The sequence below is a fragment of the Pseudomonas sp. B12(2026) genome (assembly GCF_057767015.1).
The window spans coordinates 2,074,481-2,187,087 of record NZ_CM173430.1 but is presented as its reverse complement, the minus strand read 5'-3'; the positions used below and the strand labels follow the sequence as shown (position 1 = coordinate 2,187,087).

Below are 112,607 nucleotides of genomic sequence, written 5' to 3'. Positions count from 1 at the left end.
TCGGCGTCGTCACCGCGCTGGTGATCGGCCTGGTGCTGCTGCTGTTCAGCAAGCCGCTGGGCTGGGTGCCGGTGCCGGCGCTGGGCGCGGTGCTGCTGATGGCCGGCTGGGGCCTGATCGATTTCCGCGCGCTGCGCGGCTTCTGGCGGCTGAGCCGGTTCGAACTGAGCCTCTGCGTGCTGACCACGGCGGGCGTGCTCAGCGTCGGCGTGCTGCCGGGCATCTTCGTCGCCATCATGCTCGCCCTGCTGCGCCTGCTCTATCTCACCTACCGGCCACATGACGCGGTGATGGGCTGGGTGCAGGGCATCGACGGCCAGGTGGAGCTGGAGCAGTACCCCAACGCGCATACGCTGCCGGGGCTGGTGATCTACCGCTTCGACGCGCCGATCCTGTTCTTCAATGCCGACTACTTCAAGCAGCGCATCCTCGAAGTCGTCGCCCGGTCGAAGCACCCGCGCGCGGTGCTGCTCAATGCCGAGGGCATCCTCAACCTCGATATCAGCGGGCTGACGACCTTGCGCGAGGTGCAGCAGACCCTGGAGGCCCAGGGCGTGTACCTGTCCCTGGCGCGGGTCACCGGCGAGACGCTGGCGATGCTCAAGCGCTCCGGCGCGCTGGGCGAAGTGAAGCCGCCGCTGGTGTTCAGCTCGGTGCGCGCCGGGGTCAACGCCTACCGGCGCTGGCACCAGCAGCGCAAGGCCGAGCACACCTGGGACCGGCCGTCACAGCCGGAACTGGCCGACCAGCCCCTGTAGCTCGCCGCTGAGCTGCGCCAGCTCGACGCTGGACGAAGCGGTGGACTCCATGGCCTGCGCCGATTCGTCGGCGATGCCGCGGATGCTGCTGACGCTGCGGCTGATCTCCTCGGCCACCGCGCTCTGCTGTTCGGAGGCGGCGGCGATCTGCTGGTTCATCTGGTGGATCACCGCCACCGCCGAGGCGATGTTGCCCAGCGCCGCCTCGGTCTGCACCGCGTCGCCGACGGTCATTTCGACCAGCGCGTGACTGCGCTGCATGCGCTGCACCGAGGTGGCGGCGTCGCTCTGCAGGGCGGCGATCAGGCTTTCGATCTCGGCGGTGGACTGCTGGGTGCGCCGCGCCAGCGCCCGCACCTCGTCGGCGACCACGGCGAAGCCGCGCCCCTGCTCGCCCGCCCGCGCGGCCTCGATGGCGGCGTTCAGGGCCAGCAGGTTGGTCTGCTCGGCAACGCTCTTGATCACGTCCAGCACGCTGCCGATGCCCTGGCTCTGGCGGCCGAGCTGCTCGATGCTCTGGGTGGCGGCGCGCACCGCCTCGGCCAGTTGCTCGATGCGGCCGAGGGTCTGGCGCACCACTTCCTGCCCGCTGGCCACCTTGCCGTCGGCCTGCTCGGCGGAGCTGGCGGCCTCCTCGGCATTGCGCGCCACGTCGTGGACGGTGGCGGCCATCTGGTTCATCGCGGTGGCCACCTGGTCGGTCTCGGCCTTCTGCGTGTTCACGCCGCGCTGGGTGCGCTCGGTCACGCCGGACAGCGCCTGCGCCGACGCGGTGATCTGCCCGACGCCGTGGCTGAGCCGACTGACGATGCCGCGCAGGCTGTCGGCCATGCTCGCCACGGCCAGCATCAGTTGCCCCATTTCGTCCTTGCGCCGCACCTCGATGCTGGCGCTCAGGTCGCCCTCGGCGATGCGGCTGGCCAGGCCGATCACCTGGCGCAGCGGGCGCACGATCATCCAGGTGATCAGCAGCGAGGCCAGCGCGCCGACCAGCAGCGCCAGCGCCGCCGAGCCGACGATCAGCAGTTCGCTGGTGCGCAGGTCGGCGAACATCGCCGAGCGCTGCGCGGCGTAGGCGGCGTCCACCTGCTGCATGACCTGCGCGGCGCGGGCGCTCATCTGCGCGTGGACCAGCTTTTCTTCCTGCAGGGCCGCGGTGTACTCGTCGAGCTTCTCGACGAAGCTGTTGATGTTGGTGACCACGTCCTTGAGCACCGAGACGTAGGTCGGGTCGGTGATGCTCGCCTGCAGCTTGCTTGACAGCTCCAGCGCCTCGGCGGCGGACTTGATCCGGCCGCCCCCGGTTTCATCCCTGGCCTTGCCGCCGGCCTCCATGCGCGAGCGCGCCTCGTTCAGGCCCTGCAGCACCAGGCGGTAGAGCTGGCTGACCTGGGCGGCCTGCTGCAGCAGTTCCTCGCCCTTCTGGCCCTGGGAATCCTTGAGCTCGTAGGCGCCGTCGTCGGCCAGGCTGGATTGCAGGATGTCGAGGCTGTTGGACGCGCCGCTCACCGACCAGGTGGCGGCATCCAGCGACAGGCGCCGGCTCTTGCTGGACTTCTCGAAGCGCTCGAAGGCGGCGAGGTAGTCGGCGATGCCCTGCTCAACCTCGGCCATGGCGGCGGCCTGGTCCGGCTGGACCTTGAGCCGCGCCACCGCCTCGCCGAGGTTGCCGGCGTGCCGGCGAAGGCTGTCGGCGGCCGCGTCGCTGGCGTCGATCACGAAGTCCTTCTCGCTCTGGCGCATCTCCAGCATTTCGCGGTTGATGGTGGACATGTCGCTCAGCGCGTCGAAGCGCTGGGAAATGGCCCGCAAGGCCGTGACGCCGATCGCCGCCACCAGCGCGGTGAGCAGCAGCACCAGGCCGAAGCCGATGGCCAGTTTCTTCGCCGTCCCCATGTCGGCCAGACGACGCTGCACGAAGGCAACCATGGCATCTCCCCCCATCCGCAATGGCGTTGCAGGAAATCCTCGAAGGTCTCCTGATCGTTATCGTTGCTTTCGGGCGGAACATTAGGAGCGCCGTCGGCCCCTGGATAGGGGCCGCGACGGTGATGGCACAATGATGCTGCGGAGGGATACGTGGAGGTCGCTTCCAGAACACTGACGGCCGAAGCCGGCAGGCGCTGCCGGTCTACCTGGGACGGATCATGCTGAAGGTGTCGCGGGTGTAGCTGTACTGGGTCCCGCCCAGGCGCCCGACCAGGTCCAGCTTCGCCGGGTCGACATGGCGCTCGTCGCGCATCACGTTGTCGTCGACGTGCGCCAGCAGCACCCGGGCGAAGATCAGGTAGGCGCTGGGGTTGTCCGCCGGATAGGGGATGATCTCGGCCAGCCGGCATTCGAAAGCCACCGGCGCGCCGGCCACGCGCGGCGGCGCCACGCGTTCGCTGGGCAGGGTGGCGATGCCGGCGTGCTCGATCTCGCTGACGCCATGGGGCAGCCAGGCGGCGGTGGCGTTCATCGCCTCGGCCTGGGCGGCGCTGACCAGGTGGATCACCAGTTCGCCGGTCTCGCGCACGTTGCGCAGGGTGTCCTTCACGCTGCCGTCGTCGCGCACGCTGGTATTGACCATCAGGGTCGGCGGCTCGTCGGCGATGACCTGGAAGAAGCTGAACGGCGCGAGGTTGCTGTTGCCCTCGGCGGACAGCGTGGAGACCCAGGCGATCGGCCGCGGTGTGACGGTGGAGGCCAGCCAGCGGTAGGCGTCGGCGGGTGCGAGGGTGGTGAAATCGAGTTGCATGCAAGAATCCCCTGACTGCCGGACGGATCGATGCGTCCGTCCGCCTGGCGATTATGCCCGCGCCAGGGGTTCCAGGCACGCCGCGGCTAGCGGCCGGCGCGCGATTCGCGGATGTAGTAGCGCGCCTTGCTGGCCTTGTCGAGGCATCCGCCGTAGGACTCGACCTGCTGCTCGGTCTTGGCGGCGGTGATCAGGGCCAGCGCCTTGGAATAGCTGACGGTCCCGGCGAAGCCCTCGGCCTTGGCCAGGTCCAGTTCCTTCCAGGCGGCGTTCAGTTCGCTGGCGCAGCTGTCGCGATTGACCGTGGTGCCCGAGCAGCCGGCCAGCAGCAGGCTGGCGGCGAGTACAGCGTAAAGTGCCTTCATGTCGACCTCCGTGGTTGTGCAGGCGCCTTCAATGTTAGTCGGAACCGGCCCTGCGCGCCGAGCTACACTGCACGTTCGTTCACGCGACGAGGAGCACGATCATGCTGTATCACGGAAGCTGCCACTGCGGCGGCATCGCCTTCGAGGTGGAAGGCGAGATCGGCGAAGTCATCCAGTGCAACTGCTCGATCTGCAGCCGGCGCGGTTCGCTGCTGTGGATGGTGCCCAGGGACAGGCTGCGCCTGACCACGCCGGAAAGCGCCATGAGCACCTACACCTTCAATACCCATCGCATCCAGCACCGCTTCTGCCCGACCTGCGGCTGCGCGCCGCTGGCGTACGGGGCGATGCCAGACGGCAGCCCGATCGCCGCCATCAACGTGCGGTGCCTGCCGGAGGTGGATGTGGGCGGGCTGAGCATTCGCGAGTTCGATGGCAAGAGTCTGTAGCCGGGGCCCGTAGAGCAGGAGGAGAGCGCCCTGCGGGCGCTTATCGCGGACAAGGTCCACTCCTACAAAAGCCGTGCCGGCGGTGACCGTAGGAGCGGGCTCCGTCCGTGATCCGCCCCGGTTCGCGAGCAAGCTCGCTCCTACAGGTGCTCATCCCGCAGCATGGTCACCGGTTGGCGCCGGGGCGGCTTTTGTAGGAGCGGAGCTTCTCCGCGATCACGGGCGCAAGCCCGTCGTCCCCTGATGCCAGGAGAACGACAGGCACAAAAAAGCCACTCCGAAGAGTGGCTTTTCATTCCTCACGGATGCCGGATCACTCCGGCATCTTCATCACCACGCGGCCGCCGCCCGGGCAGGTTTCCATGTAGTAGTTGGCGTCGCGGTACTGGGCGAAGTCGAACACCCGGTCGATGCTCGGCTTGAGCAGATGGTCGGCGGTCATCTGGTTGATCGCGGTCAGCGCCCGCTGCACGGCTTCGTCGTTGCGGGTCAGGCCGATCTCCGGCTGGCCGGTGAAGTCCAGTACGCAGTGACGGTAGAACTGCAGGTGCTTCTTGAACGCCGCGCAGGCCGGGAAGGCTGCGTCGTTGCCGCCGTTGATGCCGTAGAGGATCAGCTTGCCGCGCGGCGCGGCCACGTCGCCCAGCAGCTTCATCTGCGGGCCGGCGCACTGGTCGAGGACGATCTCCACGCCCTCGCCCTTGGTGAGGCGCTCGACTTCCAGCACCAGGTCCTGTTCCTCGGTGTAGATGATCTTGTCCGCCCCCAGCCCCTTGAGAAACTCGCGGGTCCCCTCGTGGCTGGTGGTGGCGATCACCTGGGCGCCGAGCGCCTTGGCCAGTTGCACGGCCTGCGGGGCCAGGCAGTGGCCGGCCTCGGTGATCAGCACGCGCTGGCCGGGCTTGACCTGCGCCAGCTCCACCAGGGCGAAGTAGGCATACAGCAGGCCGGTGTAGTGCACCGAGGCTTCGAGCGGGCTCAGCACTTCCGGGTAGCGCGTCAACGAGGTGCGCGGCAGGATGACGTGGTCGCCCCACGCCGGGTAGGTGTTCGGCGAGTTGGCCGGGAAGCTGGCCACCGGGGTGCCGGGCTTGAGGTCATCCACGCCCTCGCCCACCGCCTCGACGATGCCGGAGAGTTCATAACCGATGCCCGCCGGCAGATTGGCCTGATCCGGGGCGAGGTTCTGCCGCCAGAGCACATCGCGCCAGCTGACGCCCAGCGCCTGGGTGCGGACCAGCACTTCGCCCGGCCCCGGTTGCGGGGTGGGCATTTCCTCGATCTTCAGGACCGAGGCGTCACCGAACTGGTGGAAACGGATCATGCGGGACATCACATACCTCGCCTTGTAATGTTTCTATAGCCACGGACTCTATCCGGGCTTTGGGGGCGATACCACCGTTCACCGTTGATAATTGACATGAACAGCGATGATTCGGCGCCGCGCGAAGGCTGGTCCGGACGCGGCCCGGGGGCTCTGCGCCGGGCCTTCGCCAGGTGGCGCGGGCCGACTTCGCGTGTCGATCGGGACTACCCGTGTGGTGCACGATTCTCGATAAAAAAGTGGAAATTGATCAAGGACTTATCTGACAGACTTGACGCAAGTCGCGTCGGGCTTCAATTTTCAGCCATTGCCAGGGAGCCCTCATGAATCGCAACGACCTCCGCAAGGTTGACCTCAACCTGTTGATCGTTTTCGAAACGCTGATGCACGAGCGCAGCGTGACCCGCGCGGCCGAGAAACTGTTCCTCGGCCAGCCGGCGATCAGCGCGGCCCTAGCGCGCCTGCGCAGCCTGTTCGACGACCCGCTGTTCGTCCGCACCGGGCGCAGCATGGAGCCCACCGCGCGGGCCCAGGAAATCTTCGACCACCTCTCCCCGGCGCTGGATTCCATCTCCACCGCCCTGAGCCGCGCCGCCGACTTCGACCCGGCCACCAGCAAGGCGGTGTTCCGCATCGGCCTGTCCGATGACGTGGAGTTCGGCCTGCTGCCGCCGCTGCTGCGCCGCCTGCGTTCCGAGGCGCCGGGCATCACCCTGGTGGTGCGCCGCGCCAACTACCTGCTGATGCCGCAGCTGCTGGCCTCGGGGGAAATCTCCGTGGGCGTGAGCTACACCGACGAGCTGCCGGCCAACGCCAAGCGCAAGACCCTGCGCCGCAGCACCTGGAAGATCCTGCGCGCCGACTCGATTCCCGGCACGCTGACCCTCGACGATTACTGCGCGCGCCCGCACGCGCTGGTGTCCTATGCCGGCGACCTGGACGGCTTCGTCGACCAGACCCTGGCCGAGATGGACCGCAAGCGCCAGGTGGTGCTGGCGGTGCCGCAGTTCGTCGGCCTCGCGCAGTTGCTCGCCGGCACCGACATCATCGCCACGGTGCCCGAATACGTGGCGCTGGCGCTGACCGCCGCCGGCGGCCTGCGCGCCGAGGAACCGCCCTTCCCCACCCGCCTGGCCGAGCTGTCGATGGTCTGGCGCGGCGCCCAGGACCAGGACCCGGCCGAGCGCTGGCTGCGCTCGCGCATCACCATGTTCGTGGGTGATCCGGACAGTCTCTGACCGCCCACCGCATCCGCATTCCCCCCGTAGCGAGCTTGCTCGCGAACCCGCATCGCACTGTGCATCGGGCGAAAAGAGCTTCGCGAGCAAGCTCGCTCCTACAGGGATTGGTACCACCCGCAGGCTCTCCCCGGGCAATCCCCGTGCCCACTCCTTCTATCTATTGATGCGCATGGTGCAAGAACATTTATCACTCAGCGTGATAATCAAAATGCGCCCGTTCGATTAGTTCCCCAGTGCCCCCGCACGCAGACTCCGCTCCATCAGAAGTCCCAAACCAATTAGAACGCCGGAGTCTTTCCATGGAGCGAAATCTGAACACCTTGCGTATTCCGCTGGCGCTGGCCGCCGCGCTGGTCCTCAGCGCCTGCGGCAAGGGCCAGGAGGCGGCGCAGAACATGCCCGCGCCGAAGGTCAGCGTCGCGGACGTCATCGAACAGCCGATCAACGAATGGGACGAGTTCACCGGCCGCCTGGAGGCTCCGGAATCCGTCGAGCTGCGCCCGCGCGTCTCCGGCTACATCGACCGCGTGGCCTTCCGTGAAGGCGCGCTGGTGAAGAAAGGGGACCTGCTGTTCCAGATCGACCCGCGCCCCTTCCAGGCCGAGGTCCATCGCCTGGAAGCCCAGTTGCAGCAGGCCCGCGCCAACCAGACCCGCACCGTCAACGAAGCCGCCCGGGGCGACCGCCTGCGCGCCACCAACGCGATTTCCGCGGAACTCGCCGACGCCCGCACCGCCGCCGCCACCGAGGCGAAAGCGGTGGTCGCGGCGACCCAGGCGGAACTCGACAACGCCCGCCTGAACCTGTCGTTCACCCAGATCACCGCGCCCATCGACGGCCGCGTCTCGCGCGCCGAGGTGACCGCCGGCAACCTGGTCAACAGCGGCCAGACCCTGCTCACCACCCTGGTCTCCACCGACAAGGTCTACGCCTACTTCGACGCCGACGAACGCGTCTACCTCAAATACGTCGACCTGGCCCGCAAGGGCGGCCCCGACGCCCGCGGCAGCAGCCCGGTGTACCTGGGCCTGACCGGCGAGGACGGCTTCCCGCACCAGGGCAGGCTGGACTTCCTCGACAACCAGGTGAACCCGAAGACCGGCACCATCCGTGGCCGCGCCGTGTTCGACAACGCCGACAACCAGTTCACCCCCGGCCTGTACGCCCGCATCAAGCTGGTCGGCAGCGGCACCTACCCCGCCGCGCTGATCAAGGACGAAGCGGTCGGCACCGACCTGGGCAAGAAGTTCGTGCTGGTGCTCGACAAGGACAGCAAGGTGCAGTACCGCGGCATCGAGCTGGGCCCGAAACTGGAGGGCCTGCGCATCGTGCGGACCGGCCTGGCCAAGGGCGACCGCATCGTGGTCAACGGCTTGCAGCGGGTCCGTCCCGGCGCCCAGGTCGATGCCCAGGGCGTGGAGATGGCCAGCCAGTCGACCCTCGCCGCCCTCGACAGCCAGCGCCGCGCGCTGGAGAACATCGAGGCGCCGAAGGTGGCCGAGAAATCCGCCAGGCCGGGCGCGCCGCGCGGCTGACCGCGCCCTGACTTAATCGCCCCCTGTCTTAAACGATTGAAGTACCAGGCCCTGTCCCACCAGGGCCTCGGGTGACCTTTTGTCCCGGGTTTGGCGAACGCCGTGCGTTCGCGACAGGAACCAGCCATGAACTTTTCGCAATTCTTCATCCAGCGGCCGATCTTCGCCGCCGTGCTCTCGCTGATCATCCTGATCGGCGGGGCCATCTCGCTGTTCCAGCTGCCGATCAGCGAATACCCCGAGGTCGTGCCGCCCACCGTGGTGGTGCGCGCCAACTTCCCCGGCGCCAACCCCAAGGTGATCGGCGAGACCGTCGCCGCGCCGCTGGAACAGGCCATCACCGGCGTCGAGAACATGCTCTACATGTCCTCGCAATCCACCGCCGACGGCAAGATGACCCTGACCATCACCTTCGCCCTGGGCACCGACCTGGACAACGCGCAGGTGCAGGTGCAGAACCGCGTGACCCGTACGCAGCCCAAGCTGCCCGAGGAAGTCACGCGGATCGGTATCACCGTCGACAAGGCCTCGCCCGACCTGACCATGGTCGTGCACCTGACCTCGCCGGATAACCGCTACGACATGCTCTACCTGTCCAACTACGCCATTCTCAACATCAAGGATGAGCTGGCGCGCCTGGACGGTGTGGGCGACGTGCAGCTGTTCGGCATGGGCGACTATTCCCTGCGCGTCTGGCTGGACCCGAACAAGGTCGCCTCGCGCAACCTGACCGCCACCGACGTGGTTACCGCGATCCGCGAGCAGAACCGCCAGGTCGCCGCCGGTTCGCTGGGCGCCCCGCCCTCGCCGAGCGACACCAGCTTCCAGCTGTCGATCAACACCCAGGGCCGCCTGGTCACCGAGGAAGAGTTCGAGAACATCATCATCCGCAGCGGCCCGGACGGCGAAATCACCCGCCTGAAGGACATCGCCCGCGTCGAGCTCGGCTCCAGCCAGTACGCCTTGCGTTCGCTGCTGGACAACCAGCCGGCGGTCGCCATCCCGATCTTCCAGCGTCCCGGTTCCAACGCCATCGCCATCTCCAACCTGGTGCGCGAGAAGATGGCCGAGCTGAAGAAGGACTTCCCGCAGGGCGTGGACTACTCCATCGTCTATGACCCGACCATCTTCGTTCGTGGCTCCATCGAGGCGGTGGTGCACACCCTGTTCGAAGCCCTGATCCTGGTGGTGCTGGTGGTCGTGCTGTTCCTGCAGACCTGGCGCGCCTCGATCATCCCGCTGGCCGCGGTGCCGGTGTCGCTGATCGGTACCTTCGCGGTGATGCACGCCTTCGGCTTCTCGCTCAACGCGCTGTCGCTGTTCGGCCTGGTATTGGCCATCGGCATCGTGGTGGACGACGCCATCGTGGTGGTGGAGAACGTCGAACGGAACATCGGGCTGGGCCTCACGCCCATCGAGGCGACCAAGCGCGCCATGAAGGAAGTGACCGGGCCGATCATCGCCACCGCGCTGGTGCTGTGCGCCGTGTTCATTCCCACCGCGTTCATCTCCGGCCTCACCGGGCAGTTCTACCGGCAGTTCGCCTTGACCATCGCGATCTCCACGGTGATCTCCGCGTTCAACTCGCTGACCCTGTCGCCGGCGCTGTCCGCCGTGCTGCTCAAGGGTCACCACGAGCCGAAGGACCGCTTCTCGGTGCTGCTCGACAAGCTGCTGGGGGGCTGGCTGTTCCGTCCGTTCAACCGCTTCTTCGACCGCGCCAGCCACGGCTATGTCGGCACCGTCACCCGCGTGCTGCGTGGCAGCTCCATCGCGCTGCTGCTGTATGCGGGGCTGATCGGCCTGACCTACCTGGGCTTCTCCAGCACCCCGACCGGCTTCGTGCCGCAGCAGGACAAGCAGTACCTGGTGGCCTTCGCGCAACTGCCCGACGCCGCCACGCTGGACCGCACCGAAGCGGTGATCAAGCGCATGTCGGAGATCGCCGGCAAGCATCCGGGCATCGAGCACACCGTGTCCTTCCCCGGCCTGTCGATCAACGGCTTCACCAACAGTCCCAACAGCGGCATCGTCTTCACTCCGCTGAAGGACTTCAGCGAGCGTAAGGGCCCGGGCATGTCGGCCAACGAGATAGCCGCCGAGCTGAACAAGCAGTTCGCGGATATCCAGGACGCCTACATCGCGATCTTCCCGCCGCCGCCGGTACAGGGGCTGGGGACCATCGGCGGCTTCCGCCTGCAGATCGAGGACCGTGGCAACGCCGGTTACGAGGAGCTCTACGCACAGACCCAGAACATCCTCAACAAGGCCCGCGAGCTGCCAGAGCTGAACCCGATGTCGGTGTTCACCAGCTACCAGGTGAACGTGCCGCAGGTGGATGCCGCCATCGACCGCGAGAAGGCCAAGACCCACGGCGTGGCGATCAGCGACATCTTCGACACCCTGCAGGTCTACCTGGGCTCGCTGTACGCCAACGACTTCAACCGCTTCGGCCGCACCTACCAGGTGAACGTCCAGGGCGAGCAGCAGTTCCGTCTCGAACCCGAGCAGATCGGCCAGTTGAAGGTGCGCAACAACCAGGGCGAGATGGTCCCGCTGGCCACCTTCATCAAGATCAGCGACACCGCAGGTCCCGACCGCGTGATGCACTACAACGGCTTCATCACCGCCGAGATCAACGGCGCCGCTGCACCGGGCTACAGCTCCGGCCAGGCCGAGGCCGCCATCGAGCGCCTGCTCAAGCAGGAGCTGCCCAATGGCATGACCTACGAGTGGACCGAGCTGACCTACCAGCAGATCCTCGCCGGCAACTCCGCAATCTATGTGTTCCCGCTCTGCGTGCTGCTCGCCTTCCTGGTGCTGGCCGCGCTGTACGAGAGCTGGGGCCTGCCGCTGGCGGTGATCCTGATCGTGCCGATGACCCTGCTGTCGGCCATCGCGGGCGTGATCCTGTCCGGTGGCGACAACAACATCTTCACCCAGATCGGCCTGATCGTACTGGTCGGCCTGGCGTGCAAGAACGCGATCCTGATCGTCGAGTTCGCCAAGGACAAGCAGGACGAAGGCATGGACCGCGTCAGCGCGGTACTGGAAGCCTGCCGCCTGCGTCTGCGGCCGATCCTGATGACCTCCATCGCCTTCATCATGGGCGTGGTGCCGCTGGTGCTGTCCTCCGGCGCCGGCGCCGAAATGCGCCATGCCATGGGTGTCGCGGTGTTCTCCGGGATGCTCGGCGTGACCTTCTTCGGCCTGCTGCTGACCCCGGTCTTCTATGTGCTGATCCGCCGCTTCATGGAAGCCCGCGAAGCGAAGAAACAACAGCGTCCGGGCCACAAGGCCAACAACGAGGCCCACACCGCATGAACCTGAAACTCTTCGCCCCCGCCCTGCTCGCCCTGGCCCTCAGCGCCTGCATGGTCGGCCCCGACTACCAGCAGCCGGACACCGCGCCGGCCCGGCTGGACGGCAACGCACAGGCGACGGGCTACGACCGCAGCCGCTACGAAGACGCCTGGTGGAAGCAGTTCGACGACCCGGTGCTGACCCAACTGGTCGACCAGGCCCTCAAGGAAAACCGCGAGCTGCGCGTGGCCTTCGCCCGCGTGCAGGCTTCGCGGGCGATCCGCGACGACGTCGCCAACGACCGTTTCCCCACCGTCACCAGCCGCGCCGCCGCGCAGGTCGGCAAGGGCCAGGTGCCCGGGCAGACCGAGGACCGGGTCAACCAGGAGCGCTACGACCTGGGCCTGGACATGATCTGGGAAGTCGACCTGTTCGGCCGCGTGCGCCGCCAGCTGGAATCCAGCGACGCGCTGAGCGAGGCCACGGTGGCCGACCTGCAGCAGCTCCAGGTCAGCCTGATCGCCGAGCTGGCCGATGCCTATGGCCAGCTTCGCGGCGCGCAACTGCGCGAGAGCATCGCCAGGAGCAACCTGGAGAACCAGCGCGAATCCCGCGACCTGACCATCCAGCTGCGCGACGCAGGCGTCGGCAACGAGCTGGACGTGCAGCGCGCCGAAGCGCGCCTGGCCGCCACCGAAGCCAGCGTGCCGCAGCTGCAGGCCGAGGAAGTCCGCCAGCAGAACCGCATCGCCACCCTCCTCGGCCAGCGCCCCGACGCGCTGACCGTGGACCTGTCGCCGAAGAAGCTGCCGGCCATCGCCAAGGCCCTGCCCATCGGCGACCCGGGCGAGCTGCTGCGCCGCCGTCCGGACATCGCCTCCGCCGAACGCCGCCTGGCCGCCGCCACCGCCGACGTGGGTGTGGCCACCGCCGACCTGTTCCCGAAAGTCAGCCTCGGCGGCTTCCTCGGCTACACCGCCGGGCGTGGCTCGCAGATCGGCTCGTCCGCCGCCAGCGCCTGGGGCGTGGCCCCGAGCATCACCTGGGCGGCCTTCGACCTGGGCAGCGTGCGGGCCCGCCTGCGCGCCGCCAAGGCCGACGCCGACGGCGCCCTGGCGACCTACGAACAGCAGGTCCTGCTGGCCCTGGAGGAGTCGTCGAACGCCTTCAGCGACTACGGCAAGCGCCAGCAGCGCCTGGTCTCGCTGGTGCGCCAGTCCGAGGCCAGCCGCAACGCGGCGCAGCAGGCCGGCCAGCAATACCGCGAAGGCACCGTGGACTTCCTCAACCTGCTCGACGCCGAGCGCGAGCAACTGGCCGCCGAAGACGCCCAAGCCCTGGCGGAAGTGGACGTGTATCGCGGCATCGTCGCCATCTACAAGGCGCTCGGCGGCGGCTGGCAACCTTCGGCCTGATCCATCCTCCCCCGGTCGAGACGACCTCGACCTTCTCCAGCCCTGCGGTCTGCGCTCCTGACCGTGGGGCTTTTTTTTGGCCGTCCCGTGGATCGGGACTTGAGCAACCGCGATCTGGCGACCATCATCCGCCCGCTGCCGTGGATCAGCGAACTCGCGGCGCCGCTGGCCTAGACTTCACCTATCGGAACACTGCGACAAGGACACGCCATGGACTCCATCCTCGTCACCCTCGCCATCATCGTCTTCGGCATGTTCATGCTGGGCATCGGCTTCACCATCCGCGAGCGGCGCACCGGCGTCCTGCTGATGTGGATCGGTGTGCTGAGCATGCTGTCGATCATCACCTACCGCATTTACCTGGCGACCTCCGTGTAGGGGCGAGCTCACGGCAGGCGCAATGACCTACGACTTCTGCATCATCGGCGGCGGCATCGTCGGCCTGGCCACGGCCATGCGACTGCTGCAGGTCCGGCCGGGCGCATCGCTGCTCCTGCTGGAAAAGGAAGACAGCCTCGCCCGCCACCAGACCGGCCACAACAGCGGCGTGATCCACGCCGGCATCTACTACGCGCCGGGCAGCCTGAAGGCCGACCTGTGTAAGCGCGGCGCCCGGGCCACCCGGGATTTCTGCGACGAGCACGGCATCCCCTACGAGGTCTGCGGCAAGCTGCTGGTGGCCTCCAACGCGCTGGAACTGCAGCGCATGGATGCCCTGCTGGAGCGGGCCAGGATCAACGGGCTCGATGTGAGCCGCGTGGACGCCGGCGAACTGCGCGAGCGCGAACCGAACATCGCCGGCCTCGGCGGGCTGTTCGTCTCCAGCACCGGCATCGTCGACTACCGCCAGGTCTGCCGGGCGATGGCCTCGGCGATCGAGCGCGCCGGCGGCGAAGTGCGCCTGGAGGTGAAGGTCGACGCGATCCGCGAGGGCGGCGACGACGTGGTGATCCGCAGCGGCGAGCAGATCTGGAAGGCGCGCCGGCTGGTGGCCTGCGCCGGACTGCAATCCGACCGCCTGGCGCGGCTGGCGGGCATCGAGGTCGAACACCAGATCATCCCGTTCCGCGGCGAGTACTACCGTTTGCCGGCCAGCCGCAACGACATCGTCCGCCACCTGATCTACCCGATCCCCGACCCGGAACTGCCCTTCCTCGGCATCCACCTCACGCGGATGATCGACGGCAGCGTGACGGTCGGCCCCAACGCGGTGCTCGGCTTCGCCCGCGAGGGCTATCGCAAGTTCTCCACCAACCTGGCCGATGTGGCGGAGTACGCGAGTTTTCCCGGCTTCTGGAAGACCATCGGCGCCAACCTGCGCTCGGGCCTGGCCGAGATGAGGAACTCGCTGTTCAAGGCCGGTTATCTGCAGCAGTGCCGCAAGTACTGCCCGTCGCTGGAGCTGACCGACCTGCAACCGATGGAAGCCGGCATCCGCGCCCAGGCGGTACTGCGCGACGGCACCCTGGTGCACGATTTCCTCTTCCTCGAAACGCCGCGCATGCTGCACGTGTGCAACGCGCCCTCGCCGGCCGCGACGTCGGCGATTCCGATTGGCGAGATGATTGCCGAGCGGTTGCTCAAACCTGTCTGAACGCCTCGGGGTCGGGCGGGAATCCTGTAGGAGCGAGCTTGCTCGCGAACGGATTCACCGGTCGCTCCGGCGGTGAGGGGTTCGCGAGCAAGCTCGCTCCTACGAAGAGCCGCCGCTCCAGGTCCCAAAGAAAAAGCCCCGCGATTGCGGGGCTTTTTCATGGGCGCCGGTCAGGCCGCCGAGTCGGCGTCGGCCTTGCTGCGGCGCGGCTTCTTCTTGCCCGCGAGAAGGTGCGAGAACACCGCGTGCAGGTCGCCGGAGGCGCCGTCGCCCTCCAGGTTCAGCTTGTCGTCGATGTGCGCCATGTGGTGCATCATCAGCGTCACGGCCTTTTCCTTGTCGCCCTTCTCGATGGCGTCGAGGATTTCGTTGTGCTCGTCGAAGGAGCAGTGCGAGCGGCCGCCGCTTTCGTACTGGGCGATGATCAGCGAGGTCTGCGACACCAGGCTGCGCTGGAAGCTCACCAGCGGCGCGTTCTTCGCCATCTCGGCGAGCTTGAGGTGGAATTCGCCGGAGAGGCGGATGCCGGCGCCACGGTCGCCACGGGCGAAGCTGGACTGCTCCTGCTTCACCATCTCGCGCAACTCGGCCAGGGTATCGCTGCTGGCGTTGTCCACGGCCAGCTCGGTGATGGCGCGCTCGACGGTGCGGCGGGCGAAGAGGATCTGCCGGGCCTCGTCGATGCTCGGGCTGGCCACCACCGCGCCACGGTTCGGGCGCAGCAGCACCACCTGCTCGTGGGCCAGGCGCGACAGCGCGCGGCGGATGATGGTGCGGCTGACGCCGAAGATTTCGCCGAGGGCCTCTTCGCTCAGCTTGGTGCCGGGAGCGAGGCGCTGCTCCAGGATCGCGTCGAAGATGTGCGCGTAGACGATCTCGTCCTGAGTACCGCTGCGGGTCTTGCCGTTGCGCGGCTGCTTCCTGATCTGTTGCAACTGGTCGGTCATTGGTGTCGAACCCTGATCAGCCGGCGTGGCACCGGCGCGAAATCCGTGGGGGTTGGCGAAGAGCTGGCATCGGCCAGGTAGTGGGCAACAGTGTACACAAAATGGCCACTATCGTGCAGCAGTCCGGAACAGGCAGCCATTCGCGCCCGCGGCGCGTCATCCGGCGCCTGGGCCGTTCCGGGCCTGAGACCAATCCGAGTCTTTTCTTGTAAAAACCCGGCGAACTCGTGCCAAACATTATTTGATCTTTTTGTATACAACTGCATAATCGCGGCGTGACTTCCTGACCTTGTGGTCAACATTCACACCCTCACAACCCTCGCCGTCGGCGCAGCGAACCCGCCGCGGCAAGGGACCAACAACAAGAGCGTTGAGGAGTACCGCTGTGGAAAGCACCAAACCAGAACAACAAGCCTACGCAACCAGCCCGCCCGCCAGCGGCCTGCTGGAACGCCTGTTCAGGCTCAGCCAGCACGGCACCACGGTGAAGACCGAACTCGCCGCGGGCCTGACGACCTTCATCACCATGGCGTACATCATCTTCGTCAACCCCAACATCATGGCCGACGCCGGCATCGACCACGGCGCGGCGTTCGTCGCCACCTGCCTGGCCGCCGCGCTGGGCTGCTTCCTGATGGGCCTGTACGCCAACTGGCCGGTGGGCCTGGCGCCGGGCATGGGGCTCAATGCCTTCTTCACCTACACCGTGGTCAAGACCATGAACTACAGCTGGGAGATCGCGCTGGGCGCGGTGTTCATCTCCGGCATCGCCTTCATGATCCTGACCTTCTCCCGCGTGCGCGAATGGCTGCTCAACAGCATCCCGGTGAGCCTGCGCTTCGCCATGGGCGCAGGGGTCGGCCTGTTCCTCGGGCTGATCGGCCTGAAGACCGCCGGCATCGTGGTCGCCAGCCCCGCCACCCTGGTGCACCTGGGCGACCTGACCAGCCCCGGCCCGCTGCTGGCGGCGATCTGCTTCCTGATGATCGCGGTGCTGGAATACCGCCGCGTGTTCGGCGGCATCCTGATCAGCATCCTCACCGTCACCGTGGCCGGCATCGCCCTGGGGATAGTCAAGTTCGGCGGAGTGTTCTCGATGCCGCCGAGCCTGGCGCCGACCTTCCTGGCGATGGACATCTCCGGCGCCTTCAACGTGACCATGATCAGCGTGATCCTGGCCTTCCTCTTCGTGCACATGTTCGACACCGCCGGCACCCTGATGGGCGTGGCGCAGCGCGCGCAGCTGGTGCGCGAGGACGGGCGCATCGAGAACCTGTCGAAGGCGATGAAGGCCGACAGCACCTCCAGCGCCGTGGGCGCGCTGCTCGGCGTACCGCCGGTGACCAGCTACGTGGAAAGCGCCGCGGGCGTCGCCGCCGGCGGCCGCACCGGCCTGACCGCGGTGACCGTGGGCGTGCTGTTCGTCGCCGCGATGTTCTTCGCCCCGCTGGCCGGCATGATCCCCGCCTACGCCACCGCCGGCGCGCTGATCTACGTCGCCATGCTGATGATGGGCGGCATGGCGCACATCGACTGGCAGGAACACACCGAGACCATCCCGGCCATCGTCACGGTGATCATGATGCCGCTGACCTTCTCGGTCGCCGACGGCATCGCCCTGGGCTTCGTCACCTACGTGGCGATGAAGGTCTTCACCGGCCGTCACAAGGACGTGACCCTGAGCCTGTATGCGCTGTGCGCCATCTTCGTGGCCAAGTTCATCTTCCTCTGATCCGGCGGCGCACCCTGCAAAACCCAAGGCCCCGGCAACCGCCGGGGCCTTTCGTTTGCGCCGGCGCGCTTTTTTCGCGGGCAAAAAAAAGCCCGCAGTGTGGGCGGGCCGAGGAAGACTCCACGAAGAGTCCGGGAAGGTCGTGCCGACTAGCTACCGCGATAGGTGGAGTAGCTGTAGGGGGAAATCAGCAGCGGCACGTGGTAGTGGTCGGCCGCGGAGGCGATGCCGAAACGCAGCACCACCTGGTCGAGGAACGCCGGCTGCGGCAGCTCGACGCCACGGGCGCGGTAGTAGTCGCCGGCATTGAACAGCAGCTGGTAGACGCCGGGGCGGAAGTCCTCGCCCTGCAGCAGCGGTTCGTCGCAGCGGCCGTCGTCGTTGGTCACGCGGGTGGCGATCAGTTCCAGCTGCTGGCCGTCGACGCGGTACAGCTCGATCCTGATGCCATGGCCGGGGCAACCGTGGGCGGAATCCAGTACGTGAGTGGTCAGGCGTCCCATGGGCTTGTCGGTGTCCGGCGGACACCTTCCTCCTCTGTCTTGTCGATTCGAATTCGGCGGGCGGCCCTGCGGCAGCCGGCAAGTACGTTTGTGCGGAATCGAATATACCCAGCGATCCGCTTAATTGTATACAAAAAATTGATTCAACCCAGCGGAATGCCGCCTGAAAGCTGCCTGTCCCGGGGCGCCGAGAACCTGCGAATATCGGCTGCAGATGCCGGAAAACGCGGCCTTGCGGGCTTCCGGCGTGGATTCCCGTGCGTATACGGAAGGGAAACGCCTGTTGCGCGGATTGTATTTACAGATCGCCAAACATTTTGTATACAATACACACATCACGGCAGCGCACGGTCCACCGGCCCAGCGCCGACCGCCAACCACAAGAAGGAACACTGCAGTGAGCGCTGACTATCCACGCGACCTGATCGGTTACGGCAACAACATCCCCCATCCGCACTGGCCGAACGACGCCCGCATCGCCCTGTCCTTCGTCCTCAACTACGAGGAAGGCGGCGAGCGCAACATCCTGCACGGCGACGCCGAGTCCGAAGCCTTCCTTTCCGAGATGGTCGCCGCCCAGCCGCTCAAGGGCGAGCGCAACATGTGCATGGAGTCGCTGTACGAATACGGCAGCCGCGCCGGCGTCTGGCGCCTGCTGAAACTGTTCAGGAAGCACGACCTGCCGCTCACCGTGTTCGCCGTGGCCATGGCCGCCCAGCGCCATCCCGAGGCGATCCGCCAGATGGTCGCCGACGGCCACGAGATCTGCAGCCACGGCTACCGCTGGATCGACTACCAGTACATGGACGAGGCGCAGGAGCGCGAGCACATGTTCGAGGCCGTGCGCATCCTCACCGAGCTGACCGGCCAGCGCCCGCAGGGCTGGTACACCGGCCGCCTGGGCCCGAACACCCGGCGCATCGTCCGCGAGGACGGCAACTTCCTCTACGACTCCGACACCTACGACGACGACCTGCCCTACTGGGACCCGGCGAGCACCGCCGAGAAGCCGCACCTGGTGATCCCCTACACCCTGGACACCAACGACATGCGCTTCACCCAGGTGCAGGGCTTCAACAAGGGCGATGACTTCTTCGAGTACCTCAAGGACGCCTTCGACGTGCTCTACGCCGAAGGCGCCGAGGGCGCGCCGAAGATGCTCTCCATCGGCATGCACTGCCGCCTGCTCGGCCGCCCGGCGCGGATGGCCTCGCTGGAGCGCTTCATCCAGTACGTGAAGGGCCACGAGAAGGTGTGGATCGCCCGCCGCGTCGACATCGCCCGGCACTGGCATGAAAAGCACCCGTTCAAAGCCCGGGAGAACAAGGCATGAGCCGCTTCCAGACCCTGACCCCGGCCAGCCTCGACCGCGCCGCCTTCGTTTCCGCCTTCGCCGACATCTACGAGCACTCGCCGTGGGTCGCCGAGAAGGCCTATGACCTGGGCGTCGACGACAGCCTGAACGACATCGAGCTGCTGCAGCAGCGCATGGCCGACGTTCTCCTGTCCGCCAGCCATGACGCGCAGCTGGCGCTGATCAACGCCCACCCGGACCTCGCCGGCAAGGCCGCCGTGCGCGGCGAACTGACCGCCTCCAGCACCGCCGAGCAGGCCGGCGCCGGCATCCAGGACTGCACCGCCGAGGAGTTCGCCCGCTTCACGCAGCTCAACGATGCATACAAGACGAAGTTCGGCTTCCCCTTCATCAAGGCGGTGAAGGGCAGCAACCGCCACCAGATTCTCGCCGCGTTCGAAGAGCGCATCCACAACACGCCGGAGCAGGAATTCCAGACCGCCCTGGCGGAGATCAACAAGATCGCGATGTTCCGCCTGCAGCAGCTCTGAGCTGCGCGGGCCCCAACGCCCTCTCCGCCGAGAGGGTTCCATGCGAACAACGAACAAGAAGACCCGCCATGCGTACCCTGAAGATCGAGCCGTTGACCAAGGAAGCCTTCGCCCCGTTCGGTGATGTCATCGAAACCGAAGGCAGCGACTTTTTCATGATCAACAACGGCTCCACCCGCCGTTATCACAAGCTCGCCACCGTCGAGACGGCGCAGCCCGATGACCGCGCGATCATCAGCATCTTCAGCGCCGAATCCCTGGAGATGCCCATGCGTATCCGCATGCTGGAGCGCCATCCGCAGGGCAGCCAGGCCTTCGTGCCGCTGCTCGGCAACCCCTTTCTGATCGTGGTCGCGCCGGTTGGCGACGTACCTGTATCGGGCCTCGTCCGCGCTTTCCTGTCCAACGGCAAGCAGGGCGTCAATTACCACCGCGGCGTCTGGCACCACCCGGTGCTGACGATCGAAAAGCGGGATGACTTCCTGGTGGTCGATCGCAGCGGTTCTGGCAACAACTGCGACGAGCATTTCTTCACCGAGGACGAACAGCTCCTCCTCGACCCCCAACTAAACTAATAAGAGTGGCCCGTGCTCCGCGAAAACGGCGTTCGGGCATGAGGTAAAGACTGTGGAAGCACATCTCATCGAATGGCTGAACCTGCTGGTCCGCTGGATCCACATGATCGTGGGTATCGCGTGGATCGGCGCCTCGTTCTACTTCGTCTGGCTGGAAAACAACCTCAACCGCGTCAACCCGCGCGAAGGGCTCTCCGGCGACCTCTGGGCGATCCACGGCGGCGGCATCTACCACCTGGAGAAGTACAAGCTCGCCCCGCCGAAAATGCCGGAGAACCTGCACTGGTTCAAATGGGAGGCCTACTCCACCTGGCTGTCGGGCGTCTGCCTGCTGACCATCGTGTTCTACCTGAACCCGACCCTGTACCTGATCGCCCCGGGCAGCGGCCTGGACCCGGCCGCCGCCATCGCCATCGGCGTCGGCTCGCTGGTCGCCGGCTGGTTCATCTACAGCGCCCTGTGCGACTCGCCGCTGGGCAAGACCCCGGCCCTGCTCGGCGCCATCCTGTTCGCCCTGCTGGTGCTCGCCGCCTACCTGCTCAGCCAGGTGTTCAGCGGCCGCGGCGCCTACCTGCACGTCGGCGCGATCATCGGCACCATCATGGTCGGCAACGTGTTCCGCGTGATCATGCCGGCCCAGCGCGCGCTGGTTAAGGCCATCGAGGAAAACCGCGAGCCCGATCCGGTGCTGCCGGCCAAGGGCCTGCTGCGTTCGCGCCACAACAACTACTTCACCCTGCCGGTGCTGTTCATCATGATCAGCAACCACTTCCCGAGCACCTACGGCAGCCACTACAACTGGCTGATCCTGGCGTGCATCGCGGCGCTGGCGGTGATCGTGCGGCACTACTTCAACACCCGCCACGCCGGCAACGGCATGGCCTGGGCCCTGCCCGCCGGCGCCGTCGGCATGATCGCCCTGGCGTTCGTCACCGGCCCGAACTGGCCGAGCAGCGACAGCTCCCAGGTGCAGAAGATCGAGTACCAGCCCCTGCCGGCGACCGCCATCGGCGGCAAGACCCCGGCCGAGCATGCCAGGGAGCAAGCGGGCAAGCCCGCCGCCGGGCAGGCCTCCGCGGCCGGCAGCGAGGCGGACTTCGACAAGGTCCACCAGGTGATCCAGGAGCGCTGCGCCGTGTGCCACTCGGCCAAGCCGACCAGCAACATGTTCAGCGCGGCGCCGGCCGGCGTGATGTTCGACACCCCGCAGCAGATCCAGCAGCTCGCCCCGCGCATCCAGGCGCAGGCCGTGGCGTCGCAGGTGATGCCGCTGGGCAACATCACCCAGATGACCCCGGAGGAGCGCAAGCTCGTCGGCGACTGGATCGCCAAGGGCGCCCAGGTTAATTGAGCCTGCGGCACGGCCAGGAAAACCGCACCTTCGGGTGCGGTTTTTTTATGCCCGCGAAACGCCCAGACCTGTAGGAGCGAGCTTGCTCGCGAACCGCCGCGCCCCGGGAGCGGCCGGTGAATCCGTTCGCGAGCAAGCTCGCTTGTATGGCGTAGGGTAGGAACCTGTCGGGGGTGGAGGGACCAAGCTCGCTTCTGCAAACCAGACGGTAGGAGACTTCTCCCACCCACGTGCTCACGCCAAGCGCCGATAAGGAATCCATCGGAAACTGAGTAGCAGCTCAGACCGACAATACCGGCAAGCCTGCGCTGATGTGAGCCCCGACAGGTTGTTCCATCTTCCCCGTCGGAGTACGCCATGACAAGCCAGGTCCCCGTTATCGGCATCGATGTTGGCAAGGACTCGCTGAGTCTCTGCCATGCCCATTCAGGCGAAGTCAGCGAGTTGCCCAACGAGGTCCGCGCGATCAAGGCTTGGCTCAAGGAGCTGCCCGCCGGCTGCGCCATCGCCATCGAAGCCACTGGCACCTATCACGTGGCGGCAGCGACCCTGGCGTATGCCAAGGGGCACCGGGTCTACCTCATCAACGGCTATCGCTTGAGCAACTACCGCAAGGGGATTGGCGGTCGTAACAAGGATGATCGCAGCGATGCCCAACTCCTGGCCCGCTATTTGGCTCACGAGCACGCGCAGCTTGAGCCCTGGCAGCCGCCCAGCAAGACCTACACCCGCCTGCAGACCCTGCTGCACCGCCGCAGCCTCCTGGTTCGCAGCGCGACGGCCCTGCGGCAGGGCTTTGCCCAGGATGGCGAGCTCAAGAGAGCACTCAAACCGGTCCTGCGGCGCATGGCGGTGCTGGAGCTGCGTCTGGAGAAGCTCATTCAGGCTGCCCTGCACGACGCCGGCCTGGGCGAGCAGAGCCAACGCTGCCAGGCCATCGAGGGTATTGGCCCATTGACCGCGGCGGCCCTGAACATGGCCTTTCTGCGCGGCAGCTTTCGCAACGGTGATGCATTCATCGCGTTTCTGGGACTGGATGTGCGGGTCAAGGAGTCGGGCCGCTATTGCGGCCAGCGCAAGCTGACCAAGCAAGGGAGCCCCGAAGTGCGGCGCCTGCTGCACAACGCCGCGATGTCCGCTGCCCGGACCCACCGCTGGCGCGATCTCTACCAGAGCTACCTGGCGCGGGGACTGAAGAAAACCCAGGCGCTGACCATCCTTGCACGCAAGCTGGCGAGAATCTCCTTTGCCCTGATGACCACCCAACAGCCGTACCGACCTGCGGGTGATACGGCGAGGTAGACATAGAATCTCCTACGAAAAGCTCTCCGGCACCGTTGAAACAGAAATGTAGTCCACTCGACAAACGGCTACAGAAATAGCAAGACCAGGAAACACGCGGTCTAGAGCCATGCAGCACCGTCGAGACAAAACGCGACCAGCTAGTTGTATACAAAAATCGATTGAACGTAATACACATCGCAAGTATAAAGTCCCGCACCGCTTCACCCGCTCGGCCCCGGGGGTGAATGATGGCCAGTATCTCCCGGCTGCCGTGCCCGTCCGGCAGCCAGCGACTGACAACAATAAAAACCGAGGTGTTGCATGTCCGTGGTATCTGAACGCCGCATTCCCGGCTCGCCCGTCGATCAGCGTCTGCCCTTGCTGCAGCTGCTGCTGGTCGGTTTCCAGCACGTTCTCCTGATGTATGGCGGCGCCGTCGCCGTTCCGCTGATCGTCGGCCAGGCCGCCGGTCTCTCCCGCGAGGAAATCGCCTTCCTGATCAACGCCGACCTGCTGGTCGCCGGCATCGCCACGCTGGTGCAGTCGCTGGGCATCGGCCCGGTGGGCATCCGCATGCCGGTGATGATGGGCGCCAGCTTCGCCGCCGTCGGCAGCATGGTGGCGATGGCCGGGATGCCCGGCGTGGGCCTGAACGGCATCTTCGGCGCGACCATCGCCGCCGGCTTCTTCGGCATGCTCATCGCGCCCTTCATGAGCCGCATCGTGCGCTTCTTCCCGCCGCTGGTGACCGGCACCGTGATCACCTCCATCGGCATGTGCCTGTTCCCGGTGGCGATCAACTGGGCCGGCGGCGGCGCGGGCGCGGCGAACTTCGGCGCGGCCCAATACCTCGCCCTGTCGTCCTTCGTGCTGGCGGTGATCCTGCTGATCAACCGCTTCCTTCGCGGCTTCTGGGTCAACGTCTCGGTGCTGATCGGCATGCTGCTGGGCTACCTCATCGGCGCCGGCATGGGCATGGTCAGCCTGGACGGCATCGAGCAGCGCCCGTGGTTCGACCTGGTCACCCCGCTGCACTTCGGCGCCCCGCAATTCCACCTGGCGCCGGTACTCTCGATGTGCCTGGTGGTGGTGATCATCTTCGTCGAATCCACCGGCATGTTCCTCGCCCTGGGCAAGGTCACCGACACCGAGATCTGCCCGAGCCGCCTGCGCCGCGGCCTGCTGTGCGACGCCGGCGCCTCGTTCTTCGCCGGCTTCATGAACACCTTCACCCATTCCTCGTTCGCCCAGAACATCGGCCTGGTGCAGATGACCGGCGTGCGCAGCCGCTACGTCACCGCCGCCGCCGCGTTCTTCCTGATCGCCCTGAGCCTGCTGCCCAAGGCCGCCTTCCTGGTCGCCTCGATTCCGCCGGCGGTGCTGGGCGGCGCCGGCATCGCCATGTTCGGCATGGTCGCCGCCAGCGGCATCCGCATCCTGCATGAAGCGGACATCGTCGACCGCCGCAACCAGTTGCTGGTGGCGGTGAGCATCGGTATGGGCATGGTGCCGGTGGTGCGCCCGGACTTCTTCGCCGCGCTGCCCCAGTGGATGGAGCCGATCACCCACAGCGGCATCGCCATGACGTCGATCTGGGCGGTGCTGCTGAACATCCTCTTCAACATTCTCGGCGAGCATGGCCGGGACGCCCTCTGCGGGCATCACTGAGTCCCCTTTCGCGGGCGCCTCCCGAACGCCCGCATCAAGCCGCGTCGCCTCCTTCGCGGCTTTTTTCGCCCGCGCTTCAGGCCTCCGGGCGGTAGCCCAGGCGCAGGCCGCCCCACTGCCGGCCGCCGACGAAGATCGGCACCGACAGGTCATGCATCAGCTCGCCGGTGTCGCGGCAATAGGTCTGCAGCAGCATTGGCTGGCTGTGGCTGCCGCAGCGCAGACCGGTGCGGTCGTTGAACAGGCGCTTGCTGCGGCTCTTGAGCATGTCGACCTGGACATCGCCGCTGGGCGGATGGTTGAACGCCTGGTTGTGGGTCGGCACATAGCCCTCGGCGGTGCAGGCGATGGCGAAGACCAGCCCCTCGTGCCGCTGCAGCAGGTCCTCCTGGATGCGCGGCAGGACTTCGTCGGTATAGCGGTCGAAGCGCGTGCGGTACTTCTGCGGGCGGGTGCCCGGCAGCGGCTGGTAATCGCGGTCGAACAGGTCGTCGAGGGCGATGCGGCCGCCGTCGAGGTCCGCCTCGAAACGCGCGCTGATGGCCTGCGCGCCCTCGCGGGCGAGGTCGTAGGCGCGCTGGTGGTAATCGTCCAGGGCGACCTGGGCCAGGCGCTCGCTGACCGTCTCGGCCTGGGTCTCCAGCTGCACCGCCGCTTCCGCCAGGCGGTGGGTCTGCTCGTCGCTCACGCGCAGGTCGCCGCGCACCTGCTCGACGGCGGCGAACAGGCTGTCCAGCTGGCTGCGGTTGATTTCCGCGCCCTCGGCGATCTCGGTGATCTGGGTCTCCACCGTCGCGGCCAGGCCGGCGATGTCCTGCAACTGCCGCCCGGTGCCTTCCACCTGACCGACACCCTGCACCAGATCGTCGGCCAGCTGGCGGATCTGCTCCACCGCCTCGCCGGTCTGGCGCTGGATGTCCTCGACCATCTGCCCCACTTCATCGGTGGCCTCGGCGGTACGCCCGGCAAGCCCGCGCACTTCCTCCGCCACCACCGCGAAACCGCGGCCGTGCTCACCGGCGCGCGCCGCCTCGATGGCCGCGTTGAGCGCCAGCAGGTTGGTCTGGCTGGCGATGGACTGGATCACGTGGGTGACGCGCTGGATATCCTCGCTGCGCGCATTCAGCGTCTCGATCAGCGCCCGGCTGGCGTTGGCGCGCTCGCTGAGCTGGTGCATGCAGTCGATGGCCGCCTGCAGTTCACCGCGCCCCAGGTCGCTGCCGGCCCGCGCGCGGGTCGCGGCATCCATCGCCTGGCTGGCCAGGCTGGAGGTGGCCCGTTCGGTATGGATCATCACCTCGGCGCTGCCGACGATCTGCTCGGCGGCCACCAGCTGCGATTCGAGCTTCTCCACCAGGCGCTGCACCGAATAGGAAACGCCTGCGGCGGACAGGGCATTGCGGCTGGTCCCCCGCGACAGCTCGCGGGTCAGCTCGGCGATGTCCGGCAGCAGCGCCGGCTCGCTGGGCGAGGAGGCATTCCAGTGGAGGAACCACGGCCCCCAGAGCAGCGCCGCGCCCAGCAGCAGGCACAGCGACAGGGGCCAGCCGCCCAGGGCCTGGGCAATGAACAGCAGCACCAGTCCGCAGGTCTGCAGGGAAAGGGTGAGGACGATACGCGGACGCGTGGTATCCATGGCGGCAACTCTCTTCTTGCAGGCCCTCGGCCGCGACGTCGCGGGGACCGGCCGGGAGCCCTGATTGTTATTGTCACGGCCATTAGGCCGCCTGCGCCGAGCCGCGGCTATCGTCCCTTAGTGGTAGATGGGCAGCACCAGAGACCCGCCTTCATACGCCGGGGCGGAGCGGCGCCGGAGCACCGCCGCCGACGCACGACAGGCCTGCCGCTGGCCGATCATCCAGGCCGCCCGCCGGTTTCCGTGCGCTCGGCCGGCAAGACCGGTAAAATATCCGCCCTTTCCGCCGGCGCGAGCGATTTCGCGCCACCCCGCGAATCCTGATCCGACGTACCGATGACCACTGCCACAACCACCGCCACCACCCGCCCCGAGCCCTCGCGCCGCTTCAGTGTCGCGCCGATGATGGACTGGACCGACCGCCACTGCCGCTTCTTCCTGCGCCAGCTGTCCAGCCACGCCCTGCTCTACACGGAGATGGTCACCACCGGCGCGCTGCTGCACGGCGATGCCGCGCGCTTCCTGCGCCACGACGAGAGCGAGCACCCGCTGGCGCTGCAACTGGGCGGCAGCGTGCCGGCGGAGCTGGCGGCGGCGGCGAAGCTGGCCGAGGACGCCGGCTACGACGAAGTGAACCTGAACGTCGGCTGCCCCAGCGACCGGGTGCAGAACAACATGATCGGCGCCTGCCTGATGGGCCATCCGGCGCTGGTGGCCGATTGCGTGAAGGCCATGCGCGACGCGGTGTCGGTCCCGGTGACGGTGAAACACCGCATCGGCATCAACGGCCGCGACAGCTACGAAGCGCTGTGCGACTTCGTCGGCCAGGTCCGCGACGCCGGCTGCCGCAGCTTCACCGTGCACGCCCGCATCGCCATCCTCGAAGGCCTGTCGCCCAAGGAGAACCGCGAGGTTCCGCCGCTGCGCTACGACATCGCGGCGCAGCTCAAGCGCGACTTCCCGGACCTGGAGATCATCCTCAACGGCGGCATCAAGACCCTGGAGGAATGCCGCGAGCACCTGCAGGTCTTCGACGGCGTGATGCTCGGCCGCGAGGCGTACCACAACCCCTACCTGCTGGCCCAGGTGGACGCCGCGCTGTACGGCGCGGACGCGCCCGCGATCAGCCGCGCCGACGCCCTGGCGCGCCTGCGCCCGTACATCGAGCGGCATATCGCCGAGGGCGGCGCGATGCACCACGTGACCCGCCACATCCTCGGCCTGGCCCAGGGCTTTCCCGGCGCGCGGCGCTTCCGCCAGCTGCTCTCGGTGGACGTGCACAAGGCCGCCGATCCGCTGGCCCTGCTCGACCAGGCGGGCGAACTTCTCGCGGGGCATTGAGTCCCGTTGAGCGGCGCATCGGCCTCGGGTAAGGTCGATGCACTCTCCACGGAAAACTCGCCATGACCTCCAAGCTGGAACAACTCAAGCAATACACCACGGTCGTCGCTGATACCGGCGATTTCGACGCCATTGCCCGCCTGAAGCCGGTGGATGCCACCACCAACCCGTCCCTGCTGCTGAAAGCCGCCGCCCTGCCCCGCTACGCCGAGCACCTGGCCCGCGCCACCGACGGCGCCCGCGGCGATGCAGGCCTCGCCTGCGACCGCTTCGCTGTCGCCGTGGGCAAGGACATCCTGGGCGTGATCCCGGGGCGCATCTCCACCGAAGTCGATGCCCGCCTGTCCTTCGACAGCGAAGCCACGCTGCAGCGCGCGCGCCGCCTGATCGGCCTGTACGACGAGCAGGGCGTGGGCCGCGAGCGCGTGCTGATCAAGATCGCCTCCACCTGGGAAGGCATCCGCGCCGCCGAACAGCTGGAGCGCGAGGGCATCCAGACCAACCTGACCCTGCTGTTCTCCTTCGCCCAGGCCGCCGCCTGCGCCGATGCCGGCGTGTTCCTGATCTCGCCCTTCGTCGGCCGCATCTACGACTGGTACAAGAAGGCCAACGCTCGCGACTACGTCGGCGCCGAGGACCCCGGCGTGCAGTCGGTCTCGCGCATCTACCGCTACTACAAGGCCAACGGCTACAAGACCGTGGTGATGGGCGCCAGCTTCCGCAACCTCGGCCAGATCGAGCAGCTCGCCGGCTGCGACCGCCTGACCATCAGCCCGGACCTGCTGCAGCAACTGGCCGAAGCCCAGGGCGAACTGCCCCGCGTGCTGCAGCCCGGCGGCGGCGAAGCGCGCCAGGTGCTGGACGAAAGCGCCTTCCGCTGGCAGATGAACGAAGACGCCATGGGCACCGAGAAGCTGGCCGAAGGCATCCGCCTGTTCGCCCGCGACCAGGAAAAACTCGAAGCGCTGCTCGGCGGCCAGTAAACCCGGCACGCACAAACGCAAACCGGCGCCCCAGGGCGCCGGTTTTCATTCAGGCATCAGAAACTCAGTGGCGCTCGAGGGCGTTCACCAGATCGTGGAAAGCCTCGCGGTTGGACTCGTTGAGCCCCATCAGGATGCGGTGGGCTTCCAGCACCTTGCTGCGCACCACGTCCTCGGACTGGTCCTGCGGCGGCAGGTCGGTAAGGCAGTCAGTGCACGGGATCGGCCGGTCGACGATGTTGAACACCTGATCGAAGCCCATCGACTGCAGCAGACGGGTGATGTCCGGGTTGGTGGTCACCAGCGTGGGCAACAGACCGACCTTCTGCCGCGAGAGGATCGACAGCTTGGCCAGCAGGCCCAGCGTGGTGCTGTCGATGCTCTGGGTTTCCGTGAGATCGATGATGATCGCCGAGAAATTCAGCGCGGCGAAGATTTTTTCAATGGTGGAATCCAGTGCCGAACACAGGGTCAGTCGGACTTCGCCCACGAACTTCAGGACAAACGAGCCATCCTGCTCGGCGAACTGGATTTTACCGGTACTCATGCAAGGTTCCTGCTCAACACCAGCAAGGCAATATCATCCGGCATCTCGGACAACTTGGCCAGTCCGAAGACCTGGCGCAGGCCATCCAGCGTTCCGCCGGCGGCTACGACCTGCTCGGGCAGGGCCGTCTCCTTTTCCTTCAGGGTAGCTCCCGGCAGCACGTCGAGGATACCGTCGGAGAACAGCGAAAGGCTGAAGGACTTGGGAAGATCGAGGACATGGTCCTCGTAGGTGGCTTCGTCGAACAGCCCCACCGGCAGGCCGCGGCCCTCCAGGTAGCGGGCGTCGCCGTCGACGTAGAGCACCGGCAGCGGCAGGTGGCCGCCGATGCTGTAGGTCAGGCGGTCGGTTTCCAGGTCGATCACGCCGCCGAGCATGGTCACGTGCTTGCCCAGCTTGCAGTTGATCAGCCCGCGGTTGATGTGCCCGAGCACGTCCGAGGGCCTGAACTCCGGCAGCATGCCGTTGCGCCGCGACTCGTAGAGCAGGCGCGTGGTCATGAACTTCAGCAGCACGGTGACGAACGCCGAGGAGGCGCCGTGGCCGGACACGTCGGCCAGGTAGAAGCCGATGCGGCGGGAGTCCACGCGGAAGTAGTCGACGAAATCGCCCGAGAGGTACAGCGACGGGATGATCTGGTGGGAGAACGTCAGGCCGTCGGATTCCCAGGGGGTTTCCGGCAGCATGTTCATCTGCACCTGGCGACCGGCGTTCTGGTCTTCCTGGAGCAGGTTCAGGCTGGCCTGCAGCTCGCGGTTGGCGGTTTCCAGCTTCTCGCGGTAGCGGCGGTTTTCCGAACGCAGGAAGGCGCGGTCGAGGGCGCGGCGAACCGAATGCTCGAGGACGGCGAGGTCTTCCAGCGGCTTGATCAGGTAGTCGGCGGCGCCCAGGCGCAGGGCCTCCACCGCATCGCTCATGACCCCGGCGCCGGACAGCACGATGATCGGGGTTTCCACCGCCATCTCGCTGACCCGGCGGATCAGTTCCAGGCCGTCCATCTGCGGCATGCGCAGGTCGCAGATCACAAGGTCGGGCAGTTCGTGCTCGAACACCTGCAGGCCCTGCTGGCCATTGGTGGCCTGCAGGACGGTGAATCCACTGTCTTCCAGGTAGGCGGCGAGGCTTTCTCGAACGACGTCATCGTCATCGATGATCAGCAGCGAAGCACTGGGTTTGTGCATGGGTCATCCAGGCAAACGGCGCCGGAGGGGGGTGATGGCGCTCATTCAAGGGAACAACGGCGCGGGTCAGGTCGGGTGCGACAAGGCGCAGACACTACTCCCATCCGCCCGACGGTTCAAGCAGGCGCCGCCCGCGAGCGGATTGGCCGGACGCGGGGGCCTGTGCCGGTGGGCGGACGGGCCGGGATCAGAAGTCGTCTTCGACCTGGCCGTCCTTGACCCTGAACTCGCGGTTCTGCAGGTAGGCGTTGCGGATGAAGGTGTACCTGTCGCCGCTGATCAGCTTCTCGGTCTTCAGCAGGTCGGCGCGGGTATCGACGACATCCACCCCGCGGATGCTGTTACGCACCGCGACGTTGTCGATGTACGGGTACGGGCCGGTATAGGCGTCCGGGATCAGCGACGGCGCATCGCGCAGGGTGCTCGGGCCGAGCAGCGGCAGCATCACGTAGGGACCGCTGCCCACGCCGTAGGAGCCGAGGGTCTGGCCGAAGTCTTCGTCGTTGCGGCGCAGGCCCATGTGGGTGGCGACGTCGATGAAACCGGCCAGGCCGAAGGTGGTGTTGAACAGCAGGCGGCTGGTGTCGACGCCGGCGTCGCGCACCTTCAGCTGCAGCAGGTCGTTGACCAGGTTCTTCACGTCGCCGATGTTGCTGAAGAAGTTGTGCACGCCGTCCTGCACGAAGTTCGGGGTCACCTTCTGGTAGCCCTGCGCCAGGGGCTTGAGCGCATAGGTGTCGAGCGTGTCGTTGAAGGTGAAGATCGGACGGTTGATGCTCTCCCAGGGGTCATCCTCGCTCTCGGCCTGGGCCAGGAAAGGAATCGTCGCCAGGCTGGTAGCGGCGAGCAGGCTGAGGCAGCGTTTCGTCCATTGGACGCCTAGTGGGCGCATCGGTGATTCTCCAGTGAATGACATTCCGGGCCGGCCTGAACGGGCCCGCTACGCGGGCGGATTATATAGGTTCGCGAGCGGTTTGATGACAAGAAGCGCCATCGCCGGACTTCGAGAATGGCGCCGCCGTGGCAGCGGCGCGGGCGAGAACCCCACCCGCCGCGACTTCCACGGACACAGCATAGTGCCACTTCAGTCCGGGTAACGTGCTTCGATGACGATTTCCAGCGAATCCGAGCGCCAGAATTCCTGGTCGAACTCCACCAGACGCCCGCCGGCCACATAGCTCGCCCGCTCCAGCTGCAGGCCCGGCGCGCCCGCGGTGAGCTGGAGCAACGCCGCCCGCGCGTCATCCAGCGCGGTGGGATGCATCGCCAGCTCGCAGCGCGACAGCGTCAGCCCCAGGCGCTCGCGCAGCACCCGGGTGAGGGAGCGGTCCAGCGTCTCGTCGAGCAGGCCGGGGCACCAGCCGGCATCCAGCACGATCTCCTCCAGCATCACCGGACGCTCATCGACCCAGCGGCGCCGACGCACGCGGAACACCTCGGCGTCGTCCGCCAGCCCCATCCGCCGGGCCAGCGCGGGGCCGGCGGCGCAGCGCTCGGCCGCCAGCACCTCGGTGCGCGGGGTACGCCCCTGGGCCTGGACGTAATCCATGAAGCCCGTGGTGCGCGTCGGGTTGTAGCGAATCCGCGGCGGTGAGACGAACCAGCCCCGGCGGTTCTCGCGGTACAGCAGTCCTTCGGTCTCCAGCTGCTGCAGCGCCTCGCGCAGGGTCACGCGGGTGCAGCCGAAGCGCTCGGCCAGCTCGCGTTCGGCGGGCAGGCGCGGGCCAAGCGCGGCACTGGCGATGTCCTGCGCCAATTGGTCGCGGATGCGCAGGTAATGATGGATGGGCTCGACCGGCATGCTGCTCTCTCTGGCGAATGCGCGGCGATTATAACGGCAGCGGCGGCGACTTCATCGGACCGTCACATTGGCCCGCTAGTCTGGCCTAGACCACTTGCCAGAAATCCCGCCATGCCCGCCACCGCCGACCTTCCGCGCTTCACCTCCCTGCTGTTCGGACTGTCCGGCGACCTGGTGGACTTCGGCGCACGGACGCTGCCGGTCGCGCTGCAGCGCGCCTGTCCCGACTGCCCGCCGGAGCGCCTGAGCAGCGCCCTCGCCCTGCCGCCGGAAGCGGCCCTGGCGCACGCGCTGGACCGCCCGGCCGACGCGCGGGAACGGCAGCGCTTCCAGTCCGCCCTCGACCGGGCCGCCCGCGACCATGCCGGCACCACCCCCGGCGCCCTCGACGTCCTGCGCGGGCTGCGCGAGCGCGCCATCCCCTGCGCCTGGCTGGAGGAACTGCCCGCCGCCACCGCCCGGCATCTGGCCAGCGACCTCGACCGCCTGGCCGTCGGCCTCGACGTCGCCGGCCGCCAGTGGCCCGCGCCGGATGCCTGCTGGCAGGCGCTGATGCAACTGGGCAGCCCGCACCTGGACGGCTGCGTGCTGGTCAGCGGCCAGCCCCGGCTGCTGCAGGCCGGGCTGAACGCCGGACTCTGGACCATCGGCCTGGCCGCCAGCAGTCCGCTCTGCGGGCTGGCACCGGGCGACTGGGAAGGCCTCGACAACGCCCAGCGCGACCGCCGGCGCGCCCAGGCCACGCTGGGCCTGTACCGGCTGGGGGTGCATTCGGTCATCGATCACCTGGGCGAGCTGGATTCCTGCCTGCAGGACATCGCCGGCCGCCGCCTCAAGGGAGAAAAGCCATGAAGCACCCGCGCCACCGCTTCATCGACGAACTGGCCGAACGCTTCGCCAGCCACGGCGCGGAGCCGTACGGCGAGACCGTCAGCCAGGCCGAGCACGCCCTGCAATGCGCGACCCTGGCCAAGCGCGCCGGCTGCGCCGACAGCCTGGTGATCGCCGCCCTGCTCCACGACATCGGCCATCTCTACGAAGACCCGGCCGCTCTGGAAACCCGCGATCTGCGCCACGAGGAATTCGGCGCCAACCTGCTGCGCGAGCTGCTGCCCGAGCCGGTCTGGCAGCCGGTGCGCCTGCACGTCGCCGCCAAGCGCTACCTGTGCGCGGTGGACCCGACCTACCAGGCCGGCCTGTCCTGGGCCTCGCGGCAGAGCCTGGCGCTGCAGGGCGGCGCGTTCGACGGGCACGCTGCCAGCGCCTTCCTCCGCGCGCCCTACGCGCAGGACGCCATCACCCTGCGCCGCCTGGACGACCTGGGCAAGGACCCGTCCATGCGCACGCCGGAGCTGGAACACTTCTTCCCGCTGCTCGAACGCCTGCTGCGCGTTGATCGGCATCAGGCAGGCCGGCGCGCGGCGAGTTAAGCTCAAGGCATGGCGATGGACCTTGCTCCGCCGGACAGGGTCCATCTTGGGTACGCAACGCAGAAGGACACCACCATGCCGACACAACGCCTCCAGCAAGAACTCCAGGCCCTGCGCGAGCAACTGGAGCGCCAGCCCCCGCTGAACGAGGACGAGCGCGCAGCGCTGCAGGCCCTGATCAAGGACATCGAGATGCAGATGGCCAGCGAGGACGCGCTGGCCGACGAGACCCTGACCGACAGCATCAACCTGGCCGTGGAGCGCTTCGAGGCGAGCCATCCGACCCTGGCCGGAACCCTGCGCTCGATCATGCAGAGCCTGGCGAACATGGGCATCTGAGCCCCGTGCCCCGAAGCCCGAAGATGAAAAACCCGGCCAAGGCCGGGTTTTTCGTATCCGCGTTTTACTGGCGCACCAGCCGGCGGTTGTCCGGCTCCACCGCTTCGCTGCTGCGGTACGGGTTGATGTCCAGCCCGCCGCGGCGCACATAGCGCGCGTAGACGGTCAGGCGGGCCGGCTGCAGCAGGCGCCGCAGGTCGAGGTAGATGCGCTCGACGCACTGCTCGTGGAAGTCCTGGTGCTGCCGGAAGGACACCACGTAGGCCAGCAGGCTCGCGGCATCCAGCGCCGGGCCGCTGTACTCGACCACCAGCGTGCCCCAGTCCGGCTGGCCGGTGACCGGGCAGTTGGACTTCAGCAGGTGGCTGTAGAGCACTTCGTCGACGCGGCGGGTGTCGTCGCAGCGCAGCAGTTCCGGGCGCGGGTGGTCGTAGCGGTCCACCGCCAGTTCCAGGTCGTCGATGCAGGTGCCTTCGAGCCGGGCCACGCCCTCCTCCGCCACCTCGTCCAGGCTGCGCACGCGCACGCGCACCGGCGCGCCGGCGGCGGCGGAAAGGTCGCGCTGCAGCACCGCGCGCACGGCGTCGGTGCTGTCGAAGGCGCTCTGGTTCAGCGAGTTGAGGTAGAGCTTGAAGGACTTGGATTCGATGATGTTCGGCGACTTCGCCGGAATGGCGAACTCGCCGATGGCCACCACCGGCTTGCCCGAAGCGGTCAGCCAGGACAGCTCGTAGCAGTTCCAGATGTCCACGCCCTGGTACGGCAGGGTCTGCGCGGTCAGGCCCAGCTCGGCCCACTTGGTGGTCCGGGAGATCGGGAAGAGCAATCCCGGGCTGTAGGTGGAGACGTATTCGCTGGATTTGCCCAGGGGCGAGTGTTCGGCGGGGTGCTGCATGGGAAACCTGCTGGATCGGCGGCGGCGAGCGGTGGCGCGAGGCGGCGAGTGTATACAAATCCGCCGCGCCTTTCAGCAGCCAGGGGACGGACGCCCGCGCGCCGCCTCGCGCGGCCCCGCCCGGCTCAGGGCTGGACGTTCAGCTTGCCGACCATGCCGGCCTGGTAGTGGCCGGGGATGTTGCAGGCGAACTCCAGGCTGGTGGCCTTGCTGAAGGTCCAGGTGAGTTCGGCGCTCTTGCCCGGCTCGACCAGCACGCTGTTGGGGTCGTCGTGCCTCATCATCGGCATGTCGCCGTGGCCCATCATGCCGTGGTCCATGTTGCCCATGTCGTGCGGCATGCCGGTGGGCGTGAGCACCCCGGCATCCATCATCTTCTGCATTTCCTTCTGGTGGCTGGCGTGCATCGCCGCGCTGCCCAGGTTGAACTCGTGCAGCAGGCTGCCGCGGTTGTGGATCACGAAGCGCACCGTCTCGCCCGCCTTGACGTCCAGCGACTTGGGCTCGAAGTACATCTCGCCGACGTTGATCTCCACGCTGCGGGTGGCCTGCTCGGCCTTGGCCGGGGTGCCGAAGTCGTAGCCATGCGCGGTGGCGGCCAGGGCCGGCAGGCTGAAGCCCGCGGCGATGGCCAGGGCAGACACGCAGAACAGGTGACGCAGGGACATATCGCAACTCCTCGATAACGTTTGACGCATCCTCGCCTTCCGCGCCTGCCGCCTGGCTGTCGGGAAGATTACAGTTCTGTCAGCTTCGCATCCTTTCCGGCCGGCGGGTTTATAAAGACGACGAAAACGTCCGCCGGGCCTCCCGCCTGGGCGCACCCGCAGCCTGGGCGGCCGGGCTGTCGGCGCGCCGACGCAGTGATTACCCTATCGACAGCCGCGCCGCCGGCGCCTGGATGGATACTTCCGAGATGAAACTCCTGATCGTCGAAGACGAACCCCGCATCGGCCAGTACCTGCAGCAGGGCCTGAGCGAAGCCGGCTTCGCCGTGGACCTCTGCCAGGACGGCGATGAGGGCCTGCAACTGGCGCTCTCCGGCGAGCACGACCTGCTGATCCTCGATGTGATGCTGCCCGGCCGCGACGGCTGGCAGATCCTCCAGGCCGTGCGCCAGACCGGCAGCGCCGTGCCGGTGCTGTTCCTCACCGCGCGCGACGCGGTGGAAGACCGCGTGCGCGGGCTGGAACAGGGCGCCGACGACTACCTGGTGAAACCCTTCGCCTTCGTCGAACTGCTGGCGCGGGTGCGCACCCTGCTGCGCCGCGGCGGCCAGCAGCTGCAGGAAACCACCCTGCAACTGGCCGACCTGGAACTCGACCTGCTGCGCCGCCGGGTGCAGCGCGGCGGCCGGCGCATCGACCTGACCGCCAAGGAATTCGCCCTGCTGGAACTGCTGCTGCGGCGCAGCGGCGAAGTGCTGCCCAAGTCGCTGATCGCCTCGCAGGTCTGGGACATGAACTTCGACAGCGACACCAACGTCATCGAGGTCGCCATCCGCCGCCTGCGCGCCAAGGTCGACGACGACTTCCCGCAGCGCCTGATCCACACCGTGCGCGGCATGGGCTACGTGCTGGAGGAGCGCGACGCATGCTGAGCGCCCGCCTCTCCCTGGGCGTGCGCCTGAGCCTGCTGTTCGCCGCCTGCACCGCCGCCGTCTCGCTGCTGGCCGGCATCCTGTTCAGCCGCGCCAGCGAGGCGCACTTCGTCGAACTGGACCTCCAGGTGATGGCCGGCAAGCTGGCAGTGTTCCGCGACATCCTCGCCGACGTCGCCGGCCCCGCCCAGTTGCAGCCGCACATCGCCGAGCTGCGCCACGAACTGGAGCGCCAGCCCGACGTGGGCCTGCGGCTCCAGGGCGGCGACGGCCAGCCCTGGTTCGAGCAGTTGCCGGCAATGGTCATGCCCGGCGGCCCGCCGGCCTTCCGCGAACTGCAGGCGCCGCTGGACGCCCGTGCGCCGGACGGCGCGCAACTGACCCTGGTGCTCGACATCACCCACCACCAGCACTTCCTGCAGCGCATGCAGCGGCTGATCTGGCTGACCATGGGCCTCTCGGCGCTGGCCACCGCGCTGCTCGGCGCCTGGGCCGCGCGCGCCAGCCTGCGCCCGCTGCGGCGCATGAGCGAGGTCGCCGCGCGGGTCTCGGCGCACTCGCTGACCACCCGCCTCGACGCCAGCCAGATGCCACAGGAACTGCGCGGCCTGGCCGGCGAGCTGAACGCCATGCTGGCCCGCCTGGAAGAAGCCTTCCAGCGGCTGTCGGCGTTTTCCGCCGACATCGCCCACGAGTTGCGCACCCCGCTCACCGGGCTGCTGACCCAGACCCAGGTGGTGCTCTCGCGCACGCGCGGCCTGGAGGATTACCGCGAGGCGCTGCACGGCAACCTGGAGGAGCTGGAACGGCTCACGGCGATGGTCAATGACATGCTGTTCCTGGCCAAGGCCGACCACGGCCTGCTGGCGCCCAACCGGCAGACGCTGGCGCTGGCCGGGGAAGTCGACGAGCTGCTGGAGTTCTACGCGCCGCTGGCCGAGGAACGCGGCATCCGCCTGGAGCGCCAGGGCGAACTGCGGGTCCAGGGCGACCGCTCGCTGCTACGCCGCGTGCTGGCCAACCTGCTGGACAACGCCCTGCGCTTCACCACCGACGGCGGCACCATCCGCGTGTGTCTGGAGCCGGGGCGCCTGAGCGTGGAGAACCCCGGCCGGGAGATTCCCGCCGAACGCCTGCCGCGCCTGTTCGACCGTTTCTACCGCGCCGACCCGGCCCGCCGCGAGGGCCGGGGCGAACACGCCGGGCTGGGCCTGGCGATCTGCCGCTCGATCATCCTCGCCCACGGCGGGGAGATTCGCTGCGAGTCGGCGCAGGGGTGGACGCGGTTCGTCATCGAGTTTCCGAAGCTGTAGGCAACGCCCGGTGCCTCCCCGCGCATCGCCTCCGACGTCCCGCCGCCCCTGCAGCCGGTTGCGGGGCTTCTTCTATCCGCGGCGACTGCGCTACTGCGCGCGGCATTGCGCGACGACTTCATCGACCGCGCGCTGCACGTCGCCGCGCCGGTAGCCCAGCAACGCAAGTTCGGAGGCGTCGGGTTCGTACGACACGACGTTGCCGCGCCCCGTGTAGATCGCGAGGTCGGGCAGCAGCGGATGCTCCTGGTCGAGCGACGGCACCGGCTGCGGATTGCCGGCCGCACGGAAGAACGCCGCGAAGTAGTCGGCAAAGCTCAGGTTCTCGTCGCCGAGCAGATACGCCTTGCCGGATTCGCCACGCTGTAGTGCGCCCCAGATCGCTTCCGATAGCGATTGCGTCGAAATGAAGTTGCTGCCGCCGGCCGGCCCGTATACCGGCAGCCCGGCGAGCTTGCCCTGTGCATAGCGCGTGTAGGCGGCGAACATCTCGTTGCGCAAACCCGGCACCACCCCGACGACGAACGGCGCATTGACGCTGCACACCGCGAATGACGGCGTCGCGAGCGCACGCACGTGTTCGTCGGCCAGATGGCGCGAGCGCACGTACGGTACCGACTCGATGAGCGCCGGCGCGACCTGCGGATAGAAGCTGCCGACCAGCACCGCGCGCTTCACGCCCGCATCGCGTGCGAGCGCGAAGAAGCGCGGTACCGCCTCGACGTTCGCGCGTTCCCAGTGCGCGGCTTCGTCGGTGCCGGGCGGCAGGTGGCGAATGTCGTTGCCGGCCGCGAACACGAGCGCATCGAACGGCGCGAGATCGTCGCGCGTGAAGTTGCCAGCCACGTAGTCGCGCAGCAGCACGTCGAACTGCGCGAGCGCGCTGTCCGGCACGGGCGGCCTGCGCGCGGCGAGCGTGACGTGGTTACCCTGCGCATGCAGGTGCAGCGCGGCGTGGCCGCCGATAAGGCCGGTACCGCCGATGACCAGGATTTTCATGGTATCTCCGCTGGCAGCGCAGGTGCGCCGCGAGAAATGAACGAAGGAAGGCGTTTCAGCCCTCCAGCGGCAGGTCCTGCGACCAGTCGAGGTACAGCGTGCGCGCCGCGAAGCGCCAGGTGCTGCCGTCGAACAGGCAACGGTCGCGGTAGCGCAGCCCCCAGTCGAGCTTGCGCTTCACGCCGTCGCGCACATAAACGTGGCATGCAACGCCGTATGTCTCGACGTCGGCCGCGCCGCCGTCGAGCGTGACGAGCTGGTTGTGCACGTGATGCTGGGTCATTTCATAGCGCTCGATCGCGCCCATGCCCGCAACGATCGCCTCGCGGTCGTTGAACCTGAAGCCGGGGCCGGCAAGATACGCATCAAGGGTGAAGAGCGTGGAAAGCTGCTGCCAGTCGCGTCGGTCGACGGCTTGGGCATAGCGGCAGGCAAGTTCGTACAACGCGTGGTGGGGATTTGAAGCGGTCATGCCGTGCTCCTAAATAGATAGGAAAAGGACGGACGCGCCACGAGTGCGGACGCGGAAGCATTACGACATCGACACGCAGACTCTCATCGGCCCGGACGGGATTCATCGCCCATACCGATTAGTCGAAATGGAGGAGGCCCGGGCCGGCCACGGTGTATGCCCCCTCTCCTCTCAGGCCGGGACACGCAAAAGAAAAAGGCCCCAACCGGGGCCTTTTCATCAGTGCGGGAGCAGGCTTACTGCCGCATCCCCCGCCCGCTCACCAGCAGGCGCACGCAGAACACGTAGAGCACCACGGTCGCCACCAGCATGAAGATCACCGCCGTGCCGATGCGGATGTCGGACACGCCGAGGATGCCGTAGCGGAAGGCATTGACCATGTGCAGGATCGGGTTGGCCAGCGACACCGTCTGCCAGAACGGCGGCAGCAGGGTGATCGAGTAGAACACCCCGCCCAGGTAGGTCAGCGGCGTCAGCACGAAGGTCGGGATGATCGAGATGTCGTCGAAGTTGCGCGCGAACACCGCGTTGACGAAACCGCCCATGGAGAAGATCGCCGCCGTCAGCACCACCACCAGCACGGTGACGCCGAGGTGGTGGATCTGCAGGCTGGTGAAGAACAGCGACAGGCCGGTGACGATCACGCCCACCGCCAGGCCGCGCAGCACCCCGCCGCAGACGAAGCCGAGGAGGATGGTGTGCGGCGACACCGGCGACACCAGCAATTCCTCGATGTTGCGCTGGAACTTGCTGCCGAAGAAGCTCGACACCACGTTGCCGTAGGAGTTGGTGATCACCGACATCATGATCAGCCCCGGCACGATGTACTGCATGTAGCTGAAGCCACCCATGTCGCCGATCTGCCGGCCGATCAGGTTGCCGAAGATGACGAAGTACAGAACCATGGTGATCGCCGGCGGCAGCAGGGTCTGCGGCCAGATGCGCAGGAAGCGGCGCACTTCGCGGTAGACGATGGTGTTGAGGGCGACCCAGTTGGCGCGCAGTTCGCTGCTCATACGGCCACCTTCGACAGATTCTTCTCCACCAGCGACACGAACAGTTCCTCCAGGCGGTTGCTCTTGTTGCGCAGGCTCAGCACTTCCAGGCCCAGGGCGTTGAGCTGGGCGAACAGGCCGTTGATGCCGCGGGACTTGTCCACCTGCACTTCCAGGGTGTGGTCGTCCACCAGGCGCACCGGGTAGCCGTCGAGCTTCGGCGCCTCGCTCAGGGTCGCCTTGAGGTCGAGGTAGAAGGTCTCCACGTGCAGCTTGTTCAGCAGCTTGCGCATGCTGGTGTTCTCCACGATGGTGCCGTGGTCGATGATCGCGATGTTGCGGCAGAGCTGCTCGGCCTCTTCCAGGTAGTGCGTGGTGAGGATGATGCTGATGCCGTCCTGGTTGAGCTCGGTGAGGAAGTTCCACATCGAGCGACGCAGCTCGATGTCCACCCCGGCGGTGGGTTCGTCGAGGATCAGCAGGCGCGGCTCGTGGACCAGCGCGCGGGCGATCATCAGGCGGCGCTTCATGCCGCCGGAGAGCTCGCGGGAGGCGGAATCGCGCTTGTCCCACAGGCCCAGCTGGGTCAGGTAACGCTCGGCGCGCTCCTTGGCGATGCGCGCCGGGATGCCGTAGTAGCCGGCCTGGGTGACGACGATGTCGAACACCTTCTCGAACTGGTTGAAGTTGAATTCCTGGGGCACCACGCCCAGGCAGCGCTTGAGGCCGTACGGGTCCTGGTCGAGGTCGTGGCCGAACACGTTGACCGTGCCGCTGGTCTTGTTCACCAGGGTGGAGAGGATGCCGATGGTGGTGGATTTGCCGGCGCCGTTGGGGCCGAGCAAGGCGAAGAAGTCGCCTTCGGCGACGTCCAGATCGATGCCCTTGAGGGCCTGGAAGCCGTTGCCGTAAGTCTTCGTCAGTTGACGGATGGACAGCGCGGAACTCATGGGGATTCCCGTTGCAAGTCGGTGGAAAGACGCATGTCTTTGGAAAAAAGGCCTGCTTGATAATGGTCCGCCGCGCGGATTGCAACCTCTGCTGCCCGCGCGGCTCATTTAATCCAGAGCGTTCAGGTCAGTTCGGTCATCACCGCGGCGCGGTAGGCCGGGCGCGCCTTCAGGCGTGCGTACCAGGCTTCCAGGTGCGGCTGCGACGGGCGTTCGATGGGCATTTCGAACCAAGCATAGATGAAGCTGCCCAGCGGAATGTCGCCCATGCCGAATCGCTCGCCGCCCAGGTACGGCTGCGTCGCCAGCGTCTGCCCGGGGATTTCCAGCAGCGCGGCGCAGGTGTCCAGCGCGGCCTGGAGGGCGGCGGGGTCGCGCTGCTCCGGCGGGGTGCGCAGGGTACCCCAGAACAGGGTGCGGAACGGCCCGGCGAAGGTCGATGTGGTCCAGTCCATCCACTTGTCCGCGCTGGCGCGGGCCTGCAGGTCCTGCGGGTACAGCTCCGGCGCGTAGCGCGCGGCCAGGTAGCGGACGATGGCGTTGGATTCCCAGAGGATGAAGCCGTCGTCGTCCAGGGTCGGTACCACGCCGTTGGGGTTCAGCGCGCGGTATGCCGGCTCGTTGACCAGGCCGAACGCGCCGCCGGCGTCGATCCGCTCATAGGCCAGGCCCGCCTCCTCCGCGCACCAGAGCGCCTTGCGGACGTTGGAGGAATTCTTCCGGCCCCAGATTCTGAGCATGCTGCGTCTCTCTTGTGATGGTCATTCGATGGCGCCGCGCCCGCCGGACGCGACTTCGGATGACGGCACCCTACCGGCTCGGACGCCAGGAAAAAAGACGCATGCACTGATGGTGACTATCGATTGCTTTCATGCTTCGCCGCTTCGGCGCGCATGTCGCCGGCCAGCGGGGCCGCGGCAGCGGCGAACAGGTGCGGGTAGCACTGCCGCAGGTAGTCGAAGAAGAACGCCTCCGGCACGTCGGCGAAGTGGCCGTGGTCGCGCAGGTATTCCATGTGCCGCTGGCCGTCGCGGTTGAACGGGTGGAACACGCTGTCGCTGCGCCCGTCGAACTCCAGCGGCAGCACGCCGAAGGCCTCGCACAGGCCGAGATCGAAGGCCGGCGTGGCCTTGACCCAGCGGCCTTCGAGGAACAGCTCGGTGTAGCCGTGCATGGCGAACACTTCGCTGCGCAGCAATTCCAGCAGGCGCGGCGTGGCCAGGTGGTTCTTCACGTCGGCCAGGCCGATCCGCGCGGGAATCCCGCAGTGCCGCGCGCAGGCCGCCAGCAACGTGGCCTTGGGCACGCAGTAGGACTGCCCGGCCTGCAGCGCGTGGCTGCCCTTGAGCGTCTGCGGGTCGCGGCTGAACACGTAGGGGTTGTAGCGGACCCGGTCGCGCACCGCGTAGTAGAGCGCCACCGCCTGCTCCAGCGGGGTGCCGCCCGGGCCCCGGTGATTTTCCGCGAACTCGATTACCCCGGGGTGGTCACTATCCACGAAGCGGCTGGGTTTCAGGTATTCCTGCATGGCACATCCTCCCTGGTCATGCGCCAGTCTAACCAGCCGGCTCGCCCGCCCGGCACGGCGATCCGGCCAAGCTGTCCGGCCATGCGGCCATCGCCGGGGTGCGAGCGGCTAAGCTTGCTGGGCGATGAGGCGGGAATGCCCCGCCCGCGCGCCATTCCCGCCGCGGCCGGTTGCCGGCGTGGCGAACCCTCATGGAGGAATCCCCCATGCTGCTGCTCTGGTTGCTCATCCTGATTCTCGGCATCGCCTGGCTGGCCCATCGGCGCAGCTCGCCGCTCAAGGCCCTCGGCCTGGTCGCCGGCTACCTGGTGCTGATGAGCCTGCTCAGCCGCGCCCACGGCTGGATGGTGCCGCTCTGGCTGCTGTGGGCGGTGGTGGCGATGACCATCCTCGCCGCCGACCTGCGCCGCGGCCTGTTCAGCTCGCGGCTGTTCGCCTGGTTCAAGAAGACCCTGCCGCCGATGTCGGACACCGAGCGCGAGGCCATCGAGGCCGGCACCGTCTGGTGGGACGGCCAGCTGTTCAGCGGCCGCCCGGACTGGAGCGTCCTGCTCGGCTATCCCCGCGCGCAACTGAGCGAGGAGGAGCAGGCCTTCGTCGACGGCCCCACCGAACAGCTCTGCGCCATGGTCAGCGACCACGACATCGGCCAGCGCATGGACCTGCCGCCGGACGCCTGGGCCTTCATCAAGGCGCAGGGCTTCTTCGGCCTGATCATCCCGAAGGAGTACGGCGGCAAGGGTTTCTCCGCCTTCGCCCACTCGCAGGTGGTGATGAAGCTCGCCAGCCGCAGCGGCGACCTCGCCTCCACCGTGATGGTGCCCAACTCCCTGGGCCCGGCCGAGCTGCTGCTGCACTACGGCACCGATGAACAGCGCCAGCGCTACCTGCCGCGCCTGGCCAGCGGCGAGGAAATCCCCTGCTTCGCCCTCACCAGCCCGCAGGCCGGCTCCGACGCCGGCGGCATGACCGATATCGGCATCGTCTGCAAGGGCCAGTGGCACGGCGAGGAAGTCCTCGGCCTGCGCCTGACCTGGGAAAAGCGCTACATCACCCTCGGCCCGGTGGCCACCCTGCTCGGCCTGGCCTTCAAGTGCCACGACCCGGAGCACCTGCTGGGCGGGGAAGAAGACCTGGGCATCACCCTGGCGCTGATTCCCACCAACACTCCCGGCGTACAGATCGGCCGCCGCCACGTACCGCTGGGCGCGGCCTTCATGAACGGCCCGAACGCCGGCCTGGACGTGTTCGTGCCGCTGGACGCCATCATCGGCGGCCGGGAGATGATCGGCAAAGGCTGGATGATGCTGATGAACTGCCTGTCGGTGGGCCGCTCCATTTCCCTGCCGGCGGTGGGCACCAGCGTGGCCAAGGCCGGCAGCTACGTCAGCGGCCGCTACGCGCGCATCCGCGAGCAGTTCAACGTGCCGCTGGCGGCCTTCGAAGGCATCCAGGAGGCCCTGGCGCGCCTGGGTGGCAACGCCTGGATGATGGACAGCGCGCGCATCCTCACCGCCAGTGCGGTGGACCTGGGCGAGAAGCCCTCGGTGCTCTCGGCGATCCTCAAGTACCACCTCACCGAGCGCGGCCGCGAGTGCATCGCCCATGCCATGGACATCCACGGCGGCAAGGGCATCGTCATGGGCCCGAACAACTACCTGGCGCGCGGCTGGCAGACCGCGCCGATCTTCATCACCGTCGAGGGCGCCAACATCCTCTCGCGCAACCTGATGATCTTCGGCCAGGGCGCGATCCGCTGCCATCCGTACGTGCTCAGGGAAATGGCGCTGGCGCGCCGCGACGACCAGGACCAGGCCGAGCGCGAGTTCGACGAACTGCTGCTGCGGCACATCGGCTTCGCCGTCGGCAACGCCGCCAGCAGCCTGCTGCTGGGCCTCGGCCTGGGCAGCTTCGACCAGGTGCCGGGCGACCGCGTCAGCCGCCCGTATTACCGCGCGCTCAACCGCCTGGCCGCGGCCTTCGCCCTGCTCGCCGACGTCAGCATGATGCTGCTCGGCGGCGAGCTGAAGCGCCGCGAGCGCCTCTCCGCGCGCCTGGGCGATGCGCTCAGCCACCTCTACCTGGGCTCGGCGGCGCTCAAGCGCTACCACGACCTGGACAACCCGGAGTACCTGCAACCGCTGCTGCGCTGGGCGCTGGAGGAAAACCTGTGCAAGGCCGAGGCGGCGCTGGCGGGGCTGATCGACAACTTCCCCAACCGCCCCTTCGCCTGCCTGTTGCGCGCGCTGGTGCTGCCGCGGGGCCGTCGTCACCGCGGGCCGGGTGACGCGCTGGACGCTGAAATCGCCGCCATCCTCGGTCGCCCGCTGGACGATCCGGCGCTGCAGGCGATCCTCGCCGGCGCCTTCCTGCCGAGCGATCCGCAGGACCCGGTGGGCAAGCTCGGCGTGGCCTACGAGCGGCTCGCCGAGGCGGCGCCGCTGCAGGACAAACTGCGCCAGGCGCTGCGCGACGGCAGCGTCGTCCCCGCCGCCGGGCAGTCGCCCATCGACGCCGCGCGCGATGCCGGCGTGCTCGACGGCGGCGAGGCAGAAACCCTGCACGAGGCCGAGCGCGCGCGCCGCGCGGTGATCGACGTGGACGACTTCGCCCCGGAGGAACTCGGCGGCAGGGCCGGCTGAAACACCCGGGGCGGCAGCGCTCGCGGCTTTACCGACGCATAGCAATGCCGCCCGCGGGGACAGGGTGCACACTAGGAGCATATCCGCCGTGGAGAATGCGCCATGCATCGAAGCCTCTCTCTCCTGCTGGTCCTGCCGGCCCTGCTGCTCGCCGGCGCCGCCCAGGCCGATCCCTGGCTCTACCCCAGCCGGCCCCGGCCGGTGGCGCCGCCGACGCCGGTCATCGACCCCATCCGGCCACAGCAGGACACCCTGCGGCTGCAGAACGAGATGCGCCAGAACGAACTGGACCGTCAGCGCCTGCAGTACGAAAGCCAGCGCCTGCAACTGCAGCAGGAAAACCTCAAGCGCCAGCAGGACAGCCAGCGCCTGCGCGACCTGCAGCGCCGGCAGAGCGACCAGATGATCGACCGGCAGAAATACGACCAGCAGCAATGGCGCCTGGACCAACAGCAACGCCAGCTCGACATCCAGCAACAGCAGATCGACAACCGCCGCCGGCAGATCCAGTCGCAGCCGATCCGCCGCTAGCGCGGCAGCGCCCGCGAAACCCGATATACTCCGCAGCCGTTTCAACGCTGTCCCAGAGGAAGCACCATGGCCAACGCCTATCTCGACCACCACCTCGCCCTGCTCAACCACCTGCGCATGATCCTCGGCGCCCTGGGCGAAGCCGAGCAGGTGCCGGAAGACAACCACGGCCTGTTCCTCGAACGCTTCGACGAACTGATGGCCGAGCTGCCGCGCGACCCGGAAGGCGCCCAGTACCTGGGCCAGGACCTGATCAGCCAGGTCTTCCACCGCTACCCGCAGATCGCCCACCTGGTCCCGCGCGACCTGCTGTGGTTCTTCGGCGGCGACTGCCTGCACTTCATGCCCGACGAGGAGCTGCAGATGTACCAACTGCTCGACGAGCGCCGCTTCGAGGCCGAGGAGAACGGCGAGCCCTTCGACTGGAACCGCGAGAAGCAGATGCTCGCCCTGCCGGACGACGCGCCCAAGCACTGACACCGGCCGGAAACGCAAGAAGCCCGCATGATGCGGGCTTTTTCATGGGCGAAGACCCGTTCATGGGCGGCGGCAGGGCGTTTCCGGCCGCCCTGTCCAGCGGCGCGTCATGTCCTGATTCGCAATCGAAATAACCCGCCTCGCACACTCGCCTGTTCCCCTCCTTCGTAGTCTGAAACTCCTATCCCGCCTGGGAGTATCCGCCGATGCGCGCCCCCCTGCGGCCTCCCCATAGTGGTGGCACACAGCCGTACAGGGCCAACGGCCAACCTCAATGACTGAAATCGCGCGGGAGAACGTCATGACAACCCATAAGAAAAATGTATCGTCGACGAGCGATGCAACTGTCAGCACCGACCAGCAAGACTATGCCCCCGGTAGCACGGCCGACATCACGGCCAGCGGATTCGACGCCGGCAGCACCCTGACCTTCCAGGTGCAGCACGTCACGGGCACGGGCCCGGATGGCGTGTGGGGCACGCCCGACGACGAGCTCGACAGCACCTCCGGCGATGGGCACGAGGCCTGGTCCGTGACCGACGGCGGCGCCGGTGATCTCGACGGCCAGGTCAACGGCAGCATCACCACCTCGTGGTACGTCAATCCCGACGATTCGGCCGGCGCGACCTTCCTGCTCAGCGCGGCCGCCGATGACGGCACGGTGGCGACAACCTCGTTCACGGACAGCGGACCGGTCATCACCGCGACCGGCGTGACCGTCACCCAGGACGAAACCGCCGGGTTGCAGAACGCCACGGCCACGCCAAGCCCGGCGGGCGACGCCGACGACAACGACATCCTGCTCGCCGCCCTGCCCTCGGCCTTCACGACCCGGCTGACCGCACTGGGCGCGGGCACCGCCACGGGCGCGGCCCTGAGTGGTTATACCGGCGCCGCGGGCAACACCGGCAGCAATGCGTTCACCATCAGCGCGGTACCCGGCGGCAGCATTACCGATATCAGCTTCGTCGGCAGCGGTGGCGCGCCGCTCAACGGCCTGGACAGCGGGCTGCTGACCCTCGATGGCACGCACATCCTTCTCTATACGGACACGACCAACAACAACGTCCTCGTGGGTCGGGCCGGCAGCGACAGCGGCGCGATCGTGCTCGCCGCCTACATCGAGGAAACCGGATCGCCGGTCTCCGGCGGCAAGATCTGGACCGTGGAATACCAGCCGCTCCAGCACCCGGATGCGACCAACTCCGACGACGCCGTCAACCTGCTGAACAAGGTGTTCATCGGCACCAGCCAGGACCTGACCTTCAGCCTGGCCAATGCCCCCTCCGGGCAGAACCTGTTCCTGATGTTCACCACGGCGAACCCGACAGTGGTCGATGACGGCGGCGTCATGCGGATCACCGACCCCACCATCATCGCCACCGGCAAGGACCCCGCGGACCAGTCGTCGGGGGCCAACATAACCACGGGCGACACGATCAACACCAGCCAGGCCGGCGGCCCGACCACCTTCGGCACCAACAACCAGATGATCGTGGAACAGGAGGGCATTCGTTTCACCTTCGTCACCGGCGCCCGGCAGGACGTGACCATTCCCAACCTGGACCAGAACGAAGCGGACCTTGAATCCAACATCGACTTTACCGGCATGTTCGGCGCGAGAACGGCCAGTTTCGATGTCGTTCAGTTGCAGAGCGGCAAGAGCGCGGTGGTGAAGATCAGCGCATTCGACACCGCTGTCGAATCCGGCACGAGCTTCATCAACGGCTATACGGGCGACGCGGCAGTCGCGATCACCAATGTCCGCGTCATCAATATCAGCACCGGGGCGGTCGTTGAAAACTCGAATGGCTCGGTGAATGATCCCAGCATCGCCATCACCTTCAACGGCGGGGTTGCGACCATCACCGGCGTGCTGGCCGGCTACAAGATCGAATACACCACCTCGTCAGACCACAACCGCGTGCTCGTCGAGAACGGCGCGGCCGTCGACGCCAAGGGCAATGACCACGCCGACTTCGATATCGGTGGCTTCAAGCTGCTCCAGGTCTCCACGGCGACCACTGAAATCGGCTCCAAGATGATCTTCGAGGACGACGGGCCGTCGATCAGCGCGACTCAGGCCACGGTTCCCACGCTGACCACCGACGACACCGACATACCGGACAGCGCCGGCCCGACCAGCTTCGCCAACCTGTTCAGCGCGGCCTTCGGCCAGGACGGCTTCAAGGATGCCGATCACAACCACGTGCAGGACGCCGACGCGATCACCTACGCGCTCGGTGTCAGCGCCCCCGGCGGCGTCGACAGCGGGCTGGTCGACACCCTGTCGGGCGACAAGATCTTCCTGTTCCTCGAAAGCGGCTCGGTCGTCGGCCGGGTCGGAACCGCCGGCGGACTGGCCGATGCGGCGGGGGACATCGCCATCACGATCTCGGTCGCAGCCAATACCGGCGCCGTGACCCTGACGCAGAACCATTCGGTGGTGCACAACGATCCGCTCGATCCCGCTGAAACCGGCAGTTCCGCCGCCGCCCTGGCCGCGGCCAACCTGGTGACCCTGACCGCCACCGCCACCGACGGCGATGGCGACACCGCCTCGGCAACCCGCAACATCGGCGACGCCTTCGCCTTCGAGGACGACGGCCCGTCGATCAGCGCCAACCAGACGGCGGTGCCCACGCTGACCACCGACGACACCGACATACCGGACAGCGCCGGGCCGACCAGCTTTGCCAACCTGTTCACCTCGGACTTCGGCAAGGACGGCTTCAAGGACGCCAACGACGACAACGTCCAGGACGCCGATGCGATCACCTACGCGCTCGGCGTCAGCGCCCCCGGCGGCGTCGACAGCGGCCTGGTCGACACCTTGTCGGGTGACAAGATCTTCCTGTTCCTGGAAAGCGGCTCGGTCGTCGGCCGGGTCGGAACCGCCGGCGGACTGGCCGATGCGGCCGGGGACATCGCGCTGACGATCGAGGTCGCCGCCAACACCGGCGCCGTGACCCTGACGCAGAACCATTCGGTGGTGCACAACGATCCGCTCGATCCGGTTGAGAGCGGCACCTCCGCCGCCGCCCTGGCCGCGGCCAGCCTGGTGACGCTGACCGCGACCATCACCGACGGCGACGGCGACACCGCCTCGGCAACCCGCAACATCGGCGATGCCTTCAAGTTCGAGGACGACGGCCCGTCGATCAGCGCCAACCAGACCGCGGCACCCACGCTGACCACCGACGATACCGATATCCCGGACAGCGCCGGCCCCACCAGCTTCGCCGGCCTGTTCGACGCGCCGAGCTTCGGCAACGACGGCTTCAAGGATGCCAACGACGATAACGTCCAGGATGCCGATGCGGTCACCTATGCGCTCGGCGTCAGCGCCTCCGGCGGCGTGGACAGCGGGCTGGTCGACACCCTCTCGGGCGACAAGATCTTCCTGTTCCTGGAAAGCGGCTCGGTCGTCGGCCGGGTCGGAACCGCCGGTGGCCTGGCCGATGCGGCCGGAGCCATCGCCATCACGATCTCGGTCGCCGCCAACACCGGCGCCGTGACCCTGACGCAGAGCCATTCGGTGGTGCACAACGACCCGCTCGATCCGGCTGAAAGCGGCACCTCCGCCGCCGGCCTGGCGGCAGCCAACCTGGTGACCCTGACCGCGACCGTCACCGACGGCGACGGCGACACCGCCTCGGCAACCCGCAACATCGGCGACGCCTTCGCGTTCGAGGACGACGGTCCGTCGATCAGCGCCAACCAGACCGCGGTGCCCACGCTGACCACCGACGACACCGACATACCGGACAGCGCCGGCCCGACCAGCTTTGCCAACCTGTTCACCTCGGACTTCGGCAAGGACGGCTTCAAGGACGCCAACGACAATAACGTCCAGGATGCCGATGCGATCACCTACGCACTCGGCGTCAGCGCTCCCGACGGCGTCGACAGCGGCCTGGTCGACACCCTGTCGGGCGATAAGATCTTCCTGTTCCTGGAAAGCGGCTCGGTCGTCGGCCGGGTCGGAACCGCCGGCGGCCTGGCCGATGCGGCCGGGGACATCGCGCTGACGATCGAGATTGTCGCCAATACCGGCGCCGTGACCCTGACGCAGAGCCATTCGGTGGTGCACAACGATCCGCTCGATCCCGCTGAAACCGGCAGCTCCGCCGCCGGCCTGGCAGCAGCCAACCTGGTGACCCTGACCGCCACCATCACCGACGGCGATGGCGACACGGCCTCGGCAACCCGCAACATCGGCGACGCCTTCGCGTTCGAGGACGACGGCCCGTCGATCAGCGCCAACCAGACGGCGGTGCCCACGCTGACCACCGACGACACCGACATCCCCGACAGCGCCGGCCCCACCAGCTTTGCCGGCCTGTTCACCTCGGACTTCGGCAAGGACGGCTTCAAGGACGCCAACGACAATAACGTCCAGGATGCCGATGCGATCACCTATGCGCTCGGCGTCAGCGCTCCCGGCGGCGTCGACAGCGGCCTGGTCGACACCCTCTCGGGCGACAAGATCTTCCTGTTCCTCGAAAGCGGCTCGGTCGTCGGCCGGGTCGGAACCGCCGGCGGACTGGCCGATGCGGCCGGGGACATCGCACTGACGATCGAGGTCGCCGCCAACACCGGCGCCGTGACGCTGACGCAGAACCATTCGGTGGTACACAACGATCCGCTCGATCCCGCTGAAACCGGCACCTCCGCCGCCGCCCTGGCCGCGGCCAGCCTGGTGACCCTGACCGCCACCATCACCGACGGCGATGGCGACACCGCCTCGGCAACCCGCAACATCGGCGACGCCTTCGCGTTCGAGGACGACGGCCCGTCGATCAGCGCCAACCAGACGGCGGTGCCCACGCTGACCACCGACGACACCGACATCCCCGACAGCGCCGGCCCCACCAGCTTTGCCGGCCTGTTCACCTCGGACTTCGGCAAGGACAGCTTCAAGGATGCCAACGACGACAATGTCCAGGACGCTGATGCGATCACCTACGCGCTTGGCGTCAGCGCCCCCGGCGGCGTGGACAGCGGCCTGGTGGATTCGCAGTCGGGCAACAAGATCTTCCTGTTCCTGCAAAGCGGCTCGGTCGTCGGCCGGGTCGGCACCGCCGGTGGCCTGGCCGATGCGGCCGGGGCCATCGCGTTGACGATCTCGGTCGCCGCCAACACCGGCGCCGTGACCCTGACGCAGATCCATTCGGTGATACACAACGACCCGCTCGACCCGGTTGAGAGCGGCACCTCCGCCGCCGCCCTGGCCGCGGCCAACCTGGTGACCCTGACCGCCACCATCACCGACGGCGACGGCGACAGCGCCTCGGCAACCCGCGATATCGGCGACGCCTTCAGGTTCGAGGACGACGGCCCGAGCCTGGCGTTCGGCAACCTGGTCGGCACCGGCAGCATCCTTCCGCAGACCGGGTACTGGGACCATTCGTTCGGCACCGACGGCGCGGGGGCGACCGGCCTGGATATCACCCTGGTGAACGGCGAGTTCACCCTGGTCAGGCCGGATAACACGACCACCACCGGGACCGGCACGCTCACCGAGCAGTCGCCTTCACCGGACGGCAATGGCGCGTACCACTTCGCCGGGACCCTGACCGGCGACTTCGACAACAACGCCGCCACCGCGGATACCAGCGTCGACTACACCCTGACCGCCTTTGCCGACGGCACCTACACGCTGGATCTGGTGCAGGGCTTCAGCTCGACGCAGGTTCTCAGCAGTGCCGACGGCGCGCTCGCTGCCGGTGGCCCGGACCCCGTGCAGACATTGCTGATTCCGAAGACCGATGACCCGGCGATTCCGTCGGCCTCCGAGGAGATCGTCTTCTTCGCCGCGGATCCACTGGCCCCGCAGACCGGCGCGAAGAGCATCCTGAGCGGTATCGGGCTCGGGGCGAGCGACCCCACCGAAGCGCAACTGGAGGCCCTCCCCGCCGCCGACAAGACGTTCATCGGCTCGGGGAAAATGAACGTCAGCACCTCCGGCATCGGCGTCGACAACAACAACCTGGAGGGCAACAACACGGCCGGCATCAATGCCGGTGACGAGAGCTTCGTGGTCAACCCCGAGACCCTGCTGACCGCCGTGAAGGTCTACATCGACAACTCGGTAGGCGGGTACAACCCCGCCTCGGAAGCGCTGTACTACACGGCCTACTACGACGACGGCACGACGTCCGGCGTGCCCATCAAGGTGCTCGCCGCCGACCTGCATCCGGAGGCCGGGGGGCAGCAGTCCTTCACCGTGCAGACGGTGGCCGGCAAGCTGATCGACGCGGTCCAGCTGACGATGGGCCTGGGCACGGTCAAGATCCCGACGATCGAGTTCGTCAAACAGACCGAAAACCTGGCCAGCGACGTCCAGCTGGCGTTCAACGCCACGGTGACGGACAAGGATGGCGACACGGCGACCAGCGCATTCACCGCCAACCTGTTCGCCAACGAGTCGGCCGGCTCGACCTTCGACTTCACGCTGGCGGGCGTGACCGGTGCGCGTGACGCCTTCAACGTCGACCTGTCCGTGACCCAGAACAAGTACCAGGTCACCGGCTTCGATGAGACCGTCGGCCAGCGGGACGCGCTGGTGCTCATCGGCGACGCGGCCTCCACGGTCCAGTCGATCGACAATTCCGGCACGGACAGCATCGTGACGATTGCCGAGACCGGCGGACAACTGACGACCATCACCGTGGTCGGGGTCAATATTCAGAACACCGACATCGTGCATGGCAGCGCCTGATACATCGTGCGCTTGAACGGATGCGAGGGTGGCGTGGAAACCACCCTCGCATTTTTTGTGGCCCGCGACGGCCGCGCCAATCGACCCTCCGATCGCCCCGTCCGGATAGGCTGAAACTCCCACCCTGATTGGGAGTATCGGCCGATGCCAATTCCCCCGGCACATACCCATAGTGGCGGTATGTGGCAGTAAAAGGCCCGCATCCGGCCTGCCTGATTGGTACTGCTCGGGAGAAAGCCATGACCATCCAGAAGAAATACACCTCGCCCACCGTTATCACCGACCAGCAAGACTACGCCCCCGGTAGCACGGCCATCATCACGGCCAACGGCTTCGACGCCGGCAGCACCCTGACCTTCCAGGTGCAGCACATCACGGGCGCCGGCCCGGATGGCGTGTGGGGCACGCCCGACGACGAGCTCGCCGCCAGCTCCGGCGACGGGCACGCGGCCTGGTCCGTGACCGACGGCGGCGCCGGTGACCTCGACGGCCAGGTCAATGGCAGTGTCACCACCTCGTGGTACGTCAATCCCGACGACTCGGCAGGCGCGTCCTTCCTGCTCAGCGCGGCCGCCGATGACGGCACGGTGGCGACAACCTCGTTCACCGACGATCCAGTCGTCGCGGCGACCGGCGTGACCGTTACCCAGGACGAAACCGCCGGACTGCAGAACGCCACGGCCACGCCAAGCCCGGCGGGCGACGCCGACGACAATGACATCCTGCTGGCCGCCCTGCCCTCGGCCTTCACTGCCCGCCTGACGGCATTGGGCGCGGGCACCGCCACGGGCGCCGCCCTGAGTGGCTACACGGGGGCCGTGGGCGACACCGGCAGCAATGCCTTCACCCTCAATCCCCTGCCCGGCGGAGCCATTACCGACGTCAGCTTCACCGACAGCGGCGGCGCGGCGCTCGACGGCCTGGACAGCGGACTGCAGACCCTCGATGGCACGCACATCCTTCTCTATACGGATGCGACCAACAACAACGTCCTCGTGGGGCGGGCCGGTAGCGACAGCGGCGCGATCGTGTTCGCCGCCTACATAGAGGAAACCGGATCGCCGGTCTCCGGCGGCAAGATCTGGACGGTGGAATACCAGCCGCTCAAGCACCCGGATGCGACCGACCCCGACGATGCCCTCAATCTGCTCAACAAGGTCTTCGTCGGCACCACCCAGGACCTGACCTTCAGCCTGGCGCATGCGCCCTCAGGGCAGAACCTGTTCCTGATGTACACGGCGGCGAATCCGACCGTGGTCGATGACGGGGGTGTATTGCGGATCAGCGATCCCACCATCATCGCCACCGGCAAGGACCCCGCCGACCAGTCATCGGGCGCCAACATAAACACCGGTGACACCGTCAACACCAGCCAGGGCGGTGGCCCGACCACCCTCGGCACCAACAACCAGATGATCGTGGAGCAGGAGGGCATTCGCTTTACCTTCGTCACCGGCGCCCGGCAGGACGTGACCGTTCCCAACCTGGATCAGAACGAAGCGGACGTCGAAGCCAACATCGACTTCACCCAGCTCTTCAACACGACAACGGCCAGCTTCGATGTCGTGCAACTGCAAAGCGGCAAGAGCGCCGTGGTGAAGGTCAGCGCATTCAGCACCGCGCTTGAAACAGGCACGGACTTCATCAACGGCTATGCCGGCGACGCGGCGGTCGCGATCACCAATATCCGCGTCATCAACACCAGCACCGGGCTGGTCATCGAGAACTCCGATGGCTCGGCGAACGACCCCGGCATCGCCATCAACTTCAGCGGCGGGGTTGCGACCATCACCGGCGTGCTGGCCGGCTACAGCATCGAATACACCACCACGGCGAATCACAACCGCGTGCTCGTCGAGAACGGCGCGGCCGTCGACGCCAAGGGCAATGACCACGCCGACTTCGATATCGGCGGCTTCAAGCTGCTCAAGGTCGCCACGGCGACCGGCGAAATCGGCTCCAAGATGATCTTCGAGGACGACGGGCCGTCAGCGGCCGGCACTCCCGCGACCGGCACCGTGGATGAAGACGGCCTGGCCAATGGCATCCCGGGCGGCGTCGGTGATGTGGCCGGCGAGGCCACCACGGCCAGCGGCAGCGTGGCCGGCATCTTCCAGTCCGGCGCCGACGCGCCGCTGACCTATTCCGTGTCCAGCGATACCAGCGGCCTGCCGGCACTGACCTCCGGCGGCGTAGCGCTGGTCTACAGCGTCGTCGGTGACACCCTCACGGCCACCGCCGGTGTCGGCGGCGCCAGCGTGTTCACCTTCAGCCTGACATCGGCGGGCGCCTACACCTTCACCCTGCTCGGCCCGCTGGATCATCCGGCCGGCAACGATGAAAACGACCTGACCCTCAACCTCGGTACGCTGCTCCAAGCCACCGACAAGGACGGCGACACGGTCACGGCCGCCGCTGAAAAACTGGTCATCACCGTCGATGACGACACGCCGACCGCGGCCGGCACCCCGGCGACCGGTACGGTGGATGAAGACGGCCTGCCCAACGGTATTGCCGGCGGGGTTGGCGACGTGGCCGGCGAGGCGACGACCGCCAGCGGCAGCGTGACGGGCATCTTCCAGTCCGGCGCCGATGTGCCGCTGACCTACTCCATGGCCAGCGATACCAGCGGCTTGCCGGCACTGAGTTCCGGCGGCGTGGCGCTGGTCTACAGCGTCGTCGGTGACACCCTCACGGCCACCGCCGGTGTCGGCGGCGCCAGCGTCTTCACCTTCAGCCTGACATCGGCAGGAGACTACAGCTTCACCCTGCTTGCTCCGCTGGATCACCCGGCCGGTAACGACGAGAACGACCTGACCATCAATCTCGGCTCGCTGCTGCAAGCCACCGACAAGGACGGCGATACCGTGACGGCTGCAGCCGAGAAGCTGGCCATCACCGTCGATGACGATACGCCAACGGCGGCCGGTACCCCGGCAGTTGGCACGGTCGACGAAGACGGTCTGCCCAATGGCATCGCCGGCGGGGTTGGCGACGTGGCCGGCGAGGAAACGACTGCCAGCGGCAGCGTGACCGGCATCTTCCAGTCCGGCGCCGATGTGCCGCTGACCTATTCCGTGTCCGGCGATACCAGCGGCTTGCCGGCACTGAGCTCCGGCGGCGTGGCGCTGGTCTACAGCGTTGTCGGTGACACCCTTACGGCCACCGCCGGTGTCGGCGGTGCCAGCGTGTTCACCTTCAGCCTGACCGCGGCAGGAGACTACAGCTTCACCCTGCTCGGCCCGCTGGATCATCCGGCCGGCAACGATGAAAACGACCTGACCATCAACCTGGGCACGCTGCTGCAAGCCACCGACAACGACGGCGACACCGTAACCGCCGCTGCCGAGAAGCTGGCCATCACCGTCGATGACGACACGCCGACCGCGGCTGGCACCCCGGCGACTGGAACGGTGGACGAAGACGGCCTGCCCAACGGTATTGCCGGCGGGGTTGGCGACGTGGCCGGCGAGGAAACGACCGCCAGCGGCAGCGTGACCGGCATCTTCCAATCCGGCGCCGACGTACCGCTGACCTACTCCATGTCCAGCGACACCAGCGGCCTACCGGCGCTGAGCTCCGGCGGCGTGGCGCTGGTCTACAGCGTCGTCGGTGACACCCTCACCGCCACCGCCGGTGTCGGCGGCGCCAGCGTGTTCACCTTCAGCCTGACCGCGGCAGGAGACTACAGCTTCACCCTGCTCGCTCCGCTGGATCACCCGGCCGGTAACGACGAAAACGACCTGACCATCAACCTCGGTACGCTGCTGCAAGCCACCGACAACGACGGCGACACCGTGACCGCCGCCGCTGAAAAACTGGTCATCACCGTCGATGACGACACGCCGACCGCGGCTGGCACCCCGGCGACTGGAACGGTGGACGAAGACGGCCTGCCCAACGGCATCGCTGGCGGGGTTGGCGACGTGGCGGGCGAGGAAACGACTGCCAGCGGCAGCGTGACCGGCATCTTCCAGTCCGGCGCCGATGTGCCGCTGACCTACTCCATGGCCAGCGACACCAGTGGCCTGCCGGCGCTGAGTTCGAGCGGCGTGGCACTGGTCTACAGCGTCGTCGGTGACACTCTCACCGCCACCGCCGGTGTCGGCGGCGCCAGCGTGTTCACCTTCAGCCTGACATCGGCAGGAGACTACAGTTTCACCCTGCTCGCTCCGCTGGATCACCCGGCCGGCAATGACGAGAACGACCTGACCCTCAATCTCGGCTCGCTGCTGCAGGCCACCGACAACGACGGTGACACGGTCACCGCCGCCGCTGAAAAGCTGGTCATCACCGTCGATGACGACACGCCGACCGCGGCCGGCACCCCGGCAGCTGGCACGGTGGATGAAGACGGCCTGCCCAACGGCATCGCCGGCGGGGTTGGCGACGTGGCGGGCGAGGAAACGACTGCCAGCGGCAGCGTGACTGGCATCTTCCAGTCCGGCGCCGACGTACCGCTGACCTACTCCATGTCCAGCGACACCAGCGGCCTGCCGGCGCTGAGCTCCGGCGGCGTGGCGCTGGTCTACAGCGTTGTCGGTGACACCCTAACCGCCACCGCCGGTGTCGGCGGCACCAGCGTATTCACCTTCAGCCTGACATCGGCAGGGGACTACAGCTTCACCCTGCTCGCTCCGCTGGATCACCCGGCCGGCAATGACGAGAACGACCTGACCATCAACCTGGGTACGCTGCTGCAAGCCACCGACAACGACGGCGACACCGTAACCGCCGCCGCCGAGAAACTGGTCATCACCGTCGATGACGATACCCCGACCGCGGCCGGCACTCCGGTAACGGGCACGGTCGACGAAGACGGCCTGCCAGGCGGCATCCCCGGCGGCATCGGTGATGTGGCCGGCGAAGCCACCACGGCCAGCGGCAGCGTGGCCGGCATCTTCCAGTCCGGCGCCGACGTGCCGCTGACCTACTCCATGTCCACTGACACCAGCGGCTTGCAGGCGCTGAGTTCCGGCGGCACCGCGCTGGTCTACAACGTCGTCGGCAACACCCTCACCGCCACCGCCGGTGTGGGCGGCGCCAACGTCTTCACGCTGGCCCTGACCGCAGCGGGTGCCTACACCTTCAACCTGCTCGGCCCGCTGGATCATCCGGCCGGTAACGACGAAAACGACATCGACATCAACCTCGGCACGCTGCTGCAGGCCACCGACAGCGATGGCGACACCGTGACCGCCGCCGCCGAGAAGCTGGTCATCACCGTCGACGACGACACGCCGACCCTGGCCTTCGGCAACCTGGTCGGCACCGGCAGCATCCTTCCGCAGACCGGGTACTGGGACAAGGCATACGGCGCCGATGGAGTGGGGGCGGCCGGCCTGGATATCGCGTTGACCGGCGTCACCCTGGTCAGGCCTGACAGCACGACCACCAGCGGAACCGGCACGCTCACCGAGCAGTCGCCGTCACCGGACGGCGATGGCGCGTTCCACTTCGCCGGGACCCTGACCGGCGACTTCGACAACAACGCCGCCACCGCGGACACCAGTATCGACTACACCCTGACCGCCCATGCCGACGGCAGCTACACGCTGGACCTGGTGCAGGGCTTCAGCACCACGCTCGTCCTCAGCAGTGCCGACGGCGCGCTTGCCGCGGGCGGCCCGGACCCGGTGCGCACATTGCTGATTCCGCCGACCGATGACCCGGCGATTCCGTCGGCCTCCGAGGAGATCGTCTTCTTCGCCGCCGATCCGCTGGCGCCGCAGACCGGCGCGAACAGCATCCTGACCGGCATCGGACTCGGCGAGCCCGACCCCACCGAGGCACAACTGCAGACCAACCCCCTGCCGTCGTACATCGGCGCGGGGAAAATGAACGTCAGCACCTCGGGTATCGGTATCGACAACAACAACCTGGAGGGCAACAACACCGCCGGCATCAATGCCGGTGACGAGAGCTTCGTCATCAATCCCGAGAGCCTGCTGACGGCCATGAAGGTCTACATCGACAACTCGGTCCAGGGCTACAACCCCGCCACGGAAGCGCTGTACTACACGGCCTACTACGACGACGGCACGACGTCCGGCGCGCCCATCAAGGTGCTCGCCACCGACCTGCATCCGGAGGCCGGAGGACAGCAGTCCTTCACCGTGCAGACGGTGGCCGGCAAGCTGATCGACGCGGTCCAGCTGACGATGGGCCTGGGTACGGTCAAGATCCCGACGATCGAGTTCATCAAGCAGGTCGAAAACCTGGCCAACGACGTCCAGCTGGCGTTCAACGCCACGGTGACGGACCAGGATGGCGACACGGCGAGCAGCGCGTTCACCGCCAACCTGTTCGCCAGCGATGGGGCCGGTGCGACCTTCGACTTCACGCTGGCGGGGGTGACCGGCGCGCGTGATGCCTTCAACGTCGACCTGTCCCCCAGCGCGGGCCAGCAATACCAGGTCACCGGCTTCGATGAGACCGCCGGCCACCGGGACGCGCTGGTGCTCATCGGCGACCCGGCCTCCACGGTCCAGTCGATCGACAATTCCGGCGCAGACAGCATCGTGACGATTGCCGAGACCGGCGGACAGCTGACGACCATCACCGTGGTCGGGGTCAACATTCAGAACACCGACATCGTGCATGGCAGCGCCTGACACAGCGCGCGCGTGCCGGAATGCGGGGGTGGCGTGGAAACCACCCTCGCATGTCCTTTGCGGGGTTACACCCGGGCAGCCTGCGGCCCGAAAGCGGCACCGTTACGCGGCATGCACCACGCGGACGACCGTGGCCGGCAAAGACCGCGGGAGGATGACGCCGGGCCCGAAGGGGCTAGGCGTTCTGCCGTGAGCCGCTGTCCAGTTCCACCCAGCCGGACTCGGGCGGTTCTTCGCTGCTGGTGAGCCCGTGCTTCAGCGCGTACATCAGCAGGTCCATGCGGTTGATGAGATCGAGCTTCTGGTAGATGTTGCTGAGGTGGTTGTGCACGGTGTGCTCGCTGATGCCCAGGCGCTCGGCGATGCTCATGTACTTGGCGGACGGGTCCTCGACGATGGCGCAGATCAGTTCCCTCTCGCGCAGCGTCAGCCGCGCCTGTTTCGCCTGTTCCGGATTGCACTTCAAATGGATATGCCCGCTCGCGGCATAGCCGGAAAGCCCGCCGGCCCAGGCCCTGTCCCGGCCGATGTCGCGGTGGTGGACGTTGATGATGGCCTGGACGATCGATTCCGTCGGGTCTTCCGCCAGCACCACGCCGCGTGCGCCCGCCTCGATCGCCTGGGCGACGGGGACGGATTCGTACAGGCCCTTGAGCACCAGCACCTTCATTTCGGCGCTGCGGGCGAGTTCCGCGACGACTTCCAGCGGGCTCAGCGCATCGGGGAAGAAACTCAGGAAGATCACATCGGGGCGCAAGCGGTCGGCAAGGTCCAGCGCGTAGGTATAGGTGGTGGCCTGGCCGCCCACTTCCATCCGGGGCTTTCTGGCATTGATCAGGTCGTGGAGGCCCATCAGGACGAGGGGGCGACAGTCGATCAGCATCACGCGTATGGGTTTTCTGTGGTCAGGCATTTTATTTCTGACCTCCGTGAACGATGAACAACGACCTCCCACCCGCGGGCCTTTCGGGATAAGCGATTCGCTAGGCTGGCTACCGCGATGGGAGGACAGATGCGGGTGCCGACGAGCCTGGACGGTGCCGGTCCGGGTATTGAATACCCACGTTTCCACCGCCCCGTGAGGCCACGTCCACCCGCTGCAACGGCAGAGGTTGAGGGCGTATCCAACAGCAGGGTAAAGCCCGTCGAGACAACACCAGCAGGAGCAACCGCACTGGCTTGCCCTGGATGTTGTGTTCCCTCGGCCGGTCAAATGAGTCTAGGCCAGCCAGGCATCCTGCCAGCCCGTTCATCCGCCGGCCGTCGCCCTGGGTCTCCTCCGGCGGCCCGGCCGAGGCTTCCGGAGGTTGCCGGCAGCCCCTGGTAAATCAAGGCCTTAGGCGTGCCCCGTGCGGTCTGCAATCCCGGCCGGCCCCGCAGAGGTCGTCAATTAATCGACAAGCGGCGCGAACGAAACGCAAATACTGTCGACTGCGTCAAATTATCGTCCAGGCCCGGCTCGCCGAGCCACGCGCGAATCCAACGAGTCGCGGCGCGCAGGAGGCGCGGGGCGGTTTCAGGCTGAGGGGCGACACCGGGACCAGAGCAGTCCCGGCCTGGCGGGATCAGGGTTGCTGGAAGTCCTGGCCGGGGCTGCCGGGGCCCAGCCAGCCATTCACGCTCTCGACGCTTTCCACCGGCGGCCGTCCCGCCCAGCGGTTGAGGGTGAACACATTGCTGAGAAACTCGTATTGCGTCTTGAGCAGGTCGCGCCGCGCGCGGAACTCGTTGCGTACGGCGGCCAGCACGTCGACGGCGTTGACCATTCCGTAGCTCAGCCCTTTCTCCGCCGCCACCCGGGACAGCTGCGCCGAGGACAGCGCCACCCGGCTCGCCTCGATCTTTTCACCGTTGGAATTGGCGGTCAGGTACGCGCTGGTGATCTCCTTGACCACCCGGCGGCGGATCTCTTCCAGTTGCTGCTCGGCGGCGAGCTGGTCCTGGTAGAGCCCGCGGACCCGCGCCGAGGTCGAACCGCCGCTGTAGATCGGCACCTGCACGCCGACGCCGGCGACATAGCTGTCGGTGCGCGGCGCCAGGGAGTTGTTGTAGCCCTCGTTGGTCTGTTGCGCGCTCAGGCTCAGGCTCACGGTCGGATAATGCCCGCCCTTGCCGCTGCGCAGCGCGGCTTCCGCTGCCTCGACGGCGCTCTCGCTGGCCTTGAGCGCCGGGTTCTGCGCCATGCCGTCACGCACCCAGGTTTCCAGGCTCTGCGCCGACGCCCGCAGGCGCACGTCATCGCGGACCCGGCTGAGCCGCTCCTTGACCGGCCGGCCGACGATCTCCGCCAGCGACTCGCGGCTGATGGTGGCCTGGTTGCTGGCGTCCAGTTCCTGCGCCGCCAGCAGGTCGACCCGGGCCTTGAGGTCGAGCTGGTCGGTGACCAGCGCCAGCTGCTTCTCGTACAACGCATTGACCCGGTCCAGGCTTTCCTGGGTGGTCCGCCGCTCCGCCCGCACCAGCTCCAGCTCGTCCTCGGCCGCCAGCGCGGTGAAGTAGCGCCGCGCCAGTTCCACGGTGGCCTCCGCCTGGGCTTCCAGCGCCTCCGATTCGGACTGCTTGGCCAGGCTCTTGAACTTCTTGTAGTTCTCCCACGCAGCCTTGTTGTAGAGGTACTGCCGCAGCACCAGGCTGTAGCTTTCGCTGTCGTAGCTGTCGTGCACCAGGTCGTTCTGCTGGTTGATCCAGTTGGTCCCGGCGTTGAGCGAAACCTGCGGCAACAGCGCTCCCATGGCTTCGCGCTGGTGCTCCCGGCCCGACTGCGCCTGCGCGAAGGAGGCCAGGACCTTCGGGTCCTCCAGCCGCGCCTCGCGGTACAACTGCATGAGATCGGTGGAAAGGTCCGAGACGCTGACCCCGGGCGATGTTGCCGCGGCGGTCTGCGCCAGGGCGCCGCCCGCCGCCAGCATGAAGGCTCCAGCCAGCAGAACTGTCGAGGTGTCCATGATCATTCCTCGATCATCGATTGGGACAGGGCATTGCGGGCCGGCTGCATCAGGTACTGCAACAGCGTGCGCTGCCCGGTGATGATCAGCACGTCCGCCGGCATCCCCGGCACCAGCTTGCGTTCACCCAGGGTGCGCACGCCGTGCTCGGTGACCCGGACCCGCGCCAGGTAATAGGCATTCCCGCTCTTTTCATTGATCAGCCGGTCGGCCGATACGCTGCTCACCTCGCCTTCGATCACCGGCGTGGTGGCGGCATTGAACGCGCTGAAACGGATGTCGGCGCGCTTGCCGATGGCGATGCGATCGATGTCCACCGGCGGCACCTGGGCCTCGATGACCAGCTCGGAGACCGACGGCACTATGTCCAGCAGCGGCGTCCCCGGATGCACGACGCCGCCGACGGTGTGCACCGTCATGCCGATCACCATGCCCGCGTCGGGCGCGCGGATGACGATGCGGCCGAGCCGGTCCTCCAGGGACGAGCTCTTCTCGCGCAGGTCGTAGATCTTGGTCTGGACCTCGGCCAGCTGCTTGGCGACCTCGGCGTTGAAATCCTTGTCGACCTGCAGGATCTGCAGCTGGGTTTCGTTGATCTGCAGCCGGGCCCGGTTGATGCTGGCCCGGTGGTCCGCCACCTCGGACCTGAGCAGCCCCAGCTTGCGCTGCTGCTCGACCAGGCGCTGCTTGTCGACGAAGCCCTGCTTGAGCAGGTCGGACAGCTCGCCGATTTCGCCGCTGTAGGAGCCCTCCAGCTGGACCTTGGCGCCGATCACCGATTCCAGCCCGTTGATCTGCTGGTTCAACTGGCCGATGCGTTCGCGCAGCACCGCGATCTGGCCCAGCCGCGAGCCCTGCCGGGCGTCGAACACCTGGGTCTCGCTCTGGCGCGCCTCCATGCCGCGCGGGCTGGCGAGATCGGCGCTCTCGCCGAAGCTGATCGCCGACAGCGAGTCGCGCTCGGCCTTGAGCCGCGCCTCCATGGCCATGGCCGCGACCAGCTGGTTGCGGGTCATCTCGTATTCGAAGCGCAGCTGGGCATCGTCGAGGACGATCAGCGGATCGTCCCGCCTGACGATGTCGCCGTCATGCACCAGCACCTCCTTGACGATGCCGCCTTCGAGGTGCTGGACGGTCTTGCGGTAGGTCTGCACCGTGACCACCCCCGGCGCGTAGACGGCGCCGTCGAGGGGCGCGAGCGCCGCCCAGGTGCCGAACAGGCCGAAGGTCACCCCGACGATGGCGAAGCCCAGGCGGCGGATCCTGTGATCCGATATCGGCAGGTCGGTGAAGCTTTCAATTTGACGACTGGGCATCGAAGTCGTCCTTGCGGGTATCGACCGGAGCGACACTGGCGCCTGCCGGCATGGCGCGCGGGTGTCCCTGCTGTTGTACCTGCGGCTGTTTTGCGGTGAGTTCGGCCAGCACCTGATCGCGCGACCCGTAGAGCGTGATGACGCCATCGTTCATCAGCAGGAGCCGGTCGAGTTGCGACACGATGTTGGTGCGGTGGGTGATGACGAACAGGGTCGCGCCGGTCTTCTTGAGCTGCTGGATGGCCGCCGCCAGGGCGCGATCGCCGACGTCGTCGAGATTGGAGTTGGGCTCGTCGAGCACGATCAGCCGCGGGTTGCCGTACAGCGCGCGGGCCAGCCCGATGCGCTGGCGCTGCCCTCCCGAGAGCATCACCCCCTCGCTGCCGATGACGGTGTCGTAGCCATCGGGCAGCAGCAGGATCATTTCGTGAACGCCGGCCATCCGGGCGGCCCGGATGACCTTCTCCGGATCGACCTCGGCGAAGCGGGCGATGTTCTCGCCGACGCTGCCTTCGAACAGCTCGATGTCCTGGGGCAGGTAGCCGATGTGCGGGCCGAGTTCGTGCTTGTCCCAGGTGCTGATGTCCGCGCCATCCAGCCGGACCACCCCATGCATCGGCGCCCACACCCCCATCAGCGCCCTGACCAGGGTCGACTTGCCGGCGGCGCTGGGGCCGATGATGCCCACCACGCAGCCGGCGGGTACGCTGAAACTGATGTTCCTGATGATCGGGGTCTTCGAGCCGGGCGCCGTGACGATCAGGTTCTCGATCTGCATGTGCCCCTGGGGCGCCGGCAGCGACATGCGCTCGGGCTGCGCCTGCAGCTTGCCAAGGATGTCGTTCAGCCGGCCGTACTGCGAGCGCGCCGAAATGAAGCCCTTCCAGCTGCCGATGAGCAGGTCGATGGGGGCCAGCGCACGGCCCAGGAGCACGGCCCCGGCGAACACCATGCCCGCCCCCACCTGATGGTCCACCGCCAGGTACGCGCCCAGCCCCAGCACCAGGGATTGCACGAGCAGCCGGAACGTCCGGGACAGCGTGCTGACGATCGCCCCCTTGTCGCTCGCCAGGGATTGCAACAGCAGAACGTTCCGCTGCCGTTGCCCCCAGCGGTCCATCAGGGTTTCCAGCATGCCCATGGACTCGATGACTTCCGCATTGCGCAGGTTCTTCGTGGTGTGCAGCGTCGCCCCGATATGCTCCTTGTTGGCCTGGGCCAGCGCCGGGGCCGTCAGCTTCTCGTTGACGTAGGCGAGCAACAGCAACAGCAGGGCGCTGCCCGTCGCCACCCAGCCGAACCAGGGGTGGAACAGGAACATCACGGCGATATAGATCGGCAGCCAGGGAGCGTCGAAGAAGGCGAACAGGCCGCTGCCGGTGAGGAACTGGCGCAGGCCCGTCAGGTCGTTGAGCGGCTGCGCCGAGGCATCCATGCCGCCGCTGTCCAGGGCCCGCCTGAAACTGGCCCTGTAGACCTGGCGGCTCAGCAGCACATCCAGGCGGGTACTGACCCGGACCATGATGCGCGAGCGAATCCACTCCAGGGAGCCGAGGGTGATCACCAGCACGGACATGATCAGCGTCAGCATGGCCAGGGTGGTCAGGCTTCCGCTGGTTATCACCCGCCCATACACCTGAAGCATATAAAAGGTTGGAACGAGCATTAGCGCGTTGATGAATAAGCTGAAAAAGCCGACGAAAAAGAAGCTCTCGCGACAGGCTTTCAACGCGCTCTTGAGACCGTCTTCAGGTGTGCTTGGCATGAAAACCTCTGCTCGAGAGGCCAACCTTCGTGGAGCTTAGATCACGCCGAAAGACTCTGTGAGGCGATTGGCCATTCTGCTTGAGGCAACGGGTAGCGCTTGCGCTGGCAGACGATACGGCCAGGCGCTGATCGGGGTACATTCACAAGATAATCCGGCGCAGGTGCTGCATTGAACGATGTTTAGTTGTTCATCATGTGGCGAGACCTGGGCAGCCTTATGTTCCAGTGGTTCCAGGTCGATTCGATAGGATTGCCGATGCCCGGCGACCGTGTAATGAAGAGAGCCTGACCTTGCCGGCTCGAAACTATCCACTGCCGCCGTTCAGCAGTAATCCCCCTCTACCTACTTCATCCTTCGATCTGTCGCCATCGGTGTGCGCATGGTCAGCGATACGTCATCCAGGAAGCGCGAGACCAATTCCGCTGCAGTCGAGACCTCAAGTTTCAGGTAAGAGTTCTTTCGATGCGTCTTGACGGTCTCGGCACTGATCCTGAGCTTTTCGGAAATTTCCTTCGAGCTGAAGCCTTTGAGAATCAAGCTAACGATCTCAGCTTCCCGAGGCGACAAAAGTTCACCGATGCTTTGCATGCCAGCCCGGTAGAAATGTTCCCGTGACGGCTGTTGCCTGTTTGCCAGCCAGGTGTTCAGGTAACGCTTCAACAGCGACTGAATTAAAGGGAACAGGCAGCCCAGCTTCGCGATCTCATCCGGGAAGAACGTAGCGCGGCCATGGCGGTAAAGCCCCACTTGGAGCGTCCGCTCGTCACTCAGTCGGACGGTGATATCCAACTCCTTGAGCAAATCAGGAAATCCTCGAGTGATATAGCCAATTTCCTCATTGCTGCTGAAACGGATGCTGTCGCATTCGCACGCGGGGCGCTGCAGAAATGGCGACTGGCTGAGCTCGCGCATGAAGTAGATACCGTTGTCGAGGCCTTTCAGGTGGTGCTGGTAGAAAGGGTGATAACGGAAGGTATCGCTGGAGAACCTATGCAGTGACCGCTCTTCCACCCCGATGGGAAAGTTGCTGCACAGATAAGTGGGGGCTGCAGCCTTGTCATAAAGAAACAAAGCGAACAGATCAAACGACACGATGCTATCCAGACATCCGAGCAGCAAATTAGGAAAGTCCTCGTGGTCGAGTGCATCGACCAACTGGCTCATTTGCGCAATCGAAATCGCAGCAGACATGCGGGACCTCCAGCGTATTACTGGTTATAGGCCGTTTGAGCATGCCAAATCACCATGAGGGCAGCAACGACCCCTCGGTTCCGTGATCCGAACCGAGGGGCTATCCCTAGTTCGAACAATCGCCGCCGGCGTCACACGCAGAAACGGTACGTTGCTCCTGCACGCCAAGCCCATCGATTCCCAGACGGATGCGTTGGCCGGGCCTGAGGTACACCGGGTTCGGTTTCTGTCCCATTCCCACGCCAGGCGGTGTGCCCGTGGAGATCACGTCGCCAGGATGCAGACTCATGAAGCGACTGACGTAACTGACCAACTGCGGCACACGGAAAATCATGGTGCGCGTGTTGCCTTCCTGATAGCGCTTACCGTCAACCTCCAACCACATTCCAAGCCCATGAGGATCAGCGACTTCGTCAGCGGTGACCAGCCACGGTCCTAGCGGGCCGAAGGTATCGCAACCCTTGCCCTTGTCCCAGGTGCCGCCGCGCTCGATCTGGAACTCACGTTCGGACACATCGTTGATGACACAGTAACCCGCTACGTGCTCAAGTGCCGCCTCCTCGCTGATGTACCGCCCGGGCTTACCGATCACGACGCCCAACTCGACCTCCCAGTCGGTCTTCTGCGAACCCAGAGGGATCTCTACTTCGTCGTTGGGGCCGACGATGGCGCTGGTCCATTTGCCGAAGATCACGGGCTCCTTCGGTATGTCGGCGCCAGTCTCCTTGGCGTGGTCGACATAGTTCAGGCCGATGCAGATGAACTTCCCCACCGAGCCCACGCATGGGCCGATGCGCGGGGAGCCAGCAACCAAAGGAAGGGACGTTGGGTCAAGACCGCGCAACTGGGCGAGCCCATGGGGTGTCAGGGTCTCCCCTGCTATGTCTGCAACAACAGCAGATAGATCACGCAGCCTTCCCTCGGAATCGAGGATGCCGGGCCTCTCAGCGCCTTTCTGTCCAAAGCGAACCAGTTTCATGACATGAAATCCTTATTGTTCAGTTGCTCCAACCGCCATCGATGATCTGCACGGTACCGGTCACGAAAGCACTGGCATCGCTGGCCAGGTACAACGCGAGTTGCGCGACTTCTTCGGCACTGCCCAGTCGACCGAGTGGCTGTCGACCGACGAACTCGCCATAGACCTCATCGACCGACTTGCCCATCCTCTCCGCTTGTACGCGAATCCGCTCGCGAAGCGATGGCGAGTCGACTGTTCCTGGGCAGATGGCGTTGCAGCGGATGCCTCGCTTGACGAAGTCCGCAGCTATCGAGCGGGTCAGGCCGATCACTGCAGCCTTGCTGGCACTGTAGGCGAATCGTCCGGTGACGCCCTTGATGCTGGAAGCAACCGAGGACATGTTGATCAGGTTCCCAGCGCCGGCTTCGAGCATTGACGGTAGAAATGCCTGGCACATGCGGAACATGGCCGTGGCGTTGAGCGTGAATGCCAGTTCCCAGTCCTGCTCGCTGCAGTCCAGCACGGTTCCGCTATGGACTATGCCAGCGCAGTTGAACAGCACATCGACGTGGCCTACGTCGGCAGCCAGGCGCTGGATCTCGTGCAGGGAAGTGAGGTCGCACTCCACCGCCTTGATGCCCGTCAGGCTGGATAGCTTGGCCACGTCGATATCGACGGCGATGACGTCGGCACCAGCCTGCTGAAATGCCAGTGCGCTCGCTCGACCGATACCCTGAGCTGCTGCTGTGACCAGGGCCCGCTTCCCGGATAAATCCATGTGTCTCCTCCTCACGATGCGTATTGAACTGCGTGGATTGCGCCTGTCAGGCGCTGCCGCAGTTCATGCAAAGTAGGTCGCGGCTCCCCTCTCCCACCATCCCCCCAAGAGGGGATAACTCGCTCTACAGACTTCTTGTTAATTTCGGCCTCACCAATAAGAAAGTCGGTTTCAGGAGGAGCAATATGAAGGTGATCTTGAGAACGTCGGCCGCTGCGGCATTCCTTACTCTGGTATCGGCTGCATGCTTTGCAGCGGACATCCGAGTGGCTGTAAACCAGGCCAACCCACCCTATGAATTCGAGGATAAACAGGGGGCATTGACCGGTTTCGAAGTCGAGGTGGTCAATACCGTGGCCGAGCGCCTGAAGAAGTCCGTCGAATATTCGTCGATGCCGTTCAACATGCTGTTTGCGGCCGTGCAATCCGGCCGGGCGGATATTGCCATCGGCGGCATCACTATCACCTCCAAGCGCCTGGAGAGTGTGGCGTTCACCCAGCCCTTCATCGATTCGAACCAGTGCATTACGGTGATGGCCACGGGCGATATCAAGCGTATCGATCAGCTAAAAGGACACGAACTCGGAGTGATCACCGGCACCGTCGGCGAAATCTGGGCCAGCAAGGCGTTGAAGGACAACGCTTTCGAGGAAATCCGTCGCTACGACGGCAATATCGAGCCGATGATGGATCTCGCCTCGGGGCGAACGAGTGCAACCGTCAACGACTGCCCGATCACTGCCTGGTACATCAAGGACAAGCCGCAGTTCACGATCATTCACGAGGTCTCCACCAGCGACAAGAACGCCTTGATGATGCCCAAGAACAGCACGGTCCTGGCCGAAGTCGACGGCGAACTCGGACGCATGAAAGCGGATGGCACCCTGGCAGGTATCTACAAGAAATGGTTCAGCACAGAGCCAAGTCCCGACTCCAGCACGGTGAAAGCCGAACCCATTCCGAAGCCATAACAAGAACGCCCAGGGCACTCTGGCGGCGGGTGACCTCCCCCAGAGCTGTACCCCTGGATGCGATGCTGCCGTAGGGACAGGAGGTGTACATGGGTCTGGTTGAAACGTTCTTCAATCCAGAGGTACTGGCTGATTCCATCAGCTCACTCTTCACCGGCTTCAAGTTGACCATTCTGCTGGGCTTCACCAGCCTGGCTGTGGCAACCGCCCTGGGGCTGGTTCTGGTCATAGTGCGGCTCTACGCGATCCGGGCGCTCCAGTATCTGGCGATCATCCTGATCGACCTGTTGCGAGCGATCCCATTACTGGTGCTGCTGGTCATCGTCTACTACGCGCTACCGTTCGTGGGGCTTCGCCTGCCGCCGTTCTGGGCGGCGACCACTGCTCTGTCGCTGGTGGCTTCGGCGTATATCGCAGAGACGTTTCGCGCTGGCATCGAGGCAGTTCCAGCCGGGCAAATCGAGGCAGCCAAGGCGCTGGGGTTCTCGTGGTGGAGAATGATGGTCGACATCGTCCTGCCACAGGCCGTCCGCTTCACCATCCCACCAGGCACGGGGATCGCCATCAGCCTGATCAAGGATACGGCGCTCGCCTCGGTCGTGGCCATGCCGGATCTGTTGAAGCAGGCGACGCAAGCCCAGGCCTACTTCGCTAACCCCTCTCCGCTGATCGGCGCCGCGCTCCTCTACTTAGCGCTGCTGTTGCCATTGGTGCGGGTAGTCAGCGCCATCGAAGCCAGGCAGAAGAGACAGGGAGCACGATAGTGGATATGCCATACAAACCGCAGCCTGATGCGCCGCTGATCTGTATCAGGAACCTGGAGAAGCACTATGGCGAATTCCAGGCGCTCGACGGTATCAACCTCGACGTCGCTCGGGGCGAGGTCATCGCCCTGATCGGCCCTTCGGGATCCGGGAAATCCACATTGGTGCGCTGCATCAACCTGCTGGAGGAGTACGACGGCGGCTCAATCGATGTCGACGGTGTGAGAGTGCGCAACGACCGCAACCTCGCCCGGGTGCGCGCCGAGGTCGGCATGGTGTTCCAGCAGTTCAATCTCTTTCCGCACATGAGTGCGCTGAAAAACGTGGCGCTGGCGCCTGTACGTGTGCGCGGCTTGTCCTGGGGTGAAGCCAACGCACGGGCCGAAGCACTGCTTGAGCGTGTTGGGTTGAAGGCACACCAGCACAAGCGACCCGGGCAGTTGTCGGGCGGGCAGCAACAGCGCGTCGCCATTGCCCGGGCACTTGCCATGAAACCCGAGCTCCTGCTGTTCGATGAACCCACATCCGCCCTGGACCCGGAAATGGTTCAGGAGGTGCTGGACGTGATCCAGGACATCGCCAGGACAGGCGTCACCCTGCTGATCGTGACCCACGAAATGTCGTTCGCACGGCAGGTGGCCAACCGGATCGTGTTCATGGAACAGGGGCGCATTGTCGAGACAGCTCCGCCCGACACCTTTTTCGAAAGACCTGCCTCCGAGCGAGCGCGGGCCTTCATCAGCACCTCGACGCAGGCGCACCGCTCGCAGTCGGCTTGAACTGCAGGAGAGTTACCAATGACCTCATATTCCCAGCGTCTTCAGACAGACCACCCTGGATTGCATGCCCGGTCCACGGTTCAATCCCTGGAGGCGTCACCTATTCGCGAAGTCGCCAATGGAGCCATGGGGCGCAACGACGTTCTGCCATTCTGGTTTGGTGAGTCCGACCAGCCGACTGCAGCGTTCATCCGCCAGGCCGCCAAAGACTCGCTCGACCGGGGTGAGACTCGATACGCGGAAAATCTCGGCCGCCCCTATCTACGGAGCGCACTGTCCGAGTACCTGAGCCACCTCCATGGTGTGGAAATCGGTATGGAACGGCTGGCTATCTGCGGCTCCGGTGTGTCAGCCATCATGCTGGCCGTCCAGTTGCTGCTCGAGCCAGGTGACCGTGTCGTCGCCATCACCCCGCTCTGGCCCAATCTGACCGAGATTCCGGCAATAGTGGGTGCAAAGGTCTCACGCTTTCCCCTGTCGACCAAAGGCAATCGTTGGAGCCTGGACGTCGAGAGGCTACTGCACGCGCTGACCCCGGATACGCGGGTACTGCTCCTGAATTCGCCGAACAACCCAACGGGATGGACCATCGACGAAGAGTCGATCGCCCCGATTCTTGCGCACTGTCGCAAGCACGGTATCTGGATCGTCTGCGACGACGTCTACGAGCGCCTGGTCTACGACCCGGGCATTCCATCGGCGCCGTCCTTTCTACGCCACTACCTACCCGGGGATCGCATCATTTCGGTGAACAGCTTCTCTAAGGCATGGACGATGACGGGTTGGCGCGTTGGTTGGCTGGTAGCGCCTCCAGAGCTCATTGGCGATCTGGCCAAACTAATCGAGTACAACAACTCCTGCGTATTCGACGCCGTCCAGCAGGCGGGGTGTACAGCACTGCTGCAGGGGGAAACGGAGGTTGCCGCGCTGCGTATGCGCCTGGCTCAAACACGTCGGATACTCGTGGATGCGCTTCAGACCATGCCCGAGATCGAAGTGCCTGATGCGGGCGGCGCCATGTATGTGTTCTTCCGGATCGTCGGATTCGAGGACTCGAAGGTCCTGGCTCACCAGTTGGTAAACCAGGTCGGACTTGGCCTGGCGCCCGGCATCGCGTTTGGTCCAGAAGCGTCGAGCTGGCTGCGTTGGTGCCACGCCACCTCGCCAGAGCGGCTGCAGGAGGGTATTCAGCGGCTTCGGAAATTCCTTGCGTTGTAATACGCGGCACACTGTGCGGGTGCCCGAGCCGCTCAACACCCGCCTTCCCCCGTATTGAGATTTCACTTCATTGCTCAGACGTATCCCCGGCACAGGAATCAGTGTCGGTTCTCGAAACATAATCCTGCTTGCGTAACTCACACCCAGGCAGGACCAGGACTATCCCTTGTTTATCAATAGTTTAGGGATAGGCCTTCACAAGAAACGGCGTGAACGGAGGGGTGGCCGGAACGTATTCACATTTCAAACACGTGAATAAGCCCAGTAAAGCGTGAATATTTTCTAGGCGAAAAACGAAAAGGGCCCCATCTCTGGGGCCCTTCTGAATCTTGCCATCTCTGGCAAGAGCATTTGGAGCGGGAAACGAGACTCGAACTCGCGACCCCGACCTTGGCAAGGTCGTGCTCTACCAACTGAGCTATTCCCGCATCAACTTTTTGCAACCTTCAGCTTTCGCCAAAGGGTAACGCCATTTCATCTTTCGTTTACCGCCGCCTGGCGATAACCGAGAATTTGGAGCGGGAAACGAGACTCGAACTCGCGACCCCGACCTTGGCAAGGTCGTGCTCTACCAACTGAGCTATTCCCGCAATGGCGTCCCCTAGGGGACTCGAACCCCTGTTACCGCCGTGAAAGGGCGGTGTCCTAGGCCACTAGACGAAGGGGACGCGGCCCGGAACTTCAACATCTTTCCGACTTCGCCGCTTTGCTGTTTCAGCGTTTCGCGTCGAAGTGGCGCGCATTCTATGGACCCTTTGGAGGGTCGTCAACCCTCAGAAGAAAATTTTTTTAAATCAAAGACTTCTGGGTAAAAATCGAGCAGCTGCTATCAGCGGTAGCACTAAGACATTACACTCGCGAAAAACCCTTCGGGAGCTTTCCAGGTGTCCCCACTCGTCATTACCGTCCTGGTCCTCGTCGGCATCGCCCTGCTGGTTGCCATCGGCTACATCAACCATCTGGTCGAGAACCGCAAGCTGGAACAGGCCCGGCAGAAAGCCGATCTGCTCGACCGCTACCGGCGCTGCTCGGAGATTTCCGAGTCCATGCCCGGCCAGTTCATGTCCCCGGCGCTGAAGCTGCTGCTCAGCCGTTTCGAATTGAACCTCGGCGAACGCCTGCTGGCCATCGACAAGCAGAATGCCCAGATAAAGGAACGCATCGCCGAACTGCGCCCGCTCGTCGCCCAGGGCGAGTCCATTGCGGTGCGCAATGCGCCGCAGGCCATCCTCACCGAGGCCAAGGCCAAGGACGTCCGCTTCCTCTTCGAGGCCCTGCACGCCCAGCTCACCCGCTGCCTGCAGGAGGGCCTGCTGCCACGCAACGAAGCCCAGCAATGGGTGAAGGAAATCCGCCACCTGCTCGCCCTCCTGCATATAGAGTTCTTCGGCAACATCGGCCAGCAGGCCCTGCAACAGGGGCAGCCGGGCCAGGCGCGGCTGGCTTTCGAGCGCGGCGTGCAGTACCTGCAGAAGCAGCAGGACCCCGGCCGCTACCAGGCGCAGTTGCAGCAGATGGAGAATCAGCTGGCGCGCGCCAACGCGATGGTGCTGGAAAACGTCCAGCCCGCCAGCGACGAGCACAGCCCGTTGAACGACGGCCTCAAGGCCCTCGACGACGACGATCTGTGGAAGAAGAAGAACCTTTACGACGACTGACGCGTCGAACCTGCATATCCGGCCACCTACGCCCCAGGAGCCTTCCATGAGCCTCGTAGTCTTCGGCGCCCCGCTTTCCCCCTTCGTCCGCAAGGTCCGCCTGTTCTGTGCCGAGAAGGGTCTGGACTACCAGCTGGAGAACGTCAATCCGTTCAACCAGCCCGACTGGTACCGCGAGCTCAACCCGCTGCGCCGCGTGCCGGCGATCCGCGATGGCGACTTCACCCTCGCCGACTCCAGCGTCATCTGCCAGTACCTGGAAGAACGCGACCCGCAGCACGCCCCGCTGTGCGGCGAGACCGCGCAGGCGAAGGCGCGTATACGCTGGCTGGAGAAATACGCCGACTACGAGGTCGCGCCGCTCGCCACCTTCACCGTGTTCCGCAACCGCCTGCTCAAACCGCTGATGGGCAAGGTCTGCGACGAGGTCGCGGTCAAGGGCGCCCTGCAGGAGAAGCTGCCGGAGCATTTCGACTACCTGGAGAAATGCCTGGGGGCGAATCCGTATTTAGTCGACAACCGCTTCAGCCTCGCCGACATCGCCATTGCCAGCCAGCTGGTGAACATGCGCCACGGCGGCGAGGAACTGGACGCGCAGCGCTGGCCGGCGCTGGCGGCGCACTTCGGGCGCATCACCAGCCGCTCCACCCTGGCCGCCATCCTCGAGGGCGAACAGCAGATCATCGCCAAGATCCTCGCCAAGCGCTGATCGGCCCGCCATGAAAGCTGAAGAAGGGCTCTCGTAGGAGCGGACCTTGTCCGCGATGAGCCCCGCGCAAATCTTTCGCGGACAAGGTCCGCTCCTACGAAGAGACGAGACGCCTGCGCAGGGCTGTTTGCAGGCAGCTCGCCCCCCACGAAGAACCATGAAAAAGCCCCGCCATTGCGGGGCTTTTTCATGGGCAGCGGATCAGCAGTCGGTCAGGCGCAGGAAGATCGCCGCCAGACGCTCGATGCCCGCCTGGTCGACTTCGCCGAAGCGGCCGACGCTGGGGCTGTCCAGGTCCAGCACGCCGATCAGGCGGCCGTCCTTCACCAGTGGCACCACCAGCTCGCTGCTGGAGGCGCTGTCGCAGGCGATATGGCCGGGGAAGGCATGCACGTCCTCGACCCGCTGGGTCTCGCGGGTGCGCGCCGCCGCGCCGCACACGCCCTTGCTGAACGGAATGCGCACGCAGGCGACCTTGCCCTGGAACGGGCCGAGCACCAGTTCCTCGTTGCGATTGAGGTAGAAGCCGGCCCAGTTCAGGTCCGGCAGTTCGTTGAACAGGAACGCCGAGAACTGTGCGGCGTTGGCGATGAAGTCGCGCTCGTCGGCGAACAGCGACTCCGCCTGCGCGGCCATCAGCGCGTAGCCGTCCAGGCCGGCACCGGCCTGTTGCAGATCGATCATGGGGTATCTCCTTCCAGTAACTGACGGCCCACCCAGTAGCGGGCGAATTGGTAGGCACAGCGGCCATTGCGATTGCCGCGTCCGAGTGCCCAGCGGATGGCTTCCTTCTCCAGCGCCTCGTCCCAGGTCCAGGCGGCGAGCCCGGACTTCTGCGCGAGCACTTCGACCCAGTGGCGCACCACGCCGAGGAAGTGCTCCTGGGTGAAGGGATAGAAGGACAGCCACAGGCCGAAGCGGTCGGACAGGGCGATCTTGTCCTCCACCGCTTCGTTGGGATGCAGTTCGCCGTCGACCATCTTCCAGTTCTCGTTGTCGCTCTGCTTCTCCGAGACCAGGTGGCGGCGATTCGAGGTGGCGTAGAGCAGCACGTTGTCCGGCGCCTGCTCCAGCGAGCCGTCGAGCACGCTCTTGAGCACCCGGTAGTCGCCCTCGCCGGCGTCGAACGAGAGGTCGTCGCAGAACAGCACGAAACGCTGCGGCAGGCCGTGCAACTGTTCGACCACGCGCGGCAGGTCGGCCAGGTGATCGCGTTCGATCTCGATCAGGCGCAGCCCCTCGCCGGCCAGCTCGGCCAGCAGCGCGCGCACCAGCGAGGATTTGCCGGTGCCGCGCGCGCCCCACAGCAGGGCGTGGTTGGCCGGCTTGCCGGCAACGAACTGGCGGGTGTTGCGCGCCAGCTGGTCACGCTGGGTGTCGACGCCCAGCAGGTCGTCCAGGCGCAGTTCGAGGCTGACCTCCAGCGCCTGCAGGTAGCCGCTGCGCCCATCGCGGTGCCAGCGCGCGGCCAGGCTGCGCTGCCAGTCGACCGGCGCGCGCAAGGCCGGCAGCAGAGGCTCCAGGCGCGCCAGCAGCGACTCGGCGCGCGCGAGAAAATCGTTCAGACGGGAATCCACGCTGGTCTCCACGAATCATTGGACGTTCGGCTACAGGCTATGCCGACAGACGGTTCCGATGGGCTATGCTACGCCGCAGAAAAGCTTTCGCGAGGCGATGCTCCGCACTCCATGGATATTGCGCTCACACATCGCCTCTCGTTCAAGCAGGCCAGCCTGACCGTGCTGGTGGCGTTCCTGCTGGGGACGCTGCTGAGCCTCATCCAGGTAGCCGTCGATTATGCCAGCCAGGACGCCTCCATCAACCGCGAAGTTCGCGCCCTGCTGGACGTCAGCCACAACCCCGCCGCGCGCATCGCCTACAACATCGACGCCGAACTGGCCCAGGAACTGGTGGTCGGCCTGCTGCGCTCGCCGGCGGTGATCCGCGCCGAGATCATCGACAACGCCGGCGTGCCCCTGGCCAGCGCCAGCCGGCCGCCCGCGGAAAGCCGGCTGCGGCGCCTGAGCGACTTCCTCTTCGGCGAGCAGCGCAATTACGAGGAGCCGCTGTTCGTCGACCACGCGCCGAGCGAGTCCCTCGGCGTGCTGCGCCTGGAGATCGACACCTTCGTGTTCGGCAACGACTTCCTGCGGCGCGCCGGCATGACGTTCATTGCCGGCTTCATCCGCAGCCTGCTGCTGTCGCTGATCCTGCTGGTGCTGTTCTTCACGCTGCTGACCAAGCCGCTGGTGAGCCTGATCGACGCCCTCAGCCGCCACGACCCGCGCTCGCCCTCGCGCCTGCGCCTGCCCTGCCCGCGCGGCCACGAGCACGACGAGATCGGCGTGCTGGTGGAGGTCACCAACCGCCAGCTCAATCGCATCTCGGTGGAAATGGAGCAGCGCCGCGAGGCCGAGGACCGGCTGACCCAGTACCTGGAGGAGCTGGAAAGCATCGTCGCGGCGCGCACCGCCGAGCTGAAGGCGGCCAACGCGCGCCTCACCCTGTCCAACCAGGAGCTGGAGCAGGCGCGGCAGACCGCCCTGGCCATGGCCCAAGCGCGCGGCAGCTTCCTGGCCAACATGAGCCACGAGATCCGCACCCCGCTCAACGGCCTGCTGGGCATGCTCGGCCTGGCCCTGGACGGTCCGCTGACCAACGAGCAGCGCCAGCAGCTGTCCATCGCCCACGACTCCGGCAAGGTGCTGCTGGAGCTGCTCAACGACGTGCTCGACCTGTCCAAGTTCGAGGCCGGCCAGCTGGAGCTGGAGCAGATTTCCTTCGACCTGGGCACCCTGGTGGAAGACACCGCCAGCCTGCTGTCGCAGAACGCCGGGCCGTCCGTGGAGCTCACCTGCCTGATCAGCCCGCGCCTGCCGGCGCAGCTCTCCGGGGACCCGACGCGGGTGCGCCAGGTGGTCAGCAACCTGCTCTCCAATGCCTTGAAGTTCACCCGCCTGGGGCGCGTCGACATCCGCGTCGAACCGCAGGACAGCGGCGTGCGCATCAGCGTGCGCGACACCGGGATCGGCATCGCCCCCGAGGCCCTGCAGAAAATCTTCCAGCCCTTCGCCCAGGCCGATGCCGGCATCGCCCGCCAGTACGGCGGCACCGGCCTCGGCCTGGCGCTGACGCGCAAGCTGTGCGAGGCGATGAAGGGCGAGCTGGTGGTCAAGTCCGAGCCCGGACTGGGCAGCGAATTCATCGCCACCCTGCCCCTCGCGGCGCTGGAGCCGGCCCCGTCGCCGCGCCCCCTGGGCGGCCGGCTGATCGTCCAGTGCGCCGCCAGCAGCGGCCTGGCGGCGCTGCTGGAGCAATGGCTGCCGCAATGGAATGTCGCGTACCGGCGCCTGGACATCGACGCGAGCCTGGCCGGCATGGAGCTGGACGCGCTGCTCTCGGACTGCCCGGACTGCCTGATCACCCTGCGCCAGCACGTGGCCAAGCCGGTCCTGCTGGTCACCGCCTACGGCAACTTCCTCGAGCAGCCGCTGGCCCAGCGCCTGGCGCCCTTGCGCCAGCTGGCCCGACCGCTGTCGCGGGCGGTGCTCTACCAGGCGCTCAAGCAGGCCTTCGAGCATCAACCGCTGCCGGCCTCGGCCAGCACCGAGGCCGCGCAGGCGGAGCAGTTCTCGGCACGAGTGCTGCTGGTGGAGGACAACCCGGTCAACCAGCTGGTGGCCAAGGGGCTGCTGCAGAAACTCGGCTGCGTCGTGGCCGTCGCCGCCGATGGCAAGGAAGCGCTGGACCAGCTGGGCGACGGCGCCTTCGACCTGGTGCTGATGGACTGCAACATGCCGGTGATGGACGGCTACCAGGCCACCCGGGCGATCCGCGAAAGCGGGCGCTGGCCGGGCCTGCCGGTCATCGCCCTGACCGCCAACGCCCTGCCGGACGAGCGCGAGCGCTGCCGCACCGCCGGCATGGACGACTACCTGGCCAAACCCTTCCACCGCGACGAGCTGGCGGCGATCCTGGAGCGCTGGGTGGACCACCGCCCGCGCGGCTGAGCTCAGCCTTCCAGCTGCCCCAATTGCAGCAGCAGCGAATCCAGCTGCTCGCGCAGGCCGGCGGCGGCACTCAGGTCCAGGCCGCTGCGGCACAGCAGGTCTTCGCGCAGCGGCAGCACCCTGTCGCGCAGCGCGATGCCCGCCCCGGTCAGCCGGAGGTGCACTTCCCGCTCGTCGTGCCGCGCCCGCCGGCGCTCGACCAGCCCGAGCTGCTCCAGGCGCTTGAGCAGCGGCGTCAGGGTGCCGGAGTCGAGCATCAGCCGCTCGCCCAGCGCCTTCACCGAGGGCTGCTCCGGCGGCTCGGCCTGCCACTCCCAGAGCACCAGCATGGCCAGGTACTGCGGATAGGTCAGGCCGAGGGCGTCGAGCATCGGCCGGTAGCCGCGGATCACCGCGCGGGACGCCGCATACAGGCGGAAGCACAACTGGTTGTCGAGCAACAGCTCTGGCTGCAGGACTGCCGAATCCTTCATCACAGCAGCGCTTCGATCTCGGCGCAAAGCTGCTCCGGCTTGGTGGTCGGGGCGAAGCGCTTGACCACCTTGCCGTCCTGGCCGATCAGGAACTTGGTGAAGTTCCACTTGATGCCCTGGCTGCCCAGCAGGCCCGGCGCGCGCTGCTTCAGCTGCACGTAGAGCGGGTGGGCGTCGGCGCCGTTGACGTCGATCTTCTTGAACAGCGGGAAGCTGACGCCGAAGTTCAGCTCGCAGAACTGCGAGATCTGCCCTTCATTACCCGGCTCCTGCTTGCCGAACTGGTTGCAGGGGAAGCCGAGCACCACCAGGCCCTTGTCCTTGTACTGCCGCCACAGTGCCTCCAGCCCCTTGTACTGCGGGGTGAAGCCGCACTGGCTGGCGGTATTCACCACCAGCAGCGCCTTGCCGCCGAAATCGGCGAGGGTCTTCTGTTCGCCCTTGATGGTGGTCACGGGAATGTTCAGCAGTGCGTCGCTCATGGTGAATGGCTCCGGCGGAAAGTGGGAAACTTGAGGATAGCGATCAATTAAATTGCACACAATTGAATTGATCGCGAATTACCCGACGAATATCCCGATATCACAACCAGCGACATAGCCCTGTAGGAGCGAGCTTGCTCGCGAACAAGCCCCGCAGCGGAGGTTGGTTCGCGAGCAAGCTCGCTCCTACGAAGAGCCGCAAGAAAAAGGCCCGCCGGGTGGCGGGCCTTGGTGTCACGCTTTCGGCACCAGCTTCAGCGACGCCGAGTTGATGCAGTAGCGCAGCCCGGTCGGCCGCGGGCCGTCGGGGAAGACATGGCCCAGGTGCGCATCGCACTTGCCGCAGCGCACCTCGATACGGTGCATGCCGTGGCTGAAGTCCTCCAGCTCGCGGACGACCTCGCCGTCCACCGGCTGGAAGTAGCTCGGCCAGCCGCTGCCCGAGTCGTACTTGGCGTCCGAGTCGAACAGCGCGGTGCCGCAGCACACGCAGTGGTAGATGCCGGGGGTCTTGGTGTCGTGGTATTCGCCGGTGAAGGCGCGCTCGGTGCCGCCCAGACGGCAGATGTGGAACTGCTCGTCGGTGAGTTCGTCACGCCAGGAGTCCAGGGGCTTGTCCAGCTTTTCCATCGATCTGCCTCCATAAATGGAAAAATGCCCGATCCCTCTCTTTTCCGCGAATCGGGCCGCACGTATGATGCGCGTGGTTAACGTCAGGTTCAGAATCTGCCGCACAGCGACATTCTCGCGATAGAAAAGCCTTAAAAACTCTACTTTTTCGAGAAATCCACTGTTTTCCTATCGATTTTCAGGGTCGATACCAGGGAAAAGCACTTCCGAACCGTTCATTTGACGCCAGTCTGTCACCCGCGTTACAGCCTGCCAAGCCGCCGGCCGCGGACTACTTCGGAATCCCAGATCATGCAGGTCACCAAATCGAACAAGCTCGCCAACGTCTGCTACGACATCCGCGGGCCCGTGCTCAAGCACGCCAAGCGCCTGGAAGAGGAAGGCCACCGCATCCTCAAGCTGAACATCGGCAACCCGGCGCCGTTCGGTTTCGAGGCGCCGGACGAAATCCTCCAGGACGTCATCCGCAACCTGCCCACCGCCCAGGGCTACAGCGACTCCAAGGGCCTGTTCAGCGCGCGCAAGGCGGTGATGCAGTATTACCAGCAGAAGCAGGTGGAAGGCGTCGGCATCGAGGACATCTACCTGGGCAACGGCGTCTCCGAGCTGATCGTGATGGCCCTGCAGGCGCTGCTCAACAACGGTGACGAGGTGCTGATCCCGGCGCCCGACTACCCGCTGTGGACCGCCTCGGTGTCCCTGGCCGGCGGCAAGCCGGTGCACTACCTGTGCGACGAGCAGGCCGGCTGGTTCCCCGACATCGCCGACATGAAGGCGAAGATCACCAGCAACACCAAGGCCCTGGTGCTGATCAACCCGAACAACCCCACCGGCGCGGTGTACTCCCGCGAGGTGCTGCTGGACATCGTCGAGCTGGCGCGCCAGCACAACCTGGTGATCTTCTCCGACGAGATCTACGACAAGATCCTCTACGACGAGGCCCAGCACATCTCCACCGCGTCGCTCGCGCCGGACGTGCTCTGCCTGACCTTCAACGGCCTGTCCAAGTCCTACCGGGTGGCCGGCTTCCGCTCCGGCTGGATCGCCATTTCCGGTCCCAAGCACAAGGCGCAGAGCTACATCGAGGGCCTGGACATCCTGGCCAACATGCGCCTGTGCGCCAACGTGCCGAGCCAGCACGCGATCCAGACCGCGCTGGGCGGCTACCAGAGCATCAACGACCTGGTGCTGCCCGGCGGGCGCCTGCTGGAGCAGCGCAACCGCGCCTGGGAACTGCTCAACGACATCCCCGGGGTCAGCTGCGTCAAGCCGATGGGCGCGCTCTACGCCTTCCCGCGCATCGATCCGAAGGTCTGCCCGATCCACAACGACGAGAAATTCGTCCTCGACCTGCTGCTTTCCGAGAAGTTGCTCATCGTTCAAGGCACCGCCTTCAACTGGCCCTGGCCGGATCACTTCCGGGTGGTTACCCTGCCCCGTGTCGATGACCTGGAACAGGCCATCGGCCGCATCGGCAACTTCCTGAAAAGCTATCGCCAATAAATCATCGCCAGTGAATCCCAGCGCATAAATGGACCTGCAGATCGACGACTTCTACAAGGACAGCGCAGCCGGCCTGCTGACGCTCTACCAGGCCTTCCCGCGCAAGATCGCCCTCTACGTCGAGGACCTGATCGGCCGGGAAGAGCCCGACGAGTTCGGCCTGCCCAGCCCGCGCCACCAGAGCTGCCTGGGCGCGCTGCTGTGGCTGGCCGACGAAGGCTACCTGCGCTTCGAGACGACGATCCGCTACGAAGCGCTGGACCAGGCGGTGCTCAGCGAAAAGGCCTTCATGCGCCTGACCCGCATCCTCCCGCACGCCGTGCGCCCCGACGACGACCTGCCACCCAGCGTGCGGCGCGACCAGGCCACCCTCGCCAACCAGTTGCGCGAGGCGCTGGCCAGCCGCCACGGGGAACGCATCGCCCGGCTGACGCGTCTACTCTTCGAGAGCGACCTCGGGCGCCCGTGATACGGGCATGCGACACAGTTTGAAATAGTCCCCGAGTTGAATCGCCTGGGGGCCAAACGTATATACCCCGCATACTATCCAGCGATCCCGGGCCCTGCGGTGCCCGGCGATCCGGAAGGCCGCGTTCCCAGGCGGTTTTCCCCCAATCCAGCCGCGAGGAGAAGCTTTACGCCATGATGCGCATCCTGTTGTTCCTGGCCACCAACCTGGCAGTTCTGGTGATCGCCAGCATCACCCTGAAACTGCTCGGGGTGGACCGTTTCACCGGCCAGAATTACGGTAGCCTTCTGATTTTCTGTGCGGTCTTCGGCTTCGCCGGCTCGCTGATCTCGCTGTTCATCTCCAAGTGGATGGCGAAGATGAGCACCGGCACCGAGATCATCAGCCAGCCGCGCACCCGCCACGAACAGTGGCTGCTGCAGACCGTGGAAGAACTGTCCCGCGAGGCCGGCATCAAGATGCCGGAAGTGGGCATCTTCCCCGCCTACGAAGCCAACGCCTTCGCCACCGGCTGGAACCGCAACGACGCACTGGTCGCGGTCAGCCAGGGCCTGCTGGAGCGCTTCTCCCCTGAAGAAGTGAAAGCCGTGCTGGCCCACGAGATCGGCCACGTGGCCAACGGCGACATGGTCACCCTGGCGCTGATCCAGGGCGTGGTGAACACCTTCGTGATGTTCTTCGCGCGCATCTTCGGCAACTTCGTCGACAAGGCCATCCTGAAGAACGAGGACGGCCCGGGCATCGGCTACTTCGTCGCGACCATCTTCGCCGAACTGGTCCTGGGCATCCTCGCCAGCATCATCGTCATGTGGTTCTCGCGCAAACGCGAATACCGCGCGGACGCCGCCGGCGCCCACCTGGCCGGCAGCGGCGCGATGATCGCCGCCCTGCAACGCCTGCGCGCCGAACAGGGCGTGCCGGTGCAGATGCCCGACTCGCTGCAGGCCTTCGGCATCAGCGGCACCCTCAAGCACGGCCTCGCCGGCCTGTTCATGACCCACCCGCCGCTGGAAGACCGCATCGAAGCCCTGCGCGCCGCGCGCTGAGGCACCGGCTGCAACGAAAAGGGCGACCCTCGGGTCGCCCTTTTTCATGCCTGCGCGTCAACCGCGCCGCAGGTCGAACACCACCTCGTCCAGCCGGCTGACGCCACGATCGCGGAACCTGGGATTCTCCGCCAGCACATCGAGGCGCTCCCGCTCCTCCAGTTGCCAGCCGGCGGCGAAATGCCGGCGCACTTCCTCGGCGAGGACGGCGAACGGCGGGCCGTCCATTTCCGCCTGCGGATACTCCAGCGTCACCAGCAGCGCGCGTACCTGCGGCGGCAGGTGGCGTTGCAGGTGCGCCACGTAGTCCGCGCGCATGTCCGGCGGCAGGGCGATCAGCGCGGCGCGGTCGTACAGCGCCGAGCATCCGCCCAGGTGTGCGGCCGTGGTGTCGAAGAAATCCCCTTGGAGAATCTCCAGCCGCTCGTGGCGATAGCGCCGCAGCGGACCGTCCTCGCTGACCCGGGGCTCGACGCCCAGCCCGGCGAAGAAGTCGTGCACCGCGCGCTCCGCCAGCTCCACGCCGAGCACGCGGAAGCCCTGCTGCGCCAGCCAGAGCATGTCCAGGCTCTTGCCGCACAGCGGCACCAGCACCTGCGCGCCCTCGGGCAATTGCAGCGCCGGCCAGTGGCGCGCGAGCCCGGGGTTCACCGCGTTCTGATGGAAGCCGATTTCATTGCGCGCCCAGCGCGCCTGCCAGAAGTCGTGTTGCATGGGGAAGTCCCGATTGCGGAGGCGTTGCCCCACATGATCGGCAATCCGCCCGGCATGCGCCAGCCGTCTTGCCAGGGATATCGCCGGGCTCGATGGATATCGTCGAAAACCTATACTGGTCGCCGATCAATCCAGGGCTGAACATAAGACATCCCCAACGAGGTTCTCCATGCTCCCTACCCTGTTCATCTCCCACGGCTCCCCCATGCTGGCGCTGGACCCCGGCGCCAGCGCCGCGCCGCTCCAGCGCCTGGCCCGCGAGCTGCCGAAGCCGAAGGCGATCCTGGTGGTTTCCGCCCACTGGGAATCCACCGACCTGCACGTCAGCGCCACCGCCCTCCCGGCGACCTGGCACGACTTCTACGGCTTCCCGCCGGAGCTCTATGCCGTGCAGTACCCGGCCCCCGGCTCACCGGAACTGGCGGCGCGGGTCGCCGAGCTGCTGGAGCAGGACGGCCTGTCCGCCACCCTGGACGCCGAGCGCCCGCTGGACCACGGCGCCTGGGTGCCGCTCAGCCTGATGTACCCGCAGGCGGACATTCCGGTGGTGCAGCTGTCGCTGCCCAGCCGCCTCGGCGCGCCCATGCAGGACCGCATCGGCAAGGCCCTGCGCGCGCTGCGCGACGAAGGCGTGCTGCTGATCGGTTCGGGCAGCATCACCCACAACCTGGGCGAGCTGGACTGGCACGCCGGGCCCGACGTCATCGAGCCCTGGGCCAGGGCCTTCCGCGACTGGATGGCCGAGCACCTGGCGGCCAACGACGACGCAGCCCTGTTCGACTACCGCCGGCAGGCCCCCTGGGCGGTGCGCAACCACCCCAGCGAGGAACACCTGCTGCCGCTGTACTTCGCCCGCGGCGCCGGCGGCGCGCCCATGACCGTGGAGCACGCCGGCTTCACCCTCGGCGCGCTGGGGATGGATATCTACCGCTTCGGTTGAGGGCGGCCCCGGATCGCCCCGTAGGATGGCGTGGAGCGAAGCGATACCCATCGATGACCACCCCGAACACGCTGATGGGTATCGCAAGCTCCACCCATCCTACGGACTGAAATTCGCAGCTCTCGCAGGAGCGGACCTTGTCCGCGATGGTCCGGCGTTGCGCCAGGATTCACGGACAAGGTCCGCTCCTACAAAAGCGCGCCAATCCACAGTGCAGGGTAAGTCCCAGCCAAACCCGGAAACGAAAAAGCCCCGCCTAGGCGGGGCTTTTTCATGCGCGGACGACTGGGGATCAGTCTTCGCGGTAGCGGCGCAGGCGCAGGGCCTTGCCGGCGACGCGGGTGTCCTTGAGCTTGGTCAGCAGGCGGTCGAGGTTCTCGTCCGGCAGCTCGATCAGGCTGAAGGTCTCGCGGATCTGGATGCGGCCGATGGCCTCGCGGGACAGGCCGCCCTCGTTGAGGATGGCGCCCAGCAGGTTCTTCGCCTGCACGCCATCACGGGCGCCCAGGGCGGTGCGGCAGCGGGACTTGCCTTCCGACGGCGGCGCCATCGGGCGGCGCTCGCCGCGGTCCGGACGCTCGCCACGCTCACCACGGTCGCTGCGCTCGCCACGCTCGTAACGGTCGCTGCGCTCACGCGGGGCGGCCGGGGTCAGCGGCTGTTCACGGCGCACCGATTCCAGGTCCAGCGCCTTGCCTTCGGTCAGCTTGGCCAGCAGCACGGCGGCCAGGGTGTCCATGTCGGTGCCCAGGCGGCGGCACAGCTCGTCACGCACGGCGCCGCGGTTGGCGACGGCGTTGCCCAGCAGCGGCTGCAGGCCGGTGGCCAGGCGCGACAGGCGCGCTTCCAGCACGGTGTCGGCGTCCGGCAGGCGGACTTCGCCGACCTTCTGCCCGGTCACGCGCTCGATCACCTGCAGCATGCGGCGCTCGCGCGGGGTCACCAGCAGCAGCGCGCGGCCTTCGCGGCCGGCGCGGCCGGTACGGCCGATGCGGTGCACGTAGGATTCCGGGTCATACGGCATGTCCACGTTCAGCACGTGGGTGATGCGCGCCACGTCCAGGCCGCGGGCGGCGACGTCGGTGGCGATGACGATGTCCAGCGAACCGTCCTTCAGCGACTCGATCACGCGCTCGCGCTGGGCCTGCGGCATGTCGCCGTTCAGCGCGGCGGCGCGGTAGCCCTGGCGCTCGAGCAGCTCGGCGATGTCCAGGGTGGCCTGCTTGGTGCGGACGAAGCCGATCAGCGCGTCGAACTGCTCGACTTCCAGCAGGCGCAGGATCGACGCCGGCTTCTGGTCGGCGTGGACCATCAGGTGCACCTGCTCGATGCGCGCGACGGTCTGGGTCTTGGCGGCGATGCGGACGTGCTTGGGCTCTTTCAGGTGGCGTTCGGCGATGCTGCGGATCGAGGCCGGCAGGGTCGCAGAGAACAGCACGGTCTGGCGGGTTTCCGGAAGGGCCTCGAAGATCACTTCGAGGTCGTCCATGAAGCCGAGCTTGAGCATCTCGTCCGCCTCGTCGAGGACCAGGTGCTGGACGGTGGACAGCAGGTTCTCGTCGCGGCGCAGGTGGTCGCACAGGCGGCCCGGAGTGGCCACCAGGACCTGGGCGCCCTGGCGCAGGGCCTTGAGCTGCGGGCCCATGGGCGCGCCACCGTAGACGGCGACGACACCGACGCCGGGCATCTGCTTGGAGTAGGTTTCGCAGGCGGTCGCCACCTGCAGGGCCAGTTCGCGGGTCGGGACCAGCACCAGCACCTGCGGTACGCGGCGGTTCGGCTCGATCTTCGACAGCAGCGGCAGCGCGAAGGCGGCGGTCTTGCCGGTGCCGGTCTGGGCCTGGCCGATCATGTCGTGGCCTTCGAGGATCACTGGGATCGACTGGGCCTGGATCGGCGACGGCTCTTCATAACCGACGGCGGCGATGGCCGCGAGAATACTGGGGTGAATACCGAGCGCGGCGAAGCCGGCGGTTTCCTGGGTCATGGGTTTTGCCTCTAGGTACATCCGCAAAGACCCAATAGCCGAGCTGCGCATGCCCTGTACGACAATGAAGTCACCCAGGCAGCTGGAAGCGGGGATTTGCGAAATGAAGATTGGAAGAATACGTCAAGGAAGTCCGCACAGCGGACGCACAGGACAGAGCGCGAAAGCTCCGAAAAATGCAGGTCCAAAACGGGGCCTTGGCTTGGCCGGCGCGCATCATACCGGAAAATAGCGCTTCATGTGCGTCTTTTCGGACAAGGCCCGGCGAACGGTCGCACCTAGACTTGCCCGGCAAGGCCGGCTATACCGAGCAGGCCCCTCCCAGCCGGATGCCGTCGATGAAGCCCAGCAGCGCCCCCCGCATCACCCGTGAACGCCAGGACCACGTCCTGCTGATCGGCCTCAACCGGGTCGAAAAGCGCAATGCCTTCGACCTCGACATGCTCAATCAACTGGTGCTCGCCCTGGGCGACTACGAGCGTGACGAGCAGTTGCGCTGCGCCCTGGTGTTCGCCCACGGCGAGCACTTCACCGCCGGGCTCGACCTGGGCAATGTCGCCGACACCTTCCGCGCGGGCTGGCAGTTGCCCGGCGGCGCCGTGGACCCCTGGGGCACCTTCGGCGGACCGCGCCTGACCAAGCCGCTGATGGTCGCCGCCCAGGGCTACTGCTTCACCCTCGGCATCGAGCTGATGCTGGCGGCGGACATCAACCTCTGCGCCAGCAACGCCCGCTTCGCCCAGATGGAGGTGCAGCGCGGCATCTTCCCGTTCGCCGGCGCGACGTTGCGCCTGCATCAGGTCGCCGGCTGGGGCAATGCGATGCGCTGGCTGCTCACCGGCGACCAGTTCGATGCCCACGAGGCCTGCCGCCTGGGACTGGTGCAGGAAGTCACCGCCCCCGAGGAACTGCTGCCCCGCGCCCTGTGGATGGCGCATCGGGTCGCCGCCCAGGCGCCGCTGGGCATTCGCGCCACCCTGGCGTCGGCCCGCCAGTGCCGGGACGAGGGCGAGCTGGCCGCCGCGCGCGCGCTACCGGCCATGGCCAGCGAGCTGCTGTCCAGCGAGGACGCCCGGGAGGGTCTCAGGGCCATGCAAGAGAAACGCGAGGGCCGCTTCAGCGGAAAATGAGCGAACGCTGAAATCCAGGCCCGGGCCCGGGCCCGGGCGAAAAGCGCTATATCCAAGGTATTAAAAAGCGCCCGGAAAGCGCGGTTAATTACAAAGTTTTATCTTATGAATCATCGTCTTACGAGCAACAAAACGACTATATACAAGTTCCGATTTCGCGTTCGGAAGCAAATCCCTACAACTGACATCGAGCGCAGCGCAGTGACTCGCCGGACATGCCGTTCGAGCCGCGCTGGATCCAGTCCCTCAAGGAGGAACTCGCATGTCAGGCCCGATTCGCGTCTTCGCACTTTCCCTTCTGGTCGTTGCCCTGTCGCTGCAGGGATGCAGCAGTAACGGCGGCAGCAGTCATCATCGTTCCGCCAGCGACAGCGGCCAGGACAGCAGCGCCGACTCCGGCTCCGGCGACGGTGGCTCGGGCGGCAGCGGCGGCGGGACCGGCAGCGGAGACGGCGGTAGCGGGGGCAGCGGCGGCACCGGCACGGGTGTCGGAGACGGTGGCACGGGCGGCACTGGCGGCGGCAGCGGAGGGACAGGCGGTACGGGCGGCGGCAGCGGCGGTAGCGGCGGCACGGGCGGCACCGGCGACGGCACAGGCGGTGGCGACGGCAGTACCAGCGGCGGCTCCACCACGCCCAACCTCACCACCAGCAATATCCTCAGCGACACCGGCGAGGTGGTGTCCAGCGTTGGCGGCACCCTGGGGACCGTGGGCGGCGTGGTGCAGAACGTCGACGTCCCGCTGCTCGGCAGCGGCGTGACCGACGGCACCGGCGGCGTCATCCAGCAGGTTGCCGCGGGCGTGGACCACGTCGGCGACGGCATCACCGACGGCCTGGGCAACCTGGCCAACAACCCCAACGCCATCGGCACCACCCTGGCCGGCCCGACCAACCTGGTCAGCCACACCGGCGAGGCGGTCAGCAGCCTCGGCGGCACCGTAACCGCCGTCGGCGACGCTCCGCTGCTGGCCAGCACCCCGCTCAACGGCGTCACCAATCAGGTGGGCGACGTGGTGGACGGGGTCGGCGGCCAGATCACCATGCTCGGCGACTCCCTCACCGGCGCGGTCACCACCGGCCCGCTGAGCCAGTTGACCACCCAGCTCAGCGGCACCACCACGAGCCTGGCGGGCACGGTGGAGAACACCACCAGGACCGTCGCCACCAGCACCGGCCTGTCGGCGCCGGTGAACAACCTGCTGACCAGCATCGGCACCGCCGTGACCCAGACCGGCGATCAACTGAGCAGCCAGAGCCCGGCGCTGGCCCCGGTCGGCGGTGTCGTCAGCAATACCGGGCAGGTCGTCACCGATGCCGGCGGACTGGTCAGCGGCAGCACCACGGGCAGCAGCAATCCGGTCGGCGGGCTGCTCGGCGGCGTCACCAGCACGGTGGGCACCGTCACCGGTTCGCTGGGCAGCACCACGGGCACCGGCACCTCGGTCGGCGGCATCACCGATACGCTGGGAACCGTCACCGGCACCTTGGGCGGCACGACAGGCGGCAGCACGGGCGGCCTGCTCACGGGTGTCACCAGCACGCTCAGCGGCGTGACCGGCAGCGGCGGCCTGGTAGCAGGCGCCGGGGTCAGCTCCGCCAGCACCAGCGACAGCACGGGGGTTGCCGTGGGCGCCGGCGTCGGCAGCACCAGCGGCACCACGACCCAGAGCGGCCTGCTGGGCACGGTCGGCAGCACGCTCGGCGGCCTGGGCGCCGGGCTGGGGGTTGGCGTCGTGGCGCCCCGGTAATCAACCCGTTCTCGCCCATACCGTGGTAGCCAGGAGCCGATAACGGCTCCTGGCCCTCGCTGAAGTCGGCCTCATGGAGGAGCCAGATGCGCAGACTCGCCACCCTCGCCCTGTTGTTGGCCAGCCCCTTCGCCTGGGCTGAACGTCCGATCCAGCTCCCCGGGTCCGACATCGAACAGACCCTGCCCCGCCCCAACCTGCCCGGCGGCGAACTCCGCCCGACGGCGCCCAGGGTCAGCGCGCCGGCGCCGGAGGCCGAGCAACCCGGGCGGATCCTGCAGCAGCGCGTCCAGCTCAAGCGCATCGAGATCGCCGGCGGCGGCCACTACCCGCTGGCCACCTGGCGCCCGCTGCTGGAGCCGCTGACCCGGCGGCCCGTGCAGGTCAGCGAACTGGTGGCGGCGGCCAAGGCCATCACCCGGCGCTACCAGGCCGACGGCTTCTTCATCTCCTTCGCCTACGTGCCCAACCAGGACTTTCGCGGCGGCGTCGCGCGCATCGTGCTGGTCGAGGGGCATATCAAGGAGGTGCGCAGCAACGGCGGGCTGGGCGCCCACCAGGCCCGCGTGGACCGCTGGATCGCCCGCCTGAAGGCCGAACGGCCGCTGACCCGCGAAAGTTTCGAGCGCTTCAGCGTGCTGATGAGCCGCGTACCGGGCCTGCAGCTGGCGATGGCGCTCAAGCCGCCCACCACCAACGACGGCGGCGCGCTGCTGGAGCTGGCCGGCACGGCGAAGCGCGTCACCACCGGCATGAACCTCGATTCGCGCCGTGGCGAGCAGCGCGGCCTGTTCAACGCCACCGCGATGTCCCTGCTCGGCTGGGGCGAGCAACTGCAATTCAGCTACCTCTACCCGCCGGGCGAAGACGAGGAGCACTACCGCGCCTGGAACTACAGCCAGCTGCTGGGCGACAACGGCCTGCAATTGCTGGCCGGCTACAGCCAGTACGACTCGCGCCCGGAAGACCACCTGCGCCTGGCCAACGGCCTGGAGTTCGCCCGCAAGCGGGAGAACGAAAGGTTCAACCTGGGGTTCGGCATCCCGCTGCTGCTGCGCCGCGACCTGACCTGGGACCTGAACCTGCGCGGCTACACGGTGAACGACACCAGCCGCTACGACCTGGTGGTGCCGGACATCCCCTACCGCGTCGAGCAGAAGAGCAAGCTGCGCGTCGTCGGCGTGGATACCTCGGTCCAGCAGTTCGCCGCCAAACGCGTGCGCGCCGGCAGCCTGGCGGTCTACCAGGGGCTGAACGGCATGGGCGCGCAGACCCTGGAGCCGGTGCGCAAGGACTTCACCCGCGTGCTCGGCTACGGCGCCCAGCAGGATCAGTTCGGCGCACACTGGCAAGGCGTCGCCACGGCCGGCTTCCAGTGGACCGACGACGTGCTGCCCGACTCGGAACAGGTCACCTACGGCGGCAGCAACTTCGGCCGCGGCTACCCGAGCGACCAGGCCAGCGGCGACAAGGGCTGGGGCGCGGCCTACGAGGTGAACTATTCGTTCCTGCGCCAAAGCGTGGTGCTCAATCAGGTCCAGCCCTACCTGGTGGTGGACACCGCGCGCACCCACTACGTCCAGGACGGCCTGCCGGACGCCCGGCTCGGCTCGGCGGCCCTCGGCCTGCGCCTGACCAACCGCAAGCACTACCTGGTGTCGATGGAAGTGGCCAAGCCGTTCGGCGACCGCGCGCTGGACAACAACGAGCGCAGCCCGCGCCTGAACTTCGCCTTCAGCTACCAGATTCCCTGAGGGCGGCTCACTGCGCCGGGCGCAGCGAGTCGATGTAGGTCCGCAGCGGGTAGCCGAGCGCCGGCTCCAGGCTGCCGGCGCGCTTCTTCAGCCCGCGCAGGCTGAGCTCCTGGTCGAGGTCGGCGGGCACGAAGACGATCACGTTGCCCTCCGGCACCGGGCATTCCCAGTAATGGCGGTTGAAGCGGCCGCGCAGCAGCGCGGCGCCCAGCGGACGTCCGTCGTCGGTGCTCCACTGGTTGATCACCAGCCAGCCGCCGGGGCGCAGGCGCTCGCGGCAGGCGCCGAGGAAGTCCCAGGCGATGTGCGCCGGCGCGGGGCCGGTATCGGTGTACAGGTCGAGGAAGATCAGGTCCGCCGGCTCGCAGCGCTCCAGTTCCTGCACCGCGTCGCCGATGCGCAGGTTCAGGCGCGGGTCGTCGTTCAGCCCCAGGTGCTCGCGGGCCAGCCGGGGGATCGCCGGGCGCAGCTCGATGGCCTCAACCTCGTCCAGCGCCAGGTACTTCAGGCAGGCCTGGGTGAGGCTGCCGGCGCCGAAGCCGAGGAACAGCGCGCGGCGCGGCTGCGCGTGGCACAGCGCGCCGAGCAGCATGGCGCGCGAGTAGTCGTATTCCAGCCAGCAGGGATCGTCCATCAGCACGCAGCTCTGCTCGACCTCGTCGCCGAACTCCAGGTAGCGGTAGTCGCCGCTTTCCACGACGCGGATCACACCGAACGCGTCGCGCTCCTCGACGATCAGGCGTTGCTCGTTCATGCCCGCGCTCCCGGGAGGGCGACTGTGACATTGCGGTCCGCCAGGATGCGCAGACGGCGCGGTTTGCCATTGAACTGCGAGGGCTGAAGCACGTGATAATCCTTCGAAAACAGGCAGGGATCGCCTGAGCGGCCAGGAACCGGCAGCCAGGCCCGAAAGCCGCAAGAATAACAGCCCAAGAGGCACAACCCAGCATGCATGCCATTATCGGCGCGGGCCCGGCCGGCCTCGCCGCCGCCCGCCAGTTGCAGAAGTACGGCATTCCCTTCACCGGCTTCGAGCTGCACGGCGACGTCGGCGGCCTGTGGGACATCGACAATCCCCACAGCACCCTGTACCACTCCGCCCACCTGATTTCCTCCAAGGGCACGACCCAGTTCGACGATTTCCCCATGGACACGGACGTCCCCCCTTATCCGCACCACACGCAGGTGCTGCGCTACTTCCAGGCCTACGCGCGGCACCATGGCCTGCACGGCCACTACCGCTTCAACACCCGGGTCACCGCCCTGCTCCGCCAGGAACGCGGCTGGCGGCTGCGCTGCGAACGCGACGGCGAAGTGCACGAAGGCCTGTTCGACGGCGTGCTGATCGCCAACGGCGCCCTGCACACGCCCAACCTGCCCCGGCTGCCCGGCGACTTCGCCGGCGAAATCCTCCACGCCAGCCAGTACCGCAGCGCCGACTGCTTCGCCGGCAAGCGCGTGCTGATCGTCGGCTGCGGCAACTCCGCCTGCGACATCGCGTGTGGACGCCGTGCACCGCGCGCGTTCCGTGGACCTCTCGGTGCGCCGCGGCTACCACTTCCTGCCCAAGTTCTGCCTGGGCCGGCCGATCGACACCTTCGGCAACCTGCTGCGCCTGCCGCGCCCGCTCAAGCAGCGGCTCGACGCGGCGCTGCTGCGCCTGCTGATCGGCCGCCCCTCGGACTACGGCCTGCCCGACCCCGACCACCGCCTGTACGAGTCGCACCCGGTGGTGAACTCGCTGGTGCTGCACCACCTCGCCCACGGCGATATCCGCGCGCGCCCCGACCTGCAACGCCTGGAGGGGCAGCGCGTGGCGTTCGCCGATGGCGAGTGCGGGGAATACGACCTGATCCTGCTCGCCACCGGCTACCGCCTGGACTACCCCTTCATCGACCGCGCGCAGCTCAACTGGCCCACGGACTGCGCCGCGCCGCAGCTGTACCTCAACGCCTTCCACCCGCAGCACGACGACCTGTTCATGCTCGGCATGCTCGAAGCCTCCGGCCTGGGCTGGCAGGGGCGCGCCGAACAGGCCGAGCTGGTCGCCCTCTACATCCGCCAGCTGGCGGCGGGCAACCCGGCCGCCGAGCGCTTCCGCCAGTTGAAGCGGATGCTCGCCGGGCAGCGCATCGACGGCGGCTACCGCTACCTGCCGCTCGACCGCATGGCCTGTTACGTGGACCGGGACAGCTATCGCCGCACCGTGGGCGAGCACATCGCCGAACTGCGCCGCGACCTGCCGCGCACCTGCCCGCGCGCACCGCTGACGGCGCACTGAAGACGCGCTGCGCGCGGGGCGAGCTGATACCATGGGAGTTCACCGCCCATAGCCGCGAACGAGCCACCGATGAGCCTGCCCTGGAGTCCCGAGAGCTGGAGAAGCAAGCCGATCCAGCAACAACCCGCCTATCCCGACGCCGCGCACCTGGGCGACGTCGAGCGCACCCTGGCCGGCTTCCCGCCGCTGGTGTTCGCCGGCGAGGCCCGCGAGCTGCGCCGGCAGTTCGCCGAGGTCACCGCCGGGCGCGCCTTCCTGCTGCAGGGCGGCGACTGCGCCGAGAGCTTCGCCGAATTCTCCGCGGCGAAGATCCGCGACACCTTCAAGGTGCTGCTGCAGATGGCCGTGGTGATGACCTTCGCCGCCGGCTGCCCGGTGGTGAAGGTCGGGCGCATGGCCGGGCAGTTCGCCAAGCCGCGCTCCTCCGGCGAGGAAACCGTCGACGGCGTGACCCTGCCGGCCTACCGCGGCGACATCGTCAACGGCATCGGCTTCGACGAGAAGAGCCGCGTGCCGGACCCGGAACGCCTGCTGCAGGCCTACCACCAGTCCACCGCCTCGCTGAACCTGCTGCGCGCCTTCGCCAGCGGCGGCTTCGCCGACCTGCACCAGGTGCACCAGTGGAACCTGGACTTCATCGCCAACTCGGCGCTGTCCGAGCGCTACCAGCAGCTCGCCGCGCGCATCGACGAAACCCTCGCCTTCATCCGCGCCTGCGGCCTGGACACCGCGCCGCAGCTGCGCGAGACCAGCTTCTTCACCGCCCACGAGGCGCTGCTGCTGAACTACGAGGAAGCCTTCATCCGCCGCGACAGCCTGACCGGCGGCTGGTACGACTGCTCGGCGCACATGCTGTGGATCGGCGACCGCACCCGCCAGCTCGACGGCGCCCACGTGGAAATGCTGCGCGGCGTGGGCAACCCGATCGGCGTGAAGGTCGGCCCGAGCATGGACAGCGAGGAACTGATCCGCCTGATCGACATCCTCAACCCGGACAACGACCCGGGCCGCCTCAACCTCATCGTGCGGATGGGCGCCGACAAGGTCGGCGACGGCCTGCCGCGCCTGATCCGGACCGTGCAGCGCGAAGGCAAGCAGGTGCTGTGGAGCTCCGACCCCATGCACGGCAACACCATCAAGGCCTCCACCGGCTACAAGACCCGCGACTTCGCGCGCGTCCTCACCGAAGTGCGGCAGTTCTTCGAGGTGCACCGGGCCGAGGGCAGCTACGCCGGCGGCATCCACATCGAGATGACCGGGCAGAACGTCACCGAATGCATCGGCGGCGCCCGCCCGATCACCGAGGCCGGGCTGAGCGACCGCTACCACACCCACTGCGACCCGCGCCTGAACGCCGACCAGTCCCTGGAGCTGGCCTTCCTGATCGCGGAAACCTTGAAGCAGGTGCGTCGCTGAAGCCGATACAGGCCTGAGAAAAGTCCTAAACGCCCGTCCTTGAATTGATCCAGCCGGGGCGCCTTCCTAAAGTGGGCGCCCTTCGTGCGGCCCCCGCACCCGTGGCACTCCCATCAATCCAAGGAAGAACCCAATGTACCTGCACCGCTCCCTCCTCATCCTGCTCATCGGCACCAGCGCCGCGCTCACCGGCTGCCAGAACATGTCCACCGACGGCCTCGCGCAATCGGGCCTGATGGCCATTAAGGCCGCCACCCTGAGTGACGCCGAGATCAAGCAGGTGGCTGATGAATCCTGCGCCAAGATGGACTCGGAGGCGCAAATCGCCCCGGCCTCCAACGCCTACACCCAGCGTCTGGACAAGATCGCCGCCGCCCTGGGCAATCCGCTCACCGGCACCTCGATCAACTACAAGGTCTACGTCACCAAGGACGTCAACGCCTTCGCCATGGCCAACGGCTGCGTCCGTGTCTATTCCGGCCTGATGGACCTGATGAACGACAACGAAGTGGAAGGTGTGCTCGGCCACGAGATCGGCCACGTCGCCCTCGGCCACGTGAAGAAGGCCACCCAGACTGCCTACGCTACCTCCGCCGCGCGCACCGCCGCGGCCTCTGCAGGCAACAGCACCGTCGCCGCCCTGTCGCAGTCGCAGTTGGGTGAAATCGGCGAAGCGCTGATCAACGCGCAGTTCTCGCAGTCCCAGGAATCGGCGGCCGACGACTACTCCTTCGACCTGCTGAAGAAGCGCAGCATCAAGCTCGACGGACTGGCCAGCGCCTTCGACAAGCTGGCCAAGCTGGACGGCGGTGCCGACAGCAGCATGTTCGACTCCCACCCTGGCTCCAGGCAGCGCGCAGAGCACATCCGCCAACGCATCGCCAGCGGCAAGTGACCTACCCGGTGAGCCTCCTTGCGAGGCTCACCCTGTCTCAGACCTCAGCCAGCAGCCTCTGCAGGCGTACGCCCGACGGCCGCCGGCAATTCACTTCCACGCGCGCCAACCCCAGCCAGTTCGCCATCTCGTCAAGCTGCCGCGCCAGCGCGTTCCAGTCTTCCTCACCCAGCCCCTTCGCCTCCTCGTGAACGGCGTGCACCACCAGTTTTCCCGCCGCCCGCTCGGCGCGCAGGTCCACCCGCGCCACCAGGCGCTCGCCGAACAGGAACGGCAGCACGTAGTAGCCATACACGCGCTTGTGCTGCGGCGTGTAGATCTCCAGGCGGTAGCGGAAGTCGAACAGCCGCTCGGTACGCGCGCGCTCCCAGACCAGCGAGTCGAACGGCGACAGCAGCGCACTGGCGTTCACCTTGCGCGGGACCACCGCGTCCGCCGGGCAATAGGCCGGCGCCTGCCAGCCCTGCACCCGCACCGGCAGCAGCTCGCCCTCCTCCACCAGCTCGGCGAGGCGCGCCTTGCTGTCGGCCGGTTCGAGGCGGAAGTAGTCGCGCAGGTCCTTCTCCGTCGCCACGCCGAGGGCGCGCGCCGAATGCAGCAGCAACTGGCGCTGCGCCCAGGACTCGTCCGGTTCCGGGCCGTCCAGCATCGACGCCGGCAACACCCGCTCGGGCAGGTCGTAGAGTCGCTCGAAGCCGCGCCGGCCGGCGACCGTCACCTCGCCGGCGGCGAACAGCCACTCCAGCGCATGTTTCTCCGCGCTCCAGTCCCACCAGGGACCGGCGCGCTCCTCGCGGGTGCTCAGGCTGCCGGCGCCCAGGGCGCCCTGGTCGCGCACGGCGTCCAGCACGCGGCGGATCACCGGCTGCTGTTCGCGGCCGAAACGCGCGAGCTGCTGGTAGATGCCGCGCCCCTCGGACGCCCGGCGCATGCGCCAGCGCATCAGCGGATAGAGTTCCAGCGGCAGCAGCGAGGCCTCGTGCCCCCAGTATTCGAACAGGCGCCGCTGGCGGCCGGAACTCCAGGCGGCCTCCTCCAGCATCGCCTGCGGATAGGCGCCCAACCGAGAAAACAGCGGTAGGTAGTGGGAGCGCACCAGGGCGTTCACCGAGTCGATCTGCAGCACGCCCAGGCGCTCCAGCAGCGCCCGGACATGGCGGCGCTGCACCTCGGCCGGCCGCCGCAAGGTGAACCCCTGGGCGGCCAGCGCCAGGCGGCGGGCCTGTTTGACGGACAACGACTCGGCAATCGGCATCGACTCACTCCACGATCGGACAGACCCTGGAGCCTAGCGCCAAACAGTGCCGCGATCACTCAGCTCGATACCGGGACGCGCCCGGGCATCTGCCAGGGCCTGGCGAAGGTGAACGCCTCGGCGGAAGGCCCCTGCGCCTGCAACAGTTCCAGCTTGCGCCGCGCCATCGTCACGTCGGGCAACGCCCCCGCCGGCAGCCACCACAGCGCCAGGCTCGGGGTCGGCAGCTTCTCCATCCAGTCGCGCCTGTCGCGCAGCACGGCCAGGTGCTCGCCGCCGTAGACGTACTCGCGCAGCGCCTCGACGGAGGTCCAGAGCGACAGGTTGACGATGATCAGCGGGTCGTCGAAGGCACGGATCGCGGTGGCGTCGCCCTCGTCGGTCTGCAGGCGCCAGACGAAGCCGGGACTGGCCTCGGCCAGCCGGTTGATGTGATCCAGCTGATCGACGAAGCCTTTCATCAGGGGGTGGTCCAGTGGCGCGCGGGCCTTGGCAATATTGACTTGGGCGAGGTGGTAGTTCGAAGGCATGGGGCATTCCCTGGCAAAGTGGTTTATCCGCTACAACGACGGGCGGCACCGCGTTTCCGCGTGCCGCCCGTAGCGCTCAGCGTTTCAAGGCATCGATCCAGAACGGCCGCTCGATTTCCGCCTGGATATCGGCGCGGCTCAGGCCGATATCCTTGAGCGCCTCGTCGCTGAGACTAGCCAACAGGCGGCGCTGGTACGCCTGCGCGCGCCATTGCAGCACGCGGTACAGGGCACGCTGCCACAGCGGTGCGAGCGGCGACTGGTGGATGTGATAAGGCATCGATACGAAACCCGGTTGAGCTTTCATCGCGCATCCCTCCATGTGGGTCTGGATGCAGTCTCGCCCCAGCGCTAAGATCAATCCAACGAATCATTCTTATGCATTCCATTTCGGAGATTGATGAATGAGCAGCTACCCCAGCATCGACAGCGAACTGCTGCGCACCTTCGTCGCCATCGCCGATCACGGCGGCTTCACCCGCGCCGCCGAGATGGTCAACCGCACCCAGTCGGCGGTGAGCATGCAGATGAAGCGCCTGGAAGAGGACGTGCTGGAGCGCGTGCTGTTCGAGCGTGAAGGACGGCAGGTGCGGCTGACGCCGGAGGGCCAGGTGCTGCTGGGCTATGCGCGGCGCATCCTGCGGCTGCAGGGCGAAGTGTTCAACACCCTGCGCCAGCCGCACATGGTCGGCGCGGTGAAGATCGGCACGCCGGACGACTACGTGATGCGCTTCCTGCCGGAGATCCTCTCGCGCTTCGCCCAGGCCTACCCGCTGGTCCAGGTGGAGGTGCATTGCGAGTCGTCGTCGCAACTGCTGATCCGCAACGACCTCGACCTGACCATCGTGACCCGTGAACCCGGCACTGAGATCGGCCAGCTGCTGCGCCAGGAACCCTTCGTCTGGATGGCCGCCGAGGGCTTCTGCCCGCAGGAGCAGCGCCCGCTGCCGCTGGCGATGTTCAATACCGCCTGCTTCTGCCGCGCCTGGGCCTGCAATGCCCTGGAGGCGCTGGAGATCGACTACCGCATCGCCTACAGCAGCCCGAGCCTGTCGGCGCTGTTCGCGGTGGCCAGCGCCGGCCTGGCGGTGACCGCGCAACTGCGCAGCCTGCTGACCGGCAACCTGCGCATCCTGGGCGAAGAGGAAGGGCTGCCGCTGCTGCCCAACGCCAGCATCGTGCTGCTGCGCGGCCCCCGGATGACGCCGGTCACCGACAAGCTGGCGGAATACATCGTCGACGGCTTCAGCGCCTGACGGCAGGCAGGGATCGCGTCCGCAGCCGGGAATCGGCGTGGTCGCTGTTCAACAAATAGCCATCGCGCTAAATTAATGCGCAATTATCTGTTCATCTCGGGCATTCCCCCAGGAGACGCGCGATGACCCAGCCAGACCCGACCTGCGAAGCGCTCAAGCTCGACAACCAGCTGTGCTTCGCCCTCTACTCCACCTCCCTGCAGATGACCAAGGTCTACAAGCCCCTGCTGCAGGCGCTGGGACTCACCTACCCGCAATACATCGCCATGCTGGTGCTGTGGGAAGGCGACGGCATCACCGTTGGCGAGATCAGTGCGCGGATGCTCACCGACCCGGGTTCGCTCACCCCCCTGCTCAAGCGCCTGGAGGCCGAAGGCCTGATCACCCGCACCCGCAGCCAGGCCGACGAACGCGTGGTGCTGCTGCGGCTGACCGACAAGGGCCGCGACCTGCGCCGACAGGCGGAGAGCATTCCGGGCTGCATCCTCGCCAGCAGCCGTCTAACGTTGGAGAGGCTCCAGCGCCTCCAGCAGGAACTGGTGGAGCTGCGCGAACAGCTGCAAGCCCCGTAATCCGGGGCTTATGCCAGATCGCACCGTTCTTTAGTCCGAAATCTTCCGAAATTTATCTTGCGCACTAAATTAAATAGAACTAACTTTCACCTCACGCACTGCTTAGTGCACAAGATATTAACCAGCCAGACAATCGGAGAGACCGCCATGCAAACCATCAAAGCCCTCTACACCGCCACCGCTACCGCCACCGGAGGCCGCGACGGCCGCGCCGTTTCCTCGGACGGCATCCTCGACGTGAAACTGAGCACCCCGCGCGAGCTGGGCGGCCAGGGCGGCGAAGCCACCAACCCCGAGCAACTGTTCGCCGCCGGCTACTCCGCCTGCTTCATCGGCGCCATCAAGTTCGTCGCCAGCCAGAGCAAGAAGCAGATCCCGGCGGACGCCTCGATCACCGGCAAGGTCGGCATCGGCCAGATCCCGGGCGGCTTCGGCCTGGAAGTGGAACTGAACATCAGCCTGCCGGGGCTGGATCGCGCCGAGGCCGAGGACCTGGTCGCCAAGGCCCACCAGGTCTGCCCCTACTCCAACGCCACCCGCGGCAACATCGACGTGCGCCTGAACGTCAGCGTCTGAGTCCAGACGCCAGAAACGAAAAAGCCCGGCAGATGCCGGGCTTTTTCTTGTCTCGGTTCAGGCTCAGGCCTTGACGCGGGACTTGTACTCGCCGGTGCGGGTATCGATTTCGATCGAGTCGCCGATTTCGCAGAACGCGGAAACCTGCAGCTCGGCACCGTTCTTCAGGCGAGCGGTCTTCATCACCTTGCCGGAGGTGTCGCCACGGACGGCCGGCTCGGTGTAGACGATTTCGCGAACGATGGTGGTCGGCAGTTCGACGGAGATCACTTTCTCGTTGTAGAACACCGCTTCGCAGACGTCGGTCATGCCGTCTTCGATGAAGGTCAGCACGCCTTCCAGGTCGTCCTTCTCGATCTCGTACTGGTTGAACTCGGTGTCCATGAAGACGTACAGCGGGTCCGCGAAGTAGGAGTAGGTCACTTCCTTGCGATCGAGGATGATCGGCTCCAGCTTGTCGTCGGCCTTGAACACGGTCTCGGTGCCGGCACCGGTCAGCAGGTTCTTCAGCTTCATCTTGACGACAGCAGCGTTACGGCCGGACTTGTTGAACTCGGCCTTCTGGATGACCCAGGGGGAGCCATTGATGTTGGCTACCTGACCGGCGCGAAACTCTTGTGCGGTTTTCATACGATTATCCGATTGGATTGGAGACAAAAAACAGGGGTCGTATCATAGCCAATTTGTATAAAAACGCACCAGCCCCGCCGCAAGATCGGTTTGTTCGCTCAGGCGCCGCTGCCAATCGCCAATCCACGCCGCCCATTGCGGCAGCATGGTATCCAGGCGGCGCCAGGCTTCGCCGAGATCGCCCCGGCCGTTCCAGGCCAGCCAGCAGTCGCGCACGGCCGCGCGCAAGGGCTCGTCCATCGTCTCGCCAGCCAGCGCCAGGAATGCCTCGAGCTTTTCCAGGTGCACCTCGTCGTCCTGCTGGTAGATGTGCCAGATGAACGGCCGTCCCGCCCACTGGGCGCGCACGAAGGAATCCTCCCCGCGCACGGCGTTGATGTCGCAGCACCAGAGCAGGCGGTCGTAATCCTCCTGGCGGACGAACGGCAGTACCTGCACGCGCAACCGCCCACGCGAGAAACCCTGCCCGACACCCAGCGCATGCCCCGCCCAACGCTCGACATCCCCCAGCACCCGGCCTTCCGGCACCAGCAGCAAGGTTGGCTGAGCGGCGTCCGCCAGCGCGTCCAGCCAGGCCGGCAGCGCGGCGTTCTCGTAGGCGAACAGCGAAACCAGGCGCTCCGCATCGCCCACCTGCACGCCCAGTGACGCCAGGAATCGCGCCTGCGCCCCGGGATCGGCCTGGAAGGCATCGCGGCGCAGGATCAGGTCCGACTCGCGCAACAGTCCCCCGGTGTTCGGGCGGAAGCCTGGAAAGTAGAAGAACTTCTGCAGGCCATTCGGCTGCAACGACGGCAGTCCATGGCAGGACTCGACCCAGGCTTCGGCGCTGAGGTATTCCAGGTTCAGCCACAGCGGCGGCGCGCTGCGCCTGCACATCGCCTCTATATAAGTGGCAGGCAAGGTGCAGGCGAACGCCTCGATCACCACATCGGCCGCGCTGCTTTCCGCCAGGGCCTCGGGCCAATGCAGAACCTCCACCCCGGAATGCCACTGGGTAGCCGCCTGGCGGTCGGCCTCGGGGCACAAACGGGCGAACGCCGACAGATCGTCCACCCACAGGCGCACCACCTGGCTGTGCTCCACCGCCAGCTGCCGCGCCAGGCGCCAGGTGACGCCGATATCCCCGTAGTTGTCGACCACGCTGCAGAATATGTCCCAGCTCGCCATCGCATCCGCCTTCGCTTCGTAGCGGCCCAGTTTACCCGTGAGCCGGCCTTTTCACCTTAAGCCGATGAATCCGTTGAAAAAACATTTGCGTTTAGGAAAACCTTTGAGTAAAGTGCGCGCCTCGACAGACACAGCGCTGTCGAGAATCTGGTGAGGTGTCCGAGCGGTTGAAGGAGCACGCCTGGAAAGTGTGTATACGGGAAACCGTATCGAGGGTTCGAATCCCTCCCTCACCGCCAGATCATGAAAAAGCCCGGCTAAGCAATTAGCCGGGCTTTTTCGTTATGTCCCAACACTTTCTTCATGCCAGCAAGTTGCCACTTGGACAACTGCATCACGGCGACTATAGATAAACAGTTGTTCGATCATTGCCGGCAGTCATCCGACAGCCCGCCTCCCCGCGCCGGAAACAGACTGGCCTCCAGTTTGACACCCATTGGAAACACTCCTTTGCCAGATTGGACAGTTTTTGCCCAAATCCGCCGCGGACAACTGCAAACAGCGACCTAACATGAAAAAAAAGTGCCGTACTTGCGTCCGGTCAGTTTACTTACTACAAGTAATGGGTACTATGTAGTCCGGCTAATTTCCCAGTCATGGGAGATTGCTTTTAATGGAAATGTCCACCTTAAGGGGAACACGATGAACAACGTTCTGAAATTCTCTGCTCTGGCCCTGGCTGCCGTTCTGGCCACCGGTTGCAGCAGCAACTCCAAAGAAACCGAAGCTCGCCTGACCGCTACCGAAGACGCCGCTGCTCGCGCTCAAGCCCGTGCTGACGAAGCCTATCGCAAGGCTGACGAAGCTCTGGCCGCTGCTCAGAAAGCCCAGCAGACCGCTGACGAGGCTAACGAGCGCGCTCTGCGTATGCTGGACAAAGCCAGCCGCAAGTAATAGATCTTCGGATCTGTTAGAAAACCGACCCCTCGGGGTCGGTTTTTTTATGCCCGCGGATTTTTCATGCCTATAGAAAGTGCGGGCAAGAAAAAGCCCGCTCGAAGCGGGCTCTTTCGAAACAGCGGCAAGTTATTGCAGCGGCATGGCGTTCTGATCGACCGTGGCCGCAACCGGCGAACCCTGCACTTGCGGCTGGGCAATGGCGACCGGCAGACCGTCTTCGGCGGCCACTACTTCACGCACCACATCCCAGTCCATCTGCATCTGGCTGGCGATATCTTCGCGCTTGAGCAGCGCATTGATCACCGCAGTGTGCTTGTCGACCACCGACGGATCACCCTTGTCGTCGATCGGCGCATGGGCTTCCAGATAGATCTTGCCTTCGCTGCGGCCGAACTTGTACGGCTCGTTGATGATGCGCACCGGAGTTCCCACCGGGATCATCGAGAACAGCTCGGTCACATCCCAGTTGTACATGCGGAAGCAACCGTGGCTGGTGCGAGTGCCGATGCCGAACTTCTTGTTCGAGCCGTGGATCAGGTAGCCATGGAAACCCAGGCTCATCTTGTACGGGCCCAGCGGGTTATCCGGACCCGGCGGCACCACGGACGGCAGCGGATCACCATCAGCGGCATGCTCGGCACGAATCGACGCCGGCGGGTACCAGGCCGGATCCTTGGTCTTGGCGATCACACTGGTGGCGCCGATCGGCGAACCCCAGCCTTCGCGGCCGATACCCAGGGCGTAGGTGTAAACCACGTTCTTGCCCTTGGGGAAGTAATAGAGGCGGTACTCGGCGATGTTGATCACCACGCCTTCGCGCGGCCCCGGCGGCAGGACGAAGCGGGTCGGAATGATGACCTCGGTGCCCACGCCCGGCAGCCAGGCATCGACGCCCGGGTTGGCGGCCATCATTTCGGCATAGCCGAGGCCGTACTTCTCGCCGAGGTCGGCGAAGGTGTCTTCGTACTTGGCCTTGATCACCTGGACCTGACCGACGATATCGTCGCCCTGGGGCGGCAGCGGCAATTCAATAGCAGAGACGGGGCCGGCCGAAAGCAACGCGGCTAAGGACAGCGAGCAGGCGGCAATAACGCGCGACAACATCCGGGAATCCTTGACGGGGACAATGGGCAAAGGGCCGACAGTTTACCATTGCCGAGCGCCTCGCTGGGAGATATCAGACGAGCCAGGAGGCCCGCGCACCGCGCTTTTCCCGTTCCAGCTGCTTCAGGCAGGCGCTGCAGATGCGCCGGTCGCGCAGCAGCGGCTTCTCAAGCCCGCGCCAGAGCGGCTGGGCCGGCAGCAGGCTGCCGCAGAGCGTGCGATCGGCCGGCGTCCCCAATTCCAGCTGGCGCGCAACGAGATGCACCCGGACCTCGCGGCAGGCGAACAGATCCAGCTGCTCATCGGGTTCGATCAGCTGGTAGGCGAAGTGAGTCCAGGCGGGGCGCGGCATAGGGGCTCCAGAAGGGTGCGCAAACATAGCCGAAAGGCGGTTCGCGGGGAAGCCTTGAAACAGCGGAATTCAGAGCAGCGGCTTGAGCGCCGGCCACACGTTGTCGAGCAGCCTGGACTGCGCGGCCGCCGCCGGATGGATGCCATCCGCCTGCATCATCCCCGGCACTCCGCCGACACCGTCGAGGAAGAACGGCACCAGGGCGATTTTCTGCTCCTTGGCGATCGTCTCGAACACCCTGGCGAACGCATCGGTATAGCGCTGCCCGTAATTGGGCGGCAGCTTCATGCCCAGCAGCAGCACCCTGGCGCCCGCATCCCGGGACTGCGCCACCATGGAAGCAAGATTCTGTTGCAATTGCGCCGGCGCCATTCCGCGCAGCCCGTCATTGCCGCCCAACTCGATCACCACCAGCGTCGGCTTCTGCTGCGCAAGCAGCGCCGGCAGGCGCGCCAGGCCGCCCGCGCTGGTGTCGCCGCTGATCGATGCGTTGACCACCCGGTAGTCGAAACCCTGCGCCTTCAGGCGCCGCTCCAGCAGGCTCACCCAGCCCAGGCTGGTATCCAGCCCCAAACCGGCGCTGATACTATCGCCGACGACCAACAGCGTCTGCGCCGCGGCCTGCTGCGTGATCAGAAGCAACGCCAGGCAGCCGCCCATTAGCCATGCACGCATCGGATTCTCCATGAGCGAACGCATTCTCACCGCGCGGAACCTTAGCAAGGTTGTTTCCAGCGCGGAAGGCAAGCTGACCATCCTCCACGACCTCTCCCTCGACCTCGCCCGCGGCGACAGCCTGGCCATCGTCGGCAGCTCCGGCTCGGGCAAATCCACCCTGCTCGGCCTGCTCGCTGGACTCGACCTGCCCTCCGGCGGCGACATCGTCCTGCTCGGCCACGCGCTGGGCAGCCTCGACGAGGACCAGCGCGCCCGCGTGCGCGCCGCCCACGTCGGCTTCGTGTTCCAGTCCTTCCAGCTGCTCGACAGCCTCAACGCCCTGGAGAACGTCATGCTGCCGCTGGAGCTCGACGGCCGCGCGGACGCCCGGCAACGCGCCCGCGAGCTGCTCGACCGCGTCGGCCTCGGCCAGCGCCTGACCCACTACCCGCGCCAGCTCTCCGGCGGCGAGCAGCAGCGCGTCGCCATCGCCCGCGCCTTCGCCGCCGAGCCTGACGTGCTGTTCGCCGACGAACCCACCGGCAACCTCGACACCACCACCGGCGAGCGCATCAGCGACCTGCTCTTCGAGCTCAACCGCGAGCGCGGCACCACCCTGGTGCTGGTGACCCACGACGAACGCCTGGCCCACCGCTGCCAGCGCCTGATCCGCCTGGAAAGCGGCCACCTGATCGACCACGCCGAACCCTGACGGACATTCGCCGATGAAGTCACTGTCGCTGCCCAACCTGTTCCGCCTGTCCCTGCGCCAGCTGTGGCGCGAGGGGCGCAGCGGCGAACTGCGGGTGCTGTTCTTCGCCCTGCTGATCGCCGTGGCGGCCGGCTCCGCCATCGGCTACTTCAGCGCCCGGCTGAATGCGGCGATGCTGGTACGCGCCGCCGAATTCCTCGGCGCCGACCTGGTGCTCAGCGGCACCCAGCCAGCCCGCCAGGAGCAGATCGACAGCGGCCTCGAGCTCGGCCTGCAGCACGCGCGCAGCGTCGAGTTCTCCAGCGTGGTGGCCACCGACCAGGGCATCCAGCTCAGCAGCGTCAAGGCGGTGGGCGACAGCTACCCCCTGCGCGGCGAACTCAAGAGCGCGCCTGCGCCGCTGCAGACCGAAGTCGCCGGCGGGCGGCCGCAGCCGGGGGAAATCTGGGTCGAATCGCGCCTGCTGGCGAGCCTTGAGCTGAAAGTCGGCGACAGCGTCGACATCGGCCGCCAGAGCCTGCGCATCGCCCGCGTGCTGACCTACGAGCCGGACCGCGCCGGCGACTTCTACAGCCTGACGCCACGGGTGCTGATGAACCTCAAGGACCTGGACGCCACCGGCGTGGTGCAGCCCGGCAGCCGCGTGCGCTACCGCGACCTGTGGGGCGGCACGCCCGAGGCGCTGCTGGCCTATCGAAAAGCGACGAAGGACGGCCTCGCCGCCAACCAGCGACTGCAGGACGCCCACCACGGCAACCGGCAGATCGGTGACGCCCTCGGCCGCGCCGAACGCTACCTGAACCTCGCCAGCCTGGCCGCCGTGCTGCTTGCCGGCATCGCCGTGGCGCTCTCGGCCAACCGCTTCGCCACCCGCCGCTTCGACGCCAGCGCGCTGCTGCGCTGCCTCGGCCTGTCGCGCCGGCAGGCCCTGCTGCTGTACGGAAGCCAGCTGCTCACGCTGGGACTGGCCGCCAGCCTCTGCGGCGCCCTCCTCGGCTGGCTCGCGCAGCTCGGCCTGATGCAACTGCTGGGCAACCTGCTGCCGCCGCGTATTCCCGAAGCCGGGATAGTCCCCGCGCTGGCCGGCATCGCCACCGGCCTCGTCGCGCTCGCCGGCTTCGCCCTGCCGCCGCTGGCCGCGCTCGGCCGCGTGCCGCCGCTGCGGGTGCTGCGCAGCGACCTGCTGCCGGTGCCGATGCGCACCTGGATGGCCTACGCCTGCGCACTGATCGCCCTGGGGCTGATCATGTGGCGCCTGAGCCTGGACCTGAAACTGACCCTCGCCCTGCTCGGAGGCGGCGCCATCGCCGCGGCGATCCTCGGCGTCATCCTGCTGCTCGCGCTGCGCGGCCTGCGTAGCGCGCTGCAGGGCGCCAGCCTGCCCTGGCGCCTGGGCCTCGGCCAGTTGCTGCGCTACCCGCTGGCCGCCGCCGGACAGAGCCTGGCCTTCGGCCTGATCCTGCTGGCCATGGCGCTGATCGCCCTGCTGCGCGGCGAACTGCTGGACACCTGGCATTCGCAGCTGCCGCCCAACGCGCCGAACCATTTCGCACTGAACATCCTCCCCGCCGAGAAGGACAGCTTCGAGCAGCGGGTGAAGGCGCTGTCGCCCAACGCCGAGGACCTCTACCCGATGGTGCCCGGCCGCCTGGTGGCGGTGAACGGCCAGCCGGTCCACGCGATGAGCGAGGACATTCGCAGCGAACGCGCCCTGCAGCGCGACCTCGGACTGACCTGGTCGGCGCGCCTGCCGGCGGGCAACCAGGTCGTCGCCGGCCAGTGGTGGCGGGCGGGCGGGCACAACGAGCTGCCCGGCGTGTCGGTGGAGGAAAAGCTCGCCGGCAACCTCGGCCTGAAAGTCGGCGACCGCCTGAGCTTCAACGTCGCCGGGCAGACCCGCGAGGCCCAGGTGCGCAGCCTGCGCGCGGTGAAATGGGACAATTTCCAGCCGAACTTCTTCATGGTCTTCGAGCCCGGCACCCTGACCGACCTGCCGGTAACCTACCTGACCAGCTTCTACCTGCCGGCCAGCCGGGAGCGCGACCTGATCGAACTGGCGCGCGCCTTCCCGACCGTCACCCTGCTGCCGGTGGACGCGCTGCTCGCGCAGCTGCGCAGCATCCTCGACCAGGTGACGCTGGCGGTGGAATACGTGCTGGTGTTCGTCCTCGCCGCCGGCTTCGTGGTGCTCTTCGCCGGCCTGCAGGCCACCCTCGACGAGCGCCTGCGCCAGGGCGCCCTGCTGCGCGCGCTGGGCGCGGAACGCCAGTTGCTGATGCGCGCCCGGCGCAGCGAGTTCGCCCTGCTCGGCGCGGTCAGCGGGCTGCTGGCGGCGCTGGGCTGCGAGCTGATCAGCTACCTGCTCTACCGGCTGGTCTTCGACCTGCCGTGGAGCCCGCATCCCTGGCTGCTCGCGCTGCCGGTGCTGGGCGCCGTGCTGGTCGGCGCCGCCGGGCTGCTCGGCACGCGGCGTGCGCTGAGCGTCAGCCCGTTGCGCCTGCTGCGCGAGGGCTGATCGGGTAGACTCCCCTCATCGTCCCCGTCACCCCGGAAGCCATGAGCCGTTATCGTCCGCCCCGCCCCGCCGGCACCCCGCTGATCACCCCCGAAGGCGAAGCGCGCCTGCGCGCCGAGCTGCACGAACTGTGGAACGTCCGCCGCCCGCAGGTCACCCAGTCGGTGAGCGAGGCGGCGGCCCAGGGCGACCGCTCGGAAAACGCCGAATACACCTACGGCAAGAAGATGCTGCGCGAGATCGACAGCCGCGTGCGCTTCCTGCGCAAGCGCCTGGAAAACTGCAAGGTGGTGAGCGAGCGCCCGGCCGACCCGAACAAGGTGTACTTCGGCGCCTGGGTCACGCTGGAGGACGAGGACGGCGAACAGGCGCGCTATCGCATCGTCGGCCCGGACGAGCTCGACCTGCGCAACAACCACATCAGCATCGACTCGCCCCTGGCCCGCGCGCTGCTGGGCAAGGAGCTGGACGCCGAGGTGATGGTGCGCAGCCCGTCCGGCGAAAAGATGTGGTTCGTGATCGAGATCGAGTATCCCTGATCGTCGCCGAACCCCGCGCCTCTCTTTGACGGCGCCGTAGGACGCTTGCGTAGGAGCGGACCTTGTCCGCGAATGGCGCCCGCAGGCGCCGCTACAGGAAGCGAGAAAGAATCAGAACGCCGGCGGACGGCGAGTGATCAGCCCCTGCCGGGCCACGCGGGTCAGCTCGCGCACGGTGGATTCCAGCTGCTCGGCAGTGGGCGCCTGGACGACGGCGAAGTCGAAGCTGTCGGAAGGAAAGCGGGCGATGTCGGCGACGGTTTTGGCGAACTGGATCAGGAAGGTGCGCGAACCGTTCCAGCGCTTGGGCCAGCCTTCCAGGTATCGGACGAGGGTGGGCTGGTGATGGCCGCCCAGGAGAATCTTCGGGTTGCGACGTACCAGGCCGGTGGTGATGGGGGCCAGGCGCACATGCGGGGTGGGACAGGTCATGGTGTCATGTCTCCGCCTCTGGGGTCCTGCTGGACGCGGCGAGAGGCACACCGAAACCAGCGCTTTAGCGGTATTTCGATGTCGGCTTCGCCGCATCCGCGCCCCGCAAGTTGCTACTTAAATCGGCGCTGAGCGGCATCCTAGATAAGGCCCGGCGATACTGTCAAGGCAACTTCAGTCGAGGAAACCCTTCATGAGCACACCCCCGCTGCGGCTGTTCTTCGCCCTGCCCTGTCCGCCGCCGCTGGCGGAGGCGATCTGCGCCTGGCGTGCCGGCCTGCCGCTGGACGGCCAGAGCGTCGCGCAGGCCAACCTGCACCTGACCCTCGCCTTCCTCGGCGCCATCCCGCGGGGCCGCAAGGCGGAGCTGCTGGCGATCGGCGCAAAGCTGCCACGCCGTGCCTTCACCCTGCAACTGGACCACCTGGCGCGCTGGCGGAACGGCATCCTGCACCTGGCGCCGAGCCAGGCGCCCGGCGAACTCCACGAGCTGGTGCAGGCCCTGCACGAAGCGCTGCAGGCCAGCGCCTTCGAGGTCGAGCAGCGGCCGTTCCACCCGCACCTGACGCTGGCACGCCACGCCCACAGCCTGCCGGCCGCGCAGCCGTCCTTCGAATGGCCGGTCCGCGCGATCACCCTGTTCAGCTCGGAAAACGGCCCCAGCGGCGTGCGCTATCGTCCGCTCGGCGAGTGGCCGCTAGACCACGCCTGACTGCGCGTAGTCGAGGAAGCGGCGCAGCCCCGCCGTGGGGAACTTGTCGATGTGCAGCGCGCGGAAGAAGGTGCGGCGCAGCGGCCCCAGCGGATTGTCCAGGCGCACCAGCTCGCCCCGCGCCAGCTCCGCCTGCACCACGCGCTGCGACAGGCAGGTGATCCCCGCCCCGCGCTCCACCAGATGCTTGATCGCCTCGGCGTTGCTGATTTCCAGCGGCGCATTCACGCTGCCCAGGCGCGGCAGCACCTGCTGCTCGAAGGTGACCCGGGTGCCCGAGCCCGCCTCGCGCAACACCCAGCGCGCCACCGCCAGGTCCGCCAGCCGGACCTGCCGGGCCCGCGCCAGCGGGTGGTCCGGCGCGGCCACCAGCAGCAGCTCGTCCTCGGCCCAGGGCGTGAGCTGGATCTGCGGATGCTGGATCGGCGCCTCGACGAAAGCGACATCCAGGCGGAATTCGGCCAGCGCCTCGATCACGTCACGGCTGTTGGCCACCTGCAGTTGCAGGCGACTGTCCGGCAGCTCGGCGAGAAAACCCGCCATCACCTGCGGCAGCAGATAGCCACCGATGCTGCGGCTCGCGCCCAGGCTGAGCTGCACCGGCGCGGACTCGAACAGCTTCTCCAGCTCCTCGCCCTGGGCCAGCAGCGCGCTGGCCTTCGGGTAGAAGGCGCGGCCGTTGTCGTTCAGCGCCAGGCGCTTGCCACTGCGGTCGAACAGCCGCGTGCCCAGGGCCCGCTCCAGTTCCTGCAGCGCCTGGCTGGCCGCCGACTGCGAGAGGGCGATGCGCGCGGCCGCCTGGGTGACGTTGCCCAGCTCGGCGATGGCGGCGAAGGTCGCCAACTGGCGAAGGGTGATGCGCGGGGCCATATCGATAAAACCGGTCAACTCAATAAGAACAACCCGTTTTTACACTAAGCGAGTCGGCGGCACCATGGCTTCACCTTACACAAGGAGCCTTCGATGAACGTCTTCCGCCGCCTGCCCATCTACCTCCCCGGCGCCCTGCTCTGCCTGGCCATCGCCTTCGCCTCGCGCCGGCTGATGGAGATTCCCGCGCTGCAACAGCTGGGCCTCGGCAGCCTGACCCTGGCGATCCTGATCGGCCTGCTGGCGGGCAACCTCGGGCTGGCCCGCTTCGGCGGCCTGCGTCCCGGCGTGGAGCTGTCCCGCCAGCGCCTGCTGCGCCTGGGCGTGGTGCTCTACGGCCTGCGCCTGACCTTCCAGGACATCGCCGCCCTCGGCCCGGCCGCGCTGGTGATCGACGTGCTGATGGTCGCCAGCACCCTGGGCGTGGCCTGGTGGCTCGGCGAACGCTGGCTCAAGCTGCCGCGGGAAAGCGCCCTGCTGATCGGCGCCGGCAGCGCCATCTGCGGCGCCGCGGCGGTCATGGCGAGCAGCCCGGTGCTCAGGGCGCGCGCCGGGCACACCGCCGTCGCGGTGGCCACGGTCGTGCTGTTCGGCACCCTGGCGATGCTGCTGCACCCGATGCTCTACGCGGCCCTGCCGAACCTGTTCGGCAGCCAGCAGGCGTTCGGCGTGTTCAGCGGCTCGACCATCCACGAAGTCGCCCAGGTGGTCGCCGCCGGCCGCGCCATGGACCCGGCCGCCGCCGACGCGGCGCTGATCAGCAAGATGCTGCGGGTCCTGTTGCTGGCGCCGGCGCTGCTGATCCTCGGCCGCCTCGGCAGCGCCGAAGCCGCCGGGCCGGGCGCGCGCCGCACGCTGCATATCCCCGGCTTCGCCGTGGCCTTCCTGCTGGTCACCGGGCTGCGCTCGCTGGGCTGGGTGCCGCAAGGCTGGCTGGCGCCGCTGCAGCAGCTGGACGACGTGATGCTGGGCATGGCCATGGCCGCCCTGGGGCTGGCGACCCGTCTGGGCGACCTGCGCCAGGAAGGGCCGAAGCCGCTGCTGCTGGGCGCCGGGTTGTTCGTCTTCCTGCTGGTCGGCGGCGGGCTGATCAATGGCGGCGTGCAGTACCTGTTCCACTGAAGCAAAGAAAAAGGGCGGACACCGAGGTGTCCGCCCTTTTGTTTTTCGCCGCCGGCGATCAGCTGGACAGCTTGCGGTCCAGGGAGAACGGACCGGCGCCGCTGATCAGCAACGCGACGCTGATCATGGTCAGGGTGAAGGCGTATTCGAAGCCGTTGGCGGTGATGAAGAAGCCATTGGCCAGGTGCACGCTGAACACGGCGACCAGCATGGCGACGATCAGCGGGATGCTCGCCAGGCGCACCAGCAGGCCGAGGACCAGGGCCAGGCCACCGAAGAACTCGGCGCTGCCGGCCAGGGTGGCCATCAGGTAGCCCGGGGTCACGCCCAGGGATTCCAGCCAGCCCGCCATGCCCTGCAGACCCGGGCCGCCGAAGGCGCCGAAGAGTTTCTGCGAGCCGTGCGCCATGAAGGTCAGGCCGGTGGTGATGCGCAGGACAGCGAGGCCGGCGCCGGCGTTGGTGGTCATGATGGATTTGATCAGCGAGTTCATGTTGAGTCCTTGTGCAGTGGGAGGTTGACCACAACCGTGGTGGCT

The 112,607-nt window shown here is 66.8% G+C and carries 97 protein-coding genes, 4 tRNA genes and 2 pseudogenes (1 of these 103 cut by a window edge); 54 read left to right on the top strand and 49 right to left on the bottom strand.

The genetic code is table 11. The features are described 5' to 3' along the window. Positions 1–758, top strand: partial view of a SulP family inorganic anion transporter gene (locus tag AC3B6A_RS10255; protein WP_488402501.1) — the 3' portion only. 979 nt of this gene lie to the left of the window's left edge; 758 of the gene's 1,737 nt are visible here — the last part of the coding sequence; its start codon lies beyond the left edge, outside the window; its stop codon occupies positions 756–758. Here AC3B6A_RS10255 and AC3B6A_RS10250 read toward each other — a convergent pair. The 4 genes and pseudogenes from AC3B6A_RS10250 to AC3B6A_RS10235 form a co-directional block, all read right to left on the bottom strand. Then, entirely contained in the window at positions 726–1,430 is a 705-nt protein-coding gene (locus AC3B6A_RS10250) for a methyl-accepting chemotaxis protein (RefSeq protein ID WP_488403561.1), read from the bottom strand. The two genes, AC3B6A_RS10255 and AC3B6A_RS10250, sit on opposite strands and share 33 nt — an antisense overlap. A 201-nt stretch (positions 1,431–1,631) precedes the next feature. Next, a pseudogene (locus tag AC3B6A_RS10245) lies at positions 1,632–1,715 on the bottom strand (HAMP domain-containing protein); the annotation flags it as partial. 1,174 nt (positions 1,716–2,889) lie between these two features. Continuing rightward, a complete protein-coding gene (locus tag AC3B6A_RS10240) occupies positions 2,890–3,498 on the bottom strand; it encodes a flavin reductase family protein (protein WP_488402499.1) in 609 nt (202 codons plus the stop codon). Positions 3,499–3,584: 86 nt separating this feature from the next. Beyond that, the gene (locus tag AC3B6A_RS10235) at positions 3,585–3,863 is read right to left on the bottom strand and encodes a hypothetical protein (protein ID WP_488402497.1); all 279 of its coding nucleotides are present in this window, start codon (positions 3,861–3,863) and stop codon (positions 3,585–3,587) included. Between the two features lie 101 nt (positions 3,864–3,964). On the opposite strand from AC3B6A_RS10235, the gene AC3B6A_RS10230 reads away from it, so the two are divergent. Beyond that, complete coding sequence (locus AC3B6A_RS10230; protein ID WP_488402495.1) at positions 3,965–4,312, top strand: GFA family protein; 348 nt, start codon at positions 3,965–3,967, stop codon at positions 4,310–4,312. A gap of 313 nt (positions 4,313–4,625) precedes the next feature. Here the strand turns inward: AC3B6A_RS10230 and AC3B6A_RS10225 are convergent, their stop codons facing one another. After that, complete coding sequence (locus tag AC3B6A_RS10225; protein WP_488402494.1) at positions 4,626–5,645, bottom strand: zinc-dependent alcohol dehydrogenase family protein; 1,020 nt, start codon at positions 5,643–5,645, stop codon at positions 4,626–4,628. 314 nt (positions 5,646–5,959) lie between these two features. On the opposite strand from AC3B6A_RS10225, the gene AC3B6A_RS10220 reads away from it, so the two are divergent. From AC3B6A_RS10220 to lhgD, 6 genes are all read left to right on the top strand, one after another. After that, positions 5,960–6,874 carry a LysR family transcriptional regulator gene (locus tag AC3B6A_RS10220; RefSeq protein WP_488402492.1) on the top strand — a complete coding sequence of 305 codons (915 nt, stop codon included), beginning with the start codon at positions 5,960–5,962 and terminating at the stop codon, positions 6,872–6,874. Between the two features lie 302 nt (positions 6,875–7,176). After that, complete coding sequence (gene mexE, locus AC3B6A_RS10215; protein WP_488402490.1) at positions 7,177–8,412, top strand: multidrug efflux RND transporter periplasmic adaptor subunit MexE; 1,236 nt, start codon at positions 7,177–7,179, stop codon at positions 8,410–8,412. 126 nt (positions 8,413–8,538) lie between these two features. After that, on the top strand, positions 8,539–11,736 hold the full coding sequence (locus AC3B6A_RS10210; RefSeq protein ID WP_488402489.1) for an efflux RND transporter permease subunit: 3,198 nt from the start codon (positions 8,539–8,541) through the stop codon (positions 11,734–11,736). Further along, positions 11,733–13,130, top strand: coding sequence for an efflux transporter outer membrane subunit (locus tag AC3B6A_RS10205; protein ID WP_488402487.1), 1,398 nt, complete (start codon positions 11,733–11,735; stop codon positions 13,128–13,130). The genes AC3B6A_RS10210 and AC3B6A_RS10205 overlap by 4 nt, the downstream gene beginning before the upstream one ends. A gap of 210 nt (positions 13,131–13,340) precedes the next feature. Next, complete coding sequence (locus tag AC3B6A_RS10200; RefSeq protein ID WP_488402486.1) at positions 13,341–13,508, top strand: hypothetical protein; 168 nt, start codon at positions 13,341–13,343, stop codon at positions 13,506–13,508. Positions 13,509–13,530: 22 nt separating this feature from the next. After that, positions 13,531–14,724: an L-2-hydroxyglutarate dehydrogenase gene (gene lhgD, locus AC3B6A_RS10195; RefSeq protein WP_488402485.1), complete on the top strand. Its 1,194-nt coding sequence runs from the start codon at positions 13,531–13,533 to the stop codon at positions 14,722–14,724. Between the two features lie 170 nt (positions 14,725–14,894). Here the strand turns inward: lhgD and AC3B6A_RS10190 are convergent, their stop codons facing one another. Next, a complete protein-coding gene (locus tag AC3B6A_RS10190) occupies positions 14,895–15,671 on the bottom strand; it encodes a GntR family transcriptional regulator (protein WP_488402483.1) in 777 nt (258 codons plus the stop codon). A gap of 385 nt (positions 15,672–16,056) precedes the next feature. Between AC3B6A_RS10190 and AC3B6A_RS10185 the strand changes: the two genes are divergently transcribed. Further along, complete coding sequence (locus AC3B6A_RS10185) at positions 16,057–17,403, top strand: NCS2 family permease (protein ID WP_488402481.1); 1,347 nt, start codon at positions 16,057–16,059, stop codon at positions 17,401–17,403. Between the two features lie 149 nt (positions 17,404–17,552). Here AC3B6A_RS10185 and uraH read toward each other — a convergent pair whose 3' ends face one another. After that, positions 17,553–17,906, bottom strand: coding sequence for a hydroxyisourate hydrolase (gene uraH, locus AC3B6A_RS10180; RefSeq protein ID WP_488402480.1), 354 nt, complete (start codon positions 17,904–17,906; stop codon positions 17,553–17,555). Positions 17,907–18,303: 397 nt separating this feature from the next. Here uraH and puuE point away from each other — a divergent pair, with 397 nt between their 5' ends. The 6 genes from puuE to AC3B6A_RS10150 all read left to right on the top strand — a co-directional run bounded on the left by puuE (position 18,304) and on the right by AC3B6A_RS10150 (position 24,629). Beyond that, the gene (gene puuE, locus AC3B6A_RS10175) at positions 18,304–19,239 is read left to right on the top strand and encodes an allantoinase PuuE (protein ID WP_488402478.1); all 936 of its coding nucleotides are present in this window, start codon (positions 18,304–18,306) and stop codon (positions 19,237–19,239) included. Beyond that, complete coding sequence (uraD, locus tag AC3B6A_RS10170; protein WP_488402477.1) at positions 19,236–19,751, top strand: 2-oxo-4-hydroxy-4-carboxy-5-ureidoimidazoline decarboxylase; 516 nt, start codon at positions 19,236–19,238, stop codon at positions 19,749–19,751. The genes puuE and uraD overlap by 4 nt, the downstream gene beginning before the upstream one ends. A 68-nt stretch (positions 19,752–19,819) precedes the next feature. Next, positions 19,820–20,326 carry an ureidoglycolate lyase gene (locus AC3B6A_RS10165; RefSeq protein WP_488402475.1) on the top strand — a complete coding sequence of 169 codons (507 nt, stop codon included), beginning with the start codon at positions 19,820–19,822 and terminating at the stop codon, positions 20,324–20,326. 52 nt (positions 20,327–20,378) lie between these two features. After that, complete coding sequence (locus AC3B6A_RS10160) at positions 20,379–21,677, top strand: urate hydroxylase PuuD (protein ID WP_488402473.1); 1,299 nt, start codon at positions 20,379–20,381, stop codon at positions 21,675–21,677. A 357-nt stretch (positions 21,678–22,034) separates the two neighbouring features. After that, on the top strand, positions 22,035–22,979 hold the full coding sequence (locus tag AC3B6A_RS10155) for an IS110 family transposase (RefSeq protein WP_488402472.1): 945 nt from the start codon (positions 22,035–22,037) through the stop codon (positions 22,977–22,979). Positions 22,980–23,282: 303 nt separating this feature from the next. Beyond that, positions 23,283–24,629: a nucleobase:cation symporter-2 family protein gene (locus tag AC3B6A_RS10150; RefSeq protein WP_488402471.1), complete on the top strand. Its 1,347-nt coding sequence runs from the start codon at positions 23,283–23,285 to the stop codon at positions 24,627–24,629. 76 nt (positions 24,630–24,705) lie between these two features. On the opposite strand, the gene AC3B6A_RS10145 is transcribed toward AC3B6A_RS10150, so the two are convergent. After that, on the bottom strand, positions 24,706–25,878 hold the full coding sequence (locus AC3B6A_RS10145) for a methyl-accepting chemotaxis protein (protein WP_488403559.1): 1,173 nt from the start codon (positions 25,876–25,878) through the stop codon (positions 24,706–24,708). A gap of 723 nt (positions 25,879–26,601) precedes the next feature. Here AC3B6A_RS10145 and dusA point away from each other — a divergent pair. Together dusA and tal are read left to right on the top strand one after the other, a co-directional pair. Continuing rightward, a complete protein-coding gene (gene dusA, locus AC3B6A_RS10140; RefSeq protein ID WP_488402470.1) occupies positions 26,602–27,606 on the top strand; it encodes a tRNA dihydrouridine(20/20a) synthase DusA in 1,005 nt (334 codons plus the stop codon). 62 nt (positions 27,607–27,668) lie between these two features. Further along, positions 27,669–28,589, top strand: coding sequence for a transaldolase (gene tal / locus AC3B6A_RS10135; RefSeq protein WP_488402468.1), 921 nt, complete (start codon positions 27,669–27,671; stop codon positions 28,587–28,589). A gap of 64 nt (positions 28,590–28,653) precedes the next feature. Here tal and rssC read toward each other — a convergent pair whose 3' ends face one another. The 4 genes from rssC to AC3B6A_RS10115 form a co-directional block, all read right to left on the bottom strand. After that, complete coding sequence (rssC, locus tag AC3B6A_RS10130) at positions 28,654–29,136, bottom strand: anti-sigma factor antagonist RssC (protein WP_488402466.1); 483 nt, start codon at positions 29,134–29,136, stop codon at positions 28,654–28,656. Beyond that, positions 29,133–30,317 carry a two-component system response regulator RssB gene (gene rssB / locus AC3B6A_RS10125; protein ID WP_488402464.1) on the bottom strand — a complete coding sequence of 395 codons (1,185 nt, stop codon included), beginning with the start codon at positions 30,315–30,317 and terminating at the stop codon, positions 29,133–29,135. Before rssB ends, rssC begins: the two co-directional genes overlap by 4 nt. 187 nt (positions 30,318–30,504) lie before the next feature. After that, complete coding sequence (locus AC3B6A_RS10120) at positions 30,505–31,209, bottom strand: MlaA family lipoprotein (RefSeq protein WP_488402463.1); 705 nt, start codon at positions 31,207–31,209, stop codon at positions 30,505–30,507. Between the two features lie 192 nt (positions 31,210–31,401). Beyond that, positions 31,402–32,118, bottom strand: a complete 717-nt coding sequence (locus AC3B6A_RS10115) for a UTRA domain-containing protein (RefSeq protein ID WP_488402461.1) — start codon at positions 32,116–32,118, stop codon at positions 31,402–31,404. 111 nt (positions 32,119–32,229) lie between these two features. On the opposite strand from AC3B6A_RS10115, the gene pcrP reads away from it, so the two are divergent. From pcrP to AC3B6A_RS10100, 3 genes are all read left to right on the top strand, one after another. Continuing rightward, entirely contained in the window at positions 32,230–32,970 is a 741-nt protein-coding gene (pcrP, locus tag AC3B6A_RS10110) for an HAD superfamily inactivated hydrolase PcrP (protein ID WP_488402460.1), read from the top strand. Beyond that, entirely contained in the window at positions 32,967–33,548 is a 582-nt protein-coding gene (locus AC3B6A_RS10105) for a phosphonate degradation HD-domain oxygenase (RefSeq protein ID WP_488402458.1), read from the top strand. The genes pcrP and AC3B6A_RS10105 overlap by 4 nt, the downstream gene beginning before the upstream one ends. Before the next feature lie 75 nt (positions 33,549–33,623). Further along, positions 33,624–33,887: a DUF4404 family protein gene (locus tag AC3B6A_RS10100; RefSeq protein ID WP_488402456.1), complete on the top strand. Its 264-nt coding sequence runs from the start codon at positions 33,624–33,626 to the stop codon at positions 33,885–33,887. Positions 33,888–33,951: 64 nt separating this feature from the next. Here the strand turns inward: AC3B6A_RS10100 and queF are convergent, their stop codons facing one another. Further along, the gene (gene queF / locus AC3B6A_RS10095; protein WP_488402454.1) at positions 33,952–34,782 is read right to left on the bottom strand and encodes an NADPH-dependent 7-cyano-7-deazaguanine reductase QueF; all 831 of its coding nucleotides are present in this window, start codon (positions 34,780–34,782) and stop codon (positions 33,952–33,954) included. Positions 34,783–34,907: 125 nt separating this feature from the next. Next, complete coding sequence (copI, locus tag AC3B6A_RS10090) at positions 34,908–35,450, bottom strand: copper-resistant cuproprotein CopI (protein WP_488402452.1); 543 nt, start codon at positions 35,448–35,450, stop codon at positions 34,908–34,910. A 248-nt stretch (positions 35,451–35,698) separates the two neighbouring features. On the opposite strand from copI, the gene AC3B6A_RS10085 reads away from it, so the two are divergent. Next, positions 35,699–36,382, top strand: coding sequence for a heavy metal response regulator transcription factor (locus tag AC3B6A_RS10085; RefSeq protein ID WP_488402451.1), 684 nt, complete (start codon positions 35,699–35,701; stop codon positions 36,380–36,382). After that, positions 36,376–37,695 (top strand): heavy metal sensor histidine kinase, encoded by a 1,320-nt coding sequence (locus tag AC3B6A_RS10080; protein ID WP_488402449.1) that lies wholly within the window; start codon positions 36,376–36,378, stop codon positions 37,693–37,695. Before AC3B6A_RS10085 ends, AC3B6A_RS10080 begins: the two co-directional genes overlap by 7 nt. Before the next feature lie 90 nt (positions 37,696–37,785). Here AC3B6A_RS10080 and AC3B6A_RS10075 read toward each other — a convergent pair whose 3' ends face one another. The 6 genes from AC3B6A_RS10075 to AC3B6A_RS10050 form a co-directional block, all read right to left on the bottom strand. After that, positions 37,786–38,694 carry an NAD-dependent epimerase/dehydratase family protein gene (locus tag AC3B6A_RS10075; protein WP_488402447.1) on the bottom strand — a complete coding sequence of 303 codons (909 nt, stop codon included), beginning with the start codon at positions 38,692–38,694 and terminating at the stop codon, positions 37,786–37,788. Between the two features lie 55 nt (positions 38,695–38,749). Continuing rightward, positions 38,750–39,166, bottom strand: coding sequence for a nuclear transport factor 2 family protein (locus tag AC3B6A_RS10070; protein WP_488402445.1), 417 nt, complete (start codon positions 39,164–39,166; stop codon positions 38,750–38,752). 236 nt (positions 39,167–39,402) lie between these two features. After that, positions 39,403–40,182 (bottom strand): ABC transporter permease, encoded by a 780-nt coding sequence (locus AC3B6A_RS10065; RefSeq protein ID WP_488402444.1) that lies wholly within the window; start codon positions 40,180–40,182, stop codon positions 39,403–39,405. Then, positions 40,179–41,111: an ABC transporter ATP-binding protein gene (locus AC3B6A_RS10060; protein ID WP_488402442.1), complete on the bottom strand. Its 933-nt coding sequence runs from the start codon at positions 41,109–41,111 to the stop codon at positions 40,179–40,181. Before AC3B6A_RS10060 ends, AC3B6A_RS10065 begins: the two co-directional genes overlap by 4 nt. 122 nt (positions 41,112–41,233) lie before the next feature. Continuing rightward, positions 41,234–41,851: a glutathione S-transferase gene (locus AC3B6A_RS10055; protein WP_488402440.1), complete on the bottom strand. Its 618-nt coding sequence runs from the start codon at positions 41,849–41,851 to the stop codon at positions 41,234–41,236. A gap of 116 nt (positions 41,852–41,967) precedes the next feature. Then, positions 41,968–42,639 carry a transglutaminase-like domain-containing protein gene (locus tag AC3B6A_RS10050; RefSeq protein ID WP_488402438.1) on the bottom strand — a complete coding sequence of 224 codons (672 nt, stop codon included), beginning with the start codon at positions 42,637–42,639 and terminating at the stop codon, positions 41,968–41,970. A 206-nt stretch (positions 42,640–42,845) separates the two neighbouring features. Here AC3B6A_RS10050 and AC3B6A_RS10045 point away from each other — a divergent pair, with 206 nt between their 5' ends. The 5 genes from AC3B6A_RS10045 (at position 42,846) to AC3B6A_RS10025 (ending at position 59,627) form a co-directional block, all read left to right on the top strand. Then, a complete protein-coding gene (locus tag AC3B6A_RS10045; protein WP_488402436.1) occupies positions 42,846–45,281 on the top strand; it encodes an acyl-CoA dehydrogenase in 2,436 nt (811 codons plus the stop codon). A gap of 102 nt (positions 45,282–45,383) precedes the next feature. Further along, positions 45,384–45,812, top strand: a complete 429-nt coding sequence (locus tag AC3B6A_RS10040; RefSeq protein ID WP_488402434.1) for a PA2816 family glutamine-rich protein — start codon at positions 45,384–45,386, stop codon at positions 45,810–45,812. Between the two features lie 66 nt (positions 45,813–45,878). Next, positions 45,879–46,289 carry a PA2817 family protein gene (locus tag AC3B6A_RS10035; protein ID WP_488402432.1) on the top strand — a complete coding sequence of 137 codons (411 nt, stop codon included), beginning with the start codon at positions 45,879–45,881 and terminating at the stop codon, positions 46,287–46,289. A gap of 301 nt (positions 46,290–46,590) precedes the next feature. Continuing rightward, entirely contained in the window at positions 46,591–53,013 is a 6,423-nt protein-coding gene (locus tag AC3B6A_RS10030) for a DUF5801 repeats-in-toxin domain-containing protein (RefSeq protein WP_488402431.1), read from the top strand. Between the two features lie 239 nt (positions 53,014–53,252). Further along, the gene (locus tag AC3B6A_RS10025; protein WP_488402429.1) at positions 53,253–59,627 is read left to right on the top strand and encodes a beta strand repeat-containing protein; all 6,375 of its coding nucleotides are present in this window, start codon (positions 53,253–53,255) and stop codon (positions 59,625–59,627) included. A 175-nt stretch (positions 59,628–59,802) separates the two neighbouring features. Here the strand turns inward: AC3B6A_RS10025 and AC3B6A_RS10020 are convergent, their stop codons facing one another. From AC3B6A_RS10020 to AC3B6A_RS09990, 7 genes are all read right to left on the bottom strand, one after another. Then, positions 59,803–60,540 (bottom strand): LuxR C-terminal-related transcriptional regulator, encoded by a 738-nt coding sequence (locus AC3B6A_RS10020; protein ID WP_488402427.1) that lies wholly within the window; start codon positions 60,538–60,540, stop codon positions 59,803–59,805. A gap of 652 nt (positions 60,541–61,192) precedes the next feature. Further along, positions 61,193–62,572 (bottom strand): TolC family outer membrane protein, encoded by a 1,380-nt coding sequence (locus AC3B6A_RS10015; protein WP_488402425.1) that lies wholly within the window; start codon positions 62,570–62,572, stop codon positions 61,193–61,195. Between the two features lie 2 nt (positions 62,573–62,574). Continuing rightward, on the bottom strand, positions 62,575–63,888 hold the full coding sequence (locus AC3B6A_RS10010) for an HlyD family type I secretion periplasmic adaptor subunit (protein ID WP_488402424.1): 1,314 nt from the start codon (positions 63,886–63,888) through the stop codon (positions 62,575–62,577). After that, entirely contained in the window at positions 63,869–65,653 is a 1,785-nt protein-coding gene (locus tag AC3B6A_RS10005) for a type I secretion system permease/ATPase (protein WP_488402422.1), read from the bottom strand. Before AC3B6A_RS10005 ends, AC3B6A_RS10010 begins: the two co-directional genes overlap by 20 nt. Positions 65,654–65,998: 345 nt before the next feature. Beyond that, positions 65,999–66,847, bottom strand: a complete 849-nt coding sequence (locus AC3B6A_RS10000) for a response regulator transcription factor (RefSeq protein WP_488402420.1) — start codon at positions 66,845–66,847, stop codon at positions 65,999–66,001. Positions 66,848–66,953: 106 nt separating this feature from the next. Next, positions 66,954–67,826 (bottom strand): fumarylacetoacetate hydrolase family protein, encoded by an 873-nt coding sequence (locus tag AC3B6A_RS09995; protein WP_488402418.1) that lies wholly within the window; start codon positions 67,824–67,826, stop codon positions 66,954–66,956. A 19-nt stretch (positions 67,827–67,845) separates the two neighbouring features. Next, positions 67,846–68,586 carry an SDR family oxidoreductase gene (locus AC3B6A_RS09990; protein WP_488402416.1) on the bottom strand — a complete coding sequence of 247 codons (741 nt, stop codon included), beginning with the start codon at positions 68,584–68,586 and terminating at the stop codon, positions 67,846–67,848. Between the two features lie 185 nt (positions 68,587–68,771). Here AC3B6A_RS09990 and AC3B6A_RS09985 point away from each other — a divergent pair, with 185 nt between their 5' ends. From AC3B6A_RS09985 to AC3B6A_RS09970, 4 genes are all read left to right on the top strand, one after another. Continuing rightward, positions 68,772–69,557, top strand: coding sequence for a substrate-binding periplasmic protein (locus AC3B6A_RS09985; RefSeq protein WP_488402414.1), 786 nt, complete (start codon positions 68,772–68,774; stop codon positions 69,555–69,557). An 89-nt stretch (positions 69,558–69,646) separates the two neighbouring features. Beyond that, positions 69,647–70,321, top strand: coding sequence for an amino acid ABC transporter permease (locus tag AC3B6A_RS09980; RefSeq protein WP_488402412.1), 675 nt, complete (start codon positions 69,647–69,649; stop codon positions 70,319–70,321). A 5-nt stretch (positions 70,322–70,326) separates the two neighbouring features. Beyond that, entirely contained in the window at positions 70,327–71,100 is a 774-nt protein-coding gene (locus AC3B6A_RS09975; protein WP_488402410.1) for an amino acid ABC transporter ATP-binding protein, read from the top strand. Between the two features lie 18 nt (positions 71,101–71,118). Further along, on the top strand, positions 71,119–72,318 hold the full coding sequence (locus AC3B6A_RS09970) for a pyridoxal phosphate-dependent aminotransferase (protein ID WP_488402408.1): 1,200 nt from the start codon (positions 71,119–71,121) through the stop codon (positions 72,316–72,318). Between the two features lie 352 nt (positions 72,319–72,670). Here the strand turns inward: AC3B6A_RS09970 and AC3B6A_RS09965 are convergent. From AC3B6A_RS09965 to AC3B6A_RS09955, 3 genes are all read right to left on the bottom strand, one after another. Beyond that, a tRNA-Gly gene (locus AC3B6A_RS09965) sits at positions 72,671–72,746 on the bottom strand. Positions 72,747–72,832: 86 nt separating this feature from the next. Beyond that, a tRNA-Gly gene (locus AC3B6A_RS09960) sits at positions 72,833–72,908 on the bottom strand. A gap of 2 nt (positions 72,909–72,910) precedes the next feature. Then, positions 72,911–72,986: transfer RNA gene (locus AC3B6A_RS09955), tRNA-Glu, on the bottom strand. Positions 72,987–73,202: 216 nt separating this feature from the next. Between AC3B6A_RS09955 and AC3B6A_RS09950 the strand changes: the two genes are divergently transcribed. Both AC3B6A_RS09950 and AC3B6A_RS09945 read left to right on the top strand, forming a co-directional pair. After that, a complete protein-coding gene (locus AC3B6A_RS09950) occupies positions 73,203–73,976 on the top strand; it encodes a hypothetical protein (RefSeq protein WP_488402406.1) in 774 nt (257 codons plus the stop codon). 46 nt (positions 73,977–74,022) lie between these two features. After that, positions 74,023–74,685 carry a glutathione S-transferase family protein gene (locus AC3B6A_RS09945; protein WP_488402404.1) on the top strand — a complete coding sequence of 221 codons (663 nt, stop codon included), beginning with the start codon at positions 74,023–74,025 and terminating at the stop codon, positions 74,683–74,685. 201 nt (positions 74,686–74,886) lie between these two features. Here AC3B6A_RS09945 and msrC read toward each other — a convergent pair whose 3' ends face one another. After that, entirely contained in the window at positions 74,887–75,369 is a 483-nt protein-coding gene (gene msrC, locus AC3B6A_RS09940; protein WP_488402402.1) for a free L-methionine (R)-S-oxide reductase MsrC, read from the bottom strand. After that, positions 75,366–76,262, bottom strand: coding sequence for an ATP-binding protein (locus AC3B6A_RS09935; RefSeq protein ID WP_488402401.1), 897 nt, complete (start codon positions 76,260–76,262; stop codon positions 75,366–75,368). The genes msrC and AC3B6A_RS09935 overlap by 4 nt, the downstream gene beginning before the upstream one ends. A gap of 111 nt (positions 76,263–76,373) precedes the next feature. Between AC3B6A_RS09935 and AC3B6A_RS09930 the strand changes: the two genes are divergently transcribed. Then, positions 76,374–78,695 carry an ATP-binding protein gene (locus AC3B6A_RS09930; RefSeq protein WP_488402399.1) on the top strand — a complete coding sequence of 774 codons (2,322 nt, stop codon included), beginning with the start codon at positions 76,374–76,376 and terminating at the stop codon, positions 78,693–78,695. A gap of 2 nt (positions 78,696–78,697) precedes the next feature. Here the strand turns inward: AC3B6A_RS09930 and AC3B6A_RS09925 are convergent, their stop codons facing one another. The 3 genes from AC3B6A_RS09925 to msrB all read right to left on the bottom strand — a co-directional run bounded on the left by AC3B6A_RS09925 (position 78,698) and on the right by msrB (position 80,280). Continuing rightward, positions 78,698–79,168 (bottom strand): MarR family winged helix-turn-helix transcriptional regulator, encoded by a 471-nt coding sequence (locus AC3B6A_RS09925; RefSeq protein WP_488402397.1) that lies wholly within the window; start codon positions 79,166–79,168, stop codon positions 78,698–78,700. Further along, complete coding sequence (locus tag AC3B6A_RS09920; protein WP_488402396.1) at positions 79,168–79,650, bottom strand: glutathione peroxidase; 483 nt, start codon at positions 79,648–79,650, stop codon at positions 79,168–79,170. Before AC3B6A_RS09920 ends, AC3B6A_RS09925 begins: the two co-directional genes overlap by 1 nt. Before the next feature lie 234 nt (positions 79,651–79,884). Next, entirely contained in the window at positions 79,885–80,280 is a 396-nt protein-coding gene (gene msrB, locus AC3B6A_RS09915) for a peptide-methionine (R)-S-oxide reductase MsrB (RefSeq protein WP_488402394.1), read from the bottom strand. Positions 80,281–80,571: 291 nt separating this feature from the next. Between msrB and AC3B6A_RS09910 the strand changes: the two genes are divergently transcribed. The 3 genes from AC3B6A_RS09910 to htpX all read left to right on the top strand — a co-directional run bounded on the left by AC3B6A_RS09910 (position 80,572) and on the right by htpX (position 83,298). Then, a complete protein-coding gene (locus AC3B6A_RS09910) occupies positions 80,572–81,783 on the top strand; it encodes a pyridoxal phosphate-dependent aminotransferase (RefSeq protein ID WP_488402393.1) in 1,212 nt (403 codons plus the stop codon). Between the two features lie 28 nt (positions 81,784–81,811). Further along, on the top strand, positions 81,812–82,252 hold the full coding sequence (locus AC3B6A_RS09905; RefSeq protein WP_488402391.1) for a hypothetical protein: 441 nt from the start codon (positions 81,812–81,814) through the stop codon (positions 82,250–82,252). A 173-nt stretch (positions 82,253–82,425) separates the two neighbouring features. After that, positions 82,426–83,298: a protease HtpX gene (gene htpX, locus AC3B6A_RS09900; protein ID WP_488402389.1), complete on the top strand. Its 873-nt coding sequence runs from the start codon at positions 82,426–82,428 to the stop codon at positions 83,296–83,298. A gap of 57 nt (positions 83,299–83,355) precedes the next feature. Here htpX and AC3B6A_RS09895 read toward each other — a convergent pair whose 3' ends face one another. Next, a complete protein-coding gene (locus tag AC3B6A_RS09895) occupies positions 83,356–84,012 on the bottom strand; it encodes a thiopurine S-methyltransferase (protein ID WP_488402387.1) in 657 nt (218 codons plus the stop codon). Positions 84,013–84,181: 169 nt separating this feature from the next. On the opposite strand from AC3B6A_RS09895, the gene AC3B6A_RS09890 reads away from it, so the two are divergent. Beyond that, positions 84,182–84,952 carry a DODA-type extradiol aromatic ring-opening family dioxygenase gene (locus AC3B6A_RS09890; RefSeq protein WP_488402385.1) on the top strand — a complete coding sequence of 257 codons (771 nt, stop codon included), beginning with the start codon at positions 84,182–84,184 and terminating at the stop codon, positions 84,950–84,952. Positions 84,953–85,244: 292 nt separating this feature from the next. Here AC3B6A_RS09890 and AC3B6A_RS09885 read toward each other — a convergent pair whose 3' ends face one another. Further along, positions 85,245–86,939 (bottom strand): DEAD/DEAH box helicase, encoded by a 1,695-nt coding sequence (locus AC3B6A_RS09885; RefSeq protein WP_488402383.1) that lies wholly within the window; start codon positions 86,937–86,939, stop codon positions 85,245–85,247. A gap of 338 nt (positions 86,940–87,277) precedes the next feature. On the opposite strand from AC3B6A_RS09885, the gene AC3B6A_RS09880 reads away from it, so the two are divergent. The 3 genes from AC3B6A_RS09880 to AC3B6A_RS09870 all read left to right on the top strand — a co-directional run bounded on the left by AC3B6A_RS09880 (position 87,278) and on the right by AC3B6A_RS09870 (position 91,573). After that, the gene (locus AC3B6A_RS09880) at positions 87,278–88,069 is read left to right on the top strand and encodes a crotonase/enoyl-CoA hydratase family protein (protein WP_488402382.1); all 792 of its coding nucleotides are present in this window, start codon (positions 87,278–87,280) and stop codon (positions 88,067–88,069) included. Positions 88,070–88,331: 262 nt separating this feature from the next. Continuing rightward, on the top strand, positions 88,332–89,819 hold the full coding sequence (locus tag AC3B6A_RS09875) for a collagen-like triple helix repeat-containing protein (protein ID WP_488402380.1): 1,488 nt from the start codon (positions 88,332–88,334) through the stop codon (positions 89,817–89,819). A gap of 86 nt (positions 89,820–89,905) precedes the next feature. After that, positions 89,906–91,573, top strand: a complete 1,668-nt coding sequence (locus AC3B6A_RS09870) for a ShlB/FhaC/HecB family hemolysin secretion/activation protein (protein WP_488402378.1) — start codon at positions 89,906–89,908, stop codon at positions 91,571–91,573. A 7-nt stretch (positions 91,574–91,580) separates the two neighbouring features. On the opposite strand, the gene AC3B6A_RS09865 is transcribed toward AC3B6A_RS09870, so the two are convergent. After that, positions 91,581–92,327 carry a spermidine synthase gene (locus tag AC3B6A_RS09865; RefSeq protein WP_488402376.1) on the bottom strand — a complete coding sequence of 249 codons (747 nt, stop codon included), beginning with the start codon at positions 92,325–92,327 and terminating at the stop codon, positions 91,581–91,583. A gap of 194 nt (positions 92,328–92,521) precedes the next feature. On the opposite strand from AC3B6A_RS09865, the pseudogene AC3B6A_RS09860 reads away from it, so the two are divergent. From AC3B6A_RS09860 to loiP, 3 genes and pseudogenes are all read left to right on the top strand, one after another. Beyond that, positions 92,522–93,854: pseudogene (locus AC3B6A_RS09860) on the top strand (flavin-containing monooxygenase). A 69-nt stretch (positions 93,855–93,923) separates the two neighbouring features. Beyond that, positions 93,924–95,270 (top strand): class II 3-deoxy-7-phosphoheptulonate synthase, encoded by a 1,347-nt coding sequence (locus AC3B6A_RS09855; RefSeq protein WP_488402375.1) that lies wholly within the window; start codon positions 93,924–93,926, stop codon positions 95,268–95,270. Between the two features lie 133 nt (positions 95,271–95,403). Next, complete coding sequence (loiP, locus tag AC3B6A_RS09850; protein WP_488402373.1) at positions 95,404–96,165, top strand: metalloprotease LoiP; 762 nt, start codon at positions 95,404–95,406, stop codon at positions 96,163–96,165. Positions 96,166–96,202: 37 nt separating this feature from the next. Here the strand turns inward: loiP and AC3B6A_RS09845 are convergent, their stop codons facing one another. From AC3B6A_RS09845 to AC3B6A_RS09835, 3 genes are all read right to left on the bottom strand, one after another. Continuing rightward, positions 96,203–97,420: a winged helix-turn-helix domain-containing protein gene (locus tag AC3B6A_RS09845; RefSeq protein WP_488402372.1), complete on the bottom strand. Its 1,218-nt coding sequence runs from the start codon at positions 97,418–97,420 to the stop codon at positions 96,203–96,205. 59 nt (positions 97,421–97,479) lie between these two features. Further along, positions 97,480–97,950 (bottom strand): DUF3291 domain-containing protein, encoded by a 471-nt coding sequence (locus tag AC3B6A_RS09840; RefSeq protein ID WP_488402371.1) that lies wholly within the window; start codon positions 97,948–97,950, stop codon positions 97,480–97,482. Between the two features lie 76 nt (positions 97,951–98,026). After that, on the bottom strand, positions 98,027–98,257 hold the full coding sequence (locus AC3B6A_RS09835; RefSeq protein ID WP_488402370.1) for a DUF1127 domain-containing protein: 231 nt from the start codon (positions 98,255–98,257) through the stop codon (positions 98,027–98,029). A 97-nt stretch (positions 98,258–98,354) separates the two neighbouring features. On the opposite strand from AC3B6A_RS09835, the gene AC3B6A_RS09830 reads away from it, so the two are divergent. The 3 genes from AC3B6A_RS09830 to AC3B6A_RS09820 all read left to right on the top strand — a co-directional run bounded on the left by AC3B6A_RS09830 (position 98,355) and on the right by AC3B6A_RS09820 (position 100,354). Then, a complete protein-coding gene (locus tag AC3B6A_RS09830; RefSeq protein ID WP_488402369.1) occupies positions 98,355–99,206 on the top strand; it encodes a LysR family transcriptional regulator in 852 nt (283 codons plus the stop codon). A 122-nt stretch (positions 99,207–99,328) separates the two neighbouring features. Continuing rightward, on the top strand, positions 99,329–99,778 hold the full coding sequence (locus AC3B6A_RS09825) for a MarR family winged helix-turn-helix transcriptional regulator (protein ID WP_488402367.1): 450 nt from the start codon (positions 99,329–99,331) through the stop codon (positions 99,776–99,778). A 147-nt stretch (positions 99,779–99,925) separates the two neighbouring features. Continuing rightward, positions 99,926–100,354 (top strand): organic hydroperoxide resistance protein, encoded by a 429-nt coding sequence (locus AC3B6A_RS09820; protein WP_488402366.1) that lies wholly within the window; start codon positions 99,926–99,928, stop codon positions 100,352–100,354. A gap of 63 nt (positions 100,355–100,417) precedes the next feature. Here AC3B6A_RS09820 and efp read toward each other — a convergent pair whose 3' ends face one another. Together efp and earP are read right to left on the bottom strand one after the other, a co-directional pair. Beyond that, complete coding sequence (efp, locus tag AC3B6A_RS09815; protein WP_488402365.1) at positions 100,418–100,984, bottom strand: elongation factor P; 567 nt, start codon at positions 100,982–100,984, stop codon at positions 100,418–100,420. Positions 100,985–101,026: 42 nt separating this feature from the next. Next, positions 101,027–102,154, bottom strand: coding sequence for an elongation factor P maturation arginine rhamnosyltransferase EarP (gene earP / locus AC3B6A_RS09810; RefSeq protein WP_488402363.1), 1,128 nt, complete (start codon positions 102,152–102,154; stop codon positions 101,027–101,029). 149 nt (positions 102,155–102,303) lie between these two features. On the opposite strand from earP, the gene AC3B6A_RS09805 reads away from it, so the two are divergent. Both AC3B6A_RS09805 and oprI read left to right on the top strand, forming a co-directional pair. Then, positions 102,304–102,393, top strand: a tRNA-Ser gene (locus tag AC3B6A_RS09805). A gap of 403 nt (positions 102,394–102,796) precedes the next feature. Next, positions 102,797–103,048, top strand: coding sequence for an outer membrane lipoprotein OprI (gene oprI / locus AC3B6A_RS09800; RefSeq protein WP_015477867.1), 252 nt, complete (start codon positions 102,797–102,799; stop codon positions 103,046–103,048). Positions 103,049–103,180: 132 nt separating this feature from the next. Here oprI and AC3B6A_RS09795 read toward each other — a convergent pair whose 3' ends face one another. The 3 genes from AC3B6A_RS09795 to AC3B6A_RS09785 all read right to left on the bottom strand — a co-directional run bounded on the left by AC3B6A_RS09795 (position 103,181) and on the right by AC3B6A_RS09785 (position 105,185). Beyond that, positions 103,181–104,158, bottom strand: a complete 978-nt coding sequence (locus tag AC3B6A_RS09795) for a L,D-transpeptidase family protein (protein ID WP_488402361.1) — start codon at positions 104,156–104,158, stop codon at positions 103,181–103,183. A gap of 73 nt (positions 104,159–104,231) precedes the next feature. Next, a complete protein-coding gene (locus tag AC3B6A_RS09790; protein ID WP_488402360.1) occupies positions 104,232–104,510 on the bottom strand; it encodes a hypothetical protein in 279 nt (92 codons plus the stop codon). 69 nt (positions 104,511–104,579) lie between these two features. Then, positions 104,580–105,185 carry an arylesterase gene (locus tag AC3B6A_RS09785; RefSeq protein WP_488402359.1) on the bottom strand — a complete coding sequence of 202 codons (606 nt, stop codon included), beginning with the start codon at positions 105,183–105,185 and terminating at the stop codon, positions 104,580–104,582. 10 nt (positions 105,186–105,195) lie between these two features. On the opposite strand from AC3B6A_RS09785, the gene AC3B6A_RS09780 reads away from it, so the two are divergent. Genes AC3B6A_RS09780 through greB form a run of 3 tightly spaced genes read left to right on the top strand, consistent with a single transcriptional unit; the run spans position 105,196 to position 108,933 of the window. Next, a complete protein-coding gene (locus AC3B6A_RS09780) occupies positions 105,196–105,879 on the top strand; it encodes an ABC transporter ATP-binding protein (protein WP_488402357.1) in 684 nt (227 codons plus the stop codon). Positions 105,880–105,892: 13 nt separating this feature from the next. Beyond that, a complete protein-coding gene (locus tag AC3B6A_RS09775) occupies positions 105,893–108,394 on the top strand; it encodes an ABC transporter permease (RefSeq protein ID WP_488402355.1) in 2,502 nt (833 codons plus the stop codon). Positions 108,395–108,435: 41 nt separating this feature from the next. Then, positions 108,436–108,933 (top strand): transcription elongation factor GreB, encoded by a 498-nt coding sequence (greB, locus tag AC3B6A_RS09770; protein ID WP_488402354.1) that lies wholly within the window; start codon positions 108,436–108,438, stop codon positions 108,931–108,933. Positions 108,934–109,044: 111 nt separating this feature from the next. Here the strand turns inward: greB and AC3B6A_RS09765 are convergent, their stop codons facing one another. After that, on the bottom strand, positions 109,045–109,365 hold the full coding sequence (locus AC3B6A_RS09765) for a hypothetical protein (RefSeq protein ID WP_488402352.1): 321 nt from the start codon (positions 109,363–109,365) through the stop codon (positions 109,045–109,047). Between the two features lie 193 nt (positions 109,366–109,558). Here AC3B6A_RS09765 and thpR point away from each other — a divergent pair, with 193 nt between their 5' ends. After that, the gene (gene thpR / locus AC3B6A_RS09760; protein WP_488402350.1) at positions 109,559–110,077 is read left to right on the top strand and encodes an RNA 2',3'-cyclic phosphodiesterase; all 519 of its coding nucleotides are present in this window, start codon (positions 109,559–109,561) and stop codon (positions 110,075–110,077) included. Here the strand turns inward: thpR and AC3B6A_RS09755 are convergent. Further along, complete coding sequence (locus AC3B6A_RS09755) at positions 110,063–110,947, bottom strand: LysR family transcriptional regulator (protein ID WP_488402348.1); 885 nt, start codon at positions 110,945–110,947, stop codon at positions 110,063–110,065. The genes thpR and AC3B6A_RS09755 overlap by 15 nt on opposite strands. 93 nt (positions 110,948–111,040) lie before the next feature. Between AC3B6A_RS09755 and AC3B6A_RS09750 the strand changes: the two genes are divergently transcribed. Further along, positions 111,041–112,069 carry a YeiH family protein gene (locus AC3B6A_RS09750; protein ID WP_488402347.1) on the top strand — a complete coding sequence of 343 codons (1,029 nt, stop codon included), beginning with the start codon at positions 111,041–111,043 and terminating at the stop codon, positions 112,067–112,069. Positions 112,070–112,127: 58 nt separating this feature from the next. Here AC3B6A_RS09750 and AC3B6A_RS09745 read toward each other — a convergent pair whose 3' ends face one another. Then, positions 112,128–112,562: a DoxX family protein gene (locus AC3B6A_RS09745; RefSeq protein WP_488402346.1), complete on the bottom strand. Its 435-nt coding sequence runs from the start codon at positions 112,560–112,562 to the stop codon at positions 112,128–112,130. Positions 112,563–112,607 lie beyond the last annotated feature (45 nt).

What these genes read in the sequence shown, in the direction of transcription:
- AC3B6A_RS10250 (WP_488403561.1), bottom strand. Translation starts at nt 1,430, where the DNA reads ATGGCCGCCACCGTCCACGACGTGGCGCGCAATGCCGAGGAGGCCGCC.
- AC3B6A_RS10240 (WP_488402499.1), bottom strand. Translation starts at nt 3,498, where the DNA reads ATGCAACTCGATTTCACCACCCTCGCACCCGCCGACGCCTACCGCTGG.
- AC3B6A_RS10235 (WP_488402497.1), bottom strand. Translation starts at nt 3,863, where the DNA reads ATGAAGGCACTTTACGCTGTACTCGCCGCCAGCCTGCTGCTGGCCGGC.
- AC3B6A_RS10230 (WP_488402495.1), top strand. Translation starts at nt 3,965, where the DNA reads ATGCTGTATCACGGAAGCTGCCACTGCGGCGGCATCGCCTTCGAGGTG.
- AC3B6A_RS10225 (WP_488402494.1), bottom strand. Translation starts at nt 5,645, where the DNA reads ATGTCCCGCATGATCCGTTTCCACCAGTTCGGTGACGCCTCGGTCCTG.
- AC3B6A_RS10220 (WP_488402492.1), top strand. Translation starts at nt 5,960, where the DNA reads ATGAATCGCAACGACCTCCGCAAGGTTGACCTCAACCTGTTGATCGTT.
- mexE (WP_488402490.1), top strand. Translation starts at nt 7,177, where the DNA reads ATGGAGCGAAATCTGAACACCTTGCGTATTCCGCTGGCGCTGGCCGCC.
- AC3B6A_RS10210 (WP_488402489.1), top strand. Translation starts at nt 8,539, where the DNA reads ATGAACTTTTCGCAATTCTTCATCCAGCGGCCGATCTTCGCCGCCGTG.
- AC3B6A_RS10205 (WP_488402487.1), top strand. Translation starts at nt 11,733, where the DNA reads ATGAACCTGAAACTCTTCGCCCCCGCCCTGCTCGCCCTGGCCCTCAGC.
- AC3B6A_RS10200 (WP_488402486.1), top strand. Translation starts at nt 13,341, where the DNA reads ATGGACTCCATCCTCGTCACCCTCGCCATCATCGTCTTCGGCATGTTC.
- lhgD (WP_488402485.1), top strand. Translation starts at nt 13,531, where the DNA reads ATGACCTACGACTTCTGCATCATCGGCGGCGGCATCGTCGGCCTGGCC.
- AC3B6A_RS10190 (WP_488402483.1), bottom strand. Translation starts at nt 15,671, where the DNA reads ATGACCGACCAGTTGCAACAGATCAGGAAGCAGCCGCGCAACGGCAAG.
- uraH (WP_488402480.1), bottom strand. Translation starts at nt 17,906, where the DNA reads ATGGGACGCCTGACCACTCACGTACTGGATTCCGCCCACGGTTGCCCC.
- uraD (WP_488402477.1), top strand. Translation starts at nt 19,236, where the DNA reads ATGAGCCGCTTCCAGACCCTGACCCCGGCCAGCCTCGACCGCGCCGCC.
- AC3B6A_RS10165 (WP_488402475.1), top strand. Translation starts at nt 19,820, where the DNA reads ATGCGTACCCTGAAGATCGAGCCGTTGACCAAGGAAGCCTTCGCCCCG.
- AC3B6A_RS10155 (WP_488402472.1), top strand. Translation starts at nt 22,035, where the DNA reads ATGACAAGCCAGGTCCCCGTTATCGGCATCGATGTTGGCAAGGACTCG.
- AC3B6A_RS10150 (WP_488402471.1), top strand. Translation starts at nt 23,283, where the DNA reads ATGTCCGTGGTATCTGAACGCCGCATTCCCGGCTCGCCCGTCGATCAG.
- AC3B6A_RS10145 (WP_488403559.1), bottom strand. Translation starts at nt 25,878, where the DNA reads ATGGATGCCGCGACCCGCGCGCGGGCCGGCAGCGACCTGGGGCGCGGT.
- dusA (WP_488402470.1), top strand. Translation starts at nt 26,602, where the DNA reads ATGACCACTGCCACAACCACCGCCACCACCCGCCCCGAGCCCTCGCGC.
- tal (WP_488402468.1), top strand. Translation starts at nt 27,669, where the DNA reads ATGACCTCCAAGCTGGAACAACTCAAGCAATACACCACGGTCGTCGCT.
- rssC (WP_488402466.1), bottom strand. Translation starts at nt 29,136, where the DNA reads ATGAGTACCGGTAAAATCCAGTTCGCCGAGCAGGATGGCTCGTTTGTC.
- rssB (WP_488402464.1), bottom strand. Translation starts at nt 30,317, where the DNA reads ATGCACAAACCCAGTGCTTCGCTGCTGATCATCGATGACGATGACGTC.
- AC3B6A_RS10120 (WP_488402463.1), bottom strand. Translation starts at nt 31,209, where the DNA reads ATGCGCCCACTAGGCGTCCAATGGACGAAACGCTGCCTCAGCCTGCTC.
- AC3B6A_RS10115 (WP_488402461.1), bottom strand. Translation starts at nt 32,118, where the DNA reads ATGCCGGTCGAGCCCATCCATCATTACCTGCGCATCCGCGACCAATTG.
- pcrP (WP_488402460.1), top strand. Translation starts at nt 32,230, where the DNA reads ATGCCCGCCACCGCCGACCTTCCGCGCTTCACCTCCCTGCTGTTCGGA.
- AC3B6A_RS10105 (WP_488402458.1), top strand. Translation starts at nt 32,967, where the DNA reads ATGAAGCACCCGCGCCACCGCTTCATCGACGAACTGGCCGAACGCTTC.
- AC3B6A_RS10100 (WP_488402456.1), top strand. Translation starts at nt 33,624, where the DNA reads ATGCCGACACAACGCCTCCAGCAAGAACTCCAGGCCCTGCGCGAGCAA.
- queF (WP_488402454.1), bottom strand. Translation starts at nt 34,782, where the DNA reads ATGCAGCACCCCGCCGAACACTCGCCCCTGGGCAAATCCAGCGAATAC.
- copI (WP_488402452.1), bottom strand. Translation starts at nt 35,450, where the DNA reads ATGTCCCTGCGTCACCTGTTCTGCGTGTCTGCCCTGGCCATCGCCGCG.
- AC3B6A_RS10085 (WP_488402451.1), top strand. Translation starts at nt 35,699, where the DNA reads ATGAAACTCCTGATCGTCGAAGACGAACCCCGCATCGGCCAGTACCTG.
- AC3B6A_RS10080 (WP_488402449.1), top strand. Translation starts at nt 36,376, where the DNA reads ATGCTGAGCGCCCGCCTCTCCCTGGGCGTGCGCCTGAGCCTGCTGTTC.
- AC3B6A_RS10075 (WP_488402447.1), bottom strand. Translation starts at nt 38,694, where the DNA reads ATGAAAATCCTGGTCATCGGCGGTACCGGCCTTATCGGCGGCCACGCC.
- AC3B6A_RS10070 (WP_488402445.1), bottom strand. Translation starts at nt 39,166, where the DNA reads ATGACCGCTTCAAATCCCCACCACGCGTTGTACGAACTTGCCTGCCGC.
- AC3B6A_RS10065 (WP_488402444.1), bottom strand. Translation starts at nt 40,182, where the DNA reads ATGAGCAGCGAACTGCGCGCCAACTGGGTCGCCCTCAACACCATCGTC.
- AC3B6A_RS10060 (WP_488402442.1), bottom strand. Translation starts at nt 41,111, where the DNA reads ATGAGTTCCGCGCTGTCCATCCGTCAACTGACGAAGACTTACGGCAAC.
- AC3B6A_RS10055 (WP_488402440.1), bottom strand. Translation starts at nt 41,851, where the DNA reads ATGCTCAGAATCTGGGGCCGGAAGAATTCCTCCAACGTCCGCAAGGCG.
- AC3B6A_RS10050 (WP_488402438.1), bottom strand. Translation starts at nt 42,639, where the DNA reads ATGCAGGAATACCTGAAACCCAGCCGCTTCGTGGATAGTGACCACCCC.
- AC3B6A_RS10045 (WP_488402436.1), top strand. Translation starts at nt 42,846, where the DNA reads ATGCTGCTGCTCTGGTTGCTCATCCTGATTCTCGGCATCGCCTGGCTG.
- AC3B6A_RS10040 (WP_488402434.1), top strand. Translation starts at nt 45,384, where the DNA reads ATGCATCGAAGCCTCTCTCTCCTGCTGGTCCTGCCGGCCCTGCTGCTC.
- AC3B6A_RS10035 (WP_488402432.1), top strand. Translation starts at nt 45,879, where the DNA reads ATGGCCAACGCCTATCTCGACCACCACCTCGCCCTGCTCAACCACCTG.
- AC3B6A_RS10030 (WP_488402431.1), top strand. Translation starts at nt 46,591, where the DNA reads ATGACAACCCATAAGAAAAATGTATCGTCGACGAGCGATGCAACTGTC.
- AC3B6A_RS10025 (WP_488402429.1), top strand. Translation starts at nt 53,253, where the DNA reads ATGACCATCCAGAAGAAATACACCTCGCCCACCGTTATCACCGACCAG.
- AC3B6A_RS10020 (WP_488402427.1), bottom strand. Translation starts at nt 60,540, where the DNA reads ATGCCTGACCACAGAAAACCCATACGCGTGATGCTGATCGACTGTCGC.
- AC3B6A_RS10015 (WP_488402425.1), bottom strand. Translation starts at nt 62,572, where the DNA reads ATGGACACCTCGACAGTTCTGCTGGCTGGAGCCTTCATGCTGGCGGCG.
- AC3B6A_RS10010 (WP_488402424.1), bottom strand. Translation starts at nt 63,888, where the DNA reads ATGCCCAGTCGTCAAATTGAAAGCTTCACCGACCTGCCGATATCGGAT.
- AC3B6A_RS10005 (WP_488402422.1), bottom strand. Translation starts at nt 65,653, where the DNA reads ATGCCAAGCACACCTGAAGACGGTCTCAAGAGCGCGTTGAAAGCCTGT.
- AC3B6A_RS10000 (WP_488402420.1), bottom strand. Translation starts at nt 66,847, where the DNA reads ATGTCTGCTGCGATTTCGATTGCGCAAATGAGCCAGTTGGTCGATGCA.
- AC3B6A_RS09995 (WP_488402418.1), bottom strand. Translation starts at nt 67,826, where the DNA reads ATGAAACTGGTTCGCTTTGGACAGAAAGGCGCTGAGAGGCCCGGCATC.
- AC3B6A_RS09990 (WP_488402416.1), bottom strand. Translation starts at nt 68,586, where the DNA reads ATGGATTTATCCGGGAAGCGGGCCCTGGTCACAGCAGCAGCTCAGGGT.
- AC3B6A_RS09985 (WP_488402414.1), top strand. Translation starts at nt 68,772, where the DNA reads ATGAAGGTGATCTTGAGAACGTCGGCCGCTGCGGCATTCCTTACTCTG.
- AC3B6A_RS09980 (WP_488402412.1), top strand. Translation starts at nt 69,647, where the DNA reads ATGGGTCTGGTTGAAACGTTCTTCAATCCAGAGGTACTGGCTGATTCC.
- AC3B6A_RS09975 (WP_488402410.1), top strand. Translation starts at nt 70,327, where the DNA reads ATGCCATACAAACCGCAGCCTGATGCGCCGCTGATCTGTATCAGGAAC.
- AC3B6A_RS09970 (WP_488402408.1), top strand. Translation starts at nt 71,119, where the DNA reads ATGACCTCATATTCCCAGCGTCTTCAGACAGACCACCCTGGATTGCAT.
- AC3B6A_RS09945 (WP_488402404.1), top strand. Translation starts at nt 74,023, where the DNA reads ATGAGCCTCGTAGTCTTCGGCGCCCCGCTTTCCCCCTTCGTCCGCAAG.
- msrC (WP_488402402.1), bottom strand. Translation starts at nt 75,369, where the DNA reads ATGATCGATCTGCAACAGGCCGGTGCCGGCCTGGACGGCTACGCGCTG.
- AC3B6A_RS09930 (WP_488402399.1), top strand. Translation starts at nt 76,374, where the DNA reads ATGGATATTGCGCTCACACATCGCCTCTCGTTCAAGCAGGCCAGCCTG.
- AC3B6A_RS09925 (WP_488402397.1), bottom strand. Translation starts at nt 79,168, where the DNA reads ATGAAGGATTCGGCAGTCCTGCAGCCAGAGCTGTTGCTCGACAACCAG.
- AC3B6A_RS09920 (WP_488402396.1), bottom strand. Translation starts at nt 79,650, where the DNA reads ATGAGCGACGCACTGCTGAACATTCCCGTGACCACCATCAAGGGCGAA.
- msrB (WP_488402394.1), bottom strand. Translation starts at nt 80,280, where the DNA reads ATGGAAAAGCTGGACAAGCCCCTGGACTCCTGGCGTGACGAACTCACC.
- AC3B6A_RS09910 (WP_488402393.1), top strand. Translation starts at nt 80,572, where the DNA reads ATGCAGGTCACCAAATCGAACAAGCTCGCCAACGTCTGCTACGACATC.
- AC3B6A_RS09905 (WP_488402391.1), top strand. Translation starts at nt 81,812, where the DNA reads ATGGACCTGCAGATCGACGACTTCTACAAGGACAGCGCAGCCGGCCTG.
- htpX (WP_488402389.1), top strand. Translation starts at nt 82,426, where the DNA reads ATGATGCGCATCCTGTTGTTCCTGGCCACCAACCTGGCAGTTCTGGTG.
- AC3B6A_RS09895 (WP_488402387.1), bottom strand. Translation starts at nt 84,012, where the DNA reads ATGCAACACGACTTCTGGCAGGCGCGCTGGGCGCGCAATGAAATCGGC.
- AC3B6A_RS09890 (WP_488402385.1), top strand. Translation starts at nt 84,182, where the DNA reads ATGCTCCCTACCCTGTTCATCTCCCACGGCTCCCCCATGCTGGCGCTG.
- AC3B6A_RS09885 (WP_488402383.1), bottom strand. Translation starts at nt 86,939, where the DNA reads ATGACCCAGGAAACCGCCGGCTTCGCCGCGCTCGGTATTCACCCCAGT.
- AC3B6A_RS09880 (WP_488402382.1), top strand. Translation starts at nt 87,278, where the DNA reads ATGAAGCCCAGCAGCGCCCCCCGCATCACCCGTGAACGCCAGGACCAC.
- AC3B6A_RS09875 (WP_488402380.1), top strand. Translation starts at nt 88,332, where the DNA reads ATGTCAGGCCCGATTCGCGTCTTCGCACTTTCCCTTCTGGTCGTTGCC.
- AC3B6A_RS09870 (WP_488402378.1), top strand. Translation starts at nt 89,906, where the DNA reads ATGCGCAGACTCGCCACCCTCGCCCTGTTGTTGGCCAGCCCCTTCGCC.
- AC3B6A_RS09865 (WP_488402376.1), bottom strand. Translation starts at nt 92,327, where the DNA reads ATGAACGAGCAACGCCTGATCGTCGAGGAGCGCGACGCGTTCGGTGTG.
- AC3B6A_RS09855 (WP_488402375.1), top strand. Translation starts at nt 93,924, where the DNA reads ATGAGCCTGCCCTGGAGTCCCGAGAGCTGGAGAAGCAAGCCGATCCAG.
- loiP (WP_488402373.1), top strand. Translation starts at nt 95,404, where the DNA reads ATGTACCTGCACCGCTCCCTCCTCATCCTGCTCATCGGCACCAGCGCC.
- AC3B6A_RS09845 (WP_488402372.1), bottom strand. Translation starts at nt 97,420, where the DNA reads ATGCCGATTGCCGAGTCGTTGTCCGTCAAACAGGCCCGCCGCCTGGCG.
- AC3B6A_RS09840 (WP_488402371.1), bottom strand. Translation starts at nt 97,950, where the DNA reads ATGCCTTCGAACTACCACCTCGCCCAAGTCAATATTGCCAAGGCCCGC.
- AC3B6A_RS09835 (WP_488402370.1), bottom strand. Translation starts at nt 98,257, where the DNA reads ATGAAAGCTCAACCGGGTTTCGTATCGATGCCTTATCACATCCACCAG.
- AC3B6A_RS09830 (WP_488402369.1), top strand. Translation starts at nt 98,355, where the DNA reads ATGAGCAGCTACCCCAGCATCGACAGCGAACTGCTGCGCACCTTCGTC.
- AC3B6A_RS09825 (WP_488402367.1), top strand. Translation starts at nt 99,329, where the DNA reads ATGACCCAGCCAGACCCGACCTGCGAAGCGCTCAAGCTCGACAACCAG.
- AC3B6A_RS09820 (WP_488402366.1), top strand. Translation starts at nt 99,926, where the DNA reads ATGCAAACCATCAAAGCCCTCTACACCGCCACCGCTACCGCCACCGGA.
- efp (WP_488402365.1), bottom strand. Translation starts at nt 100,984, where the DNA reads ATGAAAACCGCACAAGAGTTTCGCGCCGGTCAGGTAGCCAACATCAAT.
- earP (WP_488402363.1), bottom strand. Translation starts at nt 102,154, where the DNA reads ATGGCGAGCTGGGACATATTCTGCAGCGTGGTCGACAACTACGGGGAT.
- oprI (WP_015477867.1), top strand. Translation starts at nt 102,797, where the DNA reads ATGAACAACGTTCTGAAATTCTCTGCTCTGGCCCTGGCTGCCGTTCTG.
- AC3B6A_RS09795 (WP_488402361.1), bottom strand. Translation starts at nt 104,158, where the DNA reads ATGTTGTCGCGCGTTATTGCCGCCTGCTCGCTGTCCTTAGCCGCGTTG.
- AC3B6A_RS09790 (WP_488402360.1), bottom strand. Translation starts at nt 104,510, where the DNA reads ATGCCGCGCCCCGCCTGGACTCACTTCGCCTACCAGCTGATCGAACCC.
- AC3B6A_RS09785 (WP_488402359.1), bottom strand. Translation starts at nt 105,185, where the DNA reads ATGCGTGCATGGCTAATGGGCGGCTGCCTGGCGTTGCTTCTGATCACG.
- AC3B6A_RS09780 (WP_488402357.1), top strand. Translation starts at nt 105,196, where the DNA reads ATGAGCGAACGCATTCTCACCGCGCGGAACCTTAGCAAGGTTGTTTCC.
- AC3B6A_RS09775 (WP_488402355.1), top strand. Translation starts at nt 105,893, where the DNA reads ATGAAGTCACTGTCGCTGCCCAACCTGTTCCGCCTGTCCCTGCGCCAG.
- greB (WP_488402354.1), top strand. Translation starts at nt 108,436, where the DNA reads ATGAGCCGTTATCGTCCGCCCCGCCCCGCCGGCACCCCGCTGATCACC.
- AC3B6A_RS09765 (WP_488402352.1), bottom strand. Translation starts at nt 109,365, where the DNA reads ATGACCTGTCCCACCCCGCATGTGCGCCTGGCCCCCATCACCACCGGC.
- thpR (WP_488402350.1), top strand. Translation starts at nt 109,559, where the DNA reads ATGAGCACACCCCCGCTGCGGCTGTTCTTCGCCCTGCCCTGTCCGCCG.
- AC3B6A_RS09755 (WP_488402348.1), bottom strand. Translation starts at nt 110,947, where the DNA reads ATGGCCCCGCGCATCACCCTTCGCCAGTTGGCGACCTTCGCCGCCATC.
- AC3B6A_RS09750 (WP_488402347.1), top strand. Translation starts at nt 111,041, where the DNA reads ATGAACGTCTTCCGCCGCCTGCCCATCTACCTCCCCGGCGCCCTGCTC.
- AC3B6A_RS09745 (WP_488402346.1), bottom strand. Translation starts at nt 112,562, where the DNA reads ATGAACTCGCTGATCAAATCCATCATGACCACCAACGCCGGCGCCGGC.